This window comes from Pseudothauera nasutitermitis, from assembly GCF_004801295.1.
In the GTDB taxonomy this organism is placed as follows: domain Bacteria; phylum Pseudomonadota; class Gammaproteobacteria; order Burkholderiales; family Rhodocyclaceae; genus Pseudothauera; species Pseudothauera nasutitermitis.
The window spans coordinates 398,750-511,618 of sequence record NZ_SSOC01000003.1; the positions used below are offsets into that span (position 1 = coordinate 398,750).

General features: G+C 67.8%; 103 protein-coding genes, 4 tRNA genes and 1 other RNA gene (2 of these 108 only partly in view). 35 read left to right on the top strand and 73 right to left on the bottom strand.

Annotated elements, in window-relative coordinates; all coding sequences use genetic code 11:
• The 8 genes from E6C76_RS09150 to fliR form a co-directional block, all read left to right on the top strand.
• A protein-coding gene (locus E6C76_RS09150) for a flagellar hook-length control protein FliK (protein ID WP_136347918.1) crosses the window boundary here: on the top strand, positions 1-100 show its end. Its footprint begins 1,172 nt before the window's first position; 100 of the gene's 1,272 nt are visible here — the last part of the coding sequence; its start codon lies beyond the left edge, outside the window; its stop codon occupies positions 98-100.
• Positions 101-193: 93 nt separating this feature from the next.
• The gene (locus E6C76_RS09155; protein WP_136347919.1) at positions 194-775 is read left to right on the top strand and encodes a flagellar basal body-associated FliL family protein; all 582 of its coding nucleotides are present in this window, start codon (positions 194-196) and stop codon (positions 773-775) included.
• Positions 776-793: 18 nt separating this feature from the next.
• The gene (gene fliM / locus E6C76_RS09160; RefSeq protein ID WP_136347920.1) at positions 794-1,807 is read left to right on the top strand and encodes a flagellar motor switch protein FliM; all 1,014 of its coding nucleotides are present in this window, start codon (positions 794-796) and stop codon (positions 1,805-1,807) included.
• Entirely contained in the window at positions 1,800-2,285 is a 486-nt protein-coding gene (gene fliN / locus E6C76_RS09165) for a flagellar motor switch protein FliN (protein ID WP_136347921.1), read from the top strand. Before fliM ends, fliN begins: the two co-directional genes overlap by 8 nt.
• Before the next feature lie 126 nt (positions 2,286-2,411).
• Complete coding sequence (fliO, locus tag E6C76_RS09170) at positions 2,412-2,837, top strand: flagellar biosynthetic protein FliO (RefSeq protein ID WP_230976213.1); 426 nt, start codon at positions 2,412-2,414, stop codon at positions 2,835-2,837.
• Positions 2,827-3,579, top strand: a complete 753-nt coding sequence (gene fliP / locus E6C76_RS09175) for a flagellar type III secretion system pore protein FliP (protein ID WP_136347922.1) — start codon at positions 2,827-2,829, stop codon at positions 3,577-3,579. Before fliO ends, fliP begins: the two co-directional genes overlap by 11 nt.
• 34 nt (positions 3,580-3,613) lie before the next feature.
• Positions 3,614-3,883 (top strand): flagellar biosynthesis protein FliQ, encoded by a 270-nt coding sequence (fliQ, locus tag E6C76_RS09180; RefSeq protein WP_136347923.1) that lies wholly within the window; start codon positions 3,614-3,616, stop codon positions 3,881-3,883.
• A 12-nt stretch (positions 3,884-3,895) separates the two neighbouring features.
• A complete protein-coding gene (gene fliR / locus E6C76_RS09185) occupies positions 3,896-4,684 on the top strand; it encodes a flagellar biosynthetic protein FliR (protein ID WP_136347924.1) in 789 nt (262 codons plus the stop codon).
• A 7-nt stretch (positions 4,685-4,691) separates the two neighbouring features.
• On the opposite strand, the gene E6C76_RS22700 is transcribed toward fliR, so the two are convergent.
• From E6C76_RS22700 to flgB, 12 genes are all read right to left on the bottom strand, one after another.
• Positions 4,692-5,681 (bottom strand): OmpA family protein, encoded by a 990-nt coding sequence (locus tag E6C76_RS22700; RefSeq protein WP_408003472.1) that lies wholly within the window; start codon positions 5,679-5,681, stop codon positions 4,692-4,694.
• A complete protein-coding gene (gene flgL, locus E6C76_RS09200) occupies positions 5,678-6,898 on the bottom strand; it encodes a flagellar hook-associated protein FlgL (RefSeq protein WP_136347925.1) in 1,221 nt (406 codons plus the stop codon). The genes E6C76_RS22700 and flgL overlap by 4 nt, the downstream gene beginning before the upstream one ends.
• A gap of 11 nt (positions 6,899-6,909) precedes the next feature.
• On the bottom strand, positions 6,910-8,937 hold the full coding sequence (gene flgK, locus E6C76_RS09205) for a flagellar hook-associated protein FlgK (RefSeq protein ID WP_136347926.1): 2,028 nt from the start codon (positions 8,935-8,937) through the stop codon (positions 6,910-6,912).
• 83 nt (positions 8,938-9,020) lie between these two features.
• A complete protein-coding gene (gene flgJ / locus E6C76_RS09210) occupies positions 9,021-10,145 on the bottom strand; it encodes a flagellar assembly peptidoglycan hydrolase FlgJ (protein ID WP_136347927.1) in 1,125 nt (374 codons plus the stop codon).
• A gap of 10 nt (positions 10,146-10,155) precedes the next feature.
• Entirely contained in the window at positions 10,156-11,277 is a 1,122-nt protein-coding gene (locus E6C76_RS09215) for a flagellar basal body P-ring protein FlgI (RefSeq protein ID WP_136347928.1), read from the bottom strand.
• 20 nt (positions 11,278-11,297) lie between these two features.
• Positions 11,298-11,975, bottom strand: a complete 678-nt coding sequence (locus E6C76_RS09220) for a flagellar basal body L-ring protein FlgH (protein ID WP_136347929.1) — start codon at positions 11,973-11,975, stop codon at positions 11,298-11,300.
• Positions 11,976-11,991: 16 nt separating this feature from the next.
• Positions 11,992-12,774 (bottom strand): flagellar basal-body rod protein FlgG, encoded by a 783-nt coding sequence (gene flgG / locus E6C76_RS09225; protein ID WP_136347930.1) that lies wholly within the window; start codon positions 12,772-12,774, stop codon positions 11,992-11,994.
• 144 nt (positions 12,775-12,918) lie between these two features.
• Positions 12,919-13,656, bottom strand: coding sequence for a flagellar basal-body rod protein FlgF (flgF, locus tag E6C76_RS09230; protein WP_136347931.1), 738 nt, complete (start codon positions 13,654-13,656; stop codon positions 12,919-12,921).
• Positions 13,657-13,682: 26 nt separating this feature from the next.
• Complete coding sequence (gene flgE, locus E6C76_RS09235; RefSeq protein ID WP_136347932.1) at positions 13,683-15,023, bottom strand: flagellar hook protein FlgE; 1,341 nt, start codon at positions 15,021-15,023, stop codon at positions 13,683-13,685.
• 15 nt (positions 15,024-15,038) lie between these two features.
• On the bottom strand, positions 15,039-15,716 hold the full coding sequence (locus E6C76_RS09240) for a flagellar hook assembly protein FlgD (RefSeq protein ID WP_136347933.1): 678 nt from the start codon (positions 15,714-15,716) through the stop codon (positions 15,039-15,041).
• A 42-nt stretch (positions 15,717-15,758) separates the two neighbouring features.
• Positions 15,759-16,169 (bottom strand): flagellar basal body rod protein FlgC, encoded by a 411-nt coding sequence (flgC, locus tag E6C76_RS09245; protein ID WP_136347934.1) that lies wholly within the window; start codon positions 16,167-16,169, stop codon positions 15,759-15,761.
• A 14-nt stretch (positions 16,170-16,183) separates the two neighbouring features.
• Positions 16,184-16,588: a flagellar basal body rod protein FlgB gene (gene flgB / locus E6C76_RS09250; RefSeq protein WP_136347935.1), complete on the bottom strand. Its 405-nt coding sequence runs from the start codon at positions 16,586-16,588 to the stop codon at positions 16,184-16,186.
• A 236-nt stretch (positions 16,589-16,824) separates the two neighbouring features.
• On the opposite strand from flgB, the gene flgA reads away from it, so the two are divergent.
• The 4 genes from flgA to E6C76_RS09270 all read left to right on the top strand — a co-directional run bounded on the left by flgA (position 16,825) and on the right by E6C76_RS09270 (position 20,454).
• On the top strand, positions 16,825-17,520 hold the full coding sequence (flgA, locus tag E6C76_RS09255) for a flagellar basal body P-ring formation chaperone FlgA (RefSeq protein WP_136347936.1): 696 nt from the start codon (positions 16,825-16,827) through the stop codon (positions 17,518-17,520).
• Positions 17,521-17,636: 116 nt separating this feature from the next.
• Positions 17,637-17,936 carry a flagellar biosynthesis anti-sigma factor FlgM gene (flgM, locus tag E6C76_RS09260; protein ID WP_136347937.1) on the top strand — a complete coding sequence of 100 codons (300 nt, stop codon included), beginning with the start codon at positions 17,637-17,639 and terminating at the stop codon, positions 17,934-17,936.
• Positions 17,933-18,403, top strand: a complete 471-nt coding sequence (locus E6C76_RS09265; protein WP_230976214.1) for a flagella synthesis protein FlgN — start codon at positions 17,933-17,935, stop codon at positions 18,401-18,403. Before flgM ends, E6C76_RS09265 begins: the two co-directional genes overlap by 4 nt.
• A 71-nt stretch (positions 18,404-18,474) precedes the next feature.
• Positions 18,475-20,454, top strand: coding sequence for a DNA topoisomerase IV subunit B (locus E6C76_RS09270; protein ID WP_136347938.1), 1,980 nt, complete (start codon positions 18,475-18,477; stop codon positions 20,452-20,454).
• Positions 20,455-20,504: 50 nt separating this feature from the next.
• On the opposite strand, the gene E6C76_RS09275 is transcribed toward E6C76_RS09270, so the two are convergent.
• Positions 20,505-20,996: a phosphate-starvation-inducible PsiE family protein gene (locus tag E6C76_RS09275; protein WP_331000010.1), complete on the bottom strand. Its 492-nt coding sequence runs from the start codon at positions 20,994-20,996 to the stop codon at positions 20,505-20,507.
• A gap of 83 nt (positions 20,997-21,079) precedes the next feature.
• Between E6C76_RS09275 and parC the strand changes: the two genes are divergently transcribed.
• Entirely contained in the window at positions 21,080-23,410 is a 2,331-nt protein-coding gene (parC, locus tag E6C76_RS09280) for a DNA topoisomerase IV subunit A (RefSeq protein WP_136347939.1), read from the top strand.
• 39 nt (positions 23,411-23,449) lie between these two features.
• Here parC and E6C76_RS09285 read toward each other — a convergent pair whose 3' ends face one another.
• From E6C76_RS09285 to E6C76_RS09330, 10 genes are all read right to left on the bottom strand, one after another.
• Positions 23,450-23,896 (bottom strand): bacteriohemerythrin, encoded by a 447-nt coding sequence (locus tag E6C76_RS09285; protein WP_136347940.1) that lies wholly within the window; start codon positions 23,894-23,896, stop codon positions 23,450-23,452.
• Between the two features lie 67 nt (positions 23,897-23,963).
• Complete coding sequence (gene motD, locus E6C76_RS09290; RefSeq protein ID WP_136347941.1) at positions 23,964-24,815, bottom strand: flagellar motor protein MotD; 852 nt, start codon at positions 24,813-24,815, stop codon at positions 23,964-23,966.
• A gap of 16 nt (positions 24,816-24,831) precedes the next feature.
• Complete coding sequence (locus tag E6C76_RS09295; RefSeq protein ID WP_136347942.1) at positions 24,832-25,572, bottom strand: flagellar motor protein; 741 nt, start codon at positions 25,570-25,572, stop codon at positions 24,832-24,834.
• 29 nt (positions 25,573-25,601) lie between these two features.
• Positions 25,602-26,372, bottom strand: a complete 771-nt coding sequence (locus E6C76_RS09300; protein ID WP_136348183.1) for an RNA polymerase sigma factor FliA — start codon at positions 26,370-26,372, stop codon at positions 25,602-25,604.
• A 128-nt stretch (positions 26,373-26,500) separates the two neighbouring features.
• Entirely contained in the window at positions 26,501-27,301 is an 801-nt protein-coding gene (locus E6C76_RS09305) for a MinD/ParA family ATP-binding protein (protein ID WP_136347943.1), read from the bottom strand.
• A 2-nt stretch (positions 27,302-27,303) separates the two neighbouring features.
• A complete protein-coding gene (gene flhF / locus E6C76_RS09310; RefSeq protein ID WP_136347944.1) occupies positions 27,304-28,749 on the bottom strand; it encodes a flagellar biosynthesis protein FlhF in 1,446 nt (481 codons plus the stop codon).
• Between the two features lie 147 nt (positions 28,750-28,896).
• The gene (gene flhA, locus E6C76_RS09315) at positions 28,897-31,002 is read right to left on the bottom strand and encodes a flagellar biosynthesis protein FlhA (protein ID WP_136347945.1); all 2,106 of its coding nucleotides are present in this window, start codon (positions 31,000-31,002) and stop codon (positions 28,897-28,899) included.
• 20 nt (positions 31,003-31,022) lie between these two features.
• On the bottom strand, positions 31,023-32,165 hold the full coding sequence (gene flhB / locus E6C76_RS09320) for a flagellar biosynthesis protein FlhB (protein ID WP_136347946.1): 1,143 nt from the start codon (positions 32,163-32,165) through the stop codon (positions 31,023-31,025).
• Positions 32,166-32,292: 127 nt separating this feature from the next.
• Complete coding sequence (locus E6C76_RS09325) at positions 32,293-32,757, bottom strand: DUF192 domain-containing protein (RefSeq protein ID WP_136347947.1); 465 nt, start codon at positions 32,755-32,757, stop codon at positions 32,293-32,295.
• Positions 32,758-32,788: 31 nt separating this feature from the next.
• A complete protein-coding gene (locus tag E6C76_RS09330) occupies positions 32,789-33,370 on the bottom strand; it encodes a pseudouridine synthase (protein ID WP_136347948.1) in 582 nt (193 codons plus the stop codon).
• A 138-nt stretch (positions 33,371-33,508) separates the two neighbouring features.
• On the opposite strand from E6C76_RS09330, the gene E6C76_RS09335 reads away from it, so the two are divergent.
• Positions 33,509-34,672 carry an HD-GYP domain-containing protein gene (locus tag E6C76_RS09335; RefSeq protein ID WP_136347949.1) on the top strand — a complete coding sequence of 388 codons (1,164 nt, stop codon included), beginning with the start codon at positions 33,509-33,511 and terminating at the stop codon, positions 34,670-34,672.
• 8 nt (positions 34,673-34,680) lie between these two features.
• On the opposite strand, the gene E6C76_RS09340 is transcribed toward E6C76_RS09335, so the two are convergent.
• Both E6C76_RS09340 and rlmD read right to left on the bottom strand, forming a co-directional pair.
• Positions 34,681-34,768, bottom strand: a tRNA-Ser gene (locus tag E6C76_RS09340).
• Positions 34,769-34,823: 55 nt separating this feature from the next.
• Positions 34,824-36,155, bottom strand: coding sequence for a 23S rRNA (uracil(1939)-C(5))-methyltransferase RlmD (gene rlmD / locus E6C76_RS09345; RefSeq protein WP_136347950.1), 1,332 nt, complete (start codon positions 36,153-36,155; stop codon positions 34,824-34,826).
• A gap of 82 nt (positions 36,156-36,237) precedes the next feature.
• Here rlmD and E6C76_RS09350 point away from each other — a divergent pair, with 82 nt between their 5' ends.
• The 3 genes from E6C76_RS09350 (at position 36,238) to E6C76_RS09360 (ending at position 38,361) form a co-directional block, all read left to right on the top strand.
• On the top strand, positions 36,238-37,359 hold the full coding sequence (locus tag E6C76_RS09350; protein WP_136347951.1) for a ribosomal protein uL16 3-hydroxylase: 1,122 nt from the start codon (positions 36,238-36,240) through the stop codon (positions 37,357-37,359).
• Between the two features lie 5 nt (positions 37,360-37,364).
• Positions 37,365-37,847 carry a DUF7931 domain-containing protein gene (locus E6C76_RS09355; protein ID WP_136347952.1) on the top strand — a complete coding sequence of 161 codons (483 nt, stop codon included), beginning with the start codon at positions 37,365-37,367 and terminating at the stop codon, positions 37,845-37,847.
• A gap of 166 nt (positions 37,848-38,013) precedes the next feature.
• The gene (locus tag E6C76_RS09360; RefSeq protein WP_136347953.1) at positions 38,014-38,361 is read left to right on the top strand and encodes a hypothetical protein; all 348 of its coding nucleotides are present in this window, start codon (positions 38,014-38,016) and stop codon (positions 38,359-38,361) included.
• Positions 38,362-38,489: 128 nt separating this feature from the next.
• Here E6C76_RS09360 and bamC read toward each other — a convergent pair whose 3' ends face one another.
• From bamC to E6C76_RS09375, 3 genes are all read right to left on the bottom strand, one after another.
• On the bottom strand, positions 38,490-39,617 hold the full coding sequence (gene bamC, locus E6C76_RS09365; protein WP_136347954.1) for an outer membrane protein assembly factor BamC: 1,128 nt from the start codon (positions 39,615-39,617) through the stop codon (positions 38,490-38,492).
• A 26-nt stretch (positions 39,618-39,643) separates the two neighbouring features.
• Positions 39,644-40,522, bottom strand: coding sequence for a 4-hydroxy-tetrahydrodipicolinate synthase (gene dapA, locus E6C76_RS09370; protein ID WP_136347955.1), 879 nt, complete (start codon positions 40,520-40,522; stop codon positions 39,644-39,646).
• 94 nt (positions 40,523-40,616) lie between these two features.
• The gene (locus E6C76_RS09375) at positions 40,617-41,543 is read right to left on the bottom strand and encodes a histone deacetylase family protein (RefSeq protein WP_136347956.1); all 927 of its coding nucleotides are present in this window, start codon (positions 41,541-41,543) and stop codon (positions 40,617-40,619) included.
• A gap of 135 nt (positions 41,544-41,678) precedes the next feature.
• Between E6C76_RS09375 and E6C76_RS09380 the strand changes: the two genes are divergently transcribed.
• The 4 genes from E6C76_RS09380 to mltB are packed head-to-tail and all read left to right on the top strand — an operon-like array spanning position 41,679 to position 46,495.
• The gene (locus tag E6C76_RS09380; protein ID WP_136347957.1) at positions 41,679-42,596 is read left to right on the top strand and encodes an AAA family ATPase; all 918 of its coding nucleotides are present in this window, start codon (positions 41,679-41,681) and stop codon (positions 42,594-42,596) included.
• The gene (locus E6C76_RS09385) at positions 42,596-43,570 is read left to right on the top strand and encodes a DUF58 domain-containing protein (protein WP_136347958.1); all 975 of its coding nucleotides are present in this window, start codon (positions 42,596-42,598) and stop codon (positions 43,568-43,570) included. The genes E6C76_RS09380 and E6C76_RS09385 overlap by 1 nt, the downstream gene beginning before the upstream one ends.
• Entirely contained in the window at positions 43,554-45,497 is a 1,944-nt protein-coding gene (locus tag E6C76_RS09390; protein ID WP_136347959.1) for a transglutaminase TgpA family protein, read from the top strand. The genes E6C76_RS09385 and E6C76_RS09390 overlap by 17 nt, the downstream gene beginning before the upstream one ends.
• Entirely contained in the window at positions 45,494-46,495 is a 1,002-nt protein-coding gene (gene mltB, locus E6C76_RS09395; RefSeq protein ID WP_136347960.1) for a lytic murein transglycosylase B, read from the top strand. Before E6C76_RS09390 ends, mltB begins: the two co-directional genes overlap by 4 nt.
• Positions 46,496-46,522: 27 nt before the next feature.
• Here mltB and rpoS read toward each other — a convergent pair whose 3' ends face one another.
• From rpoS to E6C76_RS09565, 34 genes are all read right to left on the bottom strand, one after another.
• Complete coding sequence (rpoS, locus tag E6C76_RS09400) at positions 46,523-47,458, bottom strand: RNA polymerase sigma factor RpoS (RefSeq protein ID WP_136347961.1); 936 nt, start codon at positions 47,456-47,458, stop codon at positions 46,523-46,525.
• Positions 47,459-47,471: 13 nt separating this feature from the next.
• Positions 47,472-48,386 carry a peptidoglycan DD-metalloendopeptidase family protein gene (locus E6C76_RS09405; protein ID WP_136347962.1) on the bottom strand — a complete coding sequence of 305 codons (915 nt, stop codon included), beginning with the start codon at positions 48,384-48,386 and terminating at the stop codon, positions 47,472-47,474.
• 11 nt (positions 48,387-48,397) lie between these two features.
• Positions 48,398-49,054, bottom strand: coding sequence for a protein-L-isoaspartate(D-aspartate) O-methyltransferase (locus E6C76_RS09410; RefSeq protein ID WP_230976215.1), 657 nt, complete (start codon positions 49,052-49,054; stop codon positions 48,398-48,400).
• A complete protein-coding gene (gene surE / locus E6C76_RS09415; protein WP_136347963.1) occupies positions 49,051-49,794 on the bottom strand; it encodes a 5'/3'-nucleotidase SurE in 744 nt (247 codons plus the stop codon). The genes E6C76_RS09410 and surE overlap by 4 nt, the downstream gene beginning before the upstream one ends.
• Before the next feature lie 113 nt (positions 49,795-49,907).
• Positions 49,908-49,984 (bottom strand) — tRNA-Pro (locus E6C76_RS09420).
• Between the two features lie 72 nt (positions 49,985-50,056).
• Positions 50,057-50,437, bottom strand: a complete 381-nt coding sequence (locus E6C76_RS09425; RefSeq protein WP_136347964.1) for a MerR family transcriptional regulator — start codon at positions 50,435-50,437, stop codon at positions 50,057-50,059.
• On the bottom strand, positions 50,418-50,723 hold the full coding sequence (locus tag E6C76_RS09430; RefSeq protein WP_136347965.1) for an integration host factor subunit alpha: 306 nt from the start codon (positions 50,721-50,723) through the stop codon (positions 50,418-50,420). The genes E6C76_RS09425 and E6C76_RS09430 overlap by 20 nt, the downstream gene beginning before the upstream one ends.
• 13 nt (positions 50,724-50,736) lie before the next feature.
• Positions 50,737-53,118, bottom strand: coding sequence for a phenylalanine--tRNA ligase subunit beta (gene pheT / locus E6C76_RS09435; RefSeq protein WP_136347966.1), 2,382 nt, complete (start codon positions 53,116-53,118; stop codon positions 50,737-50,739).
• Between the two features lie 6 nt (positions 53,119-53,124).
• Entirely contained in the window at positions 53,125-54,156 is a 1,032-nt protein-coding gene (gene pheS / locus E6C76_RS09440; protein ID WP_136347967.1) for a phenylalanine--tRNA ligase subunit alpha, read from the bottom strand.
• Between the two features lie 66 nt (positions 54,157-54,222).
• Positions 54,223-54,582: a 50S ribosomal protein L20 gene (gene rplT / locus E6C76_RS09445; protein ID WP_011764816.1), complete on the bottom strand. Its 360-nt coding sequence runs from the start codon at positions 54,580-54,582 to the stop codon at positions 54,223-54,225.
• A gap of 12 nt (positions 54,583-54,594) precedes the next feature.
• Positions 54,595-54,792 (bottom strand): 50S ribosomal protein L35, encoded by a 198-nt coding sequence (gene rpmI / locus E6C76_RS09450; protein WP_136347968.1) that lies wholly within the window; start codon positions 54,790-54,792, stop codon positions 54,595-54,597.
• Between the two features lie 112 nt (positions 54,793-54,904).
• On the bottom strand, positions 54,905-55,429 hold the full coding sequence (gene infC, locus E6C76_RS09455; RefSeq protein WP_136347969.1) for a translation initiation factor IF-3: 525 nt from the start codon (positions 55,427-55,429) through the stop codon (positions 54,905-54,907).
• 30 nt (positions 55,430-55,459) lie between these two features.
• Positions 55,460-57,376 carry a threonine--tRNA ligase gene (gene thrS, locus E6C76_RS09460; protein WP_136347970.1) on the bottom strand — a complete coding sequence of 639 codons (1,917 nt, stop codon included), beginning with the start codon at positions 57,374-57,376 and terminating at the stop codon, positions 55,460-55,462.
• Positions 57,377-57,538: 162 nt separating this feature from the next.
• A tRNA-Val gene (locus tag E6C76_RS09465) sits at positions 57,539-57,615 on the bottom strand.
• Between the two features lie 50 nt (positions 57,616-57,665).
• Positions 57,666-58,466, bottom strand: coding sequence for a 3'-5' exonuclease (locus E6C76_RS09470; RefSeq protein WP_136347971.1), 801 nt, complete (start codon positions 58,464-58,466; stop codon positions 57,666-57,668).
• Positions 58,463-58,885: a YdbL family protein gene (locus tag E6C76_RS09475; protein ID WP_136347972.1), complete on the bottom strand. Its 423-nt coding sequence runs from the start codon at positions 58,883-58,885 to the stop codon at positions 58,463-58,465. Before E6C76_RS09475 ends, E6C76_RS09470 begins: the two co-directional genes overlap by 4 nt.
• Positions 58,882-59,067 carry a hypothetical protein gene (locus tag E6C76_RS09480; protein WP_136347973.1) on the bottom strand — a complete coding sequence of 62 codons (186 nt, stop codon included), beginning with the start codon at positions 59,065-59,067 and terminating at the stop codon, positions 58,882-58,884. Before E6C76_RS09480 ends, E6C76_RS09475 begins: the two co-directional genes overlap by 4 nt.
• 47 nt (positions 59,068-59,114) lie before the next feature.
• Complete coding sequence (locus tag E6C76_RS09485) at positions 59,115-61,145, bottom strand: translocation/assembly module TamB domain-containing protein (protein ID WP_230976216.1); 2,031 nt, start codon at positions 61,143-61,145, stop codon at positions 59,115-59,117.
• Positions 61,105-61,995 carry a cysteine synthase CysM gene (cysM, locus tag E6C76_RS09490; protein WP_136347974.1) on the bottom strand — a complete coding sequence of 297 codons (891 nt, stop codon included), beginning with the start codon at positions 61,993-61,995 and terminating at the stop codon, positions 61,105-61,107. Before cysM ends, E6C76_RS09485 begins: the two co-directional genes overlap by 41 nt.
• Before the next feature lie 62 nt (positions 61,996-62,057).
• The gene (locus tag E6C76_RS09495; RefSeq protein WP_136347975.1) at positions 62,058-63,377 is read right to left on the bottom strand and encodes a UDP-glucose dehydrogenase family protein; all 1,320 of its coding nucleotides are present in this window, start codon (positions 63,375-63,377) and stop codon (positions 62,058-62,060) included.
• Positions 63,378-63,464: 87 nt separating this feature from the next.
• Complete coding sequence (lapB, locus tag E6C76_RS09500; RefSeq protein ID WP_136347976.1) at positions 63,465-64,640, bottom strand: lipopolysaccharide assembly protein LapB; 1,176 nt, start codon at positions 64,638-64,640, stop codon at positions 63,465-63,467.
• Positions 64,641-64,644: 4 nt separating this feature from the next.
• On the bottom strand, positions 64,645-64,947 hold the full coding sequence (locus tag E6C76_RS09505) for a LapA family protein (protein ID WP_136347977.1): 303 nt from the start codon (positions 64,945-64,947) through the stop codon (positions 64,645-64,647).
• A gap of 181 nt (positions 64,948-65,128) precedes the next feature.
• Positions 65,129-65,413, bottom strand: a complete 285-nt coding sequence (locus E6C76_RS09510; protein WP_136347978.1) for an integration host factor subunit beta — start codon at positions 65,411-65,413, stop codon at positions 65,129-65,131.
• Positions 65,414-65,425: 12 nt separating this feature from the next.
• Positions 65,426-67,126 carry a 30S ribosomal protein S1 gene (gene rpsA, locus E6C76_RS09515; RefSeq protein WP_136347979.1) on the bottom strand — a complete coding sequence of 567 codons (1,701 nt, stop codon included), beginning with the start codon at positions 67,124-67,126 and terminating at the stop codon, positions 65,426-65,428.
• A 115-nt stretch (positions 67,127-67,241) separates the two neighbouring features.
• A complete protein-coding gene (locus E6C76_RS09520; protein ID WP_136347980.1) occupies positions 67,242-69,182 on the bottom strand; it encodes a bifunctional 3-phosphoshikimate 1-carboxyvinyltransferase/cytidylate kinase in 1,941 nt (646 codons plus the stop codon).
• A gap of 4 nt (positions 69,183-69,186) precedes the next feature.
• Complete coding sequence (locus E6C76_RS09525) at positions 69,187-70,074, bottom strand: prephenate dehydrogenase (protein ID WP_136347981.1); 888 nt, start codon at positions 70,072-70,074, stop codon at positions 69,187-69,189.
• A 28-nt stretch (positions 70,075-70,102) separates the two neighbouring features.
• Positions 70,103-71,200: a histidinol-phosphate transaminase gene (gene hisC / locus E6C76_RS09530; RefSeq protein WP_136347982.1), complete on the bottom strand. Its 1,098-nt coding sequence runs from the start codon at positions 71,198-71,200 to the stop codon at positions 70,103-70,105.
• A gap of 35 nt (positions 71,201-71,235) precedes the next feature.
• Positions 71,236-72,300 (bottom strand): prephenate dehydratase, encoded by a 1,065-nt coding sequence (gene pheA / locus E6C76_RS09535; RefSeq protein ID WP_136347983.1) that lies wholly within the window; start codon positions 72,298-72,300, stop codon positions 71,236-71,238.
• A gap of 21 nt (positions 72,301-72,321) precedes the next feature.
• Complete coding sequence (serC, locus tag E6C76_RS09540; RefSeq protein WP_136347984.1) at positions 72,322-73,419, bottom strand: 3-phosphoserine/phosphohydroxythreonine transaminase; 1,098 nt, start codon at positions 73,417-73,419, stop codon at positions 72,322-72,324.
• Positions 73,416-76,064 carry a DNA gyrase subunit A gene (gene gyrA, locus E6C76_RS09545; RefSeq protein ID WP_136347985.1) on the bottom strand — a complete coding sequence of 883 codons (2,649 nt, stop codon included), beginning with the start codon at positions 76,062-76,064 and terminating at the stop codon, positions 73,416-73,418. Before gyrA ends, serC begins: the two co-directional genes overlap by 4 nt.
• 122 nt (positions 76,065-76,186) lie before the next feature.
• Entirely contained in the window at positions 76,187-77,581 is a 1,395-nt protein-coding gene (locus E6C76_RS09550) for an efflux transporter outer membrane subunit (RefSeq protein WP_136348186.1), read from the bottom strand.
• A gap of 28 nt (positions 77,582-77,609) precedes the next feature.
• Complete coding sequence (locus E6C76_RS09555) at positions 77,610-80,699, bottom strand: efflux RND transporter permease subunit (RefSeq protein WP_136347986.1); 3,090 nt, start codon at positions 80,697-80,699, stop codon at positions 77,610-77,612.
• Positions 80,696-83,821 carry an efflux RND transporter permease subunit gene (locus tag E6C76_RS09560; RefSeq protein WP_136347987.1) on the bottom strand — a complete coding sequence of 1,042 codons (3,126 nt, stop codon included), beginning with the start codon at positions 83,819-83,821 and terminating at the stop codon, positions 80,696-80,698. The genes E6C76_RS09555 and E6C76_RS09560 overlap by 4 nt, the downstream gene beginning before the upstream one ends.
• A complete protein-coding gene (locus tag E6C76_RS09565; RefSeq protein WP_136347988.1) occupies positions 83,818-84,999 on the bottom strand; it encodes an efflux RND transporter periplasmic adaptor subunit in 1,182 nt (393 codons plus the stop codon). The genes E6C76_RS09560 and E6C76_RS09565 overlap by 4 nt, the downstream gene beginning before the upstream one ends.
• Positions 85,000-85,264: 265 nt before the next feature.
• Here E6C76_RS09565 and E6C76_RS09570 point away from each other — a divergent pair, with 265 nt between their 5' ends.
• The 4 genes from E6C76_RS09570 to ssrA all read left to right on the top strand — a co-directional run bounded on the left by E6C76_RS09570 (position 85,265) and on the right by ssrA (position 88,689).
• A complete protein-coding gene (locus E6C76_RS09570) occupies positions 85,265-86,584 on the top strand; it encodes a TRZ/ATZ family hydrolase (RefSeq protein ID WP_136347989.1) in 1,320 nt (439 codons plus the stop codon).
• Between the two features lie 102 nt (positions 86,585-86,686).
• Positions 86,687-87,394 carry an OmpA family protein gene (locus E6C76_RS09575; RefSeq protein ID WP_136347990.1) on the top strand — a complete coding sequence of 236 codons (708 nt, stop codon included), beginning with the start codon at positions 86,687-86,689 and terminating at the stop codon, positions 87,392-87,394.
• 129 nt (positions 87,395-87,523) lie between these two features.
• Positions 87,524-88,231, top strand: a complete 708-nt coding sequence (gene ubiG / locus E6C76_RS09580; protein WP_136347991.1) for a bifunctional 2-polyprenyl-6-hydroxyphenol methylase/3-demethylubiquinol 3-O-methyltransferase UbiG — start codon at positions 87,524-87,526, stop codon at positions 88,229-88,231.
• An 80-nt stretch (positions 88,232-88,311) separates the two neighbouring features.
• Positions 88,312-88,689, top strand: a transfer-messenger RNA (tmRNA) gene (gene ssrA / locus E6C76_RS09585).
• Between the two features lie 98 nt (positions 88,690-88,787).
• Here the strand turns inward: ssrA and E6C76_RS09590 are convergent.
• From E6C76_RS09590 to E6C76_RS09600, 3 genes are all read right to left on the bottom strand, one after another.
• Positions 88,788-89,924, bottom strand: coding sequence for a glycerate kinase (locus tag E6C76_RS09590; protein ID WP_136347992.1), 1,137 nt, complete (start codon positions 89,922-89,924; stop codon positions 88,788-88,790).
• A 152-nt stretch (positions 89,925-90,076) separates the two neighbouring features.
• Positions 90,077-91,408 (bottom strand): GntP family permease, encoded by a 1,332-nt coding sequence (locus E6C76_RS09595; protein WP_136347993.1) that lies wholly within the window; start codon positions 91,406-91,408, stop codon positions 90,077-90,079.
• 100 nt (positions 91,409-91,508) lie between these two features.
• Positions 91,509-91,952 carry a DUF4124 domain-containing protein gene (locus E6C76_RS09600; RefSeq protein WP_136347994.1) on the bottom strand — a complete coding sequence of 148 codons (444 nt, stop codon included), beginning with the start codon at positions 91,950-91,952 and terminating at the stop codon, positions 91,509-91,511.
• 251 nt (positions 91,953-92,203) lie between these two features.
• Here E6C76_RS09600 and E6C76_RS09605 point away from each other — a divergent pair, with 251 nt between their 5' ends.
• Together E6C76_RS09605 and E6C76_RS09610 are read left to right on the top strand one after the other, a co-directional pair.
• Positions 92,204-93,013 carry a helix-turn-helix transcriptional regulator gene (locus E6C76_RS09605; protein ID WP_136347995.1) on the top strand — a complete coding sequence of 270 codons (810 nt, stop codon included), beginning with the start codon at positions 92,204-92,206 and terminating at the stop codon, positions 93,011-93,013.
• Between the two features lie 80 nt (positions 93,014-93,093).
• Positions 93,094-93,717 (top strand): LysE family translocator, encoded by a 624-nt coding sequence (locus E6C76_RS09610; RefSeq protein ID WP_136347996.1) that lies wholly within the window; start codon positions 93,094-93,096, stop codon positions 93,715-93,717.
• Between the two features lie 22 nt (positions 93,718-93,739).
• On the opposite strand, the gene E6C76_RS09615 is transcribed toward E6C76_RS09610, so the two are convergent.
• Positions 93,740-94,249 (bottom strand): methylated-DNA--[protein]-cysteine S-methyltransferase, encoded by a 510-nt coding sequence (locus E6C76_RS09615; protein ID WP_168734304.1) that lies wholly within the window; start codon positions 94,247-94,249, stop codon positions 93,740-93,742.
• A 124-nt stretch (positions 94,250-94,373) separates the two neighbouring features.
• Here E6C76_RS09615 and E6C76_RS09620 point away from each other — a divergent pair, with 124 nt between their 5' ends.
• The 3 genes from E6C76_RS09620 to E6C76_RS09630 all read left to right on the top strand — a co-directional run bounded on the left by E6C76_RS09620 (position 94,374) and on the right by E6C76_RS09630 (position 97,490).
• Positions 94,374-95,813, top strand: coding sequence for a putative nucleotidyltransferase substrate binding domain-containing protein (locus E6C76_RS09620; protein WP_136347998.1), 1,440 nt, complete (start codon positions 94,374-94,376; stop codon positions 95,811-95,813).
• A gap of 125 nt (positions 95,814-95,938) precedes the next feature.
• Positions 95,939-96,664 (top strand): SIMPL domain-containing protein, encoded by a 726-nt coding sequence (locus E6C76_RS09625; RefSeq protein ID WP_136347999.1) that lies wholly within the window; start codon positions 95,939-95,941, stop codon positions 96,662-96,664.
• A 292-nt stretch (positions 96,665-96,956) separates the two neighbouring features.
• Entirely contained in the window at positions 96,957-97,490 is a 534-nt protein-coding gene (locus E6C76_RS09630; protein ID WP_230976217.1) for a hypothetical protein, read from the top strand.
• Positions 97,491-97,557: 67 nt separating this feature from the next.
• Here E6C76_RS09630 and E6C76_RS09635 read toward each other — a convergent pair.
• The 7 genes from E6C76_RS09635 to E6C76_RS09665 all read right to left on the bottom strand — a co-directional run bounded on the left by E6C76_RS09635 (position 97,558) and on the right by E6C76_RS09665 (position 104,763).
• Positions 97,558-97,633, bottom strand: a tRNA-Ala gene (locus tag E6C76_RS09635).
• Positions 97,634-97,695: 62 nt separating this feature from the next.
• The gene (locus E6C76_RS09640; protein ID WP_136348001.1) at positions 97,696-98,730 is read right to left on the bottom strand and encodes an L-threonylcarbamoyladenylate synthase; all 1,035 of its coding nucleotides are present in this window, start codon (positions 98,728-98,730) and stop codon (positions 97,696-97,698) included.
• A 79-nt stretch (positions 98,731-98,809) separates the two neighbouring features.
• Positions 98,810-99,964, bottom strand: coding sequence for a 5-(carboxyamino)imidazole ribonucleotide synthase (locus E6C76_RS09645; protein ID WP_136348002.1), 1,155 nt, complete (start codon positions 99,962-99,964; stop codon positions 98,810-98,812).
• A gap of 8 nt (positions 99,965-99,972) precedes the next feature.
• Positions 99,973-100,461 carry a 5-(carboxyamino)imidazole ribonucleotide mutase gene (purE, locus tag E6C76_RS09650; RefSeq protein WP_136348003.1) on the bottom strand — a complete coding sequence of 163 codons (489 nt, stop codon included), beginning with the start codon at positions 100,459-100,461 and terminating at the stop codon, positions 99,973-99,975.
• Entirely contained in the window at positions 100,458-101,339 is an 882-nt protein-coding gene (gene folD / locus E6C76_RS09655; protein WP_136348004.1) for a bifunctional methylenetetrahydrofolate dehydrogenase/methenyltetrahydrofolate cyclohydrolase FolD, read from the bottom strand. The genes purE and folD overlap by 4 nt, the downstream gene beginning before the upstream one ends.
• A gap of 99 nt (positions 101,340-101,438) precedes the next feature.
• Positions 101,439-102,074 carry a response regulator transcription factor gene (locus E6C76_RS09660; RefSeq protein ID WP_136348005.1) on the bottom strand — a complete coding sequence of 212 codons (636 nt, stop codon included), beginning with the start codon at positions 102,072-102,074 and terminating at the stop codon, positions 101,439-101,441.
• Positions 102,049-104,763 carry a PAS domain S-box protein gene (locus tag E6C76_RS09665; protein ID WP_136348006.1) on the bottom strand — a complete coding sequence of 905 codons (2,715 nt, stop codon included), beginning with the start codon at positions 104,761-104,763 and terminating at the stop codon, positions 102,049-102,051. The genes E6C76_RS09660 and E6C76_RS09665 overlap by 26 nt, the downstream gene beginning before the upstream one ends.
• A gap of 165 nt (positions 104,764-104,928) precedes the next feature.
• Between E6C76_RS09665 and E6C76_RS09670 the strand changes: the two genes are divergently transcribed.
• The 5 genes from E6C76_RS09670 to E6C76_RS09690 form a co-directional block, all read left to right on the top strand.
• On the top strand, positions 104,929-106,146 hold the full coding sequence (locus E6C76_RS09670; protein ID WP_136348007.1) for an ABC transporter substrate-binding protein: 1,218 nt from the start codon (positions 104,929-104,931) through the stop codon (positions 106,144-106,146).
• A 356-nt stretch (positions 106,147-106,502) separates the two neighbouring features.
• Positions 106,503-109,184 carry a pyruvate dehydrogenase (acetyl-transferring), homodimeric type gene (gene aceE, locus E6C76_RS09675; RefSeq protein WP_136348008.1) on the top strand — a complete coding sequence of 894 codons (2,682 nt, stop codon included), beginning with the start codon at positions 106,503-106,505 and terminating at the stop codon, positions 109,182-109,184.
• Between the two features lie 13 nt (positions 109,185-109,197).
• Positions 109,198-110,832 (top strand): dihydrolipoyllysine-residue acetyltransferase, encoded by a 1,635-nt coding sequence (aceF, locus tag E6C76_RS09680; protein ID WP_136348009.1) that lies wholly within the window; start codon positions 109,198-109,200, stop codon positions 110,830-110,832.
• 10 nt (positions 110,833-110,842) lie between these two features.
• The gene (gene lpdA / locus E6C76_RS09685; protein ID WP_136348010.1) at positions 110,843-112,618 is read left to right on the top strand and encodes a dihydrolipoyl dehydrogenase; all 1,776 of its coding nucleotides are present in this window, start codon (positions 110,843-110,845) and stop codon (positions 112,616-112,618) included.
• 209 nt (positions 112,619-112,827) lie between these two features.
• On the top strand, positions 112,828-112,869 hold the 5' portion of the coding sequence (locus E6C76_RS09690; RefSeq protein WP_136348011.1) for a phasin family protein. It continues 516 nt past the right edge of the window; the window shows 42 of its 558 coding nt (coding positions 1-42); the start codon lies at positions 112,828-112,830; the stop codon falls past the right edge of the window.

The window sequence follows — 112,869 nt, forward strand, 5'->3', positions numbered from 1 at the left end:
CGGCAGCGGCAACGGCGAGCAGGCCGACGGCGGCGGTGGAGCGGCCGAACAGGGCGGGTGGACTAAACAAGGAGAAGGTTTGGTCGATATATTTGCCTGAGGCGCATGAATTGGGGTCGCTCTGCCCCATTTATCCGCGCTTCGGATTCGGCCGGACGGACGCATAATCCGTTTACGATTTCAGGAGAACGGCATGGCCAAGGCGCCAGCAAAACCCGAAGTGGCAGTAACCCCGGACGCTCCGGCCCCCAAGAAGAGCAAGCTTCTGCTCGTCATCGTGGTGATCCTGGTGCTCCTCCTGCTGGTCGCCATGGCCTTCATCGGCGTATTGTTGCTGCTCAAGAGCAAGGGCGGCAGCCACGACGGCGAGCCGGCGCCGGTCGCCGCGCCCGCGCAGCAGGCCGCCGCGCCGATGGTGGTCGACCTGTCCAAGCCGCCCGCCTTCGTGCCGCTGGAGGTGTTCACGGTGAACCTGGCGCGCGAGGGCAATTCCGACCACTACCTGCAGACCACCATCGTGCTGCGCGTGGCCGACGCCAAGGTGGCCACGCAGATCACCGCCTTCATGCCGGAGATCCGCCACCGCATCAACCTGCTGCTGTCCAGCAAGGCGCCCTCCGAGATTGCCACCGCCCAGGACCGCGAAGCCCTGGCACACGACGTGCTGATCCAGGTGAACGAGGCGCTGGGCATTCCCGCGCCGCGCGATCCGCGCCCCAACCTGCCCTGGGGGCCGGTGCACGGCGTGCTGTTCAACTCGTTCATCGTTCAATAAACCGCGAGGACGACCATCATGTCTTCGGACTTTCTCTCCCAGGATGAAGTTGACGCCCTGCTGCGCGGCGTCAGCGGAGAGTCCGACGAACCCGAAGCCGAGGAAGGCGAGGGCGGCGGCGGCATCAAGCCGTACAACCTCGCCACGCAGGAGCGCATCGTGCGTGGGCGCATGCCCACCATGGAGCTCATCAACGAGCGCTTCGCGCGCTACCTGCGCATCGGCCTGTTCAACTACATGCACCGCAACACCGAGGTCTCGGTGGGGCCGATCAAGGTGCAGAAGTACGGCGAGTTCGTGCGCAATCTGGTGGTGCCGACCAACCTCAACCTGGTCACCGCCAAACCGTTGCGCGGCACCGGGCTGGTGGTGTTCGACCCCAACCTGGTGTTCCTGGTGGTCGACAACATGTTCGGCGGCGACGGGCGCTTCCACACCCGCGTGGAGGGGCGCGACTTCACCCCGACCGAACAGCGCATCATCCAGGGCATGCTGGGCGTGGTGTTCGCCGAATACGGCAAGGCCTGGGCGCCGGTGTACAAGCTGGAGATGGAGTATGTGCGCTCCGAGATGAACTCGCAGTTCGCCAACATCGCCACGCCGTCGGAGATCGTCGTGTCGACCAGCTTCTCGCTGGAGATGGGCGGCGCGCAGTCGGAGATGCACATCTGCTTCCCCTACTCCATGGTCGAGCCCATCCGCGAGATGCTCTACTCGACCATGCAGAGCGACCACCTGACCCAGGACAAGCGCTGGATCAACCTGCTGTCGCGCCAGCTGCGCACCGCCGAGGTCGAACTGGTGTGCAACCTGGGGCAATCCAGGGTCACCCTGCGCGACATCGTGAACCTGCGCGTGGGCGACGTGATCCCCCTGCAGGTGGACGAGATGGTGCAGGCCGAAGCCGAGGGCGTGCCGGTGTTCGAAGGACGCCATGGCGTGCTCAACGGCCAGTACGCAGTCAAGCTCGAACGCTTCCTCGCGCAGGAAGAAGCCGATCCCCCGCCGATACCGGGAGCCCAAAATGGCTGAGAACGAAACCGAAGAGAACCAGATCACCGAAGACGACTGGGCTGCCGCGATGGCCGAACAGGCCGCCACCGAGGCGGACGGCGCCGATGCCGAAGCCGCCCAGGTGGCCGCCGACCTCGCCGCCGCCGCAGCCGAGGGCGAATCGCCCTACCAGGCCAAGCCGGCCAGCCATCTGTTCCCCGACTTCGGCGCCGCCGGCGCGCGCAGCGGAACCATGAACGACTTCGACATGATCCTGGACATCCCCGTCCAGCTCACCGTCGAACTCGGCCGCACCAAGCTGTCGATCCGTAACCTGCTGCAGCTCGCGCACGGTTCGGTGGTGGAACTGGACGGCCTGGCGGGCGAACCGATGGACGTGCTGGTCAACGGCACGCTGATCGCCCAGGGCGAGGTGGTGGTGGTCAACGACAAGTTCGGCATCCGCCTCACCGACATCATCACCCCGGCCGAACGCATGCGGAAGATCCGCAACTGACGGGTCCGCGCGGCCGGCAGGCCGCGCAAAACGGACGAATAACCGGCCTTTTCCCCGCCTGTTCCACCCGCCCGCGGGCGGGCGTCGGCGCTATGCTGGGCACGTCGACATCCCTGCCCGCCCACCGTGCGCCGTCTCCATTTCCTGCTTTCCGCCCTGCTGTGCGCCCCGGCCCTGGCCGTGGCGCAAGGCAGCGAACCCGCCCCCGGCCTGGGCGCCAGCCTCGGGCAGATGCTGTTCGGCCTGACGGTGGTGCTGGTCATCCTGTTCGCCACGCTGTGGGCGCTCAAGCGCCTCACCGTGGCGCGCGGCACCGCCGGCCATCTGAAGGTGCTCGGCGCGACCGCCGTGGGTCCGCGCGAGCGTGTGGTGCTGGTCGAACTGGCCGGCAAGGTGCTGGTGCTCGGCGTGGCCCCGGGCAACGTGCGCACCCTGCACACACTGGAAGCCGGCGAGCTGCCGGCCGCAGAAACGCCCCAGCCCGGCCTGGCCGGCAAGGATTTCGCCGCCTGGCTGCGCCAGTCGGTGGAGCGCCGCAAGCATGAAGACTGAGCGCGCCCTGCCCCGCCTGCTGCTCGGCCTGGCCCTGCTGCTCGGCCCGGCCGCGGCCTTCGCCCAGGTCATGCCGGCCCTGACTGCCACTCCCGCACCGAACGGCGGCACCAGCTACAGCCTCAGCGTGCAGACGCTGCTGCTGCTCACCTCGCTGACCTTCATTCCGGCGGTGGTGCTGATGATGACCAGCTTCACGCGCATCATCATCGTGTTCTCGCTGCTGCGCACCGCCATGGGCACGCAGACCTCGCCGCCCAACCAGGTGCTGCTGGGGCTGGCGCTGTTCCTCACCCTGTTCATCATGGCGCCGGTGGCCGAACGGGTCTACACCGAGGCCTACCAGCCGATGGCCGCGGGCGAGATCGGCTTCGACGTGGCGCTGGAGCGCGCCTCGGTGCCGATGAAGACCTTCATGCTCGCGCAGATCCGCGAGCCCGATCTGTCCCTGTTCGCCCAGCTCGCCGAGGTGCCGCCGGTGGATCGCGCCGAGGAACTGCCGATGCGCGTGATCGTGCCGGCCTTCGTCACCTCGGAGCTGAAGACCGCCTTCCAGATCGGTTTCATCATCTTCATCCCGTTCATCATCATCGACATGGTGGTCGCTTCCGTGCTGATGTCGATGGGTATGATGATGATGAGCCCGATCATCGTCTCGCTGCCTTTCAAACTGATGCTGTTCGTGCTGGTCGACGGCTGGACGCTGCTGATCGGTTCGCTGGTGCGCAGCTTCGCGGTATGAACGCCATGCGCCACGCCCACGGAGGACGCCTCCCATGACTCCCACCACCGTCGTCGATCTGGGCCGCCAGGCCATCGAGGTCGCCCTGATGGTCGCTGCCCCGCTGCTGCTCGCGGCGGTGGTCACCGGTCTGGTCATCAGCATCTTCCAGGCCGCCACGCAGATCAACGAGATGACCCTGTCCTTCGTGCCGAAGGTGGTGGCCATGTTCATCACCCTGGTGATCGCCGGCCCCTGGCTGCTCACCGTGCTCACCGATTTCATGCGCCGGCTGTTCGAATCGATTCCGAGCATGATCGGCTGACGCCGCGCACCCATGCTCAGCTTCACCTACGACCAGTTGGCCGCCTGGCTGGGCGCGTTCCTGTATCCGCTGGCACGCCTGCTGGGCATGTTCGCCAGCGCGCCGGTGTTCTCCAACCGTTCTGTCCCCGTGCGCGTGCGCCTGGCCCTCGGGCTGGGCATCTCCATCGCCATCGTGCCGGCCCTGCCGCCGATGCCGCCGATCGATCCGGGCTCCTACATGGGGCTGCTGGTGCTGCTCTGGCAGATGCTCATCGGCATCGCCATCGGCTTCATGATGCGTCTGGTGTTCGCCGCCGTGGACATGGCGGGCTCGCTGGTGGGCATGCAGATGGGCCTGTCCTTCGCCATCTTCTTCAGCCCCACCGCCGGCGGGCAGACCGCCGTGCTGTCCGAGTTCCTCGGCCTGGTGGCCACCCTGCTGTTCCTGTCGATCAACGGTCATCTGCTGATGGTCGATGCGGTGGTGCGCAGCTTCGAATGGCTGCCGATCTCCACCGCGCCGGTGGCCGCCGAGGGCTGGGCCTTCATCGCGCGCTACGCGGTGACCATCTTCGCTCTCGGCCTGCTGTTGTCGCTGCCCATGCTCACCGCGCTGCTGGTCACCAACATCGCGCTGGGCATCCTGACCCGCGCGGCGCCGCAACTGAACCTGTTCGCCATCGGTTTCCCGATTTCGCTGGCCATGGGCATCCTCGTGCTGATGCTGTCGATGAACTACCTGGGGCCGGTGATGGTGAGCTTCTTCGAACGCGGCTTCGGCGCCATCGACGCGATGCTGATGGCGCTGGGGCGGGTCTGAGTGCGTCTCAGCGCAGGGCGATCACCTCGACACGGCGGTCGGGCTGCAGGCAGGCGATCAGTTCCGCGCGGTTGACGATGGCATCGCACGCGGTGCCGGTGAGCGGCTGGCTTTCGCCGCGCCCTTCGGTATAGATCCGTCCGGCCTCCACGCCCTGGCTCACCAGATAGCTCTTCACCGCGGCGACGCGGCGCTCGGACAGGCGCTGGTTGTAGGCATTGGAGCCCAGGCGGTCGGTATGGCCGACGGCAAGGACCACGTTGAGGTTCAGTTCGCGGATGCGGTTGGCGAGTTGATCGAGCTGGATGCGGCCCATCGGGCGCAACTCGGCCTTGTCGAAATCGAACAGGGCGTCGGCCGACAGCGAGGGACTGCCGGTACCGGCGAGCGATTGCGCACTGGCGGCGGACACGGAATCCGCCGCGGAGGCAACGGCAAAGGCCTGCGCACCGGCAATTCCTGCCTGCGGCGGCAAACCGCCGCCCTGCAGGCCGCCGGGAAACTGCCGGGAGCCGACCAGGCGGATCTCGCCCTGGGCGATGCGGCGCGCCAGCGGACGCTGGGAATCCACCCCTTCCTCATAGCGCAGCACGTCGAAACCGGCATAGCCGCCTTCCGCCACCAACTGGCGCGCGGCACGCTGGAAGACCTGGCGGGCTTCGCCTTCGCCGCCGGTCACCATGCGCTTCATGCGCAGATCGAGTTGCCAGACCTCTTCTTCGCTGCGGCTGGCGCTGATCTGCCAGTTGGGCGTCAATGGATCGTGGATGGCATAGGCGATCAACGCGCCGCTGAACAGGTTGGTCGTGGAGATGCCGAGTTCGGAGGCAGCCGCCGTAGACAGCTTGTACCCGCCCAGGACGCCGGCCGCGTTGGCGCCCTGCTCGGTCCCCCAGCGCAGCGCGGTTTCCTGATCCGGCAGGCTGGCGCAGCCCGCGCTCAGCAGGGCCAGGGCGAGAGGAAGAATCCGGCGCATCGCGCCCCCCTTGGTTTTCACAGGTAATCGAACAAGGACAGCCGGGAGACCTGCATGAAGGACTGCTGTGCGGCCTGCAGATAGGTCTGCTGCTGGGCGAAGCGGGAAAGCGCCTCGACGTAGTCCACATCCATCAGATCCGAGATCGATTCCTCGTACTGCAGGTTGAGGTCGCTGCCCAGGCTTTGCAGGGCCTCGGTCTCGACCAGTTGGGAGCCGATGCGCGCACGGGTCTTCAGCACGTTCTCCAGGGCGCCGTCGATATTCTCCAGCCCCACGGCCACCGCGCCGGCCGCCATGCCGGCCGGGCCGGGGCGTTCCATGGCGTCGATCAGCATGCCGAGGTTGTCGAAGATGTTCGGCGACGAAGCGAACACCTCGAACTGGTCGCCATCTTCCGGCGTGCCGCTGGCCAGGTCGAGTTCGAAGCCCAGCGCGGCGGTGATCGCCGGGTCGTTGAGCGCGGTGGCGCCAACGGCCACAGGAATCTTGTCGGCCACGCCTGGGCGGTATTCGTAGATGTCCCAGGTCGGCGGATTGACGCCATCGTCGTGGTAGGTGACTTCATAGCGCCGGCCGAGCAGGCTGGGGTCGGCCGGGTCCGGCAGGGCCGCGCTCAGCGCGCCATTGCCCACGTTGTTGGTACCCGCCGGCATGGCGATCAGGTCGTTGCTGTAGGCGCGGGTGTTGGTGAAGATGTCCGAGCCCGGCAGGCTCACCGGCATGTAGCGCGAGGCCGAAACCTGGATGGTCTGGGTACCGTGGTCGCCATGGTAGGTCACCCCGGCCAGATCGCCGGAAAACGGCTGCTGATTGGCCATGTAGCCGGAGAACAGATAGTCGCCCATGCCGTCCTGGCTGTTGGCCAGCGCCAGCATGGCGTCGAACTGGGCGCGCAGGTCGGTGGCCACGTAGGCCAGATCCTTGTCGTCGTAGGAGCCGTTACCGGCCTCGACGGTCTTGGTGCGCATGTACTGGAGGATGTCGCCGATGCCGGTGAGCTTGCCTTCCAGCAGGCCCAGGCGATCCTCGGCGTAGCCGGTATTGACCATGAACTGGGAGTTCACGCCCTTGGACTGCCCGAGTTCGAGCGCGCGCGAAGCGGCGATCGGATCGTCGGCCGGGGTCAGTACCCGCCGCCCGGTGGACAGCTGCTGCTGGGTGTGCAGGAGGCTGCTCCATTGCTGCTGCATGGAGCCCACGCCCTTCTGGTAGATCATGTTGCTCGAGATACGCATGATCGTTCTCCTTAGCGGGCAATCGTCAGAATGGTGTCGAACAGCGTCTGCGCCACCGACATCACCTTGGCCGAGCTCTGATAGGCCATCTGGTAGCGCACCAGGTTGGCGGCCTCTTCATCCAGGTTGACCCCCGACAGGGAGTCGCGCGCATCCGTGGCCTGATCCAGCAGGGCCTGCTGCGCGGTCATGTTGACCTGCACCTCGCGCGTCTTGTTGCCCACCAGGGTCACCATGCTGGCATACACCGACTGGAAGGTGGCGGTGGGGTTGCCGGCGCTGCCGGAGAGCATCAGCTTGGTGGTCTGCAAGGCCCCGAGATTGACCGCGTTGCGGCTGTCCGCGACCCCCGCCTCAGTCGGCGCGAAGGCCACTTCGGTGGTATCGGTCCAGGAGCCCTTGGCGGTGAATTCGAAGGCGAACGCCGCCGGGTCGTTGGGATCGTCCGCCGGATCGCTCAGATAGCGGAAGCGTACCCCGCTGCTGTCCACATCCGGATCATAGGCCCCGCCGGCCACCCAGCTCTGCGAGGCGGTGTCGAAGCGGTACAGCGTGCCGGTACCGGTCACGCTGAGCGTATCGGTGGCGGTGTCGAAGCTCAGCCCGATGGAGGCGAAGTCGGCCTTGCCGTCGCCATTACCGTCGATGCCGTTCACCGACAGGGTACGTACGCCGGTGATCAGATCCGACAGCGTGCCGTTGCCGGTACCGGTCACCAGCGCGGCATTCACCGGATCGCCGGAGGCCAGCTTGCGCGGGTCGGAGATGCCCACCGAGATGTCGCGCGCGGCAAAGCGCACCGGCTGGATCAACAGGCCGTGCGCGGGGATGTCCGCCGCGCCGTTGGGCAGGGTGATCTGCACGCCGCCGCCGCTGAAGCTGGGTGGGGGGCCGGCATCCACGGTCAGTGCGATGCTCTCGCCGGCCGTGGTGCGCAGCGCGTAGTTGGTGCCGTCGTAGGTGAGCAGGTAGTCGCTCGCGGTGAGCGCCGAGTAATCGGTGATCGCCGCAGTGGCGCCGGTCACCGCAGGCTTCAGCACCGGGGTGGGGCTGTTGAAGAAATCATTGCCCAGCACGCCGTCCAGATCCACGCCAAGGCGGTGCTGGGCGTTGAAGGCTTCGGCGATGCCCACGGCGATCAGGCCGAGGGAGTTCTGCGCGACGTCGAGCGTCTCGCGGCGGAAGGAGAGCAGGCCGCCGAGCGAACCGCCGGTCAGCAGGCTTTCCGGCAGGATGTTCTCCACGCCGGACTGGCTGACCAGCGCTACCACATTGCGCTGCGGGTCGTTGGGGTCGCGCACGGCGGCCAGTTGGGTGGCGGTGTTGCCCACCACCAGCCCCTGGCCGGAGCCGATGAACACGTTGAGCGCGCCGGAATCATCTTCCACGGTCTCGACGCGGATCAGCTTGTTCAGTTCGGCCACCAGCTGATCGCGCTGGTCGAGCAGATCGTTCGCGGCCACGGTCGGCCCGCCCACCTGCGCCAGCGTGATGCGCTGGTTCATCTCGGCGATGGCCTGGGCGTACATGTTGATCTGCGCGACGGTGGAGATGATCTCGCTCTCCACCCCTTCACGCACTTCGCTGATCCGCGCGTCCAGCGTCTGGAAGCGCGACACCAGCGCCTCGGCGGTGGAGATCAGCGACTGGCGGGCGGCCTCGCTGGTGGGGTTGGCGGCCATCTCCTGCACACCCTGGAAGAACCCTTCCAGCGCGGGGGAAAGACCGGAGGTGGCATCGCCGAGCAGATTGTTGATCTGGCGGATATGGCCCTCATAGGCGGTGAGCTCGGCCAGCCGAGTGCTGCTGGTGAGCACCTGGTTTTCCAGGTAGGCGTTGTACGAGCGGGTGACTGCGGCGATCTTCGTGCCCTGGCCGAAGAAGCCCACCCCGGAGTAGTTCGGGTTCTGGGTAGTCTGGACGACCGTCTGCCGGTGGTAGCCCTCGACCGCGGCATTGGTGATGTTGTGCCCGGTGGTGAGCAGTTGCGCCTGGGCGGCGTTGAGACCGGTCAATCCGATATTGAGCAGGCTCGCCATGATGTTTTCCCTGATTCCTAGGTTTGCCCTACTCTCTGCAAGAAGCTTGCCAGGGAAAAAGCGGCAATTTCAGCCGGGGGGAATCAGGTGGTCAGCGCCTTGTTCAGCGTGGGGCCGGTGATCACGCCGGCAAGCTTGGCCGCGTAGCGCGGATCGGTAGCGTAGCCGGCCTGTTGCAGGCCGCGCGCGAAGCCGTGGGCATCGGTCTGGCCGAGCACGCGGGCATAGCGGGAGTTGTCCGAGAGCAGGCGGGCGTAGTCGCTGAAGGCTTCCGCATACGACTCGTAGCTGCGGAAGCGCGCTTGTTCCACATACGGCGTGGAGCCCGAATACTCGGTGACCGCGCGGCCCAGGGAATCGCCGTTCCAGCTCGAACCGGCCTTGATGTTGAACAGGTTGTAGCTGGAGCGTCCGTCGGCATGGCGCAGCACCTTCTCGCCCCAGCCGGTTTCCAGCGCCGCATGGGCGACGATGAAGCGCGCCGGGATGCCGGTGGCGCGGCTGGCGGCCTCGGCATGCGGCCAGACCTCGCGAACGAAGGCGGCACGGGGGTCGATGGCGGACGCATCCTCCTGTGCGGAGGAAGAAGAGGCCGCGCCGGCCTCCACCGCACGGCCCGCGCCCGTCGCCGGCGTGGCGGCGGGCGTTGCGGAACCACGGAAGCGGCGCGCGGCCTCCAGCTGGGAGATCAGCGCGCCGATCGGATCCGCGTCGCTGCTGTCCGCGGAAGCGGCCCGGGCAGGAAGCGCCACACCGGCACCATCGACCGGCAAACCGTTCTGCTGCGCGAGCATGGCGGCAGCGTTTGCCGCCTGGTTCAGCGCATTCACCGCGAAACCCGGCGCCGGCCCGATCGGCAGGCCGGTGGCCGGCGCATCCATCGCTTCGGCGGCGGCATGCTTGCCGTTCAGCCCGCCGAGCTGGCGGAACAGCACCTCGCTCATGCCGTTGTTGCGGCTGTGCGCCATCTCCAGGGCCATCTGCTGATCGAGCAGGGACTGGTAGGTACGCGAGTGCTCGCTGTCGAACATGCTGTTCTTCGGCGTGGCCTCGCGCATGGCCTTCAGCGCCATCTGCCACAGCAGGGCCTCGAACTGCTTGGCCGCCCCGCGCAGCGCCTCCGGAGAATCCGGATTGTCGCGCGCGAGCCGCTGCAGCTCGCTGAGCGAGCGCGGATCGAGCGCGTTGATCTGGAAGCCGGCATCCATGCCCGGGGCCTCAGATCACCTCGAGTTCGGCACGCAGCGCGCCGGCCGACTTCATCGCCTGCAGGATGCTCACCAGATCCATCGGCTTGGCACCCAGCGCGTTGAGCGCCTTGACCACGTCGGCTAGGTTGCTGCCGGCCTGCACGTCGACCAGTTGTCCGGGTTCCTGTTCGATGGTGATCTCGCCGCGTTCGGTGATCACGGTACGCCCCCGCGACAGCGGATTGGGCTGCGAGACGGCCTGATCGGTCATCACCGTGACCGTGAGGTTGCCGTGCGCCACCGCCACGTTCTGCAGCTTGACCTGCTGGTTCATCACCACCGAACCGGTACGCGAATTGACGACGACGCGCGCGGCCTGCTGCACCGGGGTCACGTTGAGGCTTTCGAGCTGGCCGAGGAAGGCCACGCGCGAGGTCGGGTCCGACGGCGCGCGCACCTGGATGGTCCGTCCGTCGAGCGCCTGCGCGGTGCCCGGCATGGTGGCCAGGTTGATCGCATCCACCACGCGGCGCGCGGTGCCGAAGTCGGTGTCGTGCAGTTCCAGCACGATATGGTCGCCCTGCCCCAGCATGGTGGGCACGGCGCGCTCCACCGTGGCGCCGGCCGGAATGCGCCCGGCGGACAGGTGGTTGATGGTCTGCGAGGCGCCACCGGCCTGGCCGCCCGCGCCGCCGACCACCATGTTGCCCTGGGCGATGGCGTAGATCTGCCCGTCGGCGCCCTTCAGCGGGGTCATCACCAGCGTGCCGCCGCGCAGGCTCTTGGCGTTGCCGATGGAGGACACGGTGACGTCGATGTGCTGGCCCGGCCGGGAGAACGGCGGCAGGTTGGCGGTGACCATCACCGCCGCCACGTTGCGCAGCTGCAGGTTGGTGCCCTGCGGCAGGGTCACGCCCATGTTGCCCAGCATGTTGATGATGCTCTGCACGGTGAACGGCGTCTGCGTGGTCTGGTCGCCGCTGCCGTCCAGGCCCACCACCAGCCCGTAGCCGACCAGCTGGTTGTTGCGCACCCCGGCCACCGAGGCCAGATCCTTGATGCGTTCGGGCGCGGCGTGCGCGCCGGTGGCGAGCAGCAGGCCGAGGATCAGGGCCGGGAGCGTGGTGCGGAAGAAGGAAGGGGAAGCCATGATCGTGCTCCTGCCAGTCATCAGAACGGCGAGATCGCCACGAAGAAGCGTTGCAGCCAGCCCATGGTGTTGGCTTCGTTGATGAAGCCGCTGCCGCGGTACTCGATGCGCGCGTCGGCCACCTGGGTGGATTGCACGGAGTTGGCCGAACTGACGCTGACCGGGTTGATCACGCCGGAGAAGCGGATGTATTCGTTGCCCTGGTTGATCGCCACCAGCTTCTCGCCGGACACCAGCAGGTTGCCGTTGGGATAGACGTCGATGACGGTGACCGTGATGGTGCCGTTGAACACGTTGTTGGCCGCCGCCGCGCCCTGGCCGGAGAAGTCCGAATCGGCGCTGATGTCCAGGCCGGCGCCGTTGAGGCGGTTGGTGGCCACCGAGGGGATGTTGGGCGCGGTCAGGCCGATGCTGGCGCCGAGCGAACTGGAACGCCCGGTGGAAGCATTGGCGCTCTTCGAGGCGGTGTTGCGCTCGACCAGGTTGATGGTGATCAGGTCGCCGATGTTGCGCGCGCGCCGGTCTTCGAACAGCGGACGCGCCTGGGCGTTCTGGAAGATGCCGCCGGTGGCCGGCACGGCCTGCGCGCGCATTTCCGGGCGCATGCTCATCGGCTGATGCACGGCGGTGGGCGGGGTGGAATAGATCGACGCGCAGCCGCTCAGCAGCGCGAGGGTGAGGATGGCGAGGATTCTCATGGCGGCTCTCCCGCGCTTACAGCTGGGTCAGGCGGCCGAGCATCTGATCGGACGTCTGGATGGCGCGCGAATTGATCTCGTAGGCGCGCTGGGTGACGATCATGTTCACCAGTTCCTCGGCCACGTTCACGTTGGACGATTCGATGTAGGCCTGATTGAGCACGCCGGCGCCGTTGAGACCGGGCTGCAGCGGGGTGGCCACGCCGCTGGAGGCGGTTTCCAGGAACAGGTTCTCGCCCATGCTCTCCAGGCCGCCCGGATTGATGAAGGTGGCCAGCTGGATGTTGCCGATCTGCACCGGCGCGACCTGCCCGGCCAGCACCACGCTGACCGTGCCGTCCTTGCCGATGGTGAGCGTCCGGGCCTCGGCCGGAATGTTGATGTTGTCGGCCAGCAGGTAGCCGCTGGCGGTGGTCATGTTGCCCTGGGCGTCGCGCTGGAAGGCGCCGTCGCGGGTGTATGCGGTGGTGCCGTCGGGCAGTTCGATCTGGAAGAAGCCGTCGCCCTGGATGGCCACGTCGTAGGCGTTGCCGGTATGCACCGGGTTGCCCTGGGTGAAGATGCGCTCGATGGCCACCGGCCGCACGCCGGTACCGAGCTGCAGGCCGGAACCGATCTCGGTCTGCTGCGTGGACTGGGCGCCCGGCTGGCGCATCATCTGGTACATCAGATCCTCGAACACCGCGCGCTGGCGCTTGAAGCCGTTGGTGGACACGTTGGCGAGGTTGTTGGAGATCACGTCCAGCGAGGTCTGCTGGGCATCCAGCCCGGTGCGGGCGGTCCACAGTGAGCGGATCATGATGGCTTCCTTTCTTGCGATGCCGGTGGCCGGGGCCACCGGAAGAATGATCAGGCTTTCAGTCTAGGCCGAAGGTGTCATCGGCCATCCCGGGATTAGCCTTGCAAAAACCATGCTAATCCGCCTTCAGGGCCCGCCCGCGGATCACGCCCGCCCGCTGATGAGCTGCGCCGCCGCGCGGTCGTTCTGCTCGGCGGTCTGCATCATGCGGGTCTGCATCTCGAACTGGCGGCCCAGCGAGATCATCGTGACCATCTGTTCCACCACATTGACGTTGCTGCCTTCCAGGTAGCCGCCGGCAACTTTTACCGTTTCGTCGGCAGGTTGCGCCAGGCCGTCGGCAGTGCGGAACAGGCCGTCGTCACCGCGCACGAGCTGGTTCTCGGGTGGATTGACGAGCTTGAGCCGGTCGACCACGTTGACGATGTTCTGCCCTGCCTGCCAGGCGGAGATGGTGCCATCGCTACCGACTTGCATGGCGCTGTCCGGGGGAATGGTGATCGGTCCGCCTTCGCCCAGCACGGGCAGGCCGCTGCGCGTCTGCAGCACGCCGTTGGCACTCACCATCAGGCTGCCGTCACGGGTGTAGGCCTCGGAGCCGTCGGGCATCTGCACGGTCAGCCAGCCCTTGCTCTCCACCGCGACGTCCTGCGCCCGTCCGGTGTGCTGCAGCGGCCCGGTGGCGAAGTTGGTGGCGACGCTGGCATCGACCACGAAGGCACGGGTGGGCATGGCCTCGGTCTGCACCTCCACCGCACGCAGCTTGTGCATCTCGGTGCGAAAGCCGGTGGTGGTGGCGTTGGCCAGGTTGTGCGACACCGCAGCCTGTTGGCCGAGGGTGTGCTTGGCGCCGGTCATGGCGGTGTAGATGACGCGGTCCATGGCGTTCTCCTAGACGGGCACTATGCTCAGCGCAGATTCACCAGGGTCTGCAGCAACTGGTCCTGGGTACGGATCGATTGCGCGTTGGCCTGGTAGTTGCGCTGCTGGACGATCATGTTGACCAGTTCCGCGGTCAGGTCGACGTTGGATTCCTCCACCTGGCCGGAAGTCACGCTGCCCAGCACCCCGGTTCCCGGCGCCCCCACTGCGGGTTCTCCCGAATCGTAGGACTCGGCCCACATGTTGCCACCCAGCGAGGTCAATCCCTGCGGGGCGGCGAATTCAGCCAGCGCGAGTTTGCCGATGGCCTTGGTCTGCCCGTTGGAATAGGTACCTTCCAGGATGCCGCTGGAATTCACCGACACGCCGGTAAGACGGCCGGTGGTGTAGCCATCCTGACGGGGCGCGGTGGTCACGCCATTTGTCGAATTCCACTGCGTGGAACGGCTGAGATCAAGGGTGAACGTCAGCCCATCGGCCCCTGTGGCCAATTCAGCTGCCGTGCGGCTCATCGAGAAAACGCCGTTGTTGGCCACCGTGGTATCCGGCACGCCGAATTCGGTGAACACGATCTCGCCAAGATGTTCCAGCGGCAGGCCCGTGTTGACCGTGGGGTCGGCCGGATCGGGCACCACATCGTTATCCAGGCGGGCGTATACATCCCAGGTGTTCAGCGGATCGCCCGTTACGGGATCGGATTGGCGCACGAAGTACATGCTGAGCATCGATGCGTTGCCCAGACTGTCATACACCGTCATCGAAGTGGTGTAGTTGTAGCTGTCGACAGGGATGCTGGTAGCGTTGAGATAGGCGGTGATGTCGCTGCCGGGAGGCGTCTGGGCGAGCGGATTCGTTGTAGAAGAATTCAGGTTTACGCCGACCGAGGCCGCGCCGGTTTCGCGCGGGGCAACGTTCGTGGTGTCCACGTAGAGCACCGACGGCTCGCCCTGGAACACCGGGGGCGAAACGTTCGCATCGGCCACTGCGTAACCCGTCAGCCTGTAGCCGGTGGTATTGATGATGAAGCCGTCGCGGCTCACGTCGAACTGGCCGTTGCGCGTGTAGGCGATGCTGCCGTCGGTGCCCATCATGCGGAAGAAGCCGTTGCCGGAAATCGCCATGTCCAGCGGGTTGCCGGTCACCGTGGGGTTGCCCTGGGTGAAGTTCTGCCACACCGCGGTGACCTGGCTGCCGTTACCGACCTGCAGCGAGGTGGAACCGCCCAGCATGGCGCTGGCGTACAGATCGCCGAACACCGTATAGCCCGACTTGAAGCCCACCGTGCTGGCGTTGGCGACGTTGTGGGAGATCGTGTCGAGCGCCTTGGACGAAGAGCTCAGTCCGCTCAAACCTTGGTGGAAAGCCATGATCGCTGCTCCAAATCAAAGAATCTGCTTGATGTCGCCAATCTTGAAGATCCCCAGGTCGCCGACCTGCAGATCCGAACCGCTGGCATTGCGGATGACGCTGGTCACCGCGCCGAACTGCAGGGCGCGCGAAGAGACCGCCACGCCGCCCTGGGTGGCGCTCACGGTGACCGTGTACACCCCTTCCGCAGCCTGACTGCCGTCGCTCGCGGTACCGTCCCAGACGTAGTTGTGACTGCCCGCCTCCACGCCGCTCAGTTCGAGCCTGGCCACTTCCAGGCCGGAGGCGTCGGTGATGGTCAGCACCACCTCGTCGGCCGGACCATCCAGCTCGAAACCGCCGATCGCACCCGCCTCGGTGAGCACCAGGCCACGCCCTTCGACCAGTACCCCGCGGCCAACCAGCGCCGCACTCTGCAGGGCCTCGGTAGATTCCTGCGCCGCCAGCAGCTTGCCCATCATGGTGTTCAGCTTCTCGATGCCTTCCACCGTGGACAGCTGCGCCAGCTGCGAAGTGAGCTCGGCGTTTTCCATCGGGTTCAGCGGATCCTGATTCTGCAGCTGCGTGGTCAGCAGCTTCAGGAAACGCGTCTGCATCTCCTGGGCCTCGCTCTGCTCGGTGGTCGAGGTCGTGCGCGCAAGGCTGGCGAGGATGTCCTGCGCGGACTGGGTGGTGGAACTGACGGTGCTCATGGGTATCTCCAGCGTTCAAGGCTTGGCGCGGCTTCCGGCGCCTTACTGACCAATCTGCAAGGTACGCTGAAGCAAGGTTCGTGCCGTACTCATCACTTCCACGTTGTTCTGGTACGAACGCGAGGCGGAAATCATGTTCACCATCTCCTCCACCACGTTCACGTTGGGCATTTCCACATAGCCCTCGGCATTGGCCGCCGGGTTGTGCGGCTCGTACACCATGCGCATCGGCGCGGCGCTCTCGACGATCTGGTTGACCTTCACGCCCACCGAGCCTTCGCCGGCATTCGGCAATTGCCGGGCGGCAAAGACCACCTGCTTGGCCCTGTACGGCTGGCCATCCTCGGCGATCACGCTGTCCGCGTTGGCCAGGTTGGAGGCGGTGGTGTTCAGGCGCATCGACTGCGCGGTGAGCGCCGAGGCGGAAATATTGAAAACGTTGAGCATGCTCATGGCCGCCTAGCTCCTTACTGGCCCGAGATGGCGGTCTGCATGCCGCGCAGCAGGCCGTTGATGAAGGTCACGCTGGCCTCGTAGTGGATCGAATTCTCCGCAAACGCGGCGCGCTCCACGTCCATCTCCACCGTGTTGCCATCCACCGCCGACTGGTATTCCTGACGGTACAGGGTATGTGCCTCGAGCGAGTCGGCAACCACCGGCTCGATGTGGCGCGCCGAGGTGGTGGCCAGCGCCAGCGGCTGGCGCTGCTTGTCCAGTGCGCCCTGCAGCAGGCCGCGGAAATCGACGTCGCGCGCCTTGTAATGCGGCGTATCCGCGTTGGCGATGTTGGAGGCGAGCAACTGCTGCCGATAAGCCTGGACGTTCAGTGCCCGCATGTGATTCTGCAAATTGTTGTCGAGCAGGTTCTTCATGGCTTCACCTCATGTTCTGGCACCGGCCGCACGCGCGGGGAAAATCCGGCAGCGACACCAATGCACCATCCATGCCAGCCATCTTAGAGGCGTGCCAGCCCTTCCCTAGGCGCGATAAGACCGGTAAACCCCGGCCAATTTGGCCGCTTGCCGGCACGCGACGGCAATCTCCGGCAAAGCTTGCCGCGCGGCCGCGGGGCTTGCCCAGGGCGCGCCGGACATGGTGCAATCGCCCCATGACCGCCCGACTGCCCAAGAGACTGGCCGCCCTGCTGTGCGGCCCGCTGCTCACCGCACCCGCGCTGGCCCAGCAGGCCGCCGAGCCGGTGCGCGCCATCGCCCAGCGTTTCCTGGAAACGGAAGCCGCCGGCCTGCCGGGGCAGGTCCAGGTTTCCGTGGGCGAACTCGACCCGGGCAACCGCCTGCCGCCCTGCGCCGAGCTGGCCGCCTTCTTTCCCGCCGGCGCGCGCGCCTGGGGACAGACCAACGTGGGCATCCGCTGCGATTCGCCGGTGACCTGGACGGTCTATCTGCCCGCGCGCGTGGAAGTCCTCGCCCAATACGTAGTGCTCGCCCGCGCGCTGCGTCCGGGGCAGATCGTCGGCCCCGACGACGTCCGGCTCGAACGCGGCGACCTGGCCGCGCTGCCCGACAACGTGCTCACCGACCCCGTGCAGGCCATCGGCCACCATGCGCGCATCGCCGTGGCCGCCGGCGCGGCGGTGCGCGCCACCCACCTGCGCCTGCCGCAGGCCGTGCGCCAGGGGCAGGACGTGCGGGTGGTCAGCCGGGGGGCTGGGTTCACCGTATCCACCGAGGGCCGCGCGCTCAACGCCGCCGCGGAAGGGGAAACGGTGCGCGTGCGCCTGCCCGACGGACAGACGGTTTCCGGCATCGCGCGCCATGGCGGCGAGGTGGAGATTCCGCGCTGAATCTCCGCGGGAAACCGGCGCCGCGGATGGCAATGGAAAAAAATTCATTAAATCGCTAAAGTTTCGCAATCCGAGGCCGAAGTACCTTCCAGAGCCCATCCATCTGGAGTCATGTCATGAAAATCGATAGCGCCCTGAAGTCGCTGACCGCGCCGTCGACCGGCGAGCCCAAGGCCCGCGCGCAGAACGGCCCGGCCGCGCCCGCCGGAGACAAGGTACAGCTGTCCTCCCTGTCCTCGACCCTGCAGAAAGCCGAGGCCTCGATCGCCAACACCCCCGTCGTGGATCGCGCGCGGGTCGATGAAATCCGCCAGGCCATCAGTGAAGGCCGCTTCAAGGTAGACCCCGAGCGCATCGCCGACGGTCTGCTCGACAGCGTGCGCGAACTGCTCGGCGAGCGCTCGGGCCAATCGTGAATCCCACCGAGCGCCTGCAGTTCTCCCGCCTCATCGACATGGAGGCGACGCAGATGCACGCGTTCATCGATCTGCTGCGGCGCGAGGAAGCGCTTCTGCTGGGCGGTGACACCGACGCCCTGCTCACCCTCACGCAGGAAAAGATTTCGCTGTACCACACCCAGCAGCGCCTGCACGAGGCGCGCATGCAACTGCTCGAACGGCTCGGCCTGGACAGCCCGGCGGCGGCCATCGAGGCGTTCTGCCAGGATCTGCCGGAAACCCGCCGGCGCTGGGACGAAATCCTGCGCCTGGCCGCCGACGCACGCGAGCGCAACACCCTCAACGGCAAACTCATCGTCGAGCGCATGCAGCACAACCAGGGCGCGCTCAACATCCTGCTCAAGGCCGCCAACCGGCCGCAGTTCTACGACGCCGACGGCAACACCCGCTCCGGCGGCAGCGGCCGCCTGCTCGGCAGCGCCTGACGCGCGTCCCCCTTTCCCTTTCCGTCCCTCCCGCCTTATCCTTGCGCCCGTCCCACACCGACGGCTCCGCGATGACAGGCAACAAGCAGCAGTACGACGAATCCTCCTTCCGCGTCCTCAAAGGACTCGAACCGGTGCGCGAGCGCCCGGGCATGTACACCCGCACCGACAGCCCGGCGCACATCGTCCAGGAAGTCATCGACAACGCCGCCGACGAGGCGCTGGCCGGCTTCGCCAAGAAGATCCACGTCACCCTGCACCTGGACGGCTCCATCAGCGTGGCCGACGACGGGCGCGGCATTCCGGTCGGCCTGCACCCGGAGGAAGGCGTGCCGGTGGTGGTGCTGGCCTACACCCGCCTGCACGCCGGCGGCAAGTTCAACAAGCGCGAGGGCAATTCGGCCTACGCCTTCTCCGGCGGCCTGCACGGCGTGGGCGTGTCGGTCACCAACGCGCTGTCCACGCGCATCGAGGTGGAAATCCGCCGGGAAGGCAAGCACTACGCCATCGAATTCAACGACGGCGGCGAACGCATCGGCGAACTGCGCACGCTGGGCGACTGCGGCCGGCAAAGCGGCACGCGGGTGCGCGTGTGGCCCGATCCGAAGTACTTCGATTCGCCCCGCATCCCCATCGCCGAAATCGAGCGCCTGCTGCGCTCCAAGGCCGTGCTGCTGCCCGGCGTGGCCGTGCAGCTCGACCTCGAACAAGCCGCCGCCCCCCTGCAGACCAAGCGCTGGAGCTACCCGGAAGGCCTGGCCGGCTATCTCAAGGAACTGGCCGGCGACCTGGAAGCGGTGGCGCCCATCTACACCGCCGAAGGCTATGCCGGCGCCGACGATGCCAGCTTCGCCAAGGGTGAGGGCGCGGCCTGGGCGATTGCCTGGTTCGAGTCCGCCGTGCCCAGCGAATCGTATGTGAACCTGATCCCCACGGTGGCCGGCGGCACGCACGAATCCGGCCTGCGCGCCGGGGTGTTCGAGGCGGTCAAGGCCTTCATCGAGCACCACGCCCTACTGCCGCGCGGCGTCAAGCTGCAGCAGGAGGACGTGTGCGGGCGCATGAGCTTCGTGCTCTCCGCCCGCCTGCTCGACCCGCAGTTCCAGGGCCAGGTGAAGGAAAAGCTGAACTCGCGCGAGGCGGTCAAGCTGGTTTCCGGCCAGGTGCGCGACCCCTTCGAAATCTGGCTGAACAACCACGTCGAGGCCGGCAAGGCGATTGCCGAACTGTCCATCCGCCAGGCCCAGGCCCGGCAGAAGAGCGCACAAAAGGTCGAGCGCAAGAAAAGCTCCGGTGTCGCCGTGCTGCCCGGCAAACTGTCCGACTGCGAATCCGAGGACATCGCCGAGAACGAACTCTTCCTGGTCGAGGGCGACTCGGCCGGCGGCTCCGCCAAGATGGCGCGCAACAAGGAAACCCAGGCCATCCTGCCGCTGCGCGGCAAGGTGCAGAACGCCTGGGAGGTCGATCCGGACCGCCTGCTGGCCAACGCCGAGATCCACGACATCGCCGTGGCCCTCGGCGTGGACGCGCACGGCGCCGGCGGCGAGGCGGACCTCTCCGGCCTGCGCTACGGCAAAGTGGTCATCATGTCCGATGCCGACGTGGACGGCGCGCACATCCAGACCCTGCTGCTCACCCTGTTCTTCCGCCACTTTCCCCGGCTCATCGAGCACGGCCACATCTACGTGGCGCAGCCGCCGCTGTACCGCGTGGACGTGCCCGCGCAGGGCAAGAAGCGCCCGGCCCGCCGCCTGTACGCACTGGACGACGGCGAACTGGCGGCGATCCGCGACCGCATGGAAAAGGAAGGCTTCCGCCCGGAAAGCATCGAAGTGGGCCGCTTCAAGGGCCTCGGCGAGATGAACCCCGACCAGCTGCGCGAAACCACCATGGACCCGGCCACCCGGCGCGTGCTGCCGGTGGCCGTGCGCGCCGGCTCGCTCGACGACACCCTGCGCATGTTCACCCTGCTCATGGGCAAGGGCGAGGCCTCGGGGCGGCGGGCCTGGATGGAGGAGAACGGCGACTCGGTCGAGGCCGACATCTGAGGCCGCCGATGGCAACGGCCCTGCCCCGCTGCGCTGCGCCTTCGGCGATTTCAGGTGCGTGCGTGCTGACTCACCAGCCAGTAGGTCACGCCCAGCGCCAGCACGGTGGCCGCGGTGGCATACACGTAGGCGGGCTCGATGGTGTTGTAGTCGAGCACGATCACCTTGCGCGCGATGGCCATCAGCGCGGTGGCCACCACCAGCTTGACGTGGATCACGTCGTCGCGCAGGTACAGCGAGATGTTCACGAAGATCTCGATGGCGATCAGCACCACCAGGAATGCACCGAAGATCGCGAAGATGTCGCTGATGCCGAGCAGCATGTGCGGCGGTTCGGCCAGGCGCTGGTAGATCACCCAGAGCACGTCCACGGTGCCCAGCAGGATCACCAGCATCATCAGCACCGACAATACGCGTACCGCCTGGCGGATCACGGTGTGCAGGCTGTCCAGCAGCCGGTCGCGGTGCCCGGTGGAAAACCGGCAGTGCGGATCGTCGTCCTCGTTGCCCTTCATCGTCGCCCCCCAATGCGTGCCATGCATTCAGCCTACCGCGTGCGGCACGCCCTGACAAACCCGACGGCCGCCACGCCCGCGCGCCGCCCGCTTCACCGCAGGATCTGCCGATGAGCCAAGACACCCTGGACCTGTTTGCCAATCCACCCGCGCCGCCGGAGCAGAGCGAGGCGCCCGGCGACGACGGCACCCTGCCGCTGGACCGCTACGCCGAGCGCGCCTACCTGGCCTACGCCATGAGCGTGGTCAAGTCGCGCGCCCTGCCGCAGGTGGAAGACGGCCTCAAGCCGGTGCAGCGCCGCATCCTCTACGCCATGAACGAGATGCGCCTGGCGGCCGGCGCCAAGCACGTCAAATCCGCCCGCGTGGTCGGCGACGTGATCGGCAAGTACCATCCGCACGGCGATTCCAGCGTGTACGACGCCATGGTGCGCGTGGCGCAGGATTTCTCGCTGCGCTACCCGCTGGTGGACGGCCAGGGCAACTTCGGCTCGCGCGACGGCGACTCCGCCGCCGCCATGCGCTACACCGAATGCCGCCTGACGCCGATCGCCGAACTGTTGCTCGGCGAGATCGACCGCGACACGGTGGATTTCGCTCCCAACTACGACGGCGCCTTCCAGGAGCCCAGACTGCTGCCCGCGCGCCTGCCCTTCGTGCTGCTCAACGGCGCTTCCGGCATCGCGGTGGGCATGGCCACCGAAATCCCGCCGCACAACCTGCGCGAGGTGGCCGAGGCCGTCTGCCACCTGATCCGCAACCCGGAAGCCACGCTGGACGACGTGCTCGCCCTGCTGCCGGGGCCGGACTTCCCCGGCGGCGGCCAGCTCATCTCCTCGCCGGAAGCCATCCGCGATGCCTACACCGGCGGACGCGGCAGCCTGCGCCTGCGCGCACGCTGGCGCGTGGAGGAAATGGCGCGCGGCCAGTGGCGCGTCATCGTGCATGAACTGCCGCACGGCGTGTCCACCGCCCAGGTGCTCGCCGAGATCGAGGCGCTCACCAACCCGCAGCCGCGCGCCGGCAAGAAAGAGGTCAGCCAGGAGCAGAAGCAGCTCAAGCAGCTGGTGCTGGGCGTGCTGGAAACCGTGCGCGACGAATCGTCCGAAGCCGCACCGGTGCGCATCGTGCTGGAGCCGCGCTCCAGCCGCATCGACCGCGACGAATTCATGGCCGTGCTGCTCGCCCACACCGGGCTGGAAAGCAGCACCTCGGTCAACCTGACGATGATCGGCACCGACGGCCGCCCGCAGCAGAAGAATCTGGTGCAGATCCTGCGCGAGTGGATCGACTTCCGCTTCCGCACCGTGGATCGCCGCACCCGCCACCGCCTGAGCGAGGTGGACCGGCGCATCCATATCCTCGAAGGGCGCATGATCGCCTTCCTGCACATCGAGGAAGTGATCCGCGTGATCCGCGAATCCGACGAGCCCAAGCCCGCGCTGATCGCCGCCTTCGGCCTCAGCGAAGTGCAGGCCGAGGACATCCTGGAAATCCGCCTGCGCCAGCTCGCCCGCCTGGAAGGTTTCAAGATCGAGAAGGAACTGGCCGAGCTCAAGGAAGAACGCGAGGGCCTGCAGCACCTGCTCGACAGCCGCGGGGCGATGACCCGGCTGATCCTGCGCGAGATCACCGACGACGCCAAGAAGTACGGCGACGAGCGCCGCACGCTGATCGAGACGGTGGCCCCGGTGGCCGCCGCCGAAATCAGCGTGGCCGACGAGCCGGTCACCGTCATCGTCTCGAAGAACGGCTGGGTGCGCAGCCGCCAGGGCCACGGCATCGACCCGGCGAGCATCGGCTACAAGGCCGGCGATTTCGCCTTCGCCCTGATCGAAACGCGCACGGTGTGGCCGCTGGTGGTCATCGACACCAACGGGCGCGCCTACACGGTGAAGGTATCCGACCTGCCCGGCGGGCGCGGCGACGGCACGCCGATCACCACGCTGGTGGAATTCCAGGATGGCGGCAAGCTTGCCCAGGTGCTCTCCGCCGCCCCCGAATCGAACTGGTTCTTCGCCAATTCCGGCAGCTACGGCTTCCTCTGCGCGCTGGCCGACGCCACCAGCCGGCAGCGCGCCGGCAAGGCCTTCATGACCCTGGAAAAGGGCGAGAAGGTGCTCGCCCCGGCGCCGGCGCGCGGCAACTGGATCGCCGCCGTATCGGAAAACGGCCGCATCCTGGTGTTCGCGCGCAGCGAGATGAAGGTGCAGGCCGGCGGGCGCGGGGTGATCGTCATGAAGCTGGAAGACCGCGAAGCGCTCGCCGCCGTGGCGGTGCCGGCGGACGATGCCGTCCTGCGCATCGAGGGCATCGGCCGTGGCGGCAAGGTCATCACCATCGAGCTCAAGCCCGCCCAGCGCGAAACCCTGCGCCACCGGCGCACCGCCAAGGGCATGGCGCTGGCGCCGAAGATCAAGCCGGACCGCATGGAGGGCTGAGCGCCCGGTGGTTTTCCAGGGCGCCCACCGGCGCCCGTTTCACTTCCAGAAGCACCACCACGGCGATTCCCCCGCACGCCCGGCGCCTTCGCGGTGGTACCACTCGCCGAAGCGCCGGTCGGATTCGCCGATGTGGCGCATCAGCCAGACCCGCAGGAAATCCAGCAGTTCGAAGCTGATCGTGGTTTCGCCGCTCTCCAGGCGCCGCTGCAGCGCGCGCACCTGGGCGGTCAGCGCTTCATGGTGGATGCGGTGTTCGGCGTACGCAGGATAGCGCGCCTGGCTCATCAGGCGCTCCTCGTCGGCGAAGTGGTTCAGGGTACAGGCCACCAGTTCGTCCAGCGCGTCGCGCACCGCCTCGACGCCGCGCTGCTCCCGCACGGCCGCATGCAGGCGATTGAGCAGACCGACGAGTTCGACATGCTGCTCGTCGATCGGGGCGATGCCCACGTTGAATTCCCTGCTCCAGCGGAACAATTCCGCCATGACCCGCGCTCCGGCTCCTGCACGGCGGAATGATGCAGCGCACCATCCAACGCCGCGTTGACCGGCATCAACCCGGCCCGGCAGGGGTGGCGGCGTTTTCCTCTCCGGGCAGCAGGGAGCGCATGGGGTCGTCGGCGCGGATGCGGCCGGGCGCGTCGCCGGGCTGCGGCTCGGCCAGCCTGGATTCGATCAGGATGGTCACCCGGCGGTTGCGCGCCCGCCCCGCCTCGCTGGCGTTGTCGGCCACCGGACGCTGGTCGGCGTAGCCGGCGGCGGTGAGGCGCTCGGGATTCACCCCGGACTCGACGAACAGGCGTACCACCGACGAGGCGCGCACCGCGGAAAGCTCCCAGTTGGACGGGAAGCGGAAATTGTTGATCGGCAGGTTGTCGGTATGCCCTTCGATGGTCACCGGAAAACTGGCCGGGGCCAGCACCTGGGCCACCGCGCGCAGCGCGGAAACCGCCTCGCTGCCGAGCGCGGCCTCGGCCGGGGCGAACAGCACGCTGGCGTTGATTTCCACGGTGATGCCGTGCGCGCCCTCGGTCACCGTGACCTGTCCATCGCGCGTCAGCGGCAGGAGCACGCGGCGGATTTCGCTGGCCATGTCGCGCATGCGCTGCGCGGTCCGGCGGCGCTGGTTCTCGGCCTCGACCTGCTCGGGGGTGCGTGCCACCGGCTGCACGATGGAGCCGGAAATCACCACCGGCTCGACGACCTGCTGGGCGCCATCGAACAGCGCGCCGCTGCGGAAGGCCTGCACGATGGATTCCGAGAGGATGCGGTACTTGCCTTCGTTGATCGAGCTCAGCGAATACATCACCACGAAGAAGGCGAACAACAGCGTCAGGAAATCCGCATAGGAAACCATCCAGCGCTCGTGGTTGTCGTGCTCTTCTTCCGCCTTGCGCCGTGCCATGGTGTGCGCCCCGCCCTCAGACGATGTAGCCTTGCATGCGCCCTTCGATGATGCGCGGGTTGTCGCCGTTGGCGATGCCCACCAGGCCATCGACCAGCATCTCGCGCTGCGACACCATGCTTGAAATGTGCGCCAGCAGTTTCTTGGCCACGGGCAGGAAGATCAGGTTGGCCGCCCCCACCCCGTAGATGGTGGCGACGAAGGCCACGGCGATGCCCGCACCCAGCTTGGACGGGTCGGAAAGGTTTTCCATGACGTGGATCAGCCCGAGCACCGCACCGATGATGCCGATGGTCGGCGCGTAGCCGCCGGCGGCCTCCCAGACCTTTGCGCACTGCTTCATCTGCGCCTCCCAGGCGCCGATCTCCACGTCCATCACGTCGCGCAGACGGTCGGGCTCCACGCCGTCGACCAGCAGTTGCAGGCCCTTCTGCATGAAGGGCTCGGGCAGGCGCGGAATCTGTCCTTCCAGGGCGAGCAGGCCTTCCTTGCGCGCGGTGTGGCTCCAGCTCACCACCATGGTGATCAGCGTCGCGTGATTGACCCGCGGCGGCACGAATACCCAGCGGCTCATCTTCATGCCATCGACGAACACGCGCAGCGGGCTCTGCAGCATCACCGCGCCAAAGGTGCCGCCGAACACGATCAGGGCCGCGGTGGGCTGGATCAGCGAAGAGACATGGCCGCCTTCGAGCACCTGGCCGACCAGGATGGCGACCATGCCAAGCGCGAGACCGACCAGACTGATGCCGTCCATGCAGTTCCTCCGTGCCTAGAATTCGCGGTTCAACCGCCGCTGGCCTGCTTGGGCGGCCGTCCGCGACGCGGCGCCACCGGGGCCGGCGCGCCTTCGCCGAGCACGCGTGCACGCAGACGGGCGACGGCCTGGCTGTGCAGCTGGCAGACGCGCGATTCGGTCACCCCGAGCACTTCGCCGATTTCCCGCAGGTTGAGTTCTTCGTCATAATACAGCGCCATCACCAGCTTCTCGCGCTCGGGCAGTTCGCCGATGGCGCGCACCAGACTGCTGCGCATGTCGGCGTCTTCGAGCAGATCGGCCGGGTTGGTCTCATGCACGCCGAGGTGGCGCTCGAAATAATCCTCGCCCTCGCCGTCGGTGAAATCCTCGAAATGCACCAGCTGGTAGCCGCGCGCGTCCTGCAGCAGGCGCTGGTACTCGCCCAGCGGCAGGTCGAGCGCCTCGGCCAGTTCCACCTCGGTGGGCGGACGGCCGTGCTGCTGCTCCAGCGCGTGGATGGCGCCCTCGATGCGCCGCATGTCGCGCCGCAGGCTGCGCGGCAGCCAGTCGTTCTCGCGCAGGCCGTCGAGCATGGCGCCGCGGATGCGCTGCACCGCGTAGGTTTCGAACTGGGCGCCCAATCCGTCTTCATAACGGTTGATCGAATCGAGCAGCCCCATCATGCCGTTCTGGATCAGATCCTCCACGTCCACGCTGGCCGGCAGCTTCGCCATCAGGTGATAGGCGATGCGCTTGACCAGCGGAGCGTAGGACTCCACCAGATGGTCTTTGTCGAGATTACCTTCGGCGTCGTACATCCACGTGACCTGAATCTTCTTCCTGCGGGAGGTCCTGGCCGCCGGAGCGCTATGCGTGCCGGCGTCGCGCCATTGTCCCGCACCCTGGCCGCTCTGACCAGAAGGATACGTCAGGCCGAACATGATCATTACCTCCGCAGGGCCGCGCGCGGCACTTGAGCGGCCCCCAGCGCCGACAGGCGGCGCAGGAAGGCGTGCTCGGCCTCACGCGGACTGGATTCGGCGGCCGGATGGGCCAGGCCCGCGGCCAGATCGTCGCGCTCCACCTCGCCCAGCCAGGCCAGCGCGACGCCCACGTGGCGGCGCACCAGTTCTTCCAGGCTGGCGAAGAAGGCCGCCGCGTCGGCGCGGCTGCGCGCGCGCGCCACGGCCACGTGCAGGGAACCGGCCCCGGCCGAGGCCAGTTGCTTGATCACCCGGTAGGCTTCGGTCGCGCCGCTGGCGCTGGCCTCGGCCACCACCAGGCGGCGCGGCGCGGCATACACGAAGGGCGACGGATCGCCGGCGGAGTCGCCCGCCGCGTGGATCAGCAGGAAACCGGCGTGGCGCTGCATCTGGTGCAGGGCGCCCAGCAGCGCCTCCCGGCGGTCTTCGTCGAGCAGCGGCAGCGCCAGCGCGGCGGCCGAGATCGACACGCGGCCGAGCAGGCCGGGCACCGGCTGGAGGATTTCGCCGGGGGTGACGCGGCCATCCAGCACGCCGAGCAGATCGGGGCCGGCGGGCAGCCCCAGGCGCGCGGCCAAGCTGGCCTCGCCCGGCGCCTCGTCGAGCAGGATCACCCGTTCGGCGCGCCCGGCGATGCCGTGTGCGGTACGCAACGCATTGTGGGCGCCGTGGCGGCCGGTGGCGTACAGCGCCACGACCACCGGCGGCGCGCGGCGGAACAACCGGCGCAGGCCGGCCGCCTGGTCTTCGCGCGGGTCGATCATGATCAGGCTCCCAGGCCGCCGGCGGCCAGCATCAGGCCGGCTTCATCGCCCTGCAGCTTCCACGGCGAGCCTTCGGCCTGCTCGCGCATGGCGCGATGCAGCAGGTAGGCGCGGTTGGGCAGGTGCAGGTCTTCCGGCACGCGCTGGCCGTTGGCCACGTAGAACAGTTCGAGTTCGCGGCGCACCGCCACGTCGATGGCCGGCGCCAGCGAGGCGGCCTCGTCCACCTTGGTGAGGATGCAGCCGGCCAGGCCCGGGCCCTTGTAGGCGCGCACCACGTCGTCCAGGGTGTCGCCCCGGCAGGTGGCGTTGAGCAGCAGCAGGCGGCGCACGTTGCCGGCACCCAGCAGCATCGCGGCCTGTTCGGCCACCATGCGGTCGCGCTGGCTGACGCCCACGGTATCGATCAGCACCATGTGCTTGTTGCGCAGTTCGGCCAGGGTCTGGCGCAGGTCGGCGGCGTCGCGCACGGAGAACACCGGCACGCCGAGGATGCGGCCGTAGATGCGCAGTTGTTCCTGCGCGCCGATGCGGTAGCCGTCGGTGGTGATCAGTGCAAGCTTGTCGGCGCCGTGGCGCACCACGCAGCGCGCGGCGAGCTTGGCGGTGGTGGTGGTCTTGCCCACGCCGGTGGGGCCGACCAGGGCGTACACGCCGCCACGGTCGATCAGGTCGGCGTCGGAGGACAGCGCGCGCAGTTCGCGGTTGAGCGCATTCTTGACCGCGCCGCGTGCGGCGTCCGGGCTGGCGTCCTCGGCGATGGCCTCGACCAGGCGGCGGGCCAGCTGGGCGGAGAAGCCGGCCTCCAGCAGTTCGCCGACCAGATCAGCGCGTGCCGGGGCGTGGCGGCGGGCCTCACCCCAGGCGAAACCGGCGAGCTGGCGTTCGATCATGCCGCGGATGCCGGAGAGTTCGGCCATCAGCTTGCCGTTGGCTTCTTGCAGTTCGCGCACGCGGGCATCCTGCTCGCGGCTGTCGCGTTGTTCATTCACGGCGGACGCGCGGCGCGGCGCTTCGCTCTCGCGCAGCGGCGCGGGGCGATCGGGTTCCGGGGCGGCGGCACGCGCGGCGGCGAGCGCCTCGGCCCACGGGTCGGCAGCCACCGACGCGCGCGAACGCGGCGGCGGGTAGTCGGCCTGTTCCACGCGCGGCGGGCTGAACGGGCGCATCACCGGGGCGCTCTGGCGGGCCGGTGCGGCGCGCAGGCTGACACGGTAGTCGTCGTCCGCGTCTTCCACGCGCGGCGCCACCGGTGCGGCGGCGGGAGCCGGCGCACGTGCGGGGCGCGTGGAAGGCAGCGAGCCGACCGCGTCGGAGGGCAGCGCCAGAATCTCCACACCGCCTTCCACCGCCCGGTTGGACAGGACGATGGCGTCCGCGCCGAGCTCTTCCTTGAGCTCGCGCAGGGCCTCGCGGGCAGTACGGGCGAAATAGCGTTTGACGTTCATGGTGATTCTCCAACGACCGCGCTCGCAGCGCAGGATGGTTCCGATTATGGGCGCGGGAGGCGGCGGGGATAGGGTGGAATAAACCGGATTTACCCCGCCTATTCCCCGTCAGCAGCGCAGCGGGCCGGCCTGCGCCGGCGCACGGGATCAGCCGTTGGCGCCGATCATCGCGGTCACGCGGATGGTGCGCGACTCGGGCACTTCGGAGTTGGCGATGACCTTCAGCGAGGGCACCGCGCGGCGCAGGAAGCGCGACAGCAGCATGCGCAGCTGCACCGGCACCATCAGCACCGGCGGCAGGCCGATGTCTTCCTGGCGCTGGGCGATCTGCGCGGTCTGGCGCAGCAGGGTGTCGGCCAGCCCCGGCTCGATGGCGCCGCCCTCGGCACCCGCGCTCATGGCCTGCAGCAGGATGCGCTCCAGCCCCGGCTCCAGCGCCATCACCTGCATCTCCGCACTGCCCGGGAACAGGCCCTGGACGATGGCGCGGCCGAGCGCCTCGCGTACCTTGGTGGTGAGCTCCACCGGATCCTGGGTGCGCGCCGCGTGTTCGGCGAGCACTTCGATGATGGTGCGCATGTCGCGGATGTTGACGCCTTCTTCCAGCAGGTTCTGCAACACGCGCTGGACGGTGGACACGGAAAGCACCTTGGGCACCAGATCCTCGATGAGCTTGGGCGATTCCTTGCCGATGTGGTCGAGCAGCGCCTGGGTTTCCTGGCGGCCGAGCAGTTCGGCGGCGTGATTGAGGATCAGGTGGTTGAGGTGGGTGGCGACCACGGTGCTGGCGTCCACCACGGTGTAGCCCAGCGCGTGCGCCTGCTCGCGCTGGCCGGCCTCGATCCACACGGCGGGCAGACCGAAGGCCGGATCCTTGGTTTCGCGGCCCTGCAGCGTGCCGCTGACGCGGCCCGGATTGATCGCCAGGAACTGGCCGGGATAGGCCTCGCCGCTGCCGATCTCCACGCCCTTCAGGGCGATGCGGTAGGCGTTGGGCTTGAGTTCCAGGTTGTCGCGGATGTGTACCGGGGCGGACAGGAAGCCCACTTCCTGCGCGAATTTCTTGCGCAGCCCGCGGATGCGCTTGAGCAATTCGCCGTCCTGGCCCTTGTCCACCATCGGGATCAGGCGGTAGCCCACTTCCAGGCCGAGCACGTCCACCGGCGCCACGTCGTTCCAGCTGGCCTCCTGGGCCTCGTTCTGCTGCGCGGCGGCGGCCTGCTGGGCGGCGGCCGAGGCGGCCCTGGCCTCTTCCGGCTCGACGGTCTGCTGCTTGCGTCGCAGTGTCCAGCCCAGCCAGGCGATGGCGGCGGCCAGCAGCAGGAAGACGAAGTGCGGCATACCGGGGATCACGCCGAGCACGCCGAGAATGGCGGCGGTGAGGAACATCACCTGCGGGTTGACCAACAGTTGCCCCATCACCAGGCTGCCGATGTCGCCATCGTCGCCCACGCGCGAGACCATCAGGCCGGCGGCCACGGAGATGATCAGCGCGGGAATCTGCGCCACCAGGCCGTCGCCGATGGTCAGCAGGGTGTAGGTGTGCGCGGCGTCGCCCGCGGCCATGTCATGCTGCACCACGCCGACGTACAGGCCGCCGATGATGTTGATGATGAGGATGAGGATGGCGGCGATGGCGTCGCCGCGCACGAACTTCGAGGCACCATCCATGGCGCCGAAGAAGTCGGATTCCTGGGCGATCTCCTTGCGGCGGCGCTTGGCCTCCTTCTCGTCGATCAGGCCGGCGTTGAGGTCGGCGTCGATGGCCATCTGCTTGCCGGGCATGGCGTCCAGGGTGAAGCGCGCGCTCACTTCGGCGATCCGCCCGGCGCCCTTGGTGATGACGATGAAGTTGATCACCGTGAGGATGACGAACACCACGATGCCCACCGCCGTGTTGCCGCCCACCAGCACCGCACCGAAGGCTTCGATGACCTTGCCGGCGGCATCGCCGCCGGCGTGGCCTTCCATCAGCACGACGCGCGTGGAGGCCACGTTGAGCGACAGGCGCAGCAGTGTGGTGACCAGCAGCACGGTGGGGAACACCGAGAACTCCAGCGGCTTCCTGGCGTACATGGCCACCATCATCACCATCACCGACACGGCGATGTTGAAGGTGAAGAACACGTCGAGCAGGAACACCGGCAGCGGCAGCACCATCATCGCCAGGACGATGACGATCAGCAGCGGTGCGGCCATCGGGCGCAGGCGCGCGGGGGAGAACATCTCGCGCAGGTTCAGGATGTCGTTCATTTACGCTTGCAGTCCCTGTTTCAGTCGGGCGAGCCCGGGTCCATGCCTTCCGGCACCTGCAGGTCGACGGGCGCCTCCGGTTTCGGCCCGCCGCCGCCCACCCAGTTGTTGAGCTGGTAGATGTAGGCCATCACCTCGGCCACCGCGGTGTACAGCGCGGCGGGAATGGCCTGCTCCAGTTCGCAATGCGTGTACAGCGCACGCGCCAGCGGCGGCGCCTCGAGCAGCGGCACGTCGTTTTCCTTGGCGATCTCGCGGATCTTCAGCGCCAGTTCGCCGCGCCCCTTGGCAAGCACCACCGGCGCGCCCATCTTTTCCGGGTCGTACTTCAGCGCCACCGAGAAGTGGGTCGGGTTGGTCACCACCACGTCGGCCTGCGGCACCGCCGCCATCATGCGGTTGCGCGCCATCTCGCGCTGGATCGCGCGGATGCGGCCCTTGACGTGCGGATCGCCCTCCTGCTCCTTGTTCTCGCGCTTGACCTCTTCCTTGGTCATGCGCAGCTTCTTCTGGTACTGGTACAGCTGGAAGGGCACGTCCAGCAGGGCCAGCAGGCCCAGGCTGGAAGCGATCAGCAGGGAAGTGAAGGCCACCGTGGACATGAAGTCCGGCATGCTCACCTCCAGCGGCTGGGTCATGAAGTCGAAGATGTGGTCGCGCAGGCTCCACAGCGCCATCGACGCCACTCCGCCGACGATCAGCGCCTTCAGGATGGCCTTCACCATCTCCATCAGCCCGTGGGTGGAGAACATGCGCCCGAGCCCCTTGATCGGGTTCATGCGCTCGAACTTGAAACCCAGCGCCTTGGGGGAGAACACCAGCCCGCCGAGCAGGATCGGCGAGGCCACCGCGGCCACCAGCAGCGCCAGGAACAACGGCGCCAGGGTGAACAGCGCGCCGCCCAGCAGATCGTGCAGGCGTTCGAGCAGCAAGGTGTGGTCGAACGCCGCCTCGCGCTCGAAGGTGAACCCCTTGCGGATCAGCCGGTACATGCGCTCGGCCATCCAGCCGCCCAGCGCCCACAGCGTGGCCACCCCGGTCATCACCACCAGGAAGGTCGACAACTCGCGCGACTGGGGTACCTGCCCTTCTTCCCGGGCCTGTTCCAGTCGCCTGCCAGTTGGCTGTTCTGTTTTGTCTTCGCTGCTGCTCTCGTCGGCCATGACGGGCTCCGCTTCCGTCGCGCCACCCCATGCGGCGCGGACGGATCAATACATGCGGCAATTATCGCCAGCACCCGGCAAGACTTGCCGGTCGATAAAGCGGAGAAAAGGGCGCCTATTCGGCGCTTCAGCGTGGCGCGGGCAGGCGCTCCAGCCCGCGCAGGCGGGCGCCCGCGCCGATGCCCTTGGCGGCGAACCAGCCCTGGTTCATCTCCAGCGCGTAGCGCGCCGGCGCCGCCGCGCAGTGGTTGTCCTCGCTGTGCGGGGTCATGTCGGCGATGTTGAGGATGCGCCCTTCCTCATCGAGAAACGCCACCGACAGGGGAATGAAGGTATTGCGCATCCACATGCAGTGGCGCGCCGCCATGTCGAACACAAACACCATGCCGCGCTGCTGGGGCATCTCGTGCCGGTTCATCAGGCCAGTCTGGCGGGTCTGCGGGGTATGCGCCACCTCCGCCTCGATGCGGTACATGCCCAGCCCCAGTTCGGCCACCGGCATCTGCGCGGACGCGGCGAGCGGCCACAGCGCGGCGGCGCACAGCATGGCCGACACGAAACGCGAACGGGGGAAAACGGCGGACATCTGCATGCTCCTTCCTGCGGCGACGGAGGCTGACATTCTACCCGCGGCGGCGTCCGGCGGCGGCGCGCACCACCACCGGGGCGGCCTCCTCGCGCCATTGCCCGGGCGCCAGACCCTGCAAGCGCCAGTCGCCGATCGCCACGCGCAGCAGGCGCAGGGTGGGATGGCCGACCCTGGCCGTCATGCGGCGCACCTGGCGGTTCTTGCCCTCGCGCAGGACGATCTCCAGCCAGCAGGTCGGCACGCTCTTGCGGAAGCGCACCGGCGGATCGCGCGGCCACAGCCAGTCCGGCTCCGCCACACGGCGCACCGCGCATGGCCGGGTGACGAAATCGCCCAGGTCCACGCCGCGCCGCAACGCCGCCAGCGCGGCCTCATCGGCCTCGCCCTCCACCTGCGCCAGATAGGTCTTGGGCAGCTTGTGGCGCGGATCGGCGATACGGTGCTGCAGGGCCCCGTCATCGGTCAGCAGCAGCAGGCCCTCGCTGTCGGTATCCAGCCGCCCGGCGGCATACACGCCCGGCACCAGCACGTAATCCTTCAGCGTGGGGCGGCCTTGCTCATCGGTGAACTGGCACAGCACGCCATAGGGTTTGTTGAGCAGGATCAGACGCGACATGGACGACGGGCCGGCCCACCGGCCCCGCTGCGGACGAGGCCGCAAGGGTAACGCGAAACCTCCCGCCGGGGCACCGGCAAGACAGGCTGGCACGGTTCTCGCACAACGAACGCCAAACAGCCATCCGGAAAGCGCCCCATGTCCGCCCTGCTGCTGCGCCCCATCCTGCTTCCCCCTACGTTCGCCGGCCACCCCGCGCCCTGCGACCTGTTCGACGAACGCGGCACCCTGCTCGCCCGCGCCGGCACCCCACTCGGCCAGGCGCGGGACACCACCGCCATCGCCCGGCGCTTCTACTGCCGCGCGGGCCAGGCGCCGAGCACGACCCAGCCCGAACCGCTGCGCACGCTGCGCGACATCGGCGAAGCCCTGGCCATGCTCGACACCCTGGTCACCGACGGCACCCCGCCACCCGCCAGCGCCTTCCTGGAGCTCGCGGCGCACTGCCACGCCGCCTGGCGCTTCGATCCGGATGCCTGCATCGGCTATGCGCGGCTGGCCCAACTGGTATCTCCGGCCGTCGACCACCTGCTGCTCGCCACCCTGTTCGCCGCCGAGATCGGCCACGCGCACGGCCTGGGACAAAGCGCGACGACCCACCTGATCGGCGCCGCATTGACCATGAACCTCGGCAGCCTGGCACTGCACGACCACATGCACGGCCTGCGCGAGCCCCCCGACGACGAACGGCGCGCGGCCCTGCTCGCCCACCCCTGGCGGGCCGCCGAACTGCTCGCGGGCTGCGGCAGCCTGCCCGAGGACTGGCTGCGCGCGGTGGCCGAACACCACGAGAACATCGACGGCAGCGGCTATCCGCTGGGGCTGCGGCGTGGCGACATCTCGCTGGGCGCGCGCATCCTGCGCGTCGCGGACGTATTCGCCGCACGCCTGCGCGGACGCATCAACCGCCCCCCGCGCTACTGGAACATCGGCAAGGCTGCCCATCCCGAGCAACTGATCCGCCACGTCTTCAGCGAAGACCTGGAGCGCCTGGACCCGCATCTGGTACGCCTGCTCGCCCACCGGCTGGGCAGCTTCCCGCCCGGCAGCACGGTGCGCCTGTCCAACGGCGAACTGGCGGTCATCCACCGCCGCCCCGGCGGCAACGGCACGCCGCGCCACGCCTTGTCGCTGTGCGACGCACGCGGCCGCCCGCACCGCGCACCGCGCCAGCGGCCGCTGAACACGCACGAATGCCGCATCCAGCGCTACGCCCACGACGATCCGCTGCTGCCGCCGCCGGATTACGACTGGTCCCTGCTGTGGGGATATGGCGAGGAGCCCGAGGCCCCGCTGCACTGAGCGGGATCTGGCGGAAGCGGTGAGATTCGAACTCACGAAGGGTTGCCCCTTGCCGGTTTTCAAGACCGGTGCAATCGACCACTCTGCCACGCTTCCTTGGATTGGTCCGGTCGCCACCGGGCAACCGCCGGCCTTGCGCCGGGACGCCGGATTATACCCGCGAAGCCCCGGCCGGTCGTTCGCCCGCGTATTCGAACAGCGCCACCGATTCGACGTGCGAGGTCTGCGGGAACATGTTGGCGATGCCGACGCCGCGCAGCGCGTAGCCCTTCTCATGCACCAGCACCGCCGCATCGCGCGCCAGCGTGGCCGGATTGCACGACACATACACGATACGCGCCGGCCGGCACTGCGCGCCCAGCGCCTTGACCACCGCGATGGCGCCCTCGCGCGGCGGATCGATCAGCATCTTGTCGAGCGGGCCGAGCGCCGCCAGGCTGTCCTCGGTGGCCTCGAACAGATTGGCCGCGTAGAAACGCGCGTTCGCCGCCAGGCCGTTGCGCCCGGCGTTCTCGCCCGCGCGGCGCACCAGCGCATCACTGCCCTCCACGCCGACCACCTGCGCGCCAGCGCGCGCGATCGGCAGGCTGAAGTTGCCCAGCCCGCAGAACAGATCGGCGATGCGCTCGCCCGCACTCGGCGCCAGCAACTGCATGGCGCGGCGGATCAGCAGGCGGTTGATGCGCGCGTTGACCTGGGTGAAATCGGTGGGGCGGTACTCCATGCGCAGGCCGAATTCCGGCAGCGTGTAGTACAGCCCCGGCTCGTCGTCCGGCTGCAGCGGACAGGCGCTGTCCGGCCCTTCGGGCTGCACCCAGGCGCGCACCTGCCATTGCCCGGCGAAAGCCAGCAGGCGCCGGGTGTCCGCCTGGGTGAGCGGGCGCAGGATGCGGAACACCAGCACCGTCGCCTCGTCGCCGCAGGCCAGTTCGATCTGCGGCAGGCGGTCGGCGATCGACAGACCGGCCACCAGTTCATGCAGCGCCGGCAGCATGGCGGCGACGTGCGGCGGCAGCACCGGGCACACCTGCATGTCGGCCACGTAGCTGGAACGGCGCTGATGGAAACCGAGCAGCACGCCGCCCTGGCTGGGCACCAAACGCACGGTGAGCCGCGCCCGTTCGCGGTAGCCCCAGGCCGGCCCGTGGATGGCGGCATGCACGATGCCCGGACGCACCCGCCCGACGTGCCACAGGGCGTCTTCCAGCACGCGCTGCTTCACCGCGGCCTGCGCCACCGCGTCCAGGTGCTGCATGGAACAGCCCCCGCACACGCCGTAGTGCGGACAGGGCGGCGCCACGCGCTGGGCACTGGGCCTGAGCACGCGCAGGGTGTGGGCCTGCTCGTAGTTCGGCCGGCTGCGCAGCACCTCGTACTCCACCCGCTCGCCCGGCAGCGCCCCTTCGATGAACACGGCCTTGCCGCCCACGCGGGCGACGCCCCGGCCTTCATGATCGAGGGATTCGACGACGGTGACGGGCATGGAAGACGATCCGGCGGGGAAAGGCCGCAATTCTACCGGCAGACACGGGCGCGATGGACCGCCGCCCACTATAATCCGCGCCATGATCGATACCTTCCTCGGGGGCCTCTCGCCCCGCCGGTTTCTCGACGAATACTGGCAAAAGAAACCGCTGCTGGTGCGTCAGGCCATTCCCGGATTCACCGGCGTGGTGAGCCGCGAGCGCCTCTTCGAGCTGGCCTGCGATCCAGACGTGGAATCGCGCTGGGTACGCCACGACGGAGACACCTGGGAAGTCGAACACGGCCCGCAGCGCCCCGGCCGGCTGCGCGGCAAGCGTACGCCGTGGACGGTGCTGGTGCAGGGCATGAACCTGTGGGAAGCGGCCGCCGACGAACTGCTGCACTGCCTGGACTTCATCCCCCAGGCCCGCCTCGACGACCTGATGGTGAGCTACGCGGTGGATGGCGGCGGCGTGGGGCCGCACTTCGACAACTACGACGTGTTCCTGATCCAGGGCATGGGCAAGCGGCGCTGGCGCATCGGCGACCAGAGCGATCATCAACTGGTGGAAGGCGCGCCGCTGCGCATCCTGAAGAACTTCCAGCCCATCCACGACTGGGTGCTGGAAACCGGCGATCTGCTCTACCTGCCGCCGCACTGGGCGCATGACGGCATCGCCATCGGCGAGTGCATGACGCATTCCATCGGCTTCCGCACGCCCACCGCGCAGGAAGTGGGTGCGGGCTTTCTCGACTGGCTGCACGAGCACACCTGCCTGGACGGCGTGTATGCCGATCCCGATCTGGCCGCACAGGACAACTCCGCGCGCATCCCCGAAGCCATGATCGACCAGGTCGATGCCATGCTGCGCCAGATCTGCTGGGACCGCGACGCGGTGGCCGGCTTCCTCGGCGAGTATCTGACCGAGCCGAAAGCGCACGTGTTCTTCGATCCCCCGGAAAAACCGCTCGCGCCCGCGCGCTTCGCCCAGCGGGTGGAGAAATCCGGCTTCCGCCTGGACGCCCGTTCGGTGCTGCTGTTCCACGGCGGGCGTTTCTTCCTCAATGGCGAAAGCGTCGATGCACCGGCCGCGGCCCACGCAACGCTGCAACGCCTGGCGCACGCGCGCCGTCTGCCCGCCGGCGGCGCGCTGGACCCCGCCGTGCTCGCCCTGCTGCATGCGTGGTACCGTGACGGCTACGGCCACCCGGGAACGGACTGAACGCCATGGAACAAGGTTTCGATACCTATGCCGCCTACCGCACGGCCCTGCTCGAAGCCATCGCACGCGGCGCGCGGGAAATCCTGCTGTTCGACCCGGATCTGGCCGAAACCGGCCTGGAAGCGCCCGCCGGCGCCGAAGCCCTCGCCGCCTTCCTGACCCGCGCGGGCGGCGGTGAATGCGTGAAGCTGCTGGTCGCCGACGCCGGCCATCTGGAAGGCCGCTGCCCCCGCCTGCAGCTTCTGCTGGAACGCCACGCCCATCGCATCACCCTGCGCATCGCCGAGGATGCCGCGCAGTCCCCCTCCGCCTACCCGCCCTTCGCGGTCATCGACCGGCACGACCTGATCATCCGCTTCCACCACGAGCGTCCGCGCGGCAAGATCTGTGTGGACGATCCCGGCGCCTGTGCCCCCCGGATCGCACAATTTGAAACAATGTGGATAAACTCCCGACCCGGCCAAACCCGCGCGCCGCTTGGGCTTTGAACGATATTTGAACAATCGTCACATTGCCTCCTGATACGCCCCCCGAGTGGAAGGGCATTCCGCCCGCGTGATACCATTTCTCATTGTGGATCGGCCCGAAAGGCAGGATAGCCGGGCCTGACCCATGACCTGCAGTCCGTTCATCCGATCGAAAAGGAACATAACAATGAAGCAAACCTCCCTGCTGCTCGCCTCCCTGCTCGCCATCGCCGTGACCGCTTGCGGCAAGAAGGAAGAACCGGCCCCGGTTCCGGCTCCGGCCCCTGTGGAGCAGAGCGCTCCGGTCGCCCCGGCCCCGGTCGAGCCGCCCGCCGCGCCGGAAACCGAAGGTGAAGCCCAGCAAGGCGACACCAGCCTGACCGAAGAAGCCAAGCAAGCCGTCGAAGGCGCGGTCGAAGACGCCAAGGACGCCGCCGCCGAGGCCAAGGAAAAGGTGGAAGAAGCCGTGCAGGACGCCACCGAAGCCGCCAAGGATGCGGTCGAGGCCGCCAAGGACGCCGTGGAACAGAAGTAAGCGGCCGGCGCCTTCCGGCGCCCACGAAAAAGCCGGCCCGCGGGCCGGCTTTTTCATTGCCCGGCGCTCCCCAAGTCGCCGCCGGGCCGCCGTCCGCACCGGGCGAGCCGGTACGGACGGGCGCATGCTCAACGCAGTTGCTGATGCAGCAGGCCGAGCATGCGGCGCGCGGTTTCGGAGTTGTCCTCCTCGCCCGTGGTGCTCAGCACCGCAATCGTGGTGGCATCGCCGCTGCCGCGCAGGCGCAGGCGGTATTCGCTGCCGGCGGCGGCGACCTTCTCGCTGCTGCGCCAGAACGCCAGGCGGGAGAGGAAGCCTTCCTTGCGGGCGCTTTCGTTGTCGATCTGCGGATCCACGTAGCGCACGTAGTACAGGCCCTGCGAACGGTCGCGGTCCTCGACGGTGAAGCCGATGCGATCCAGCGCCAGGCCGACGCGGCGCCAGGCGCGGTCGAAGGATTCGTCGAGCGCCAGCACGGTGAGGCCGTCGGCGACACGCAGGTGGGCGCGTTCGGCGTCCGGCGCGCTCGCCAGCTGCGCCTGGGCACGGGCTTCCTCGGCGCCCAGACGCACCATCAGGCGGCTGAGCATTTCGGCTTCGAGCTCGGGGTCGGCCGCGCGCGGCTGCCAGGTGGTCGAATCCTTGGCTTCGGTGGTGTAGATTTCCATCATGCCGCGGTGGCTGATGTAGATTTCCACGCTGCCGTCCTCGCCCTTCTCGATGCGGGTACGGAACTTGTCGCGCTCCGGCGTGGAGAACAGCCCGTCGAGCACCCGGCCAAGCGTGGAGCGGATGAAGTCCTGCGGAATCTTGGCGCGGTTTTCCGCCCAGTCGGTTTCCATCACGCCGATGTCGGGACGATCGATGTTCAGGATGAAGCCCATCTCCAGCCAGAAGTCCTTGATCTCCGGCCACAGCGCGTCCGGCGTGCCGGGCACCACCAGCCAGCGCTGGGTGCCGGCGCGCTCGATGCGCATGCGCTCGACCGTCGGGATGACTTCGAAACCTGCCTGCGGCTGGGTGGCACGATCCGCGCTGTACGCCGAGTAGGTGGCCACGCCGCGCGGAGAGACGTCGGGTACCGTGTAGCGGTCGTCGCCGGTGGGCCCGGTGAGATCCGGGGGGATTTCGAGCGACGGCAGCGTGCGTGCGCTCTTGTAGTCGATCTTCTTCGATTCCGGCATCAGGCTGGAGCAACCGGCCAGCGCCAGCGACAGGGCCACGAGGGAAACGGCGGTACGCGAAGAGCGGTTCATTGGGTTCCTGCGGTCGATGGGAAGGATCAAACGTCGAGGCCGGCCTGGCGCATGGCCAGACGGAGGCGTTCGTGCAGCGTGGGCGAGAACGGGGTGAGCGGCAGGCGAATGCCCGGACCGATCAATCCCAATTGCTCCACCGCCCACTTCACGGGAATCGGGTTGGCCTCGCAGAACAGGTCGCGGTGCAGGCCGGCCAGGCGGGCATTGATCTCGCGCACACGCAGGGCGTCGCCGCGCAAGGCGGCCGCGCACATCTCGTGCATGGCGCGCGGGGCCACGTTGGCGGTCACCGAGATGGTGCCGTGGCCGCCCAGCAGGATGAAGCAGGCCGCGGTCATGTCGTCGCCGCTGTACAGCGCGAAATCCTTCGGCGCGCGGGCGATCAGGTCGCAGGCGCGGTCGATGCTGCCGGTGGCGTCCTTGATGCCGATCACGTTGGGGATCTCGGCCAGGCGCAGCGCGGTGTCATTGCCCAGATCGGCCACCGTGCGGCCCGGCACGTTGTACAGGATCAGCGGCAGCTCGACCGCCTCGGCGATGGCGCGGAAATGCCGGTACAGGCCTTCCTGCGTGGGCTTGTTGTAGTACGGCACCACCGACAGGTGCGCGCTCGCCCCCGCGCCGGCGGCGAAACGCGCCAGCTCGATGGCCTCGTCGGTGGAATTGGCGCCGGTGCCGGCGATCACCGGCACGCGGCCGGCGGCGTGCTCGACGGCCACCTTGATGAGTTCGCAGTGTTCGTCGACATTGACCGTGGGCGATTCGCCCGTGGTGCCGACGATGACGATGCCGTCGGTGCCTTCCGCGACGTGGAAGTCGATCAGGCTGCGCAGACGGACGAAATCCAGGCTGCCATCTTCATGCATGGGCGTGACGATGGCGACGATCGATCCGGTAATCATGGATGAGGGCGAAAAAGGTAAAGTGCCATTCTAACCGATCGGGCACGCGCGGCCAGTGCCGGCAGGCACTTTCCGCGCGAATGGCCGACCGCCCTCAGAGATCGGCCAGCGCCTTGATGTGCGAGACTACCGAACGCGCCAGCGAGGACAGCGAATAGCCGCCTTCCAGCACCGAAACGATGCGCTGGTGCCCGCACTCGGCGGCCAGCCCCTTGATCTGCTGGGTGGCCCAGACATAGTCGGCCTCGACCAGGCCGAGCGAACCCATGTCGTCCTCGTAGTGCGCGTCGAAACCGGCCGAGATGAAGATGGCCTGCGGATTGTGGTTGCGCAGCGCGGGAATCCAGATGTCACTGACGATCTGGCGGAAGGCGTCGCCGCGCGTGCCGGCGGGCACCGGCACGTTGCACATGTGGTCGGGTGGATTTTCCACGCCGCTGTATGGATAGAACGGGTGCTGGAAGATGCTGACCATCATCGCGCGCGGATCGTCGCGGAAGATGTCCTCGGTGCCGTTGCCGTGGTGCACGTCGAAATCGACGATGGCCACGCGCTGCAGCCCGTGCGCCTCCAGCGCATGGCGCGCGGCGATGGCCACGTTGTTGAGGAAACAGAAACCCATCGCCTGGGCGCGCTCGGCATGGTGTCCGGGCGGGCGCACCGCGCAGAAGGCATTCTCCACCTCGCCCTTCATCACCAGATCGGTGGCCAGCACCCCGGCGCCCGCCGAGCGCAGCGCGGCTTTCAGCGTGTTGGGGCTCATCGCCGTGTCGGGGTCGAGGTGGCGGATGCCGTGCTCGGGCACGTTGGCATTGAGCTCGGCCAGATAGCTGGCCGGATGGGCACGGATGATCTGCTCGTCCGTGGCATACGGCGCGTCGTAGAACGACAGATAAAGATCCAGGCCGGCGGCGATCAGCCGGTCGTTGATCGCCGACAGCCGGTCTGGGCACTCGGGGTGAAAAGTCCCCATGTCGTGCAGCCAGCATTCACGATGCGTGATGAACGCGGTTGTGGTCATACCCCCCTCTCCTCGCTGCAGAACTTTTCCGCGCAGGCCCGCTTCCAACCCGCACGAAGCGGCCTCCTGGCGCGGACTACTAGTGTTTGTCGTCTATTATCACCGCTTCCCCGTCAATTTCACAGTAGCCCCCACATGCCCCATCGCCATGCCACCCGGCTGCTCGAGGCCGCCGCGCAGATCATCCTCGGCAAGGAACACGAACTACGCCTGGCACTGGCCTGCATGGTGGCGCGCGGACACCTGCTGATCGAGGATGTGCCCGGCGTAGGCAAGACCACGCTGGCCCACGTGCTGGCCCGCCTGATCGGCCTGCGCTTCCAGCGCATCCAGTTCACCAGCGATCTGCTGCCGGCAGACATCGTCGGCGTATCCATCTTCGAACGCGAAAGCGGCGCCTTCCGCTTCCACCCCGGCCCGGTGTTCGCGCAGTTGATCCTCGCCGACGAGATCAACCGCGCCACGCCGAAAACGCAGAGCGCACTGCTCGAGGCCATGGAGGAGCACCAGGTCACCGCCGACGGACAGACGCTGGCGCTGCCCGAGCCCTTCTTCGTCGTCGCCACGCAGAATCCCGCCTCGCAGATCGGCACCTTCCCGCTGCCCGAAAGCCAGCTCGACCGCTTCCTGATGCGCATCCGCCTGGGCTACCCGGACCGCGCGGCCGAACGCGCGCTGCTGCTCGGCGAGGATCGCCGCGGCCTGCTCGAACGCCGCGAGGCGGTGATCGCCCCCGAGCAGTTGCTGGAACTGCAGCATGCCGCGCGCGCGCTGACGGTCACTGACCGGCTGGTGGACTACCTGCACGCCCTGGTGGACTCCACCCGCCACGACCCCGAACTGCTCGGCGGCCTGAGCCCGCGCGCGGGCCTCGCCCTGCTGTCCGCCGCGCGCGCCTGGGCGCTGCTGGAAGGCCGGGACCACGTACTGCCCGAGGACGTGCAGGCGGTCTTCCCGCACGTCGCCGGCCACCGCCTGCATCTGGCCACCGACGGCCGCCCGGTGCCGCCGGCCACCCTGCGCCGGCTGGTCGAGGCCGTCCGGCTGGTTTGATGGACGCCCCACAAGCGGCCGCCTTCCTGCCGCGATTCCTGCGCTGGAACCGGCGCGCGCCACAGCCGGAAGCCAGTCCCATCCAGCTCTTCCAGCGGCGCATCTATGTGCTGCCCAGCGGGGCGGGACTGGCCTATGCCGCGGCCCTGCTGACCCTGCTGCTGGCCTCGATCAACTACAACCTCAGCCTGGGATACGCGCTCACCTTTCTGCTCGGCGGCGTGGGCGTGGCCAGCCTGGTCCAGGCTTTCCGCAACCTGCTGCATCTGGAAATCCGCCCGGCGCATTGCGCGCCCGTGTTCCAGGGCGAATCGGCGGCCTTCGTGCTGCGCCTGGAAAACCGGCGCGACACCCCGCGCCCGGCCTTGAGCCTGCGGGCCGGCAACGGCGAGACCCTGCTGGAGCTGCCCGCAGCGTCCGCCGCCGATGCCGTCCTGAACCTGCCCGCAACACGCCGCGGCTGGCTACCGATCGGCCGCGTCACGCTGGAAACGCGCTTCCCGCTCGGCCTGGTGCGCGCCTGGAGCATCCTGCATCCGGACCTGCGCGGACTGGTCTATCCCGCGCCGGAAAACGATCCACCCCCATTGCCCGCCGGCACCGGCGACGGCCACGGCCGCCTGGCGCGCGCCACCGGCGACGGCGACTTCACCGGGCTGCGCGCACATCAGCGCGGCGACTCCCCCCGCCACATCGCCTGGAAGGCATTGGCGCGCGGCGGCCCCGTGCTCACCAAGCAGTTCGCCGGGCAGGCGGGCGAACACGTCGAGCTGGACTGGCACGCCCTGCCCGGGGCGCTCGACGACGAGGCCCGCCTGTCGCGCCTTGCCGCCTGGCTGCTGGCCGCCGAAAACGGCGGCCACACCTACGCGCTGCGCCTGCCCGGCACCACGCTGCCCTACGGCCATGGGCCCGCGCACCTGCGCGACGCGCTGCGCCTGCTCGCCCTGCACGGTCATGCCGCCGAACGTTGAAGTCTCCCGCCGTACGGCGTTCTGTCTGCTCGCCGCGGCCAGCGTCACGGTGCTTCCGCATGCAGGGCATCTGCCGCCCTGGCTGGTTGCGCTATGCGTATTGCTGCTGGGCTGGCGCGGTGCGCAGTTGCTCGACCGGGTCAAGGGGCTGCCGCGCTGGCTGGTCCTGGGCGTGGCGCTGGCCGCCGCGCTGGCGATCAAGATCGACTTCGGCCACTTCTTCGGCAAGGACCCCGGCGTGGCCCTGCTCGCCGTGCTGCTCTGCCTGAAACTGCTGGAGGGCGGCAGCCCGCGCGATGCGCGCGTGGCCGTGCTGCTCAGCTTCTTCCTGCAACTCGGCCTGTTCTTCTACGACCAGACCATGGGCGTGGCCGCGCTCGCACTGGCCGGCACCCTGCTCGCCGTCACCGCGCTGTTCGGCCTCCACCAGCCGCGCGCGCCCTTGCCAGGGCTGTTGCGCGGCGCCGCCACGCTGGTCTTGCAGGGGCTGCCCTTCATGCTCGTGCTGTTTGTGTTCTTCCCCCGCATTGAGGGTCCGCTGTGGGGCCTGCCGGCGGACGCCCACAGTGCGGTCAGCGGATTGTCGGACACAATGGAGCCCGGCTCGATCAGCGAGCTGAGCCTGTCCGACGCCATCGCCTTCCGCGCCGCCTTCGCCGGCGAACCGCCGCCCAACGCATTGCGCTACTGGCGCGGCCCGGTACTCACCGAGTTCGACGGGCGCACCTGGCGCGCCGTGCGTACCACCAGCACCGCCGCACCCGCCTATCAACCCGGCGGCCCGGTCTACGCCTACAGCCTGACGCTGGAGGCGCACAACCGGCGCTGGCTGCTGGCCCTCGACTACCCCGATGCCGGCCTGGACGATCTGCTGTACGCCGACGACTTCCAACTGCTCGCCGCCCGCCCGGTACGCGCGCGCGCGCGCTTCGACCTGCGTTCGCGGCCGCATACCCCAGTGGGCATGGAAGAGTCCGCCGCCGTGCTGGCCGCCGTGCGCAGGCTGCCCGCGCAAGGCAATCCGCGCGCCCGCGCGCTCGCCGCCCGGCTGGCGGCCGACGGCGCCGACGCCGGGACCATCGTCAGCCGCGCGTTCGATCACTTCGCCTCGGGCAACTACACCTACACCCTCACGCCCACCCTGCTCGGGGCGCACAGTGTCGACGAGTTCCTGTTCGATACCCTCGAAGGCTTCTGCGAACACTACGCCTCTGCCTTCGTCTTCCTGATGCGCGCCGCCGGATTGCCCGCGCGCGTGGTCACCGGCTACCAGGGCGGGCAAGTCAATCCGATCGACGATACCGTGGTGGTCCGCCAGTCGGACGCCCATGCCTGGGCCGAGGTGTGGATCGACGGCCAGGGCTGGCGCCGTGTCGACCCCACGGCAGCGGCGGCCCCGCAGCGCATCGAGCGCGGCCTGGGCGAATCGATCCGCGCCGGCGATCCGCGCCCCCTGCTGATGCGCCCGGAATTCTCCTGGCTGCGCGAATTCCGCCACCGCTGGGAAGCCGTCTCCAACCACTGGAACCTGTGGGTTCTTGGCTACAATGAGGACCGCCAGCGCGACCTGCTCGCCCGCCTCGGGCTGGAGACGGACTGGCGCACGCTGACCCTGGCCACCGGCGCCGCGGCCGGCCTGCTGATGCTCGCGCTGCTGGGTTGGGCCTTCCACCAGCGCCGCAGCGCCGATCCGCTCGACCAGGCCTGGCAGGCGTTCTGCCGCCGTGCGGCGCGTCATGGCCTGCCGCGCCACGCCTGGGAAGGTCCGCTGGACTTCGCCACCCGGCTGGCGGACCGCTTCCCGGCGCATGCCGGGGAACTGCGGCGCATCGCCAGCGATTACGCGCGCATGCGCTACCGCGCCGCGGACGGCCCGGCGGCCGTGCGCGAACTGAGCCAACGCATCCGGAGAATCGATTTCACATGAGCCGTTCCGCCCGCTGCCTTTCCCGCCTGCTGCTCGTGCTGGCGGCCCTGCCCCTGAGCGCGTCGGCCTCCTCCTTCGTGCAGCGCGACGAAGCCCGCGAATTCGTGCGGGAAATGCATGCCACCCACGGCTTCGACGATGCCGAACTGCTGGCCCTGCTCGACCGCGCGCGCCACCAGCCCCGCGTGATCGAGCTGATCCGCCCCCCCAGCACGCCTGGCGCGCGCTCCTGGCAACGCTATCGCGCGCGCTTCCTCGACGACACCCGCATCAACGGCGGGCTGGCGTTCTGGCGCGCCCATGCCGACACCATCCGGCGTGCCAGCGAGCAATACGGCGTCGCCGAAGAGATCATCGTCGCCATCATCGGCGTGGAAACCCTGTACGGCCGCCACACCGGCAACTTCGAAACCCTGTCGGCGCTGGCCACGCTGGCCTTCGACTACCCGCCGCGCGCGCCGCTGTTCCGCCGCGAACTGGAAAACCTGTTGCTGCTCGCCCGCGAGCAGGGGCGCGACCCGTTCAGCTACTACGGCTCCTACGCCGGCGCGCTGGGCTTTCCGCAATTCCTGCCGAGCAGCGTGCGCGCCTACGCGGTGGATTTCGACGGCGACGGCAGGATCGATTTCGATGCCAGCCCGGCCGATGCCATCGGCAGCGTGGCCAACTACCTGCACGTGCATGGCTGGCTGCCCGGCCAGCCGGTCGCCCATCGCGCCCGGCTGGCGCCGGAGCTCGACCCACAGGCGCTGATCGATGCCGGCATCGACCCCAGCCTGTCGCCCGAAGGGCTCGCCGCCGCCGGCGTGGTCCGCCTGAACGGCGAAGCCGCGGCGGAAACCGCCACGCTGGTGGACCTGCCCACGCCGGGCGCGGAAACCGAATACTGGCTGGGATACCGGAATTTCTACGTGATCACGCGCTACAACCGCAGCAGCTTCTACGCCATGTCGGTGTTCCAGCTTGCCGAGGCCCTGCGCCACGGCTACGGAAACTGAGCGCAGCGTGCCGGCACGGCGCGCCCGCTACAGCAGCACGTCCTTGGAAATGCCGCGCCGCTTGAGGATGCGACGCAACTGGCCGAGTGCCTCCAGCTGGATCTGCCGCACCCGCTCGCGGGTCAGGCCGAGCTGGGCGGCAAGCTCTTCGAGCGTCATCACCTCGCACTCATCCAGCCCATAGCGGTGGCGGATCACCAGGCACTGCTTGTCGTTGAGCATGGCGATCCACTCGCGGATCAGGCTTTCGATCTCGCCGGTATGGATCTGCGACTCCGGGGGCTCGGCATGCTCGTCGGCGAGCGATTCACCGATCGACAGGGAAGGGTCGATGTCCAGCGGCGCGTCGAGCGAGGCGGTGTGCTCGGACAGGGCGAGGATGGCGCGCACGTCCTCGACCGGACGATCGAGCCGGCGGGCGATCTCCTCCAGACTGGACTCCCCGTTGCCGGCAGCCTCCAGATGGCGCTGCGCGCGCAGCACCTGATTGAGTTCCTTGACCACATGCACGGGCAGGCGGATGGTGCGCGACTGGTTCATGATCGCGCGTTCGATGTTCTGCCGGATCCACCAGGTGGCATAGGTGGAGAAGCGGAAGCCGCGCTCGGGATCGAACTTCTCCAGCGCGTGCATCAGGCCGAGGTTGCCTTCCTCGACCAGATCGAGCAGCGGGATGCCGCGGTTGAGGTAATGCTTGGCGATGTTCACAACCAGGCGCAGGTTGCGCTCGATCATGATCTGGCGGGCCTCGAAATCCCCCGCGCGCACCCGGCGCGCCAGCGCGGCCTCTTCCTGCGCGGTGAGCAGCGGGTTGACGCCGATCTCGTTCAGGTAGATCTGAGTGACGTCGCTGAGGAATTCATTTTCCGGCGCGGGTGGAGGAGGTTCGGCGAATACCTCCACCTCGAGGGGCAGATCCGGTTCCTGGCAGTCGATGTCTTCAGGGCTTGCCGGATCCTGCATGGGCCTCCTCTCGTCAGCGCGCGGGCAGGTATTTCATCGGATCCAGCGGCCTGCCCTGCCTACGGATCTCGAAATGCAGCATGGGTCGGTCTGCATCGGTACTGCCCAGTTCGGCGATCTTCTGCCCCCGAGTCACCGTGTCGCCTTCCTTGACCAGCAGTTGCTGGTTGTGGGCATACACGGTCTGGTAGTCAGACTCGTGTCTGATGATGACCAGTTTTCCAAAACCACGCAAGCCACTCCCGGCATACATCACCGTCCCCGGTGCGGAGGCCAGCACCGGCGTGCCCGGCGTGCCGCCGATGTCCAGCCCCTTGTTGAGCAGCTTGCCGTTTTCGCCCTTCGGCTGTTCGAAGCCGAGCAGCACATTGCCGCTGGCGACCGGCCAGGCCCATTGACCTGCGGTGGCCGCATCGGGAGCGGGCACCTGCTGCGGCGCGGGCACGCTCGGCGGCGCGCTGGCCACCGGCGCGGGATGGCCCTGCGTCCTGGCCCAGGCTTCGTCGCTGTAGGGCTGGCGGCCGCCCTTGGGCTCCTGCAGCACGGGCGTGCCGGCGACATCGGCCGCCCCCGGCAGGGGACGCAGCTCGGTGGAATCCGGAATCGCCACGACCTCGGCCACCGCGCCGCCCGGAGGGGACACGCGCAACTGCTGGCCTACCTGGATCTGGTTGGGGTTGGTCAGCCCGTTCCAGGCCACCAGGTCGGCCACGCTGTGACCGTACTGGCGCGAAATCGCCAGCAGGGTCTCACCCGGGCTCACGGTATGGAACGCGTGCGCGTCCTCCACGACCGGCTGCGCCGTCACCGACTCGGGAGGCGGTGCCTGGGTCACATCGCGCACGGGTGCGGCGGTCTTGCCCGCGCACCCCGCCAGCAAACCGGCCGCAACGCACAGCGCGGCAACTCGCAAGAAACCTCCAGACATCGTCTTCGTTCTCATTCCGTTCCAGTCAGCAAGGGCACGAAGCGCACTGCTTCGAGCCGGCTTTCCCTGAAGATGGCACCTTGCCGCTCCACCAGCACCAGGCGTTGCTCGGAAGTGCCCACCGGGATCATCAACCGCCCGCCGGGCGCCAGCTGTTCCTTCAGCGCCGCCGGCACCGAGGTGGCCGCGGCGGCCACGATGATGGTGTCAAAAGGCGCCGCCTCGGGCAGACCGAGATTACCATCCGCATGTTTGAAGCGCACGTTCGGCCGCCGCATGGTTCTCAGATTTTCACGCGCGCGGTCCAGCAGCGGGCGGATGCGCTCCACCGCATACACTTCCTGGGCGACGAAGGACAGCACCGCCGCCTGATAACCACACCCTGCCCCGACCTCCAGCGTGCGGCCGAGTTCCCGCCCGCTGCGCAGAATCTCGATCATGCGCGCGACCACGAAGGGCTGGGAGATGGTCTGCTGGAAGCCGATCGGCAGGGCCGTATCGTCATAGGCGCTGTAGGCCAGGCCTTCCTGGACGAACTGATGCCGGGGCACCTGCTGCATCGCAGCCAGCACCTTCTCGTCACGGATACCCTGCGTGCGCAGGCGCTCGATCATGCGGGCGCGGGCGCGCGCGGCCCCCCCGGCGGCATCCGCCACGGTCCTGTTCATCGTCCCAGCCAGTCCGCCACCGGGGCGATCAGCCCGGTATGGGTCAAATCGATCTGCAAGGGCGTCACCGACACATGGCCGTTGGCGACGGCATGGAAATCGGTGCCTTCGCCCGCGTCGGCGGCCCCCCCGGCGGCCCCCACCCAGTACACCGTCTCATTGCGCGGCGTCACGCTGCGGATGACGGGCTCGGCCTTGTGGCGTTTGCCCAGGCGGGTGACGCGCAGTTCGCCAAGCTCTTCGTAGGGTCGGTCCGGCACGTTGACATTGAGCAGCACCGGACGGGTGAACGGCACGCGCTGGAAGCGTTCGGCCAGGTCGCGCGCGACCCGCGCCGCGGCGGAAAAATCACTGGCCGCCTTGCTGACCAGCGATACAGCGATCGACGGCACCCCCAGCAGATAGCCTTCGGTGGCCGCCGCCACGGTACCCGAATAAATGGTGTCGTCACCCATGTTGGCGCCGTGATTGATCCCGGACACCACCATGTCGGGCAGATGGTCGAGCATGCCGGTGACCGCCAGATGCACGCAGTCGGTCGGCGTGCCGTTGACGAAGTAAAAGCCGCTGGCCGCGCGCCGCAGCGACAGCGGACGGTCCAGCGTCAGGGAATTGCTCGCCCCGCTGCGGTCGCGCTCCGGGGCCACCACGGTCACTTCGCCGACCGTGCTCAAGGCCTCGGCGAGCGCGGCGATGCCAGGGGCGAAATAACCATCGTCGTTGCTGACGAGAATGCGCATGTTCGTTCCGTGTTGATGCGACTTGTGTACCGGCACCGCCCACCGGTGGATTCGCCACCGCACGAGTGGAAAACAAAAAACCGGCGCATGGGCCGGTTTTTGTCTGCGAAGTTTGGTCGGGGCGGCGGGATTCGAACTCGCGACCCCTTGCACCCCATGCAAGTGCGCTACCAGGCTGCGCTACGCCCCGACACAGACAAAAATTATAGCACTTCTCGGAAAGTTTTCCAGCCGAACGCAGTTGCCGGATGTTCTCGGCGGCTCACCCGCGCAATTCAGCGAGCAGGGCTTCAAGCTCGCCACGCACCTCGCCGAGCACCCGCTTGAGGCGGTCGCTTTCCTCCTCGGCCTCGTGCTCGTGGATGGCCGTTTCACCCAGGCGGTTGCGCGCGCCGGAAATGGTGAAGCCTTCATCGTAGAGCAACTGGCGGATGCGGCGCACCAGCAGCACCTCGTGATGTTGGTAGTAGCGCCGGTTGCCGCGCCGCTTGACCGGCTTGAGCTGGGTGAATTCCTGCTCCCAGTAGCGCAGCACGTGCGGCTTCACCGCGCACAGCTCGCTGACCTCGCCAATGGTGAAGTAGCGCTTTGCCGGGATGGGCGGCAGAGGATCGCTGTCCGCGTTATGGCTGCTTGCTTGCATCGCTGAGCTGCTCCACGACGGCCTTCAGCTTCTGACTGGCGTGGAAGGTGACGACGCGGCGCGCGGTGATCGGAATCTCCTCGCCGGTCTTCGGATTGCGGCCGGGGCGCTGGGGCTTGTCGCGCAGCTGGAAATTGCCGAAGCCGGACAGCTTCACGCAGTCGCCGCGCTCCAGCGCCAGCCTGATCTCCTCGAAGAAGCCTTCCACCATATCCTTGGCTTCACGCTTGTTGAGGCCGACGCGCTCGAACAGCAGGTCGGCCAGTTCCGCTTTGGTCAAGGTCACCTTGTTATTCTCCCTAGCCGCGCAACCGGGCACCCAACGTGGTCTCGGCTTGGCGTACCAGCGCCTCGACGGCCTGCTCTACCTCGGCGTCTTCAAGCGTGCGCTGAGTATCTTGCATCAACACCCTGAAAGCAAGGCTCTTTTTCTCCGGCTCGATGCCCTTGCCCTGATACACGTCGAACAGCCCGATCTCGCGCACGATGGCCGGCGCGGCGGTGCGCAGCACCTCCACGACGCGTGCGGCGGAGACCTCCTGGGCGACCACCAGCGCCAGGTCGCGGATCACCGCCGGCTGGCGGGAAATCTCGCGGTAGGCCGGCAGCGCGGCGTGCAGCACGGCATCCAGATCGACCTCGAAGGCCACCGGCGCGCTGCCCAGATCGTAGCGCTGCACCCATACCGGATGCAGTTCGCCGAGGATGCCCACGCGGCGCCCCTGGAACAGTACCGTGGCGGCGCGCCCCGGATGCAGCGCGGGGTGGGAAAGACTCTCGAAGCTCAGTTCGCCGGGGGCGAACAAGGCTTCCAGGTCGCCCTTCACGTCATAGAAATCCACTTGGCGGGCGGGCGTACCCCACTGTTCGCGCACGGCCGATCCGGTGGCCAGCGCGGCGACGCGCAGGGGCTGGTGAAATCCGGCCACCGGCTCACCATCCGCCTTGCGCTCGAAGCAGCGGCCGATTTCGAACACGCGCACGCGGTCCTGCTGGCGGTTGCGGTTGACCAGCACGTTGGCGGCCAGCCCCGGGATCAGGCTGGAGCGCATCACGTTCATCTGGCTGGCGATGGGGTTGGCCAACCGGATCGGATCCGGATTGGCGCAGAAGTCGCGCTCCCAAGCCGCGTCCACGAAGGAGAAATTGACCACTTCCTGATAGTCGCGGCCGGCCAGCAGATGGCGCACGTCCCAGGCGTTGCGCGAGGATTCGCTGCGTTCGAGCATGCACAGGTCGCCGCGCGGCGGCACCGCCGGGATGTTGTCGTAGCCGTACAGGCGGGCGACTTCCTCGATCAGATCCTCTTCGATCTCGATGTCAAAACGGAAGGACGGCGGGGTGACCAGGAAATCGCCGTCCACGCGCCGCACCGGCAGGTGCACGCGCGCCAGCAGCGCGGCGATGGTGTCGTCGTCGAGATCCACGCCGAGCACGCGCCGGGCGCGCGCCGGGCGCAGGCGCACGCCCGGGCGGGCGGGCAGATGCTGCGGCGACACGGCATCCTCCACCGGGCCGGCCTCGCCGCCGCAGAGGTCGAGGATCAGCCGGGTGGCACGTTCGATGGCGGTACGCGCCAGTTCGAAATCCACGCCGCGTTCGAAACGGTGCGAGGCGTCGGAGGAGAACCCGAAGGCGCGCGCGCGGCCGGCGATGGCGGCCGGTGCGAAGAACGCGCTTTCCAGGAAGACTTCGGTGGTGTCCAGGGTGATGCCGCTTTCCTCGCCGCCCATGACGCCGGCGAGCGCCAGCGCGCACGCCTCGTCGGCGATCAGCAGGGTATCGGCGGCGGGGGTGACGGTCTGCTCGTTGAGCAGGCGCACGGTTTCGCCCGCGCGCGGGTGGCGCACGTGGATGGCGCCCTGCAACTTCGTGTTGTCGAAGGCGTGCAGCGGCTGGCCCAGTTCCATCATGACGTAGTTGGTGACGTCCACCAGCGCGCTGATCGCGCGCACGCCGCTGGCCTGCAGGCGCTGCTTCATCCACTCCGGCGTGGCCGCACGCGCATCCACGCCGCGCAGCACGCGCCCGCAGTAGCGCGGGCAGGCTTCGGGGGCGTCGAGTACGATGGCGCGGCGCGCATCGATGGCCGGTGCCACGGCCTCGATGGCGGGCAGCGCCAGCGGCGCGTCGGTGAGCGCGGCCACTTCGCGGGCAACGCCGGCGAGGCTCAGGCAGTCGGCACGGTTGGGGGTGAGCTTGATGGTGAAGCGGATGTCGTCCAGCCCCAGCGCGGCGCGCACGTCCTGGCCGACCTCCAGGCCTTCCGGCAGCGCCAGCAGGCCGCCGTGGTCTTCGGAGAGGCCCAGTTCGCGCGCCGAGCACAGCATGCCGAAGGATTCCACGCCGCGCAGCTTGGCCGCCTTGATGGCGAACCCGCCGGGCAGCACCGCGCCCACCAGGGCGCAGGGCACCAGCATGCCGGCCGCCGCGTTGGGCGCGCCGCAGACGATCTGCAGCGGCTCGCCCTGGCCGGCGTCCACCTTGCAGACCTTCAGCTTGTCGGCATTGGGGTGCTTGTCGGTTTCCACGATGCGCGCGACCACCACCGAGCTGAACGGCGGGGCGAGCGGATCGGCCTCTTCCACTTCGAGGCCGGCCATGGTCAGCAGATGGCCGAGCGCCTCGCTGTCGAGCGCCGGGCTGACGAAGGTACGCAGCCAGTTTTCCGAGAATTGCATGATGGGTTACCTGAATTGGCTCAAGAAGCGCAGGTCGCCTTCGAAGAACAGGCGCAGGTCATTGACGCCGTAGCGCAGCATGGTGAGGCGATCCGGCCCCATGCCGAAGGCGAAGCCGGTGTAGCGTTCGGGGTCGATGCCGCCGAAGCGCAGTACGTTGGGGTGCACCGAGCCGCAGCCGGCGATCTCCAGCCAGCGCCCTTCGAGCGGACCGCTCATGAAGGCCACGTCGATCTCGGCGCTGGGCTCGGTGAACGGGAAGAAGGACGGGCGGAAGCGCACCTGCAGGTCGTCGCTTTCGAAGAACTTGCGCAGGAAGTCGGCGATCACGCCCTTCAGGTCGGCGAAGCTGACGTTCTCGCCCACCCACAGGCCCTCGACCTGGTGGAACATCGGCGAGTGCGTGGCATCGGAATCCACCCGGTACACGCGCCCCGGGGCGATCACGCGGATGTCCGGCATGCTCTCCTGCCCGGCATAACGGGCAACGTGCGCGAGCATGGCGCGCACCTGCACCGGGCTGGTGTGGGTGCGCAGCAGCACGTCATCCTGGCCTTCCAGGTAGAAGGTGTCATGCATGGAACGCGCCGGGTGGTTTTCCGGCGTGTTCAGCGCGGTGAAGTTGTGCCAGTCGGTCTCGATTTCCGGGCCGTCGGCCACGACGAAGCCGATCGAGCGGAACAGCGCCTCGACGCGCTCCAGCGTGCGGCTGGTCGGGTGCAGGCCACCGGTGGTGTTGCCGCGCCCCGGCAGGGTCACGTCCAGCGCCTCGGCGGCCAGCTGGGCCAGCAGCGCGGCCTCGCGCAGGGCGGTGCGCCGGGCTTCCAGCGCGGCCTCCACGGCCTCCTTGGCGCGGTTGATCTCGGCACCGGCGGCACGCCGGGCCTCCGGATCGAGCTTGCCCAGCCCCTTCAGCAGTTCGGTCAGCGAACCGCTCTTGCCCAGATAGCGCGCCTTGGCCTGTTCGAGCTGGGCACCATCGGCCGCGGCGGCGAACTCGGCGGCGGCCTGTTGAACCAGTTGATCGAGCTTGTCCATGTGAAGCCGTAGAGAATCCCAGAAAAAAAAAGGAGGCCAGGCCTCCTTTTTCGGTGCTGCGTTCGATTACGCAGCGAGTTTGGCCCGGGCTTGTTCGGCGAGCGCGGCAAACGCCGGCTTGTCGAACACGGCCAGGTCGGCCAGCACCTTGCGATCCACCTCCACGGCGGCCTTCTTCAGGCCATTCATGAAGGTCGAGTAGGTCAGACCCAGCTCGCGGGCCGCAGCGTTGATACGCGCGATCCACAGGGCACGGAACTGGCGCTTGCGCTGGCGGCGGTCACGGTAGGCGTACTGGCCGGCCTTCATCACCGCCTGCTTGGCGATGCGGTATACGTTCTTGCGGCGGCCGCGGTAACCCTTGGCCTGATCAAGGACTTTCTTGTGGCGGGCGCGGGCGGTTACACCACGTTTAACTCTGGGCATGGCGGTCTCCTATCAAGCGTAAGGCAACATGGCGCGGATCAGCTTTTCGTCGGCGGCATGCACTTCCGTCATGCCGCGCAGCTGACGCTTCACCTTGGTGGTCTTCTTGGTAAGGATGTGGCGCTTGAACGCCTGGGACCGCTTGATCCCACCGCTGGAGCGGACCTTGAAGCGCTTCTTGGCGCCGCTCTTGGTCTTCATCTTGGGCATTGCTAACTCCTGTTTATGAATGCCGTCAGGTAGCGCCGTCGCGACGCTTTGCAAACCTGACACCACTTGTAATGCGGCGCCTCACGGAACCGCTTCAGGGCGTCCGCCCCGATCAGCGAATCTTCTTGATCGGCGCGATCACCATGATCATCTGACGCCCTTCCATCTTGGGCATCTGCTCGACCTGGCCATGCTCCACCAGATCGGCCTTGACTCTTTCCAGCTGGCGCAGACCGAACTCCTGGTGCGCCATCTCCCGGCCACGGAAGCGCAGGGTGACCTTGCACTTGTCGCCTTCTTCGAGGAACCGCTTCAGATTGCGCAGCTTGATCTGGTAGTCGTTCTCGTCGGTACCGGGACGCAGCTTGACCTCCTTGACCTGCACCTGCTTCTGCTTCAGGCGGGCTTCGTGGGCCTTCTTCTGCTCCTGGTACTTGAACTTGCCGAAGTCCATGATCTTGCAGACCGGCGGCTTCGCCATCGGTGCAATCTCGACCAGATCCAGGCCGGCTTCCTCGGCGGCACCCAGGGCCGCGTTCAGGGACACGATGCCGAGCTGTTCGCCCTCTTCACCGACCAGCCGGACCTCAAGCGCGTTGATCTCCCCATTCACGCGCTGCTTCTTATCTTGAGCGATGGTTCGTTCCTCTCCAGAATTACAAAAAAATCAGACCGGGCCGGCTTTCGCTTCGATTTCGCGATGCCAGCGCCCGATCAACGTATCCAGGGACATTTGGCCAAGATCCTGGCCGCCCCGCGCACGAACCGCCACCTTGCCCTCGGCCTTCTCCTTCTCGCCGACGACCAGCAGATAGGGCAGCTTGTGCACGCTATGCTCGCGGATTTTATAGTTAATCTTTTCGTTGCGCAAATCGGCCTCGACGCGGAAACCGGCTTCGCGCAAGGTTTTTTCCACTTCGCGGGCGTACTCGGCCTGCCCTTCGGAAATGTTCAGCACCACCGCATGGCGCGGCGCCAGCCACAGGGGCAGCGCACCAGCGTGGTGCTCGATGAGGATGCCGATGAAGCGTTCCAGCGAACCGAGGATGGCCCGGTGCAGCATCACCGGGTACTTCTTGGTGTTGTCCTCGGCGACGTATTCCGCCCCCAGGCGCACCGGCAGGTTGAAGTCCAGTTGCAGCGTGCCGCACTGCCACACGCGGCCCAGGCAGTCCTTCAGCGAGAATTCGATCTTCGGGCCGTAGAAGGCGCCTTCGCCGGGCTGCAGATCGTAGGCCAGTTGTTGCGCATCCAGCGCGGCGGCCAGCGCAGCCTCGGCGGCGTCCCATTGCTCGTCGGTGCCGACGCGCTTGTCGGGGCGCGTGGACAGCTTGACCTGCACGTCCTCGAAGCCGAAGTCGCGATACACCTTCTGCAACAGGCGGATGAATTCGGCCGACTCCTCCTGCACCTGCCCTTCGGTACAGAAGATGTGCGCGTCGTCCTGCACGAAGTTGCGCACGCGCATGATGCCGTGCAGCGAGCCGGAGGGTTCGTTGCGGTGGCAGGAGCCGAACTCGGCCATGCGCAACGGCAGGTCGCGGTAGCTCTTCAGGCCCTGGTTGAAGATCTGGATGTGGCACGGGCAGTTCATCGGCTTGACCGCGTAGTCGTGCTTTTCCGACTGGGTGGTGAACATCAGGTCGGAATACATGCCCCAGTGGCCGGACTTCTCCCACAGCGAGCGGTCGACGATCTGCGGCGTCTTCACCTCCTGGTAGCCGTGCTGGTCGATGGTGCGGCGCAGGTACTGCTCGACCTGCTGCCACAGCGTCCAGCCCTTGGCGTGCCAGAACACCATGCCGGGCGCCTCGTCCTGCAGGTGGAAGAGGTCCAGCTGGCGGCCAAGCTTGCGATGGTCGCGCTTCTCGGCCTCTTCCAGCATGTGCAGGTAGGCGTCCAGATCGTCCTTCTTCACCCAGGCCGTGCCGTAGATGCGTTGCAGCATCTCGTTCCTGGAGTCACCGCGCCAGTAGGCGCCGGCCACCTTCATCAGCTTGAACACCTTGAGCTTGGCCGTGGTCGGCACGTGCGGGCCGCGACACAGGTCGGTGAATTCGCCCTGGCGGTACAGCGAAACGTCCTCGGCACTGGGGATGGAGGCGATGATCTCGGCCTTGTAGTTCTCCCCCTGGCCCTTGAAGAATTCCACCGCCTCGTCGCGCGCCCACACCTCGCGCGACACGGGAATGTCGGCCTTGGCGAGCTCGGCCATGCGCTGCTCGATCTTTTGCAGATCCTCGGGCGTGAACGGGCGCTTGTAAGAGAAGTCGTAATAGAAGCCGTTGTCGATCACCGGGCCGATGGTCACCTGCGCTTCCGGGAACAGCTCCTTGACCGCATGCGCCAGCAGGTGGGCGGTGGAGTGGCGGATGATCTCCAGCCCTTCCGGGTTCTTGTCGGTGATGATGGCCAACTCGGCATCGGCTTCGATGCGATGGGACAGGTCGACCAGGCGGTCGCCCACCCGGCCGGCCAGCGCGGCCTTGGCCAGACCGGCACCGATGGAGGCGGCCACCTCGGCCACCGTGACCGGCTGTTCGAAACTGCGGACGGAGCCGTCCGGAAGCGTGATGTTCGGCATCGTTCAACCTCGGTCTGACCCCGCGGCAGTGGGGTCGTACAGACGAAAAAAAAGTGCGGTCGAGCCGCACTTTTTCTTGGAGCACTTACACAGCGGGACCCGACTGAAGGATTCAGGACTCGGTAGTGCAAGTTCGGAACATGATCGCCGGCTCCAGATGTCTGGTAGGCGCGATTGGATTCGAACCAACGACCCCCACCATGTCAAGGTGGTGCTCTAACCAACTGAGCTACGCGCCTGCTAAGAGCCGCGCATTATATACGTTCGCGCTCTACTGTAAAGGGTTTTCTCAGCCCGCCGTGCTTTCCGGCCAGGCTTCCAGATACTGCCGCCAGTGCGGTGCGTCGAGACGCGCGAGGGACTCGCGCACCAGCGCCACTTCGGCCGCCCAGGCGGTGGCGTCGAGATGGCCGCGCATGCGCTGGAAGCCCAGATAGACCAAGTAGGTATTGACCACGTCGGTTTCGCAGTAGTCGCGGATTTCCGCCGCCCGGCCCTCCTGCCAGGCCTGCCACACCGCGCCGCCGTCCATGCCGAGCTTGCCCGGATAACCCATCAGCTTGGCCATGTCGTCAAGCGGCGCGTTGGCGCGCGCCTGGTACAGCGCCAGCAGATCCATCAGATCGAGATGGCGCTGATGGTAGCGGCTGATGTAGTTGTTCCATTTGAAGTCACGCGAATCGCCGTAGTCGCCGTCGCCGGTATCCCAGTAGCGCGGCGCGCTGACGCCGTGGATCAATCCGCGGTAATGCAGCACCGGCAGGTCGAAGCCGCCGCCGTTCCACGACACCAGTTGCGGGGTGTAGCGCTCGATGCCGTCGAAGAAGCGCTGGATGATCTGCGCCTCACCCGCATCCGGCTCCGACAGCGAGAACACACGGAACTGCGCCTGATCGCGCAACACGCAGGAAATGGTGACCACGCGGTGCAGATGGTGCTGCAGGAAGTCGCCGCCGCTGGCGGCACGGCGCTGCTGGAAGGCGAACTCGGCGACTTCGTAGTCCGTCAGTTCGTCGGGCAGCGCGTTGAGCGCGCGCACGCCGGCGACATCGGGAATCGTCTCGATATCGAAAACCAGGACCGGGCTCACTTCTGCACCCAGCCTCCCGCGCCCTGCACCCACCAGCCCTTCTGCGCGCGGTCGATCCAACGCTGGGCGAAGGTGGCGCGCACGTCGGCTTCCCATTCCGGGCGGCCGTTGGCGCGCGCGATTTCGCGGTAGAGCGCCGCGCGATCGGCATTTTCGGCGGAAACCAGCGCGTTGATCTGGCCGCGCTGCGCCAGTGGCACGCTGGAGGCATCGCGCAGGGCGACAGTGCCGTCGCGCGCCAGGCCCAGCGCGCCGCTGGCGTACAGGGGCGCGAGTTGCGCGTGGCGCTGCTGCATGGATTTCTGCAAGGCGCTGATCGCCGGGGTGTTGATTTCCAGGTTGTTCTGCGCGGCCGCATGGCCGGCCAGGGAGAACAACAGCGCGGCGAGCAGGACGCGCAAGCGGCTCACGAGCTTCATTGGGCGGCTCCTTCGGGGCGGGCGGGCTGGCCGGCGTTGTCACGCAGTTGCCAGACTTCGTCGATGATGCGGTCGGCTGCCTTTTCGGCCGCGGCCGCCGGAAAGTAGATGTTGATGGTCACGCAGGCGCTGGTGATGGCCAGCAGCATGGCGCACAGGGCAAGGCGCGGAGCGGAATGCATGGGGAAACCCTCTTTGCGACAGCGGTGAGGCGGGATGCGCCCACCGCCTAGCGGACGACCGGCGAGGCGTTGGATTCGGTGACGCGCTGCAGGCGGTCGACCAGTTCGAACCAATCCACGCGGCGATTGTAGCCGATGACATTGAGCGCCGGGATGCCGCCGCCGCGCACCAGCGCATAGCCGCCACCCGCCCCGCCGGCGCCCTCCAGGCCGCCCATGAGGCATACGCCGTCGCGCAGCACGCAGGAGATGCCGATTTCACGATAACCGAAGGATTCGAAGAACCCCAGCAGACTGCGCTGGATGGCCGCGACCGCCCCGGCTCCGCCCAGCGCGCCGATGTTCTGTACCGCCCGCTGGCTGATGCGGCGGGGGTAGCGCCCCGGGCTGCTGGCCACCCGCGCGTCGAAGCGCACCGGCTTCCAGCGCGCCAGCTCCAGCCCGCGCAGGCCCACATCCACCTGCCCGCTGATGCTGCCGAAGGAAAAGGTATCGGTGAGCTGGGCCAGATCCAGGTTGCGCGCATCGATGTCGGCATACAGGTGGGAAGCCACGCCGAAGGGTTCCAGCACGCGCAGTTCGGTGGCCTGCAGATAGCCGCCGAACACCGAGATCACCAGCGCGCCATCCAGCACGATCTCGCCGGGAGACACCTGCATGCCGGGCAGCGACGCGGACAGCACGCCCGCCATGGGCGGCAGACCGACCGCTTCGGTGAGCAAGGGCATGGAGATCGGCTCGACCACCGCGCCGCCGCTGCCATGCCAGCCGTCCGCGCCGTGCCGCAGGTGCAAGTCGTCGAACACCAGCGCGCCATCGAGCAGCGGAATCCGCACGCGTTCGACCGCCACCTGCGGACCATGCAGCCGGGCATGCAGGTCGAAGGCGCCGAGCGCCAGCTTCTGCCAGCGCCCGCCGCCCACGCTCAGCACGGCTTCGGTCGCCTGCTCCGCCCGCCAGGGCAATGCGCCGTCCACCGGGCCGAAAGCCAGTTCTCCACCCTCCAGGCCGATGCCGGCCTGCTCGAAGGCGGCGTCCAGTTCGGCCAGCCTGCCGTCCTCCACCCGCAGCCCCGCGCTGACGTGGCCGGCGAAACGCAGGCCCTCGGCCTGCGCGGGGGCCAGCAGCGGCGCCAGATAACGCGGCCCGACGACCGCCAGGTCGGCACGCGCGATGCCGAATCCGCCGCTGTGCAGCCGCCCCGCCGCCAGATCGTATTCGCCCTGCCCGGCCACGCGTTCCACCCCGTCGAGTTCCAGCGTGGCCTCGTCGATGCGCAGGCGTTCGCCGGCCAGGCGGCCGCGCAGTTGCGCGCGCGGCCCCGCGGTCAGGTACAGCGGATGCAGATAGGCTTCGCCGGCCGACCACTCCAGCGCGGCCTGCCAGTCCCAGCCGCCAGCGCGCCCATCGACCTGCCCATGCAGGCGCAACGCAATGCCCTCGGCCGCCTGCAGGCCGTCCGTGCTGGAAAAGCCGCCCTCTCGCCAGTTCAGATCGAAGCGGCTGCGGCCGGCCGCCCGCGCGCCACGGTGTTCGACCTGCCCGTCGATCCGTCCGGCGGGCTGCCAGCCGGCCAGCAGCGGCGCCAGCGCCCCCAGGCGGGCCACCTCGACGCCGCGCAGTTCGGCACGCAGCACCCCGTCTGCCGCTGCGTTCAGCCGAAGCGCCTCCCCATCCCCGAGCTCGAGACGCAGGGTGCCACTGCGCGCGGCCAGCCGGGCATCCAGTTCCACCGCGACGCCGGACAGCCCGGCCACGTCGAGCCGCCCGCCGGCGCACTGCAGCTGATCGGCGTCGAGCCGAAAGCGCGGGCACTGCAGACGCAGCCCCTCGATGCGCCGCCCGCCTGCTTCCAGCGCGCCGATGCGCAGGCGTGCCGCAGCACCGCCCTCTTCCAGGGTCAGTTCGAGATCGTGGACAACGAAGGCAGGATGTTCGAGGCGTTCGAAATCCAGCACCAGCGCGCGCGCCGCCGCCCCGCCGGCGGCGGACAGCAGTGCGAGCGCCGCCAGGCAGCAGGCAACGAAGCGGAAGAAATCAGGCCGGGAAGACGCCGGTGGACAGGTAGCGGTCGCCACGGTCGCAGACGATGGAGACGATCACCGCGTTTTCGAGCCCGGCGGCCAGGCGCAGGGCCACCTGCATGGCGCCGCCGGAGGAAATACCGGCGAAGATGCCCTCCTCGCGCGCCAGCCTGCGGGTCATTTCCTCGGCATCGGCCTGGCTGACGTACTCCAGCCGGTCCACCCAGGTCTTGTCGTAGATCTTCGGCAGGTAGGCTTCCGGCCATTTGCGGATGCCGGGAATCTGCGAGCCTTCTTCCGGCTGGCAGCCGACGATGCACACCTCCGGGTTGCGCGACTTGAGGTAGCGCGAGGTCCCCATGATGGTGCCCGTGGTGCCCATGCTGCTGACGAAATGGGTGATGGTGCCGCCGGTCTGTTCCCACAGCTCCGGCCCGGTGCCCTCGAAGTGGGCGAGCGGATTGTCGGCATTGGCGAACTGGTCGAGGATGATGCCCTTGCCCTCGTCGCGCAACTGCTCGGCCACGTCGCGCGCCATTTCCATGCCGCCTTCCTTGGGCGTGAGCACCAGCTCGGCACCGAAGGCCCGCATGGTCTGGCGGCGCTCGACGCTCTGGTTTTCCGGCATCACCAGGATCATGTGGTAACCGCGCATGGCCGCAGCCATCGCCAGCGCGATGCCGGTGTTGCCACTGGTCGCCTCGATCAGCGTGTCGCCGGAGCGGATGTCGCCGCGCGCCTCGGCATGCACGATCATCGACAGGGCCGGGCGATCCTTCACCGAACCGGCCGGATTGTTGCCCTCAAGCTTCGCCAGGATCACGTTGCCACGCCCGGCGGTGATGCGCTTGAGGCGCACCAGCGGGGTATGGCCGACGTAATCTTCGAGGGTCTTGTATTCCATTGGGGGCGTCCGTTGTTCGGGAATTCCGGGATGGTAACCCGAGCAAGGGACGCACGCGAGGCTCAGCGCCCGATGCCGTGATACTCCAGGCCATGTCGGCGCACCACGGCGGGCTCGTACATGTTGCGGCCATCAAACACGATACGCTCCCGCAGTTGCCTGCCCATGCGGGCGAAATCCGGACTACGGAACTCTTTCCATTCGGTCACGACGATCAGCGCGTCGGCATCCGCCAGGGCATCCATCGGCTGGCTCGCATACTTCAGCCCCTGCCTGCTCCCTAGCAACCGGCGTGCTTCCTCCATTGCCACGGGATCGTAAGCAACCACACTCGCCCCACGCGCCAGCAGCGCGTCGATCACTACCCGACTGGGTGCCGCACGCATGTCGTCAGTGTTCGGCTTGAACGCAAGTCCCCACAGCGCGAAACAGCGGCCGTGCAGATTTTCACCCATGCGCAGGACAATTTTGTCGATCAGACGCTGCTTCTGCCGCTCATTGACCAGCTCCACGGCACGCAGCAAGGGAAGCTCATGCCCCTGCTGGTTCGCGGTATGCAGCAAGGCTTTCACATCCTTTGGAAAACATGATCCACCATAGCCACAGCCGGCATAAAGGAAATGCCAGCCAATCCGGGGATCGGAGCCAATTCCCTGACGCACCAGCTCTATGTCCGCCCCCAGATCCTCGGCCAGATTGGCAAGTTCGTTCATGAAGCTGATACGCGTAGCCAGCATCGCGTTAGCCGCGTACTTGGTCAGTTCTGCACTGCGCACATCCATCACCAGCAGGCGCTGGTGATTGCGCTGAAAGGGCGCATATAGTTCCCGTAGATAATCGACCGCACGCGTATCGTCCGCACCAACGATGATACGGTCGGGGCGCATGAAATCTTCCACTGCCGCCCCTTCCTTCAGGAACTCTGGGTTGGAAACCACGCTGTACGCCAGATCCACGCCACGCGCGGCCATCTCCTCCGCGATCACCTCGCGCACCCGGTCGGCCGTTCCCACTGGCACCGTCGACTTGTCGGCCACGACCCGGTAGCCATCCATGTAGCGCCCGATGCCACGCGCTGCGGCCAGCACATGGCGCAGATCCGCAGAACCATTTTCGTCCGGCGGCGTGCCGACCGCGATGAATTGCACGTCGCCATGCAAAGCGGCAAGGCGCTCATCCGTAGTGAAACGCAGGCGACCAGCCTGCACATTGCGCCGGACAATCTCCAGCAGGCCCGGCTCATGAATCGGTATGCCGCCGTCCAGGAGAATACGAATCCGCCCCGCATCGACATCCAGGCAAACAACATCGTTACCGACATCTGCCAGACACGCTGCGCTGACCAGGCCAACATAGCCTGCCCCCACAACCGAAACCTTCATGGCGCTTTCCCGTGGTTACGAATCGACGATGGATTCGAACCTAACCATGTCCGGTTACAGCCATATGGCGGCAAACCACCTGCTCATTCAGGGAGCAAGATCGAATTCCTCGGTACGTCGGGGCGGATAGGTTTCCCAGCCGCCGCAGGCCGGGCAGCGCCAGTGGAACTGGCGGGCCTTGAAACCGCAGGCGTCGCAGCGGTAGCGCGCGACCTTGCGGGTATGTCCGTGGATGAGCTGGCGGACCAGCTCGATGTCGCCGCGCTGCTCGGCCGGCGCGGAGATCAGCGCGGCCTCCAGCAGCTTGTCCAGGCCCAGCAGCGTGGGGTTGCGGCGCAGTTCCTCGCGCACGAGGTCGTAGGCCGGACGCGCGCCGCGCGAATCGAGTTCCCATTGGAACACTTCGTCGAGCAGATCCAGTGAGGCGTGGCGCTCCAGCCAGGAGCGCAGCAGGACATGCCCCTGCTCGACCCGCCCCAGGCGGCGGTAGGCCTCCATGATGCGCTCGGCGACCAGCGCCAGATACACCGGATTCTGGTTCTCGATGCGCTTCCAGGCCTCCAGCGCCGCTTCGTCCTCACCCTCGGCGGCCAGCACGTCGCCCAGGATCAGGCTGGCGCGCACGCAGCGCGGATTGAGCGCATGCGCCGCATCGACCTGCGCGCGCGCCTCTTCCAGGCGCGAATCGGCCAACGCGGCGGTGGCCAGTTCACAGTGGAAATTGGCCACCTCGGTACGCCACAGCACGCTCTCGTGATCCGGCAGGGCACGGGCGATGTCGATGGCCTTGGCCCAGTCCTTCTCCTGCTGGTAGATCTCCAGCAGATAGCGCAGCGCCAGGTCGTTGAGCCGCGTTCCGCGCAGTTTGACGAATACCGATTCGGCGCGGTCGAGTAGGCCGGCCTTGAGGAAATCCTGGCCCAGCTCGCCCAGCGCCTGCAGGCGCTGATCCTCGGAGAGATCCTCGCGATCCACCAGATTCTGGTGCATGCGGATCGCGCGGTCGGTCTCTCCCCGGCGCCGGAACAGGCTGCCGAGGGCGAAGTGCAGTTCGATGGTGTGCGGGTCGATCTTGACCGCTTCGATGAAGGCATCGATGGCCTTGTCCTGCTGTTCGTTGAGCAGGAAATTCAGGCCGCTCAGATAGGAGCGTGGCAGGGCGCGCGATTCATGCACGACCTGCTTGATGTCGATGCGCGCAGCCAGCCAGCCGAGCGCGAAGAACAGCGGCAGGGCGAGCAACCACCAGAATTCGATTTCCATGTGCTCAGAACGCTTCGGGGGCCTGCTGCCCATCAGGCCGTGGCGGCTGGGTGCGCTCGCGCTCGGTACGGGCGAGCTGGCGGCGCAGACGGCCGATCTCGCGGCGCTGGCGCAGCAGCGAGCCGAACGTCGCGGTGACGCCCAGCAGGGCACCGCCGGCGAAGACCACCAGGATCACGAACACCAGCGGCAACTCCCACTCGGCGCCGAAGAAAAAGTGCAGGCGTACGAGATGATCGTTCTTGACCGCGAAGCCGAACAGCAGGAAGAACAGCAGGAGACGGAGGATCCACAGTACGAGGCGCATGGGACGCATTATCCCCGACGAAATGACCACGCGTCGAGCATGAATCCGTCCATCAGGACGAATTCAGCGGACAAACGTTCGTTCGAAACCGCAGGTTTCCCCGATTCGTGGCGATACAAAAAAGAAGGCGGCTTGCGCCGCCTTCCATGATTTTCACCGCTTGCCAGCCGTTGCCGGATGCTCAGCCCGCCAGATCGACGCGCTCGCGCAGTTCCTTGCCGGCCTTGAAGTGGGGCACGTACTTTTCGGGCACATGCACCTTCTCCCCCGACTTGGGGTTGCGTCCGACGCGCGGTGGGCGGTAGTTGAGCGCGAAGCTCCCGAATCCGCGAATCTCGATGCGATCGCCGCGCGCCAGGGCGTCGGTCATCGCATCGAGAATCATCTTGACCGCGTAATCGGCGTCCTTTGCGACCAGCTGGGGGAAACGAGCCGCCAGCTGGGCGATCAGCTCCGATTTGGTCATGACGCGGGCCGGTTACTGCTTCTGCTCGTTCAGCTTGGCCTTGAGCAGCGCGCCCAGGTTGGTCGTGCCGGTGGCGGCGGAGCTTTCGGAGGCCAGCTTCTGCATGGCTTCGCTCTGCTCGGCCTGATCCTTGGCACGGATCGACAGGCTGATCGAACGGGTCTTGCGATCCACGTTGATGATCACGGCCTCGACCTCGTCACCGACCTTCAGCACGGTGGTCAGATCGTCGACGCGATGGGCGGCGGCTTCGGAAGCACGCAGATAGCCTTCCACGTCGTCGTTCAGCCCGATCACGGCGCCGCGGGCCTCGACCGACTTCACGGTACCGCGCACCAGCGAGCTCTTCTCGTGGGTGGCGATGAAGTTGGTGAACGGATCACCCTCGAGCTGCTTGACACCCAGCGAGATGCGCTCGCGCTCCACGTCGATGGCCAGCACCACGGCTTCCACCTCGTCGCCCTTCTTGAAGCGGCGCACGGCTTCTTCGCCCTGCTCGCTCCACGACAGGTCGGACAGGTGCACCAGGCCGTCGATGCCGCCTTCCAGGCCGATGAACACGCCGAAGTCGGTGATCGACTTGATCTGGCCGCTGACCTTGTCGCCCTTCTTGTGGTTCATGTTGAACTCTTCCCACGGGTTGGCAGCGCACTGCTTCATGCCCAGGGAGATGCGGCGGCGGTCTTCGTCGATGTCGAGGATCATCACTTCGACCTCATCGCCCAGCTGGACGACCTTGGTCGGGTGGATGTTCTTGTTGGTCCAGTCCATTTCGGAGACGTGCACCAGACCCTCGATGCCCTGCTCGACTTCCACGAACGCACCGTAGTCGGTGATGTTGGTGACCTTGCCGAACAGGCGGGTGCCCTGCGGGTAGCGGCGGGCGATGCCGACCCACGGATCTTCGCCCAGTTGCTTCAGGCCCAGGGAGACGCGGTTCTTCTCCTGGTCGAACTTGAGCACCTTGGCTTCGATCTCGTCACCGACGTTGAGCACTTCGCTCGGGTGGCGGACGCGGCGCCAGGCCAGGTCGGTGATGTGCAGCAGGCCATCGATGCCGCCCAGGTCGACGAACGCACCGTAGTCGGTGATGTTCTTGACGATCCCCTTGATGATGGTGCCTTCCTTGAGGTTGGAGAGCAGCTTTTCGCGCTCTTCGCCCATCGACTCTTCCAGCACGGCGCGGCGGGAAACCACCACGTTGTTGCGCTTGCGGTCGAGCTTGATGACCTTGAATTCGTATTCCTTGCCTTCGTACGGCGTGGTGTCCTTGACCGGGCGCATGTCCACCAGCGAACCCGGCAGGAAGGCGCGGATGCTGTTGGTCATGACGGTCAGGCCGCCCTTGACGCGGCCGGTGATCACACCCTTGACCAGCGCGCCTTCGTTGAGCGCCTTTTCCAGGTCGTTCCAGGCGGCGATGCGCTTGGCCTTGTCGCGGGACAGGCGGGTCTCGCCGTAGCCGTCTTCCAGCGCCTCGATGGCGACGTGGATGAAATCGCCGACGTTGGCTTCGAGTTCGCCGCGGTCATTGCGGAACTCTTCGATGGGCACGTAGCTTTCGGACTTCAGGCCGGCATTGACGACCACGAAGTTCTGGTCGATGCGCACGACTTCGGCGGTGATGACTTCGCCGGCGCGCATTTCCTGGCGGGCGAGGCTTTCTTCGAACAGCGCGGCGAAACTTTCCTGGATGGGGGTGGCAGTAGACATGTGATTGAGGGGAACCCGGGACCACCTTGCGGCGGCCAGTTTGTTGGTTGGCAAAAAACAGCTGCAGGCCCATGCCGGCAACCGCGACGTCAACGGACGCCCGCGCGACCCGGCCTCACGAGGCCACTGGCGCGCGTTCGAGCACGAAGCTCACTGCCTGCTCCACGTCCATGTCGGTGGTATCGAGGAGCACTGCGTCCGGCAGCCTTCTCAGCGGTGCGACAGAGCGGGCGGCATCGCGCGCGTCCCGTTCCCGCAGATCGTCGAGAAGACTTTCCATGTTAGCAGCCATCCCCTTTTCCATCAACTGCTTATGGCGACGCGATGCACGTGCCTCGGCGGTCGCGGTCAGGAACACCTTGAGGGGCGCGTCGGGGAACACCACCGAGCCCATGTCGCGCCCCTCGGCAACAAGTCCGGGCGCGGCGCGATAGTCGCGCTGGCGGTCCAGCAGCGCGGCGCGCACCGCCGGCAGCGCGGCAACCCTGGAGGCGCCGGCGGAGCAGGCTTCGCTGCGGATCTCGTCGGTGACGTCGGTGCCGTCCAGCCACACCCGGCCGTCCTCGAAGGACGCCGGCAAGGCGGCGGCGATGGCCGCCAGCGCGGGCTCGTCGTCCAGCGCCAAGCCGGCGCGCAGGCCGGCCAGCGCAGTCAGGCGGTACAGCGAGCCGCTGTCCAGATAGTGCCAGCCCAGCGCCCGGGCCACGCGCGCGGCCACCGTGCCCTTGCCGGAGGCCGATGGGCCGTCGATGGCGAGCACCGGCACCGCCTCGGCGACTTCGGCAAAGCGTTCGAAGTACGTCGGGAAGGTCTTGTTCACGCACTTGGGATCGTTGATGCGCACGCGCAGGCCGCCCAGGCTGACCAGCGAGAAGCACATCGCCATGCGATGATCGTCGTAGGTGTCGATGGCGGCCACCCGCAGGCGGGCGGGCGGCGCCACCTTGAGGTAGTCGGCGCCCTCCTCCACCGTGGCGCCCACCTTGCGCAGTTCGGTGGCCATCGCCGCGATGCGGTCGGTTTCCTTGACCCGCCAGCTGGCGATGTTGCGCAGGGTGCACGGCCCGTCGGCGAACAACGCCGCCACGGCCAGCGTCATCGCCGCATCCGGGATATGGTTCAGGTCCATGTCGAAGGCGCGCAGGCGGCCGTTTTCCGGCGCGCGCGCCGCGATCCAGTTCGGCCCCATGTCGATGCGCACGCCCAGTTCGGCCAGGGCTTCGGCGAAACGCACGTCGCCCTGGATGCTGTCGCGCCCCACGCCCTCGACGCGCACCGGGCCGCCGCCGATGGCACCGGCGGCGAGGAAGTAGGAGGCCGACGAGGCGTCGCCCTCCACATACACGGTCCCCGGGCTGCGGTAGCGCGCGCCGGCCGGCACAGTGAAGCGCGCCCAGCCGTCGCGACGCACCGCCACGCCGAAGCGTTCCATCAGCGCCAGGGTGATGGCGATGTAGGGCTTGGAGATCAGTTCGCCGACCACTTCGATGACGGTTTCCCCGCCGGTCAGCGGCAGAGCCATCAGCAAGGCGGTGAGGAACTGGCTGGAAACGTCGCCGCGCACCTTCAGCACGCCGCCGGCGCGCACGCTGGCCGGGTGGATGGCCAGCGGCGGGTAGCCTTCGTTGCCCAGGTAGTCGATGGCCGCGCCGGCCTGGCGCAGCGCGTCGACCAGATCGCCGATCGGCCGCTCGTGCATGCGCGGCACGCCGGACAGGCGGTATTCGCCGCCGCACAGCGCCAGCGCGGCGGTGAGCGGACGGAAGGCGGTGCCGGCGTTGCCGAGGAAGAGTTCCGCCGCCTTCACCGGGAAGGCGCTGCCCACGCCGCGCACGGCGTAGTTGTCGCTGCCCGCGCGGCGGGTCCAGTGGACGCCCAGCGCGCGCAGGGCGTCCAGCATGCGCTCCACGTCGTCGGAGGCCAGCAGGTCGCGGATGTCGGTGTCGCCTTCGGCCAGCGCGGCGAGCAGCAGCACGCGGTTGGAGATGCTCTTGGAGCCGGGCAGGCGCACACGCCCGCGCGCACCCGTCAGCGGGACGAGATCGAGGAATTCCATGGATTTACTCGGTAACGATGTTGGTTTGCCGTTCGGCCCAGGCATTGCGCGCGGCGCGCGCTTCCTCGAACAGCTTTTCCAGGCGCGGCGCGTCGCCGGCCAGCAGCAGCGCGCGCAGATAGGCCAGCTCGGCGAGGTACTGATCCAGTTCGCCGAGCAGGGCCTGACGGTTGGCGATGCAGATGTCGCGCCACATTTCCGGGTGGCTGCCGGCGATGCGGGTGAAGTCGCGGAAGCCGCTGGCCGCGTAGCTGAACAGCTGTTCGGCATTGGCCCGCCCGGCCAGGTCATGCACCAGGCCGAAGGCGAGCAGGTGGGGCAGATGGCTGACTGCGGCGAACACGCGGTCGTGCTCGGCCGGCGACATCTGGTGGATCTGCGCGCCGCAGGCGGCCCAGGCCGCGCGCACGCGCTCGATGGCCTCCGGGGTGTTTTCCGGCAGGGGGGTGACGACCACCTTCTTGCCGTCGTACAGCTCGGCGAAGGCCGCGCCGGCGCCGCTCTTTTCCGCACCGGCAATCGGGTGCGCCGGCACCACGTTGCCCAGGCGCGCGCCCAGGTGGCGGTAGATGGCCTCGATGACGTCGCGTTTGGTGCTGCCCGCGTCGGTGACCAGCGTGTCCGGCCCCAGATGCGGCGCCATCGCCGCCATGATGGCGTCCATCTGGCCGACCGGCGCGGCGAGCAGGACAAGGTCCGCGCCATCGAGCGCCTCGGCCCAGCCGGCGGCGATCTCGTCGATCGCCCCCATCTCGCGCGCGTGTTCCAGCGAGGCCGTGCTGCGGCCGATGCCGACGATGCGCCCCACCGCGCCGGCACGCCGCAGGGCCAGCGCGAAGGAGCCGCCGATCAGGCCGGCTCCGCAGACCACCAGTTTGCCGATCGGCGCCATGCGCGCGTCCCCTTTTCCGTTCGCCGGTTCAGTCCAGCGCCTGTTCGAGCGCGGCGATGAAGCGCGCGTTTTCTTCCGGCAGGCCGATCGACACGCGCAGCCATTCCGGCATGCCGTAGCTGCCGATCGGCCGCACGATCACCCCCTGGCGCAGCAGCGCGGCGTTGATGCGCGCGGAGTCGCCCGCCTTGAAGGTGACGAAGTTGCCCGCCGAGGGAATCCATTCCAGCCCCAGACGCCTCAGCGCATCGGTGATCTGCATCATGCCGCGCTCGTTGATGCGCGCGGTCTGGGCGAGGAATTCCTCGTCGCCGAGCGCCGCTTCGGCCGCCGCCAGCGCCACACTGGACACGTTGAAGGGCTGGCGCACACGGTTCATCAGATCGGCCACGTCCGGGTGGGCGATGCCGTAGCCCACGCGCAGCCCGGCCAGCCCGTAGGCCTTGGAGAAGGTGCGCGAGACCAGCAGATTGGGGTAGTGCGCCAGCCAGGCCAGGCTGTCATAGCGCCTGGCCGGATCGAGGTATTCGGTATAGGCCTCGTCGAGCACCACCAGCACGTCGGCCGGCACCTGGGCGAGGAAGGCTTCGATATCCTCGCCGGAGAGGAAGGTGCCGGTGGGATTGTTGGGGTTGGCGATGAACACCACCCGGGTATCCGGCACGATGGCCGCCGCCATGGCCTTCAGGTCGTGGCCGTAGGCCTTCGCCGCCACTTCGATGCCGCGCGCGCCCACCGCGTTGACGGCGAGCGGGTAGACCGCGAAGGCGTAGCGCGAGAACACCGCCGAGCGGCCGGGGCCCAGAAAGGCCCGGGCGACCAGTTCGAGCACGTCGTTGGAGCCGTTGCCCAGCACGATGCGTTCCGGATCCACGTGGAAGCGCCGCGACAGCGCGCTCTTGAGCGCGAAGCCGTTGCCGTCCGGATAGCGCGCGGAGCCGGACAGCGCGGCGACCACCGCCTCGCGGGCGCGCGCGCCCATGCCCAGCGGATTCTCGTTGGAGGCCAGCTTGACGATGCCGGCCTCGGGGATGCCCATTTCGCGTGCCAGCTCGGAAGTCGGCTTGCCGGGCTGGTAGGGGGAAATGGCGCGGATGTAATCGGGCGCCTGGCTGGCCACGCTCATGTTCGTCTCCTGTCTGTCGTCATCGGCGGGCGTGCTCAGATGGCCGCCACGGGGTAGGACCCCAGCACCTTCACGAAAGCCGCCTGTTCGTTCAGTTCGCGCAACGCGCCGGCCACGCCGGGATCATTCTGGTGCCCGACGAAATCGACGTAGAACACATATTCCCACAGGCCGCCGCGCGCCGGGCGCGATTGCAGCTTGGTCATATCGACGCCGTGGCGCGCCAGCGGTTCGAGCAGGGTGTACATGGCCCCCGGCCGGTTGGGCGCGGAGAACACGATGGAGGTCTTATCCTGCCCCGAGGGGCCGGCATCGTGGCGGGCGATCACCAGGAAGCGCGTGCTGTTGTTGGGGTCGTCCTCGATGTTCGCGGCCAGCACGTTGAGGCCGTACAGCTCGGCCGCCGCCTCGCCGGCGATGGCGCAGGATTCCGGGTCTTCGGCGGCCAGCCGGGCGGCCTCCGCGTTGCTCGCCACCGGCACGCGCGGCAGGCTGGCGAGGTTGCGGTTGAGCCATTCGTGGCATTGCGCGAGGGACTGCGCGTGCGAGTACAGGCGCTTGGCCGCGCCGATGCCCTCGGCGCGCGAGAGCAGTTGCTGGTGGATGCGCAGCTTGACCTCGCCGCAGATCTTCAGCGGATTGGCGAGCAGCAGGTCCAGCGTGCCGCCCACCGCGCCCTCCGTGGAGTTTTCCACCGGCACCACGCCGTAATCCACGTTGCCCGCCTCGACCGCGCGGAACACGTCGTCGATGGTCCCCATCGGCAGGAAGTTGGGCGCGCTGCCGAAGTGCTTGCGCGAGGCGCTTTCCGAAAAAGTGCCGGCCGGCCCCAGGTAGGCCACCTTGAGCGGCTGTTCCAGCGCCAGGCAGGCGGACATGATCTCGCGAAAGACCTTCTGCACCGCGGCGTCTGGCAGCGGGCCGGGGTTGGCGTCGGCCAGGCGGCGCAGCACCTGGGCCTCGCGCTCCGGGCGGTACAGATTGCCCTGCTTGATCACGCCGATGCGCTGCGCGCACTGCGCGCGCTCGGCGAGGCGGGCGAGGATTTCCTCGTCCAGATGGTCGATCTGGTTGCGCAGCTTCAGCAGTTCGTCGCTCATCGTCGGCCCGTCCGGGGGTGTTCAGCCGTGGCGCGCGGCAAAGGTCTTGAGGTAATCGACCAGGGCGGCCACGCCCTCGATCGGCATCGCGTTGTAGATCGATGCGCGCATGCCGCCCACCGATTTGTGCCCCTTCAGCTGCAGCAGGCCGGCTTCCCTGGCGCCCGTGAGGAAGGCGTCGTTGAGCGCTTCGTTCTTGAGGAAGAAGGGCACGTTCATGCGCGAACGGCAGACCGGATCGATGCGGTTCTCGTAGAAGTCCGAGCCGTCCAGGTAGTCGTACAGCAGGCGCGCCTTGGCGATGTTACGCGCTTCCATGGCAGCCACCCCGCCCTGGCGCTTGAGCCACTGGAACACCAGCCCGGCGATGTAGATGGCGTAGGTGGGCGGCGTGTTGTACATGGAGCCGGCCTCGGCCACCGTCTTGTAGTCGAAGGCTGTCGGACAGTGCGGTGAGGCGCGCCCGAGCAGGTCTTCGCGCACGATGACGATGGTCAGCCCGGCCGGGCCGATGTTCTTCTGCGCACCGCCGAAGATCAGCCCGTACCTGGACACGTCGATGACGCGCGACAGGATGTGCGAGGACATGTCGGCGACCACCGGCACTTCGGCGCGCCCGATGCGCGCGAGATCGGGGTCGGCCGCGTATTCCACGCCGCCGATGGTCTCGTTGGTGCACACAAAGAGATAGGCCGGGTCCGCCGACAACTGCCAGCTTTCCAGCACCGGCACGCTGGTCCAGCCGCTGGCCTCGGCGCTGGCGGCCAGGTTCACCTTGCCGTAGCGCGCGGCTTCCTTGGCGGATTTCACCGACCATGAGCCGGTCAGCACGTAGTCCGCCGTGTCGCGCTCACCCAGCAGGTTGAGCGGGATGATGGCGTTTTCGGCGATCGCGCCGCCCTGCATGAACAGGACGCGGTAGTCGGCCGGCACCGCGAGCAGTTCGCGCAGGTCGGCCTCGGCCTGCTCGGCGATGGAGATGAATTCCTTGCCGCGATGGCTCATCTCCATCACGCCCATGCCGGCGCCGTGCCAGTCGAGCATTTCCTCGGCGGCCTGGCGCAGCACTTCCTCGGGCAGCGCGGCGGGGCCGGCGCTGAAGTTCCACACGCGGCTCATGCCTGCTCTCCGCCCTCGTCGCTTGCGGCGCCATCGTCCGCCGGAGATTCGCCGGCCCCGTCCCCGCCTTCCTGGGTCTCGCCTTCCAGCGCTTCATCCTCGGATTCGGCCACTTTTTCCAGGCCGGCCAGGAAGGTGCCTTCATCCAGGTTGATCAGCGTCACGCCCTGGGTGGCGCGGCCCAGTTCGCGGATGGCGCGCACCTTGGTGCGGATCAGCACGCCGCCGGTGGAGATCAGCATGACCTCGTCGCGCTCTTCCACCAGCACGGCGGCCACCAGCTTGCCGTTGCGGTCCGAGGTCTGGATGGCGATCATGCCCTTGGTGCCGCGCCCGTGGCGGGTGTACTCGCCCACCGGGGTGCGCTTGCCGTAGCCGTTCTCGGTGGCGGTGAGCACGGAGAGCTCCTCACCCTTGGCGACCAGCATGGCGATCACGCGCTGGCCGTCTTCCAGCGTCATGCCGCGCACGCCGCGCGCCTCGCGGCCCATCGGGCGCACGTCGCCCTCGGCGAAGCGCACCGCCTTGCCGGCGTCGGAGAACAGCATCACGTCGCATTCGCCGTCGGTGATCGCCACGCCGATCAGGTGATCGCCGTCGTCCAGGCTGGCGGCGATGATGCCGGCCTTGCGCGGGTTGGCGAAGGCGGACAGCGCGGTCTTCTTCACCGTGCCTTCGGAGGTGGCCATGAACACGAAGTGGCCGTCGTCGAATTCCTTGACCGGCAGCACGGCGGTGATCTTCTCGCCCTCGATGAGCGGGAACAGATTGACGATGGGCTTGCCGCGCGAGTTGCGCGTGCCTTCCGGCACCTCGTACACCTTCAGCCAGTACACCCGGCCGCGGTTGGAGAAGCACAGCACGTAGTCGTGGGTGTTGGCGACGAACAGGCGGTCGATGAAGTCTTCGTCCTTCATCGAGGTGGCCTGCTTGCCGCGCCCGCCGCGGCGCTGCGCGCGGTAGTCGGCGAGCGGCTGGCGCTTGAAGTAGCCGCCGTGGGACAGGGTGACCACCATGTCCTCGGGGGTGATCAGGTCCTCGATGTTGATCTCCGCCGTGCTCATGACGATCTCGGAACGGCGCGGATCGCCGAACTGGTTGCGGATCGCGGAAAGCTCCTCGACGATGATCGCGGTGATGCGTTCCGGACGCGCGAGGATGTCGAGCAGGTCGGTGATGACGTCCATCACCTCGCGGTACTCGCCGACGATCTTGTCCTGCTCCAGCCCGGTCAGGCGCTGCAGGCGCAGCTCCAGGATGGCCTGGGCCTGCACGTCCGAGAGGCGGTAGCCCTGGGCCCCATCAACAGAAATGAGGCCGAATTCCGGCAGCAGCCCTTCCGGGCGGTAGGAATCCGCCGTGGCGCGCGAGAGCATCTCCTCGACCAGCGCGCTGCGCCAGGTGCGTGCCAGCAGTTCGCGCTTGGCGTCCGCCGGGGTGGGCGCGGCCTTGATCAGCGCGATGATTTCATCGACGTTGGAGAGCGCCACCGCCAGGCCTTCCAGCACGTGGCCGCGGTCGCGCGCCTTGCGCAGTTCGAACACGGTGCGGCGGGTGATGACCTCACGGCGGTGCTCCAGGAAGCACACCAGCATCTGCTTGAGGTTGAGCAGGCGCGGGCGGCCGTCCACCAGCGCCACCATGTTCATGCCGAAGGTGTCCTGCAGCTGGGTGTGCTTGAACAGGTTGTTGAGCACCACCTCGGGCATTTCGTTGCGCTTGAGTTCGATGACCATGCGCATGCCGGATTTGTCCGACTCGTCGCGCAGCTCGCTGATGCCCTCGATCTTCTTGTCGTTGACCAGCTCGGCGATGCGCTCCAGCAGGGTGCGCTTGTTCACCTGGTAGGGCAGTTCATCGACGATGATGGCTTCGCGGTCGCCGTTCTTGCCGATCGGCTCGATGTGGGTGCGCGCGCGCATGATCACGCGGCCGCGCCCGGTGCGATAGCCCTCATGCACGCCGTGCAGGCCGTAGATCAGCCCGGCGGTGGGGAAGTCCGGCGCCTTGACGATGTCGATCAGCGCCTCGATGTCGGTTTCCGGGTCTTCCAGCAACCTCAGGCAGGCATCCACCACCTCGCCCAGGTTGTGCGGCGGGATGTTGGTGGCCATGCCCACCGCGATGCCCGACGAACCGTTGATCAGCAGGTTGGGGATCTTCGCCGGCAGGATCAGCGGTTCCTTTTCCGAGCCGTCGTAGTTGGGCCCGAAATCCACCGTTTCCTTGTCGATGTCGGCCAGCAGCTCGTGGCCGATGCGTGCCATGCGGATTTCCGTGTACCGCATCGCCGCCGCGTTGTCGCCGTCGACCGAGCCGAAGTTTCCCTGGCCGTCGATCAGCATGTAGCGCAGCGAGAAGTCCTGCGCCATGCGCACGATGGTGTCGTACACCGCCGAGTCGCCGTGGGGGTGGTACTTACCGATGACGTCGCCGACGATGCGCGCCGATTTCTTGTACGCGCGGTTCCAGTCGTTGGACAGCTCGTGCATGGCGAACAGCACGCGCCGGTGTACCGGCTTGAGGCCGTCGCGCGCGTCGGGGAGGGCCCGCCCGACGATCACGCTCATGGCGTAATCGAGGTAGGAGTGGCGCATCTCCTCTTCGAGGCTGATCGGCAGTGTTTCCTTGGCAAACTGAGTCATGCTCGAAGGCGGCGGAATCCGCATGAACTAAAACGTGTGATTTTACCACGCGCGCGCCCTCCCCCGCCCGGCCTTGCCAAGATGCCGGTGCGCCGGGAGCACCTTTCCCGGCGCCATGCCGCTCAGTTGGCCGGCGCCTGCCAGCCGCCGCCCAGCGCGGCGACCAGCTCCACGCTGGCCTCCAAGCGGTCGCGCACGATGTCCAGCTCCGCCCGGCGCGCCGTCAGCGTGGCGTTCTGCGCCACCGCTACTTCCAGGAAGGACACCAGCCCGGCGCGGTAGCGGTTGGTCACCAGGCGCTCGTTCTCGGCCGCCAGTTCGACCACCCGGCCCTGCTGTGCGACGCGCGTTTCCAGGGCGCGCAGGCGCGCCAGCGCGTCCTCGGTTTCGCGCAGGGCGGTCAGCACCGCCTCGCGCCACGCGGCCGCGGCCTCGTCGTGGGTGGCGCGCGCGCGCTCCAGCGCGGCGGAACGCGCGCCGCCGTCGAACAGCACGGCAGCCAGCGACGGGCCCAGCGCCCACACCCGGTTGGGTGCCTCGAACCAGTCGCGGAAGGCTTCCGAACGATAGCCGCCCGACAGCCCCAGGCTCAGATCCGGCAGCCACGCGCTCTGCGCCACGCCGATGCGCGCGTTGGCGGCCGCCACGCGGCGTTCGGCGACCACCAGATCGGGCCGCCGCGCGAGCAGCTCGGCCGGCAGGCCGGCGGGTACCGCCGGCAGCGCGGGCAGGCGCTCTTCCACCGTGACGGCAAAGACCGACGGCGGCTGGCCGGCCAGCACGGCCACGGCATGCTCGGCACGCGCACGCTGGTCGACCAGTTCGAGAATCTGCGCGCGCACGCTTTCCAGCTGGCTTTCCGCCTGCACCACGTCCGCGCGCGCGGCCATCCCGGCGTCGTACTGATTGGTGGTCAGGGTGAGCGAGCGCGCATAGGCCGCTTCGGTGCCGACGAGCAGTTCGTGCTGGCGGTCGAGCACGCGCAGGCGGATGTACTGCTGTGCCAGGCTGGCCTGCAAGGAGAGGCGCAGCGCGGCCAGATCGGCGGCCGAGGCCTGCTGTTCGGCCTGCCCGGCCTCGGCCTCGCGGCGCACGCGGCCCCACAGATCGGGCAGCCAGCTCACCGACAGGCTGAAGTCGTGGCTGTTGCCCGCCCCGGCATCGCTGCCGCTGCGCGTGGACGAGGCGCTCGCGCCGATTTCCGGCGCAAAGCCGGCACGCGTGGCGCGCAGCGCGGCCTGAGCCTGGCGCAGACGCGCCTCGGCCTGCGCCAGGCCGGGGTTGTCGCGCTCCAGATCGGCCAGCAAGGCATTCAAGGTATCGTCGCCATAGCTCGCCCACCAGTCGCCGCCGGTCGCGACCGGTGTGGCGCCCAGCGCCCGCCAGCCGGCTTCGTGCTTGAACGCGGCCGGCATGCCGGCGAGTTCCGGCGGACGATGCTCCGGGCCGAGCACGCAGCCCGACAGGCTAAGGACGAATGCGGTAGCGGGAAGGACGCCGAGGAAGAATGCGCGCATGGTCACGAGAAGAATCCGGAAGAAGTTGTCAGGCGGCCGGTTCGCCAACGGCCGGTTCACCGCGGGAGGACCGCTGGCGCAGACGGTCCAGCGCCAGATACACCGCCGGCGTGGTGTACAGGGTGAGCAGTTGGCTGACCGCCAGCCCGCCAACGATGGCGATGCCGAGCGGGCGGCGCAGTTCGGAGCCCTCGCCCATGCCCAGCACCAGCGGCAGGGCGCCGAGCAGCGCGGCCAGGTTGGTCATCAGGATCGGCCGCAGGCGCAGCAGCGCCGCGCGCTGGATGGCCTGGCGCGGCGCCAGGCCGAGGTTGCGCTGCCCGTCGATGGCGAAATCGATCATCAGGATGGCGTTCTTCATCACCACGCCGATCAGCAGGAACAGGCCGAGCAGCGCGATCAGGCTGAATTCGGTGCCGGTGGCGAGCAGCGCGAGCAGCGCGCCGATGCCCGCCGAAGGCAGCGTGGACAGGATGGTGAGCGGATGCAGCGTGCTCTCGTAGAGGATGCCGAGGACGAAATACACGGTGACCAGCACGCCGAGGATCAGCCACGCCTGCCCGGCGCGCGATTCCTGCAGGCCGCCCGCCTCCCCGGCGTGCTGCACGAACAACGCGGAAGGCAGCATCAGGCGCGCCAGCGCGTCGTCGATGGCGCGCAGCGCCCGTTCGGTGCCCACGCCATCGGCGAACGAGTAGCCGATGCCGGCGGCTGCATACTGTTCCTTGTGCTGCACGCGGTCGCTGGACAGGCTGTTGCCCCAGGTGGCGAAAGCCGACAGCGGCACCCGGCGGCCGTCGGCGCCGATCACCTGCAGTTCGTCGAGCACCCCGGCGTGCGCGGTGTAGCGCGGGTCCAGTTCCATGACCACGCGGTACTGGTTGAGCGCGTCGTACAGCGTGGCGACCTGGCGCTGCGAGAACGAGTTGTTCAGCAGGCTGGCCACCATGCGCAGATCCACACCCAGGCGCTGGGCGGCCTCGCGGTCGATGGCGATGCTGAGCTGCTGGGCATCCTCGTTGCCGAAGCTGTCCACGTCGGTGAGTTCGGGCAGTTCCTGCATGGCCTCCGACACCTTGGGGCCCCATTCCTTCAGCAGCGCGGTTTCCGGCGCGAGCAGGAGCAACTCGCTGCCCCCCGAATTGAAGTTGGACGCGAGCTGGATGTCCTGATCCACGTGCAGGATCAGCACCCCGCCGGGCACCTTGGGGGCGCTGGCGCGCAGCCGGTTGATCACTTCGCGCGCACTGACCCCGCGCTCTTCCAGCGGCTTCAGCTTGACCATCAGCCAGGAATTGCTGATCCCGCCGGTTCCGCCGCTGGTGCCGACCACGTCGCTGATCGCCGGATCGGAAAGGATGTGTTCGCGGAACACATCGATCTTGGGCTGCATGACCTGGAAGGAGAACCCGTCGTCGCCGCGCACGAAGCCGCGCAGTTGCCCGGTGTCCTGCTCCGGCAACGAACCCTTGGGGATGGCGACGTACAGATAGGCGTTGAGGCCGATCACCGCGGCGAACAACAGCAGCACCACGGCGGTGTGGCGCAGCGCCCAGTCCAGCGTGCGCGCGTAGCCGCGGTGCAGGCCGTCGAGCATGCGGGCGCTGAAAGCCGCCAGCCGGCCCTGCGGGCGCGCCTCGCGCGGACGCAGCAGATGGGCACACAGGCTGGGCGTGAGGGTGAGCGACACCGCCAGCGAGATCAGGATGGCCGCCGCCAGGGTAATGGTGAATTCGCGGAACAGGCGCTCCAGCACGCCACCCATGAACAGGATGGAGAGGAACACCGCGACCAGCGAGACGTTCATCGCCAGCAGGGTGAAGCCGACCTCCCGCGCGCCCTTCAGCGCCGCGCGCAACGGGCGCATGCCGTTGGCGATGTGGCGCTCGATGTTCTCCAGCACCACGATGGCGTCGTCGACCACCAGGCCGGCGGCGACGATCAGCGCCATCAGCGACAGGTTGTTCAGCGAGAAACCGTAGAAGTACATGGCGACGAAGGCGCCGACCAACGACACCGGCACCGCCAGGCTGGGAATCAGCGCGGCACGCCCGTCGCCGAGGAACACCCAGATCACCGCGATCACCAGCGCCACGGCGATGATCAGCGTCAGGCGCGCTTCCGCCAGCGTGGCGCGGATGCCCGGCGTGCGGTCGAGCACCACCGTCAGTTCGGTATCGGCCGGCAGCAGCGCGCGCAGCATCGGCATGTGCGCCTGGATGGCATCCACGGTGGCGACGATGTTGGCGCCCGGCTGGCGATAGACCTGCAGCAACACCGCCGGCCGGTCGTTGTGGAAGCCACTGCTGTAACGGTTTTCCACGCTGTCGCTGACCTGCGCCACGTCGCCCAGGCGCACCGTGGCACCGCCGGTCTGGCGCACGATCAACTGGCGGAAATCCGCCGCGTCGCGCAGCCCGCGGTCGGTGCCGATGTGCCAGCGCCGTTCGCCGTCCTCCAGCACGCCCAGCGGCTGCAGGGCGTTGGCGTCGGACAGCGCGCTGCGCACGTCATCGAGCGCAAGGCCGTGGTGGGCGAGCATGCCGGGGTTGAGCTGCACGCGCACCGCCGGCAGCGCACTGCCGCCCAGGCCGACTTCGCCCACCCCCCCGATCTGCGCGATCTTCTGCGCCAGCAGGGTGCTGGCCAGATCGTACAGCCGCCCACGCGACAGATTCTCCGAGCCCAGCGCGAGCACCATGATCGGTGCCTGGGAGGAATTCACCTTGCGGTAGGTCGGGTTGTTGGGCATGCCCGAAGGCAGTTGCCCGCGCGAGGCGTTGATGGCCGCCTGCACGTCGCGCGCGGCGGCATCGATGTCGCGGTCCAGCGCGAAGCGCAGGCGCACCCGGCTGGCGCCCTGCGAACTGGACGAACTGATCTCGGTGACCCCGGCAATGCTGCCCAGCGCGCGCTCCAGCGGCGTAGCCACGGTGGCCGCCATGCTGTCCGGGCTGGCCCCGGGCAGATTGGCGCTGACCTCGATGGTGGGGAAGTCGATTTCCGGCAGCGGCGCCACCGCCAGCAGCCGGTAGGCCAGCAGGCCGCACAGCACCAGCGCCAGGGCGAGCAGGCAGCTCGCCACCGGGCGGCGGATGAACGGCCGGGCGAAGTTCATGCGCGCCCGTCCGCCCGCGCGGCAGCGGAGTCCGCGCGTCGCCCGCCCAGGCGGTCGAAGAACAGATACACCACCGGCGTGGTAAACAGCGTGAGCACCTGGCTGACCAGCAGCCCGCCGACCATGACGATGCCCAGCGGCTGACGCAGTTCCGCTCCGGAGCCGCCGGCCAGCATCAGCGGGATAGCCCCCACCAGCGCGGCCAATGTGGTCATCAAGATAGGCCGGAAGCGCAGCAGCGCAGCGCGGTGGATGGCCGCGCGCGGCGCCATGCCCTGCTTGCGCTGCGCCTCCAGGGCGAAGTCCACCATCATGATGCCGTTCTTCTTCACCAGGCCGATCAGCAGCACGATGCCGATCACCGCCACCATGTCGAGCGGCCGGCCGGACAGATGCAGCGCGGCCAGCGCACCCACGGTGGCCGAGGGCAGCGTGGACAGGATGGTGACCGGATGCACGGTGCTCTCGTAGAGCACGCCGAGCACGATGTACATGGTGACCACGGCGGCCAGGATCAGCCACAGCGTATTCGACAGCGAAGCACGGAAGGCTTCCGCCGCGCCCTGGAAGCGCATGTCCACCGAGGCCGGCAGCGCCAGTTCATCGCGCACCTGCTCGATGGCCGCCACCGCCGCGCCCAGCGACGCGCCCGCCGCCAGGTTGAAGGACACCGTGGCCGCCGGGAACTGCCCCTGATGCGAGATGGCCAGCACCGCCGGATGCTCGGTGATGCGCGCCACCGTGGACAAGGGCACCGGCCCGCCGCTGGCGGTGGGGATGTAGGTGGTTTCCAGCGCCGCCGCGCCGCGCGCATGGCGCGGGTCCACTTCCAGCACGATGCGGTACTGGTTGGCATGGGTGAACAGGGTGGCGATCTGGCGCTGGCCGTAGGCGGTGTACAAGGCGTCGATGACCTGCGCGGTGGTGATGCCCAGGCGCGCGGTGGCATCGCGGTCCACTTCCACGCGCGCCTGCACACCGCCGAACTGCAGGTCGGAGGCCACGTCGGCCAGTTCGGTGCGCTGGCCCAGCGCGCCGACCATGCGCCCCACCCAGTCCGCCAGTTCGTCCTGATCCGGCGTGGACAGGGTGAACTGGTACTGCGTGCGGCTCACCCGATCCTCGATGGACAACTCCTGCACCGGCTGCAGCCAGGCCGCGATGCCCGGCACCTCGGCCAGTTGCGCACCCAGCCGGCGCATCACCGCCTCGGCGCCGTCGCGCTCGCCGTGCGCTTTCAGATTGATCAGCATGCGCCCGCTGTTGAGCGTGGCGTTGGTACCATCCACGCCGATGAAGGAAGACAGGCTGTCCACCGCCGGGTCATTCAGTGCCACCTGGGCGAGCGCCTGCTGGCGCTCCGCCATCGCCGCGAAGGAAATCGACTGCGGCGCCTCGGTGACCACCTGGATCACCCCGCTGTCCTGCACCGGGAAGAAGCCCTTGGGCACGGTGAGGTAGAGCACCCCGGTGAGCCCCAGGGTGGCGAGCAGCACCAGCAGCGTGGCGGTCTGGCGTTCCAACACCCAGTCCAGCCACACGCCGTAGCGTTCGATCACGCGGTCGAGCGGTCCTTGTTCCCCGCCGTGGCCCACGCTGTCGCCCAGCATGCGCGCGCTCATCATCGGCGTGAGCGTCAGCGACACCACCAGCGAGATCAGGATGGCCACCGCCAGGGTCACGGCGAATTCGTGGAACAGCCGGCCGACCACGTCGCCCATGAACAGCAACGGAATCAGCACGGCGACCAGCGACACCGTCAGCGACACCAGCGTGAAACCGATTTCCGCCGCACCCTTGAGCGCCGCCTGCATGGGCGAGGCGCCCATCTCGCGGTGGCGGGCGATGTTCTCCAGCATCACGATGGCGTCGTCCACGACGAAACCGGTGGCGATGGTGAGCGCCATCAGGCTGAGATTGTTTACCGAGAAGCCGGCCAGATGCATCACCGCGAAGGTGCCCACCAGCGACAAGGGCACGGCCACGCTGGGAATCAGCGTGGCGGCCACGCGGCGCAGGAACAGGAAGGTGACCAGCACCACCAGGCCGATGGCGAACACCAGTTCGGTCTGCACGCCGCGCACCGAGGCGCGGATGGACAGTGTGCGGTCGGTGAGTACGGCCACGTCCACCGCCGCCGGCAGCGTGGCGGTGAGCTGCGGCAGCAGCGCGCGCACCTGGTCGGCCACCTGGATGACGTTGGCGCCGGGCTGGCGCTGGATGTTCACCAGCACCGCCGGCACCTGCGCGGGGGTCTCGCACGCCCCGGCGGCCCCGCCCACGCCCTCGCAATACCCCGCCCAGGCGGCGAGGAAGCGGTCCTCGGCGCCCTGTTCGATGTCCGCCACGTCCCCCAGACGCAGCGGCGCACCATCCTTCCAGGCAACGATCAGCGCACGGTACTCATCCACCGACTTCAGCTGGTCGTTGGCCTCGACCATGACGAAGCGGTAGGGGCCATCCAGGCTGCCCTTGGGCTGGTTGGAGTTGGCCGCGGTGATCGCCGCGCGGATCTGCTCCATGGTCAGCCCGTGCGCGGCCACCGCCTGCGGATTCACCCGCACGCGGATCGCCGGGCGCTGGCCGCCGGCCAGGCTGACCATGCCGACGCCCGGCAACTGCGCCAGCTTCTGCGCCATGCGCGTATCGACCAGGTCGTACACCGTGGGCAGCGGCAGCGCGGCGGACGATACCGCCAGGGTGAGGATGGGCGCATCCGCCGGATTCACCTTGCGATAGATCGGCGGCGCCGGCAGATCGTTGGGCAGCAGGCTGGAAGCCGCGTTGATGGCCGCCTGCACTTCCTGCTCGGCCACGCCCAGATCCACGCTGAGGGCGAACTGCAAGGTAATCACCGAAGCGCCGCCGGAACTGGTGGAACTCATCTGCTTGAGGCCAGGAATCTGCCCCAGGCGGCGCTCCAGCGGCGCGGTGATGGTGCGCGTGGTCACCTCCGGGCTGGCGCCGGGGTGGAAGGTGAACACTTGGATGATGGGGTAATCGACCTGCGGCAGCGCAGCCACCGGCAGCAGACGCCAGGACAGCAGGCCGGCGATGACCAGGGCGAGCATCAGCAGCGTGGTCGCCACCGGCCGCTCGATGAACGGGCGCGAAAGATTCACCGCGCGGGCGCTCCGCCGGGCACCTCGTCGCCCTCGCCGACCAGCACCACTTCGCGCCCTTCGCGCAGGCGGTCCAGGCCTTCCAGCACCACCTGCTCGCCGCCCTCCAGCCCGTCCTCGACCACCGTCATCGTGCCGTCGGAAGCGCCCAGTGTCAGCGCGCGCATGCGTGCGCGGCCGTCCTCGATCACATACACATAGCTGCCGCGCGAACCGTACTGCACCGCGTCGGCCGGAATGGTCACCGCCCCGGAAATCTCGCCCACCGCCATGCGTACATTGACGAACTGGTTGGGGAACAGCGCGTCGTCCTCGTTGGCGAATTCCGCCTTCAGGCGCACCGTGCCGGTTGCCGGATCGATCTGATTGTCGAAGGTGCGCAGCACGCCCTGGGCGATCTGCCTGCGGTCGTCGCGGTCCCAGGCATCCACCTGCAGGACGCGGCCGGCGGCCATCTGCGCGCGCACCTCGGCCAGTTCGCGCTCGGGGATGGTAAACAGCACCGCGATCGGCCGCGTCTGGGTGATGGTCACCAGCCCGTCGGCGTCTCCGCTGGAAATCAGGTTGCCGGCATCCACCCGGCGCAGGCCCACACGCCCGCTGATCGGCGCCTCGATGCGCGTCCAGTCCAGCTGCAGGCGCGCATCATCCACCTGGGCTTGATCGGCGCGCAGCGTGCCGCGCAACTGCTCCACCAGCGCGGCCTGCGCATCGACCTGCTGGCGGGCGATGGAATCCTGCTCGAACAGGGTGCGATAGCGCGCCAGTTCGCTCTCCGCATTGCGCAACTGCGCCAGATTCTGCTGCTGCTGGCCTTCCGCCTGGGCCAGCCGCACGCGGTACGGCGCGGGATCGATCTCCGCCAGCACGGCCCCCTTGCGCACCATCTGCCCTTCCTCGAAGGCCACCCGCTGCAGTTGGCCATCCACCCGGCCGCGCACCACCACATTGGCCTCCGGCGTCACCGTGCCGATGGCGCGCAGTCGCACGGTCATTTCGCCATGCGAGGCTTCCACCACGCGCACCGGCACCGGCCCCATCCAGGGATTCGGGGGACTCTGCGGCGCCGGGCCACGCAGAAAGAAATACCAGACCAGCACGGCGGCCAGGATCACGAGAAACGCACCGAGCGCGATGCGCGCAGCGGGCGAGGCGAACGGGGCGGAGATTCGGGGCATGAGAATCCGGGAACAAGAACTGGCGCGCCGTTGCGGACTGCCGGACGCATCGGGCGGACATTTTCCGGGCGCGGCCCCAGATGATCAAGAACAATTCTCAGTTCCTCGTTGCCCATTGAGAAATCGTCGATTCCCGCCGCAAAAATCGCGTCGATACGGCCCGTCAGGCTGGAAATGGACACGGCGGCCCAGTAAGCTCGGCACCCGACACGCACTCAACACGGCTTCCCGCGTGGACAGCCACTCTTGCCCGGAGCCCGCCCACGTGAGCGATATCGCCGACCTCCTCCTCCATGCCCGCTGGGTCGTTCCCGTCGAACCCCACGGCACCACGCTGGAACATCACACCGTGGCCGTGCGCGACGGCCGCATCCTGGCCCTGCTGCCGCAGGAAGAAGCCCGCCGCCTTTACCCTCAGGTCCAGGCGGTCGAACTCCCCCACCACGTCCTGTTCCCCGGCTTCGTCAATCTGCACGTGCATGCCGCGATGGCGCTGATGCGCGGCATCGCCGACGATCTGCCGCTGATGCGCTGGCTGCAGGAAGCCATCTGGCCCACCGAGGGCAGGCACGTCTCGCCCGCCTTCGTGCGCGACGGCACCCTGCTCGCCGCCGCCGAAATGCTGCGCGGTGGGATCACCACCTGCAACGATATGTATTTCTACCCCGAGGCCGCCGCGCAAGCCTTCGACGAGGCCGGCATGCGCGCCGTGCTCGGCACCGTGGTGCTCGCCTTCCCCACGCCCTACGCCAGCGACGCCGACGACTACCTGCGCAAGGGCCTGGCGGTGCGCGACCAGTGGCGCGGCCACCCGCGCATCGATTTCACCCTGGCGCCGCACGCGCCCTACACCGTGGACGACGACACGCTGAAGCGCGTCGCCGCCCTGGCCGCCGAAATCGAGACGCCGATCCACATCCATATTCACGAAACCGTGCAGGAAGTCACGGATTCGATCACTCAACACGGCGTACGCCCGCTCACCCGCCTGGAACGCCTGGGATTGCTGGGCGCCAACTTCATCGGCGTGCATGCCGTACACCTGGACGAAACCGAAATCGCCCTGCTCGCCCACCACGGCTGCGCCGTGGCGCACTGCCCCACCTCCAACATGAAACTGGCCAGCGGCGCCGCGCCCGCCGCGGCATTGCGCGCCGCCGGCGTCACCGTGGGCTTGGGCACCGACGGCGCCGCCAGCAACAACCGCATGGACATGTTCGCCGAAATGCGCCACGCCTCGCTGCTCGCCAAGGTCACCAGCGGCGACGCCACGGCGCTGCCGGCCAGCGAAGTGTTGCGCATGGCCACGCTGGAAGGCGCGCGCGCGCTCGGCATGGCCGAGCGCATCGGCTCCATCGAACCCGGAAAACAGGCGGATCTGTGCGCCGTCGCGCTCGACACCCCGGAAACCCGGCCCTGCTTCGACCCAGTGTCGCATCTGGTCTACGTGGCCGGGCGCGAACATGTCTCGCACGTCTGGGTGGACGGCGAAGCACGCCTGGATAAAGGTAAATCCCTGTTGCAAACAAGCGACAAGGAATTGCTCCGCCTTGCGGCCGTGTGGCAAACTAAGCTCGTTAATTGAACTGGATAGCTTTTATCCGTTCGGAGCCCCCGGAGTGCTGATACAACGACCACGGCTTCGGGTTTTAACAGCAAGTCCCCTGCCCTTCGACGAGGAACAAAAATGATCAAACGAACCAAGATGCTGATGCTGGCCGCCGTCGCTGCGGCTGGACTCTCCTCCACCGCCGCTTTCGCCCAGGCCAAGGATGTCGTGGTCACCGGCGCCGGCGAAATCCCCTACGTGATCGACGCGCGCAACGTCGTCGCCCGCAGCGGTACCGGCCTGTGCTGGCGTACCGGCTACTGGAGCCCGGCGGCCGCCAGCACCGTGCTGGCCGGTGAGTTCCCGGTCGGTTGCGAATGCGACAGCGACATCGTCCCGCAGGACAAGTGTGTCGCTGCTCCGGCCCCGGCCCCGACCGCCGCTCCGGCGCCCACCCCGCGTCCGACCGCCGACAAGATCAAGCTGGCCGCCGACGCCCTGTTCGACTTCGACAAGGCCGTGCTGAAGCCGGAAGGCCAGGCCCGCCTGGACGAACTGGCCGCCCAGGCCAAGGATCTGAAGCTGGAAGTGATCCTGGCCGTCGGCCACACCGACCGCATCGGCTCCGACGCCTACAACCAGAGCCTGTCCGAGCGCCGCGCCGCCGCCGTGAAGACCTACCTGGTCAGCAAGGGCATCGAAGCCAACCGCATCTACACCGAAGGCAAGGGCAAGCGTCAGCCGGTCACCGGCACCTCGTGCGACAACGTGCGTCCGCGCAGCGCCCTGATCAGCTGCCTGCAGCCGGATCGCCGCGTGGAAGTGGAAGTGATCGGCACCAAGTAAGCCGCTTCGCTCCAAGCAAAAGCCCCGCTCCGGCGGGGCTTTTTCATTGGCGCGCAGAACGCCACAATGGGCCGTGGCAGCCGATTTCCGCTACCATCGGCGCTTTTGCGGCAAGCACCAGGAACACCGATGAACGCCCACGCCAACTCCGACCCCGCCGAAGTACGCAAATTCAGCGACCTCGCCCACCGCTGGTGGGATCCGACCTCCGAGTTCCGTCCGCTGCACGAAATCAACCCGCTACGCCTGGACTGGATCGACGGACAGACCCCGCTGGCCGGCAAGACCGTGCTCGACGTCGGCTGCGGCGGCGGCATCCTGTCCGAAGGCATGGCCGCGCGCGGCGCCTCGGTCACCGGCATCGACCTGTCGGAAAAGGCATTGGGCGTCGCCCGCCTGCACCTGTTCGAAAGCGGCCTGAAGGTGGATTACCACCTCACCAGCGCCGAAGCCTTCGCCGCCGAACGCCCCGCCCAGTTCGACGTGGTCACCTGCATGGAAATGCTCGAACATGTCCCCGACCCCGCCAGCACCGTCGTGGCCTGCGCACGGCTGGTCAAACCGGGCGGCATGGTGTTCTTCTCCACGCTCAACCGCAACCCCAAGTCCTACCTGTTCGCGATCATCGGCGCGGAGTACGTCCTCAACCTGCTGCCGCGCGGCACCCACGATTACGCCAAGTTCATCAAGCCGTCGGAGCTCGCCCGCCACACACGCGAAGCCGGCCTGGAAACCCGTACGCTCACCGGCATGAGCTACAACCCGTTCTCCAAGACCTATTCGCTGGGCCGCGACACCGACGTGAACTACCTGCTGTCCACGGCACGCCTGGCCTGAACACGCAGCTGGGGCGGTGCGTGATACACTGCCCCTTGAAATACTCGACAGGCAACACCATCTGTCTTCCAACGATCACTGGGGCCGACCTGGCTTCGACGTGGGTCGCGAAGCAGCGCAGTGCATACCGAGGACCAGTCACCTCGTAAATCCATCTGGAAATCAACAAACGCCAACGACGAGCGTTTCGCTCTCGCCGCTTAATCCCGGCGGGCGCTGCACCGGCAGGTCTCTGGGCCGGGTGGTTCCAGCGTAAGCTGGGCCGCTGCAGTGTCATTCACAGAGAATCGCGAGCAGGGCCGGGTTACTTGGCCCCGCAGCTAAAGGTAAGGTGACTCGCCCCTGTCCGGCCCGCCGGGCGGCTAAGTCAGGGGTTAAATCCAAATAGCCAGGCTAAGTATGTAGATCTGTCTGTAGAGGGCTTGCGGACGGGGGTTCGATTCCCCCCGGCTCCACCAGCAAAAAATCCGGCCTGATGGCCGGATTTTCATTTGTAGCCCCACGAGGCACCGGGCTGCACACGACCGGGCTGGCTGGGATTCCATTTCAACCACGCCTACGCAGTTGCCAGCGCGATCACCGCCGCGATGTTGCGGGCCGTGGTCTGGACGTTGGTCGCGGCTTCGGCCAGCGCTTCCTCCACCGTGCAGGAGCGGTAGAGGACGCTGTAGATCGCATCGATGCCATGCGCGTGCACCACCTCGGCATTGGCACCCAGGCAGCCGGCGATGCCGATGACGGGTTTGTTGTGCTTCTTGGCCACCCGGGCCACGCCGATGGGTGTCTTGCCGAAGATGGTCTGGCTGTCGATGCGGCCTTCGCCGGTGATCACCCAGTCGGCGTCGCGCAGCGCATCTTCCAGATGCACGGCATCGGTGATGATCTCGCTGCCCGGGCGCAGGCGCCCCTTCAGGAAGGCGAGCATGGCGGCGCCCATGCCGCCGGCCGCGCCGGCGCCCGGAACCGTCTCGGCCTCGACGCCCAGATCGCGCCGGATGAGGGCGCTGTAATGCCGCAGGTTGCGGTCCAGGGTCTGCACCATTTCCGGCGTTGCGCCTTTCTGGGGGCCGAAGATGGCGGAGGCGCCCTGCTCGCCGGTGAGCGGGTTGTCGACGTCGCAGGCCACCTCGATCACACACTCCCGCAGCCGGGGGTCCAGGCCGGAGAGGTCGATGCGCTCCAGCGCGGCCAATGCCGCGCCGCCCCAGGCCAGATCCTGTCCCCGGGCGTCGAGCAGGCGCACGCCGAGGGCCTGCAGCATGCCGGCCCCGCCGTCGTTGGTGGCGCTGCCGCCGATGCCGAGAATGAAGTGGCGCGCACCTACGTCCAACGCAGCGCGGATCAGTTCGCCCGTGCCGTAGCTGGTGGTGATCAGCGGATTGCGCTGGTCCGGCGGCACCAGGGCCAGACCGCTGGCGGCGGCCATCTCGATGACCGCCATCCTGCCGTCGCCGGTCAGACCGTAGAAACTGTCGATCCGGTTGCCCAGCGGGGCGGTCACCTCGACCTCCACCCGGCGCCCCTGAGTGGCTTCGATCATGGCCTGGACGGTGCCTTCGCCACCATCGGCCATGGGAATCTTGACGTACTGCGCATCCGGGAAGATCTGCTTGAAGCCCTCTTCGATGTGGACGGCGACTTCCAGCGCACTCAGGCTTTCCTTGTAGGAATCGGGTGCGATGACTACTTTCATTCGTTCAATCTCCGAAGAGCGGCGGTTGACCGGATATTGCCCCTCCCGGGCATCCCTGGGAATGCCCCGCGGCAGGGCCCAAGGCAACGGGCGGACAGCGCGCTCCTCTTCCAGATCGCGCGGCCCGCCCACCTTGGGGCGTTACGCCGGTTTCAGAGCATCACCAGCGAGGCCGCCCAGATGCACGCGAAGCTGACCAGGCCCATGACCACGGTGGACGAGGTGAACACGCGCAGCGATTCCTGCATCTCGATGTTGGAGAACTTGGTGACCACCCAGAAGTAGGAGTCGTTGGCGTGCGAGGCGACGATGGAGCCGGCGCCGATGGCGAGCACGGCGAACAGGCGGCCCAGATCCGAATCCAGGCCGAAGGTGGCCAGGCTGGGGCTGATGATGGCAGCGGTGGTCAGCGCCGCCACGGTGGAAGAGCCCTGCGCGGTCTTCAGCAGCGCCGCGATGATGAACGGGATGAACAGGCCGACGGAAGCGCCGCCCAGCGCATCGCCCAGCGCGCTGCCCACGCCGGTTTCACGGATGATGGCGCCGAACATGCCGCCCGCGCCGGTGATGATCAGGATCGGGCCGGCCTTCATGATGGCCTCTTCCAGCACGTTGTTGAAGTCGCCTTTCCGGCCGCCGTTGTTCTTCAGCAGCCAGATGCCCGCCAGCATGCCCATCAGCAGCGCGATCACCGGGTTGCCGAAGAAGTGCAGCGCCTTGGCGAAGCCTTCCTTGTAGCCCATGGTGGTCGCCAGGGTGGAGATGGAGATCAGAATCAGCGGCAGCACCACCGGCAGCAGCGCGTGCGAGAAACGGGGCAGCGCCTTGTCCGAGGCGAAGGCTTCTTCCTCCACCGCCGGCGCGTAGTCCTGGCCCTTGCTCATCCAGCCGGCCCACAGATAGGCGGCGACCAGGCCGGGAACGGCGAACACCACGCCCGCCAGGATGAAGTAGCCCAGATTGGCGTCCAGCGCGCTGGCCGCGGCCAGCGCGCCCGGGTGGGTCGGCACGAGGCAGTGCACCGAATACAGCGAGGTACCCAGGATGGCCGCCATCAGCGGCATCGGGGTCCTGGACTGCGCGCTGATGCTGCGCGCCACGCCGCTCAGGATGATGTAGCCCGTGTCGCAGAAGATGGTCAGGCCCGGGATGAAGCCGGTGGCGGCCATCGCGGGCTTGGCGTTGTTCTTGCCGGATTTCGCCAGGATGTGCGTGGCGATGCTGAGGGCGCCGCCGCTCTTTTCCATGCATACGGCGATCGCCGCGCCGAAGATGATGATGAAGGAGATATTGCCGAGCGTGGAGCCGAAGCTGCTCTTCATCAGATCCACGATTTTTTCGAACGGAATGTTCGTGACCAGCGCCAGACCCAGCGATACGGCGAACAAGGAGCCGAATACGCTGAACTTGAGCCGCGCCGTCAGATAAATGATGGCGACAATGCTCAATACGACAAATATCGAAGACAAGGCGATGCTGTTCATGATTTACCCTTTTCTGTTTGCGGCATGGGCGCCATGGCCGAGTGGCGCAGAATACTCGCCAAGCGCACCCTGTCAATCATGCACAGCCTGCAATCTCCCCTCAGAAACTACCGAAGCATTCGCTGAAGTGCCTGTCGCGCATGGCCCTTGCAGCCTTGCGGTCGCGCTCCCGCAGAGATCTGGAATAGCGCTCCTGCGCGCGGTTTTCCTTTTCCACCGCCTCCTCGGCATAGCGTGCGCATTCACGCTCCCTGGCCGCGCGCTCCCGTGCCTCGATTTCACGTTCGGCGGCGGCAGTCTCCCGGTTTCGCTGGCGCTCCGCCTCCAGGCGCTGCACGCTGCGCTGGTCGTCTTCCGCGCGCTGGCGCGCCAGTTGCGCATCCTCGGCGGATGGCGTGACGGTATTCAGTTCCACCCGCCCGCCCTCGACCGCGCAGGGCAAGGATTGATATACCGTCTTGCCGTCCACGGTGCATTTGAATACCTGTGCGGACACTGCCGGCGATACCGCCAGCAACACCACACTCACGGCGATGAATTTCATTCATACCTCCATTCAATATTCGAATGAATATTATCGAAGACGGATAATCATTTTCCAATAATATTCCATATATGTTCAAAAAATCGCTTTGGAATAAAATCATTCAATCGCCCTGCTCCACAGAATTCAGATCTTGCAGCAATCGATTGGAAGCCTGAATTGGCTCCTCCGAACCGGACAGGCACGCATCACGCTGGCAAATGAACCGTCCTGTGCGTTGCGGACCTCCCTCCAGCGCTATCATCGCCGCCATGGAAGCCGCTTCCCCGTTCTGGCGCGACCCCGCGCTGCCGCACGCCGAAAGCCGGCGGGCCTGCGACAGCCGCGCCTGCTACCGTCCGCACAGCCACCCCACCTATTCCATCGGCGCGGTGGACCGGGGCACCAGCGTGTTCACCGGCGCGGCCGCCGGCCCGGTGGTGCTGCATCCGGGCACGCTGGTGTTCGTGCCGCCGGCGCGTGCGCATGCCTGCAACCCCACGCCGGGCCGCGCGTGGAGCTACCAGATGCTGCACCTGGATGCGCGCTGGTGGCACGCCACGCGCGGCGAGGAGGCCCATGCGGCGGCGGAAGCCACCATCCGCATCTGCCGCGACCCGGCCGAATACGCGCGCTTCTGCGCCCTCAACGATCTGCTGTTCTCCGCTACGCCGAGTGACGAAAAGCAGGCCGCGCTACGCGCCTTCGCCGCCGGCTTCGACGCCACGGGCGGCGCCTGGGGCGAACTGCCCGCCCGCCGCGCCGGCCATCTCGTCCCGCGCCTGTGGCCGGCCATGGAAGCACTGCGCGAGGAACGCGGCAGCATGCCCCTCTCGCTTGACGAGTTGGCCGCACTGGTCGGCATGAACCGCTACCAGTTGATCCGCGCCTTCCGCGCGGCCACCGGCATGACGCCGCACGCCTGGCGGCTGGACCAGCGGGTGAACCGCGCGCGCGCCTCGCTGCGCGCCGGGGAGGATCTGGCCAGCGTGGCGCACCGCCTGGGCTTTGCCGACCAGAGCCACTTCCAGCGCGTGTTCAAGGCGCACGCGGGCATCACGCCAGGGCGCTACCGCGCCTGAGGGCGCGCAATTTCGTTCAATACATGGCGTACGGCTGCGGCGCACACTGCGCGGCATCCCGCTTTTCCCCGCCCCGCAGCATGCAGCAATTCCTGCTCGTCGCCGCCGCGCATTTCCTCGCGCTGCTCTCTCCCGGCCCGGATTTCTTCCTGATCGCGCGCACCTCGCTGTCCGCCGGCTGGCGGGTGGCCAGCGGCGCCTGCCTGGGCATCGCGCTGGCCAACGGGGCGTTCATCGTCGCCGCGTTCGCCGGGTTGTCCACCCTGCAGCCGGACAGCCGCGCATTCGCCGCCCTGCAACTCGTAGGCTGCGCCTATCTGGTCTATCTGGGCGTGCTGTTCATCCGCCATGCCGGGCGCACCGCGCTGGCGCCCGCCACGGCGGACGGCAGCAGCACGGCCTCGTGGTGGCGGGCCGCCGGCATGGGTTTCCTGTCCGGCATCCTCAACCCGAAGAACGCGCTGTTCTACGCCAGCCTGGCGGCCATGCTGTCCGGCGCGCACACCGCCACGGGCTGGAAGGTGGCCTACGGCGCGTGGATGTTCGGCGTGGTGCTGCTGTGGGATCTGCTGGTGGCCGCGACCATCGGCAACCGCGCGGTGCTGGGCCGTTTCGCGCGCGCGCTGCCGTGGCTGGAACGGGTTTCCGGCGCGGCGCTGATCCTGCTTGCCGCGGGCGTGGCCGGCGCGCTGGTGCTGGGCTGAGCGGCCCGCATCGCCGGCCCGCTCATTCCAGCAGCGGCCGCCAGTGGCGCGCCTCGTGCGCCAGCAATTCGTGCTTGCGCCACAGCCCGGAAGAGAAGCCGCCGATCTGCCCGCCATGCGCCAGCACGCGATGGCAGGGCACCACGATGACCAGCGGGTTGCGCCCCAGCGCCTGGGCCACGGCGCGGAAACCGCGCGGCGAATCCACCGCGCGCGCCAGATCGCCATAGGTGGTGACCTGCCCGGCACCGACGGCGCACAGCCCGTTGCGCACGCGCTGCTGGAAGGCGCTGGGCGCGGGCGCCAGCGGCAGTTCGAACACCGCGCGCCGCCCGGCGAAGTATTCCTCCATCTCGCGGCGTGCCTGCACCAGCAGGGGATGCTCCGCACGTTCCTCGGCCAGGGCCAGATCGGGCAGATCCTCCTGGTCGTCGAAGTACAGACCGAGCAAGCCGGCCTCCCCGGCCACCGCGACCATTCGCCCCAGCGGCGTATCGAACGCCGTGCACACCACCCTGCCTGCCATGTTCATTACCACTCCGGATTTCGGCCAGGCCGCCAGTTTGGCCCAATTCGCCACGTACGCCCACCACGCGCCGGACGGCTGCGTATATAGTCCGGAAGGAATAACCATTCGAATACAGGGGAGATACGGAATGGCCGCGGAAAACATCTTCTTCACCCCGGTCGGGGCGATCTGCCGGCGCAGCGTGATGACCTGCCCGACCACCCAGCCACTGGTCGAGGCCGCCGCACGCATGCGCGAGCACAACATCTCAAGCCTAGTGGCCTGCGAGGACGGCGACCCGCGCGGCATCGTCACCGACCGCGACCTGCGCAACAAGGTGGTCGCCCAGGGCCTGGAGCCGCGCGCACTCACCGTGGCCGAGGTGATGAACGCGCCGCTGGTCACCATCGGCGAAGACGAATACCTGTTCGAGGCGCTGTTCCTGATGAGCCGGCGGCGCATCCACCGCCTGTGCGTGGTGGATGCCGACGGCCGGCTGTGCGGCATCCTCACCGATTCCGATGTGCTGCGCCTGCAAAGCCGCTCGCCGCAGCAGCTCATGCTGGAGATCGAGGAAGCCGCCAGCGCCGACGCCCTGCGCGTGCTGCACAAAAAGGTGGAGGAACTGGCGGTGCACCTGGCCGGCAGCGGCATCGAAACCGCCGATCTGGTGCGTACCGTGGCCCACCTCAACGACCGCATCCTGGTACGCCTGATCGAGCTGGTGCGGCGCGAGCGCCACCCTGCCCTCACCGAGCGCTTCGCCTTCGTCGTGCTGGGCAGCGAGGGACGCCAGGAGCAGACCCTGGTCACCGACCAGGACAATGCCATCATCCACGCCGACGATCTGAGCGAGGCCGAGCTGAGCGGTCTGCGCGCCTTCAGCGAGGATCTAATCGACACGCTGATCGGCATCGGCGTGCCGCCGTGCTCCGGCGGCATCATGGCCAAGAACGAGGCGTGGCGGCGCAGCCTGGGCGGCTGGAAGCTTGCGCTCAACCAATGGCTGAGCACGCCCACGCCGGAGAACATCCTGTCCGGCAGCATGTTCTTCGATCTGCGCACCCTGTACGGCGAGCGCGACTACGAACGTCGCCTGAAGGCGCACATCACCGGATGGCTGCGCGCCAACAAGCTGTTCCTGGCGCGCAGCGCCGCCAACGTGATCCGCTTCAAGCCCCCGCTGAGCTTCTTCGGCCGCATCGTCGCCGACAAGCAGGAACCGCATCGCGGCACCATCGACATCAAGAAGGCCGGCATCTTCGCCATCACCGAAGGCGTCAAGGCCATGGCGCTGGAAGCCGGCATCGTCGACGGCGGCACGCGCGAGCGCATCGCCGGGCTGGCTGGCGCGGGCGTGCTGTCCGGCAAGCAGGCCGACGACCTCGCCGCCGCCTTCGACTTTCTCGTCGCCCTGCGCCTGCGCGCGCAGCTGCTCGCCCTGGAGCAGGGCCGCGAGCCGAGCAACCGGCTGCCGCTCGATCACCTGAACCGCATCGAGACGGGACGGCTGAAGCTGGCGCTGGAAGAGGTCAAGGCCTTCCAGAACTTCCTGCACGGCCGTTTCCAGCTCGCGCAGATGGGCTGACGCGCCAGGCCGCCGCTGGCGCAACGCCTTGTAACACCGCTCCGGCCGGCATCGCCGATCCAGGATGGGCCGTCCGCGTATGATGAAAGCCCGTTTTCATCCACGCGCTCGGCGCGTTTTCCATCATGAGCGATTTTCGTATCGGCGTTTTCCCCGCGTTGCTGATTTCCGGCGGTATCGCCCTCGGCGGCTGGTGGGTCGGTCAGGGCATCGAACGCTTCCGCATGGCGGACCGTTCCATCACCGTCAAAGGGCTGGCCGAACAGGACGTGAAGAGCGACTTCGCCACCTGGACGGTGTCCTTCCGGCGCGGCGGCAATGAATTCGGCGCGGTCCAGCAAAGCCTCAGCGAGGACCGCGCGCGCGTCGTCGCCTTCCTGCGCGAGCAGGGCTTCAACGACGAGGAAATCGAAATCCGCCCGCTGCAGGTGCAGGATCTCTACGCGCGCGAATGGGGCTCCGACAACGTGCCGCTGCGCTTCAACGGCCAGGGGCAGGTGATGGTGAAGTCCGCACGCGTGGATGCCGTGGCCCAGGCCGCCACCAAGGTCGATCCGCTGATCCAGGCCGGCATCCAGCTGTCCACCGACGACGGCTTCGGCGGCCCACGCTACCAGTTGCGCGGCTTCAACGAGATCAAGAGCGTGCTGCTCGAACAGGCCACGCGCAACGCACGCGAACAGGCCAACAAGTTCGCCGCCGACGCCGGCGCCACCCTGGGCGCGCTGAAGAACGCCAACCAGGGCGTCATCCGCGTGCTGGACGACGACGGCGGCGAGATGGAGTCCGGCCGCACGCTGAACAAGCGCCTGCGCGTGGTGAGTACCTTCGAGTTCAATCTGGCGCCCTGAAGGCGGTTTTGCGGGGCAAGCGGGCAGCGGGACGGCGCTTGTGCCCACCGGCGCCTGCACGCGCCGGGTTGCGCTGAATGCATGTAATTTTGTACAGTTATCGCATTGCTGCCCGACGCGATGCCGCCGCATGACACAACTCAGCTTCGAATTCCCCCTGCCTGCCGGTGCGGTCATGGCCAGCGCGCCACGCCGTGCCCGCACCGTACGCAGGCCGGCCGTGGACACAGCCGTTGCGATGGATGAAGACCTGTTGCCCTTGTCCAGTGCGGTGACGGTTCTGCCTACTGCAATGAATATCCCGTCCGAGCACCCAGCCTCCGCCGCCGGCGCGGAGGACGAGCCCGCCGAGGAAGGGACGGTCTGCGAGGACCGCCACTGGTGCCGGGACGGCTGGACGGCCCGCGTGGTGGAGAGCCAGGACGGCGACGGCTGGGCCGTGAGCATGTCGCAGGACGGGGAGCATGAACCCGTCCTGGTCTGCCCCTGGACCATGGGGCGCGACAAGAAGAATCCCAAGCCGCTGGACCAGGCCGCCTTCCTTGCCCTGGTCAAGAGCGCTACCGAGGTATTGCAGCGCCAGCAGCAGCAACTCCGGGCACGGCTGCACAAGCAGATCCACGTAGCCGGTGAAGACGGCGAGGTGACGGTGACGCTGGACATCGTGCCCGACGAGTACGAACCCCATGCGCTGCTGCGCGCCCACGACGCGGACGGCGGCGAAATCGCGCGAACCCGGGTGGCCGCGGATTTCAGCCTGAGCAACACCAGCGCCCGGGCCTGGGTGGCAGCCGGTTTCAGGCTGTCCGCTCAAGCGTTTTTCTAAGGGGCTTGCGCTGCAGGAAGGGCATGGAAAAGCCCCGCAGCGCTCAGGCTTGCGGGGCTTTGATGTCTGGTGGACCGAAAGGGGATCGAACCCTCGACCTCCGCATTGCGAACGCGGCGCTCTCCCAGCTGAGCTATCGGCCCTTAGAGGCGGCGAATTATAGCCATCGCCTCCCTGCTTGGGAAGCCCCGTGTTGCCGGCCGATTCAGGTTTCGTCGGATTCGCCGGAACCCACCGCCGCGCGCCCGAGGCGGTCGGCGATGGCCGACCAGGCGGGTACGGCGGGCGGCGCTTCGACCAGCAGGCAGTCGGCACCCAGCGCATCGAGGGCGCGCAGGTGGGCGTACAGATCGTGGGCGTAGCGCCCGGGGTCGGGGCCGGCCGCCACCCACTGCAATCGGTCGTCACCCGGATACGGGCAGGCATGGGCGAGCACGGCCACGTGCCGTCCCTGCGCGGCCAGGCGCACGGCCTCGGCGGCCAGCTCCGAGCCCGGCAGCAGGCGCAAGGCCGTGGCCGGCGCGTAGTGCGCGGCCAGCGCACCGGAGACGCGCGGGGCGTGCTGTTCCGGTTGCGCGGCGCTTTCTCCGCGCACGCGGGGGCGGCGGCCGATGACGCGGGCGATGCCCTCGGCGGTGATCGCGCCGGGGCGCAGGATTTCCGGTTCGTCGCGCGACAGGTCGAGGATGGTGGATTCGATGCCCACCTGGCACGGCCCGCCGTCGAGGATCAGGTCCACCCGCGCCCCCAGTTCCTGTTCCACGTGCGCGGCGGTGGTGGGGCTGATGCGCCCGAAGCGGTTGGCGCTGGGCGCGGCGATGCCGGAATCGAAGGCCTGGAGCAGGGCCAGCGCCACCGGATGCGCGGGCACGCGCAGGCCCACGGTGTCCTGCCCGCCGGTGACCACGTCGGGCACGTCGTCCTCGCGCGGCAGGATCAAGGTGAGCGGGCCGGGCCAGAAGGCGCGGACGAGCGCGAGCGCTTCCTTGGGAATGCGGCGTGCCCAGCGCGACAGGTGTTCGGCCGAGGGCAGATGGACGATCAGCGGATGATCCGCCGGGCGCCCCTTGGCGTGGAAGATGCCCGTGGCGGCCGCCGCATCGAGCGCGTCGGCGCCCAGGCCATACACGGTTTCGGTGGGCAAGGCGACGAGTTTGCCAGCGCGCAGCAGCGCGGCCGCGCGGGCGATGTTCTCGGGCGTGGGCGCGACGATGCGGGCAGGCTGCGCGGCGCCGCTCACTGGACGACCCTCCTGTCGCTGCGCGACATCCTCCCCGGGGGAGGACGAGCGCCTCCTTCGGGCGGCCGGGCGGAGGCGCTCATGCGTCGCGGATGCCGATGGCCGCTCGCGCCGCCATGGCGCGCTCCAGCACCGCGGCGGAGTCGTCGCCGACCACGGTGAAGTGGCCCATCTTGCGCCCCGGGCGGGCGTGGTGCTTGCCGTACAGGTGCAGGCGCAGGCCGGGCACGGCGTGCAGCACGGACCAGTCTGGCTCGCGGTAGCGCCCTTCGGCATGGCCGCCTTCGTACCACAGCTCGCCGAGCAGGTTGACCATGACCGCCGCCGAATGCTGGCGCGCCTCGCCCAGCGGCAGGCCGCACAGCGCGCGCACCTGCTGGTCGTACTGGCTGCTCATGCAGGCGTCGAGGGTGTGGTGGCCGCTGTTGTGCGGGCGCGGGGCCATCTCGTTGACCACCAGTTCGCCCCGGCTGACGAAGAATTCCACGCCCAGCGTGCCCACGTAGCTGAGCTTCTCGGCGATCCGCCCGGCCACTTCCTGGGCTTCGTCCGCAAGACAGGCGCCGGCGCGCGCGGGCGCGATGGTGACGTCCAGGATGCCGTTGCGGTGCTGGTTCTCGCCGCTCGGGAAGGCGCGCAGCTCGCCCGACTCGCTGCGCGCGAGCACCACCGAGACTTCGTAGTCCAGCGGCAGCAGCTTCTCCAGCACACAGGCTTCGCGCCTGAACTGGTGGAAGGCGGCGAGCGCCTCCTCGCGGCTGGCGACGCGGGCCTGGCCCTTGCCGTCGTAGCCGAAGCGCGCCACCTTGAGCACGCCGGGGAACAGGCCGGCGCTGGCAGCCGCGATGTCCTCGTCGCTGCGGATGGCGGCGAACGGGCCGTGCGGCAGGCCGTTGTCGGCCAGGAAGGTCTTTTCCGCGATGCGGTTCTGGCACACCGCCACGGCGGCAGCGGCCGGGTGCACCGGGATGAACTTGGCCAGGTAGTCCAGCGTGCCGGCCGGCACGTTCTCGAATTCGGTGCTCACCGCCGCGCATTCGGCGGTGAGCTGGTCGAGCGCGGCATGGTCCTCGTAGGCGGCCACCAGATGGCGGTCGGCGATGCGGCCGGCCGGGCTGTGCGGGTCGGGATCGAGCACCCAGACCTGGTAGCCCATCTCGTGGGCGGCAGCGACGAAGAAGCGGCCGAGCTGGCCGCCGCCGAGCATGCCGAGGGTGGCGGGGGGCAGGATCATCTTGCCGTTCAATCCAGGGTCATTGCCAGCACCGCCTGGGTCTGGCGGGCGCGGAAGGCTTCGAGCTTTTCGGCCAGCGCGGCATCCGTGTTGGCGAGCAGCGCCACCGCGAACAGCCCGGCATTGGCGGCACCGGCTTCGCCGATGGCGAAGGTGGCCACCGGAATGCCCTTGGGCATCTGCACGATGGAGAGCAGCGAATCCTGCCCGGACAGGGCCTTGGACTGCACTGGCACGCCGAGCACCGGCACGGTGGTCTTGGCGGCCACCATGCCCGGCAGGTGGGCGGCGCCGCCGGCTCCCGCGATGATGGCCCGCAGGCCGCGCGCACGTGCGCTTTCGGCGTATTCAAACATCAGGTCCGGGGTGCGGTGGGCGGACACCACACGCGCCTCGAAGGGCACGCCGAAGTCTTCCAGCACCTTGGCGGCGGCCTGCATGGTGGGCCAGTCGGAGTTGGAGCCCATGATGATGCCGACGATGGGTTGTGCGCTCATTTCTCGGCTTCCTTGCGGCGCAGGGCGCGCGCGGCGGAGATCACGGTGTTTTCCAGCAGCATGGTGATGGTCATCGGGCCGACGCCGCCCGGTACGGGGGTGATGGCGCTGGCCACCTGCACGGCGGAGTCGAAATCCACGTCGCCGCACAGCTTGCCGGCATCCGGGCCTTCGGTAAGGCGGTTGATGCCCACGTCGATGACCACCGCACCCGGCTTGATGAGGTCGCCGGTGAGGAAGCGCGGCTTGCCGATGGCGGCCACCAGGATGTCGGCGCGGCGGGTGTGGAAGGCCAGGTCGCGCGTCCTGGAATGGCACACGGTGACGGTGGCGCCGGCGTTGGTGAGCAGCATGGCCATGGGCTTGCCGACGATGTTGGAGCGCCCCACCACCACGGCTTCGGCGCCGGCCAGCGGCACGTGCTCGGCTTCGAGCATCTTGATCACGCCGTGCGGGGTGCAGGGGATGAAGGCTTCCTGGTTCTGCGACAGGCGGCCGACGTTCTCGGCGTGGAAGCCGTCCACGTCCTTGTCCACGCTGATCGCTTCCAGCACGGCGGCTTCGTCGAACTGCGGCGGCAGCGGCAGTTGCACGAGGATGCCGTGCACGGACGGGTCGGCGTTGAGTTCGGCGAGCTTGGCCATGACCACCGCGGGGGCGACGTCGCCGGGGTAGTCGAAGCGCAGCGAGCGGATGCCGGCCTTTTCGCAGCCGGCCACCTTGTTGCGCACATAGACCGCGGATGCCGGATCGGCGCCCACCAGCAGAACCGCCAGGCAGGGCTGTTCGCCGCGCTGGGCAAGCCGGGCGGCGTGTTCGGCGATTTCGCCGCGCACCCGTTCCGCCAGGGCCTTGCCGTCGATGATGCGTGCCGTCATGGGAATGGCCTTTGGAAAAACGAAGGATTTTATCGCAGCGTCAGGGCCTTGTGCGATGGAAACCCCGGCGGCGGCCCGCCTTCCGCCAGGCGTCGCGCGCTAGCGCTGCGCGGCGGGCTCGGCGCTGAGCACGTGCTGGACCAGTTCGGCCAGCGAATGCGCGCCCATCTTCTCCATGACGCGCGCACGGTGCACTTCCACGGTTTTGATGCTGATGCCCAGCACGTCGGCGATCTGCTTGTTGAGCTTGCCGAGGATGATGAGATCGAGCACCTCGCGCTCGCGCTGGGTGAGCGCGGCCAGGCGGCGGGTGGTGTCGGCCTCCTGGCGGCGCTTTTCGCGATTCTCGCGCTCGGTGGCCAGGCATTGCTCGATGAGGCCGAGCATGTCGCGGTCGGAGAACGGCTTCTCGATGAAATCCACCGCGCCCTTCTTGAGCGCGGAGACGGCCATCGGCACGTCGCCGTGGCCGGTGATGAAGATCACCGGCAGGGTGCACAGGCGGCGGCCGAGCTCCTCGAACAGTTCCAGCCCGCTCATGCCGGGCATGCGCACGTCGAGCACCAGGCAGCCGGTGAAGCGCTCGTCATAGGCTTCCAGGAAGGCCTCGGCGGACTCGTGCGAGAGCACCTTGTAGCCGTTCGATTCGAGCAGCCAGACCAGCGAGTCGCGCAGCGCCTCGTCGTCGTCGATGATGTAGATGATCTGGTCAGGCTCGGCGGGCGAGACGCTCACTGGCAGCCTCCGTCGGCAGGGTGAAGAGGAAGATGGTACCGCCTTCCGGGTTGGTTTCAACCGTCAGCCGGCCATCGTGGAATTCGATGATCGAGCGGCAGATGTTGAGCCCCATGCCCATGCCCTCCGCCTTGGTGGTGTAGAAAGGGGTGAACAGGCGCTTGCGCTCTTCCTCGCCGATGCCGTGGCCGCGGTCGATCACCGCCACCTCCACGCTGAACGGGCCGAGCTGGCGGGCGCGCACGCGCAGCAGGCGCTCTTCCGGCGGGCTGTCGTGCATGGCGTCCAGGCCGTTCTTGACCAGGTTGAGCACCACCTGCTCGATCATGATGCGGTCAGCGTACACCGCCGGCAGGTCATCCGGCACCTCGGTTTCCACGCGGATACCCATGCGGCGCGCGTCGATCTCAGCAAAGCCGATGGCGTCGTCGAGCACTTCGATGAGGGACACCGCGCTGCGGCGCGGCTCGCTCTTCTTCACGAACTCGCGCACGCGGCGGATGATCTTGCCGGCGCGCTCGGCCTGGAAGCTGGCCTTCTGCATGGCGGCGAGGATTTCTTCCTGCTTCCAGTTGGGCGACTGCATGCGGGTGACGCAGCCCATGCAGTAGTTGGCGATGGCCGACAGGGGCTGGTTCAGTTCGTGCGCCAGCGTGGAGGCCATCTCGCCCATGGTGATCAGCCGGCCGGTGCGTTGCAGGCGTTCTTCCTGCTGGCGGGAGACTTCGGCGGTCTGCTTGCGGTCGGTGATGTCGGTGGCGATGCCCATGCGCACCACGCGGCCGTCCACCCAGCGCGTGGCCTGCTCGCGCACGTGGTACCAGCGGCCGGACAGGGGGTGCTGCAGTTCGCCGTCGAACAGTTCGCGCGGCAGGTCGATCAGCGCCAGCCCGCGCGGATTGACGCGATAGTCGCCGCGCTCGGGCTGCGGCACCGCCACCCCGCGCACGGTGCGGCCCACCGCGTCGAAGCCGTGGATGTTCTTGAAGGCGCGGTTGGCGAAGAGGATCTCATCGGTGCGCGCGTCGGCCACGAATACCGCCGCGTCCAGGCCGTCGAGTACCGCCTCGAAGCGTTCGTGCGCGGCCTCCAGCGCGGCGCGCACGCGCTTGGGCTCGGTGATGTCGGTCACCGAGGCCATCCAGCCGGTCTGCTTGCCGGTGAGGTCGATCAGCGGCGATAGATAGAAGCGCGCATCCAGGCGCTCGCCGTTCTTGCGCCGGATGCGCATCTCGAATCCGCTGGACGGTGCGCGGCCGGCCAGGGTCAGTTCCAGATTGGTCTGGCAGAGAGCCAGGTCCTCGCTGGGCCAGTACGGGAAAGGCGCCTGCGCGCCGACCAGTTCCTCGCTGGAAAACCCCACCATGCGGCAGAACGCGGAGTTGACGTAGATGATGCGGCCGGTGAGGTCGATGGCGCGCAGGCCGGTCAGCATGGATTCCTCCATCGCCTTGCGGAAGGCCGACTCCGCGCGCAGCGCATCTTCGGCGGACTTGCGCCCGGTGATGTCGTGCGCCACCGCGTACACCAGCTTTTCCTCGCGCACCGGGTTGATGCTCCACACCAGCCACTTGTAGCTGCCGTCGGCACAGCGGCAGCGGTTCTCGAAGCTCACCGCCTCGCCGCTTTCCAACCGACGCATCTCCTCCAGCGTACTGGCGGCATCCGCGGCATGCGCGAGTTCCAGCAGCGCACGCCCGGCCAGTTCCTCCGGCGGATAGCCCAGCACGCGCTCGAAGGCCGGGTTGCAGCGCCGGAAGCGCCCGTCCAGGCCGAGCACGCACTGCATGTCGAGCGACAGGTTGAACAGGCGGTCGCGCTCGCGTTCGACCTGCACGCGGCGCAGCACATGGTCGCGCAGCAGCCACAGGCTCCACAGCACGAACACCGACAGGCCGATGATGATGACCGTGGGCAGCGCGGCCGGCAGCTGGCCGCCGACGCGGAACGCGGTGGCGCGCAGGTACAGGCCCTGCCCCGGCGGATCCAGGGCGATCTCGAAGGAGATGCTCTTGTCCAGATCGCGTACCCCGGAACTCACCGAAAGGATCTCGTCCTGCGCGCTCACCAGTTCCAGCAGGTATTTCTCGGCGAACCAGCCCGGCACCATGTGGCGCACCATGCGCTCGACGGAATACACCGCCGCGATGGCGCCGAGGAATTCGCGCCCGCGCCGCGCCGGCACGTAGACTTCCAGCACATTGCTGCCGCGCGGGCTCAGATAGGGCTGCCCGTAGCTCGGCCCGCCGGTGTCCCGCGCACGCGCATAGGGCGACATCTGCGAACCGGACAAGGCATCGCCCGGCAGCCACTCGGTGGTATCGAATGGCGCCGACCAGCGCACGATCTCGTCGGCACCCACCCAGACCACGTTCACCAGTTCGCTGTTGTTGGCGATCAGCTGGTTGGCGCGCACCTGGAAGGCATCCAGGTCCAGTGCGCCGGCGGCCAGATCGCGGGCGAGCTGGCCGAGGGCCTCCTCGGTGCCCTGCATGTGCATGCGCATGGTCTGTTCGGCCCACTGCACGTCGCGCGCCACCGCGCTGCGCTGGCTGGCGATCTCGCGCTCCTGCAGCAGCCACACCAGGGCCAGCATGACGAGCGCGAACAGCAGCACGGCCACGTAGGGAGCCGTCCAGTACCAGCGGGTCACGGGGGCGACGGAGCCGCGTTCTGCGGGTTCGGGCATCGGTGCAGCGAATCCTTTGGCGGCGGCCGCATGCGGGCCGCACAATTCACCGCTCATTCTGCCTCGGTTGCGCCGCACAAGCATCCGGTCTTTCCCTTATCGGAAGTTTCGCGCTTCGGGTTTTCGCCAATTCTGTCCATCCATGCACCGACTTACAGTGCCTCCATGCCTTCCGCTTCCCCATTCCGCTCCTGGCTCCACAGGTTCGCGCCGGCATTGCTCGCCCTGACGCTGGGCGCCGGCGCACAGGCCGACGACCCGCCCGGGCCCATCCGCATCGGCGTCTCCGGCCCGTTCACCGGCGGCTCCAGCCCGATGGGGCTGTCGATGCGCGAAGGCATCCGCATCGCCGCCGCGGAGCTCAACGCCGCCGGCGGCATACTCGGACGCCCCGTCGAACTGCTCGAACGCGACGACGAGGCCAGCAACGAACGCGGCGCGCAGATCGCCCAGGAACTGCTGCAGGCCGGCGTGGTGGCCGGGCTCGGCATCGTCAACACCGGCGTGGCGCTGGCCAGCCAGCGCTATTACCAGCAGGCGCGCGTGCCGGTCATCACCTCCGTGGCTACCGGCTCGCTCATCACCAAGCAGTTCCTGCCGCCGCAGCACCCGGAAAACTTCGTCTTCCGCGTCTCCGCCAACGACACCCTGCAGGCCGCGATGATCGTCGAGGAAGCCGTGGAGCGGCGCGGACTGAGCCGCGTGGCGGTCTTTCACGACGCCACCAACTACGGCCAGCACGGCCGCGAGGATCTCGAACGTGCGCTGGCCGAACGCGGTATCGAGGCCGTCGCGGTGGAGCGCTTCCGCCTGCGCCAGGCCGACATGCTGACCCCGCTGCGGCGCGCCCGCGCGGCCGGCGCGCAGGCCGTGCTGACCTACGGCATCGGCCCGGAGCTGGCACAGATTGCCAACGGCATGGCGCGCATGGGCTGGGAAGCGCCGCTGATCGGCAGTTGGACGCTGGCCATGTCCAACTTCATCGACAACGCCGGCCCCAATGCCGAGGGCGCGCGCATGCCGCAGACCTTCATCCAGGAGCCCACCACGCCGCGCCGCGCGGCCTTCCTCGCCGCGTGGCGGGAAAAAACGGGCAGCGAGCGGATTCCGGTGCCACCGGCGGCCGCGCAAGGGTATGATTCGATGCTGCTGCTCGCCGCGGCCATCGCGCAGGCCGGCAGCACCGATGGAGATCGCATCCGTGAAGCGCTGGAAGATCTGCGCGGCACGGTGGAGGGCGTGGTGATGACCTACGAGCGGCCCTTCTCCAAGACCCGCCACGAAACCATCGTCCGCCCGGCAGACATCTACCTGGGCGAAGTGCGCGGCGGGCACGTGGTCTTCGCCTACGAGCAGGACCGCCAGCGGGCGACACGGCCATGAAGCCGCCGCCGCATGATCGCTTTCCCGATCGGCCGGGAGAAACTCTCCCTCCCTCCCTCCTCTCCCGGCCGATTTTTTTCCCCGTCGTCGTTCTCACACCGCCCCCGCCCGCCGTCCCAGGCTTTCCGGCGGGCATCGCCGCATGCAGGAGCGATATTTCCTCATCGATTGTGCATTGCAACATGTGAAATACTATTGCGCATAGCGAAACATGGTTTTATAGTTCAAAAATTCGCCTGATCGCGCCCACGCGCGAAAAGCGTGCGCGTTTCGCAGTTTCCGTTTCACCGAACCGCCCTGCCCGGTTCCTCGCTCCGGGCGGGATTCGCTAACCGCAAGTCATGAGGAGACAGACCATGACCGGAAAATCCAACGTGCTCCTGCAACCCGATCCGGATACGCAGGAAACGCAGGAATGGCTGGAGGCGCTTGCCGCCGTCGTCGAGCACGAAGGCGCCGAACGCGCCCATTACCTGATCGAGAAACTGATCGAAAGCGCGCGCGAGGACGGGGTGGACATCCCCTATTCGGCCAACACCCAGTACATCAACACCATTCCGGCCGACGCGCAGCCCGCCTATCCGGGCAACCCGGACCTGGAAATCAAGCTGCACTCCTATATCCGCTGGAACGCCATGGCGATGGTGGTGCGCGCCAACAAGCACACCAACGTCGGCGGCCACATCGCTTCCTTCGCCTCCGCCGCCGCGCTGTACGACGTGGGCTTCTCGCATTTCTGGCACGCTCCGTCCGCCGAGCACGACGGCGACATGATCTACTTCCAGGGCCACTCGGTGCCCGGCGTGTATGCGCGCGCCTTCATGCTCGGCCGCCTCACCGAGGAGCAGATGGACAACTTCCGCCAGGAAGTGTCTGGCCGCGGCATCTCCTCCTACCCGCACCCGTGGCTGATGCCGGACTTCTGGCAGTTCCCCACCGTGTCGATGGGCCTGGGGCCGCTGCAGGCCATCTACACCGCGCGCTTCACCAAGTACCTGGCCTCGCGCGGACTGATCGACGCCAAGAAGGCCGAACAGCGCAAGGTGTGGGCCTTCCTGGGCGACGGCGAAACCGACGAGGTCGAATCCCTCGGCGCCATCGGCATGGCCGCGCGCGAGAAGCTCGACAACCTGGTGTTCGTCATCAACTGCAACCTGCAGCGCCTGGACGGCCCGGTGCGCGGCAACGGCAAGATCATCCAGGAGCTGGAAGCCGAATTCCGCGGCGCCGGCTGGAACGTCATCAAGGTGATCTGGGGCACCCACTGGGATGCGCTGTTCGCCCGCGACAAGAAGGGCATCCTGAAGAAGCGCATGATGGAATGCGTGGACGGCGAGTACCAGACCTTCAAGGCCAAGGACGGCGCCTACGTGCGCGAGCACTTCTTCAACTCCCCGGAACTGAAGGAACTGGTGGCCGACTGGACCGACGACGAGATCTGGAATCTCAACCGCGGCGGCCACGACATCTTCAAGATCTTCGCCGCCTACCAGGCCGCCACCGAGCACCAGGGCCAGCCCACGCTGATCCTCGCCAAGACCATCAAGGGCTTCGGCATGGGCCAGGCCGGCGAGGCCATGAACATCTCCCACCAGCAGAAGAAGCTGGATCTGGACGCCATCCGCCGCTTCCGCGACCGCTTCGGCCTGCCGGTGCCGGACGACAAGCTGGCCGAGCTGCCCTACCTGAAGTTCGAGGAAGGCTCGCCGGAATACAAGTACATGATGGAGCGCCGCGTGGCGCTGGGCGGCTTCCTGCCGCAGCGCCGCCGCAAGGCGGACGCGCTGGCGGTGCCGGGCCTGGACACCTTCGACGCGCTGCTGAAGGCCTCCGGCGAGGGCCGCGAGCTGTCTACCACGATGGCCATCGTGCGCATCATGAACACCCTGCTCAAGGACAAGCAGATCGGCAAGCACGTGGTGCCCATCGTGCCCGACGAATCGCGCACCTTCGGCATGGAAGGCATGTTCCGCCAGTACGGCATCTGGAACCAGCAAGGCCAGAAGTACGTGCCGGAAGACCATGACCAGCTGATGTTCTACAAGGAATCGACCACCGGCCAGGTACTGCAGGAAGGCATCAACGAGGCCGGCGCGATGGCCGACTGGATCGCCGCGGGCACCGCCTACAGCGTGCACAACGTGCAGACCATTCCGTTCTACATCTGCTATTCGATGTTCGGCCTGCAGCGCACCCTGGACCTGTGCTGGGCGGCGGCCGACCAGCGCGCGCGCGGCTTCCTGATCGGCGGTACCGCCGGGCGCACCACGCTCAACGGCGAGGGCCTGCAGCACGAGGACGGCCACAGCCTGCTGCTGGCCAACCTGATCCCCAACTGCGTGTCCTACGATCCCACCTTCCAGTACGAAGTGGCGGTGATCGTGCAGGACGGCCTGCGGCGGATGTTCGCGGAGCAGGAGGACGTCTATTACTACCTCACGGTGATGAACGAGAACTACGAACATCCCGAGATGCCCGCCGGCGCGGAAGGCCACATCCTCAAGGGCCTGTACGCCTTCCGCAAGGGCAATGCCTCCAACGGCCCGCGCGTGCAGTTGCTCGGCTCGGGGACGATCTTCCGCGAAGTCATCGCCGCCGCCGACCTGCTGAAGAACGACTGGGGCGTGGAAGCCGACATCTGGGGCGCGCCGAGCTTCAACGAACTGGCGCGCGACGGCCAGGACGCCGAACGCTGGAACCTGCTGCATCCGCTCGAAGCGCCGCGTCAGTCGCACGTCGAGAAGCTGCTCAAGGACACCCGTGGCCCGGTCATCGCCGCCACCGACTACGTGCGCCTGTTCGCCGAGCAGATCCGTCCCTTCGTCAAGCGCACCTACGTGACCCTGGGCACCGACGGCTTCGGCCGCTCCGACACCCGCGAGCAGCTGCGCCACTTCTTCGAGGTGGATCGCCACTGGGTGACCGTGGCCGCGCTGAAGGCGCTGGCCGACGAGGGCGTGATCGAGCGCGACAAGGTGGCCGCCGCGCTGCTGAAGTACCAGCTCGACCCCAACAAGCCGAACCCGCTGACGGTCTGAGGAGGAGAGAACGATGAGCCAGTTGATCGAAGTGAAGGTTCCGGACATCGGCGACTTCTCCGAGGTGCCGGTGATCGAATTGTTCGTCAAGGTCGGCGACACCATCGCCGTCGATGACGCCATCGCCACGCTGGAATCCGACAAGGCCACCATGGACGTGCCCTCCTCGGCCGCCGGCGTGGTCAAGGAAGTGCTGGTCAAGATCGGCGACAAGGTCGGCGAAGGCAGCCTGCTGATCAAGGTGGAAGCCGCGGACGGCGCCGCCGCGCCCGCCCCGCAGGCCGCGGCCCCGGCTGCCACGGCTCCTGCCGCACCGGCACCCGCCGCGGCCCCGGCCGCCGGCGGCGTGGTCGAGGTGAAGGTGCCGGACATCGGCGATTTCTCCGACGTGCCGGTGATCGAGCTGTTCGTCAAGGCCGGCGACACCATCGCCGTCGATGACGCCATCGCCACGCTGGAATCCGACAAAGCCACCATGGACGTGCCCTCCTCGGCCGCCGGCGTGGTCAAGGAAGTGCTGGTCAAGATCGGCGACAAGGTTTCCGAAGGCGCCGTGCTGATCAAGGTGGAAGCCGCAGGCGCCACTGCCCCGACCCCCGCCGCACAGGCGGCAAGCGCGCCTGCCGCCCCGCCGGCACCGACGCCGGCGGCCGTTCCGGTTGCCGCAGCCGCTCCTGCCGCCTCCCAGGCCGCCGGCGCACCGTCGGCGGTCAAGCTGGGCGGCAAGGTGCACGCCAGCCCCTCGGTGCGCGCCTATGCGCGCGAACTGGGCGTGGATCTGGCCCAGGTGAAGGGCAACGGGCCGAAGGGCCGCATCACCCAGGCCGACGTCACCGCCTTCATCAAGGGCGCGATGCAGACCGGCGTGGTGCCGGGCAAGACGCCGGCCTCCGCCGGCGCCAGCCTGGGCGGCGGCCTGGATCTGCTGCCGTGGCCCAAGGTGGATTTCGCCAAGTTCGGCGAGATCGAGGTCAAGCCGCTGTCGCGCATCAAGAAGATCTCCGGCCAGAACCTCGCCCGCAACTGGGTGATGATCCCGGCGGTGACCTATCACGAGGACGCCGACATCACCGACCTGGAAGCCTTCCGGGTGGCGATGAACAAGGAACACGAGAAATCCGGCAAGAAGCTCACCATGCTCGCCTTCATCATCAAGGCCTCGGTGCGCGCGCTACAGGAATTCCCCGAGTTCAACACCTCGCTCGACGGCGACAACCTGGTCTACAAGAAGTACTTCAACATCGCCTTCGCCGCCGACACGCCCAACGGCCTGGTGGTGCCGGTGGTCAAGGACGCCGACAAGAAGAGCGTGTTCGAGATCGCAGCGGAAACCGGCGCGCTGGCCAAGAAGGCGCGCGACGGCAAGCTGGGCCCGGCCGACATGTCCGGCGCCTGCTTCACCATCTCGTCGCTGGGCGGCATCGGCGGCACCTACTTCGCACCCATCGTCAATGCGCCGGAAGTCGCCATCCTCGGCGTCAACAAGTCGGTGATGAAGCCGGTGTGGGACGGCAAGCAGTTCGTGCCGCGCCTGACCCTGCCCATGTCGCTGACCGCCGACCACCGCGTCATCGACGGTGCGCTGGCGACCCGCTTCAACGTGTACCTGGCGCAACTGCTGGCGGACTTCCGCCGCGTGATGCTGTAAGGAGATCGCCATGAGTCTCGTGGAAATCAAGGTTCCTGACATCGGCGACTTCGATTCGGTGCCCATCATCGAACTGTTCGTCAAGGCCGGCGACAGCATCAATGTGGACGACGCCATCTGCACGCTGGAATCCGACAAGGCAACGATGGACGTGCCGTCCTCCGCCGCCGGCGTGGTCAAGGAAGTGCTGGTCGCGGTCGGCGACAAGGTCGGCGAAGGCAGCGTACTGCTGAAGATCGAAGCCGGCGCGGCGGCAAGCGCCCCGGCTCCGGCGGCCCAGGCCGCAACCCCGGCTGCGCCGGCCGCCACGCCAGTGGCTGCCCCCGCGGCCGCCGCCCACAGCGGCGGCGCCGATGCCGAATACGACGTGGTCGTGCTCGGCGGCGGCCCGGGCGGCTATTCGGCCGCCTTCCGCGCCGCCGACCTCGGCCTCAAGACCGCCATCGTCGAACGCTATTCCACCCTGGGCGGCGTGTGCCTGAACGTCGGCTGCATCCCCTCCAAGGCGCTGCTGCACGTGGCTGCGGTGATCGAGGAAGCGGAGCACGTCAGCACCGCCGGGGTCAGCTTCGCCAAGCCGACGGTGGACGTGGACGCATTGCGCCGCCACAAGGAAGGCGTGATCGCCAAGCTCACCGGCGGCCTCGGCGGCATGGCCAAGGCGCGCAAGGTGGACATCGTGCGCGGCTACGGCAACTTCCTCGACCCGCATCACATCGCGGTCGAGGAAACCACCGGCAGCGGCCAGGACAAGACCGGCATCAAGAAGGTGGTGAAGTTCAAGCACTGCATCATCGCCGCCGGCAGCGCGGCCGTGCACCTGCCCTTCATCCCCAGGGATCCGCGCATCGTCGGCTCCACCGGCGCGCTGGAACTGCGCCAGGTGCCCGGCAAGATGCTGGTCATCGGCGGCGGCATCATCGGCCTGGAAATGGCCACGGTGTATTCCACGCTGGGCGCCAGGATCGACGTGGTAGAAATGATGGACGGCCTGATGCAAGGGCCGGACCGCGACGCGGTCAAAGTGTGGGAGAAGCAGAACGCCCACCGCTTCGACAAGATCATGCTCAAGACCAAGACGGTCGCGGTCGAAGCCAGGGACGACGGCATCTACGTCACCTTCGAAGGCGAAGGGGCTCCGGCCGAACCGGCCAAGTACGACCTGGTGCTGCAATCCGCCGGGCGCTCGCCCAACGGCAACAAGATCAGCGCCGACAAGGCCGGCGTGGTCGTCGGCGAACGCGGCTTCATCCCGGTGGACGCGCAGATGCGCACCAACGTGCCGCACATCTTCGCCATCGGCGACGTCGTCGGCCAGCCCATGCTCGCCCACAAGGCCGTGCATGAGGGCCACGTCGCTGCCGAAGTGATCGCCGGGCACAAGGCCGCCTTCGACGCCACGGTGATCCCCGGCGTGGCCTACACCCATCCCGAAGTGGCCTGGGTGGGCTACACCGAGGCGCAGGCCAAGGCCGAGGGCAAGAAGGTCGACGTCGCCAAGTTCCCCTGGGCCGCCAGCGGCCGCGCCATCGCCAACGGCGCGGACTTCGGCTTCACCAAGCTGATCTTCGACGCCGAGACGCATCGCGTCATCGGTGGCACCATCGTCGGCCCCTCTGCCGGCGACATGATCGGCGAAGTCTGCCTGGCCATCGAAATGGGCGCCGACGCGGTGGACATCGGCAAGACCATCCACCCGCACCCCACCCTGGGAGAAAGCGTGGGCATGGCCGCCGAAGTCGCGCACGGCAGCTGCACCGACCTGCCGCCGCAGCGCAAGAAGTAATCCCTCCCCGCCCTGTGCGGCTACGGCCGGCCGAACCTCCGGGCTCCGCCGGCCTTTTTTCGCTTCAATGTGATGATTTTGTTGCAATGCACAAATTCAGCTTGACAGCACGGCAGCAACGCTTAAACTGCAATTGTGCACCGCAACAAATGCCTGTCGGATCGGCAGACTGAGCGGCTCCGTATCCTTCCCAACCTCAGGAGATCATCATGATCACGACCCCCGAAAAGCTCGCAGCCACCAACAAGGCC

Excerpts from the sequence above, each read along its gene's own strand:
- E6C76_RS09605 (WP_136347995.1), top strand. The coding sequence starts at position 92,204 with ATGGAAGCCGCTTCCCCGTTCTGGCGCGACCCCGCGCTGCCGCACGCC.
- E6C76_RS09550 (WP_136348186.1), bottom strand. The coding sequence starts at position 77,581 with ATGCGCGCATTCTTCCTCGGCGTCCTTCCCGCTACCGCATTCGTCCTT.
- E6C76_RS09610 (WP_136347996.1), top strand. The coding sequence starts at position 93,094 with ATGCAGCAATTCCTGCTCGTCGCCGCCGCGCATTTCCTCGCGCTGCTC.
- thrS (WP_136347970.1), bottom strand. The coding sequence starts at position 57,376 with ATGCCGAACATCACGCTTCCGGACGGCTCCGTCCGCAGTTTCGAACAG.
- rpsA (WP_136347979.1), bottom strand. The coding sequence starts at position 67,126 with ATGTCTACTGCCACCCCCATCCAGGAAAGTTTCGCCGCGCTGTTCGAA.
- E6C76_RS09275 (WP_331000010.1), bottom strand. The coding sequence starts at position 20,996 with ATGCATGGCACGCATTGGGGGGCGACGATGAAGGGCAACGAGGACGAC.
- E6C76_RS09300 (WP_136348183.1), bottom strand. The coding sequence starts at position 26,372 with ATGTACGACGCCGAAGGTAATCTCGACAAAGACCATCTGGTGGAGTCC.
- E6C76_RS09390 (WP_136347959.1), top strand. The coding sequence starts at position 43,554 with ATGCCGCCGAACGTTGAAGTCTCCCGCCGTACGGCGTTCTGTCTGCTC.
- E6C76_RS09510 (WP_136347978.1), bottom strand. The coding sequence starts at position 65,413 with ATGACCAAATCGGAGCTGATCGCCCAGCTGGCGGCTCGTTTCCCCCAG.
- motD (WP_136347941.1), bottom strand. The coding sequence starts at position 24,815 with ATGGCACGGCGCAAGGCGGAAGAAGAGCACGACAACCACGAGCGCTGG.
- E6C76_RS09525 (WP_136347981.1), bottom strand. The coding sequence starts at position 70,074 with ATGGCGCCGATCGGCAAACTGGTGGTCTGCGGAGCCGGCCTGATCGGC.
- rlmD (WP_136347950.1), bottom strand. The coding sequence starts at position 36,155 with ATGCCCGTCACCGTCGTCGAATCCCTCGATCATGAAGGCCGGGGCGTC.
- mltB (WP_136347960.1), top strand. The coding sequence starts at position 45,494 with ATGAGCCGTTCCGCCCGCTGCCTTTCCCGCCTGCTGCTCGTGCTGGCG.
- E6C76_RS09375 (WP_136347956.1), bottom strand. The coding sequence starts at position 41,543 with ATGACCACAACCGCGTTCATCACGCATCGTGAATGCTGGCTGCACGAC.
- E6C76_RS09575 (WP_136347990.1), top strand. The coding sequence starts at position 86,687 with ATGATCAAACGAACCAAGATGCTGATGCTGGCCGCCGTCGCTGCGGCT.
- dapA (WP_136347955.1), bottom strand. The coding sequence starts at position 40,522 with ATGATTACCGGATCGATCGTCGCCATCGTCACGCCCATGCATGAAGAT.
- E6C76_RS09495 (WP_136347975.1), bottom strand. The coding sequence starts at position 63,377 with ATGAAGGTTTCGGTTGTGGGGGCAGGCTATGTTGGCCTGGTCAGCGCA.
- E6C76_RS09360 (WP_136347953.1), top strand. The coding sequence starts at position 38,014 with ATGAAGCAAACCTCCCTGCTGCTCGCCTCCCTGCTCGCCATCGCCGTG.
- flgG (WP_136347930.1), bottom strand. The coding sequence starts at position 12,774 with ATGATCCGCTCACTGTGGACCGCCCGCACCGGGCTGGATGCCCAGCAG.
- gyrA (WP_136347985.1), bottom strand. The coding sequence starts at position 76,064 with ATGACTCAGTTTGCCAAGGAAACACTGCCGATCAGCCTCGAAGAGGAG.
- lpdA (WP_136348010.1), top strand. The coding sequence starts at position 110,843 with ATGAGTCTCGTGGAAATCAAGGTTCCTGACATCGGCGACTTCGATTCG.
- E6C76_RS09385 (WP_136347958.1), top strand. The coding sequence starts at position 42,596 with ATGGACGCCCCACAAGCGGCCGCCTTCCTGCCGCGATTCCTGCGCTGG.
- rpoS (WP_136347961.1), bottom strand. The coding sequence starts at position 47,458 with ATGCAGGATCCGGCAAGCCCTGAAGACATCGACTGCCAGGAACCGGAT.
- E6C76_RS09595 (WP_136347993.1), bottom strand. The coding sequence starts at position 91,408 with ATGAACAGCATCGCCTTGTCTTCGATATTTGTCGTATTGAGCATTGTC.
- flgM (WP_136347937.1), top strand. The coding sequence starts at position 17,637 with ATGAAAATCGATAGCGCCCTGAAGTCGCTGACCGCGCCGTCGACCGGC.
- ubiG (WP_136347991.1), top strand. The coding sequence starts at position 87,524 with ATGAACGCCCACGCCAACTCCGACCCCGCCGAAGTACGCAAATTCAGC.
- hisC (WP_136347982.1), bottom strand. The coding sequence starts at position 71,200 with ATGAGCGTGGCCAGCCAGGCGCCCGATTACATCCGCGCCATTTCCCCC.
- E6C76_RS09155 (WP_136347919.1), top strand. The coding sequence starts at position 194 with ATGGCCAAGGCGCCAGCAAAACCCGAAGTGGCAGTAACCCCGGACGCT.
- flhF (WP_136347944.1), bottom strand. The coding sequence starts at position 28,749 with ATGAACGTCAAACGCTATTTCGCCCGTACTGCCCGCGAGGCCCTGCGC.
- folD (WP_136348004.1), bottom strand. The coding sequence starts at position 101,339 with ATGACGGCACGCATCATCGACGGCAAGGCCCTGGCGGAACGGGTGCGC.
- flgJ (WP_136347927.1), bottom strand. The coding sequence starts at position 10,145 with ATGGATGCCGGCTTCCAGATCAACGCGCTCGATCCGCGCTCGCTCAGC.
- rpmI (WP_136347968.1), bottom strand. The coding sequence starts at position 54,792 with ATGCCCAAGATGAAGACCAAGAGCGGCGCCAAGAAGCGCTTCAAGGTC.
- aceE (WP_136348008.1), top strand. The coding sequence starts at position 106,503 with ATGACCGGAAAATCCAACGTGCTCCTGCAACCCGATCCGGATACGCAG.
- E6C76_RS09480 (WP_136347973.1), bottom strand. The coding sequence starts at position 59,067 with ATGCATTCCGCTCCGCGCCTTGCCCTGTGCGCCATGCTGCTGGCCATC.
- flhA (WP_136347945.1), bottom strand. The coding sequence starts at position 31,002 with ATGAACGACATCCTGAACCTGCGCGAGATGTTCTCCCCCGCGCGCCTG.
- E6C76_RS09405 (WP_136347962.1), bottom strand. The coding sequence starts at position 48,386 with ATGTCTGGAGGTTTCTTGCGAGTTGCCGCGCTGTGCGTTGCGGCCGGT.
- purE (WP_136348003.1), bottom strand. The coding sequence starts at position 100,461 with ATGAGCGCACAACCCATCGTCGGCATCATCATGGGCTCCAACTCCGAC.
- E6C76_RS09335 (WP_136347949.1), top strand. The coding sequence starts at position 33,509 with ATGTCCGCCCTGCTGCTGCGCCCCATCCTGCTTCCCCCTACGTTCGCC.
- flgK (WP_136347926.1), bottom strand. The coding sequence starts at position 8,937 with ATGGCGAGCCTGCTCAATATCGGATTGACCGGTCTCAACGCCGCCCAG.
- flgE (WP_136347932.1), bottom strand. The coding sequence starts at position 15,023 with ATGGCTTTCCACCAAGGTTTGAGCGGACTGAGCTCTTCGTCCAAGGCG.
- surE (WP_136347963.1), bottom strand. The coding sequence starts at position 49,794 with ATGCGCATTCTCGTCAGCAACGACGATGGTTATTTCGCCCCTGGCATC.
- fliN (WP_136347921.1), top strand. The coding sequence starts at position 1,800 with ATGGCTGAGAACGAAACCGAAGAGAACCAGATCACCGAAGACGACTGG.
- E6C76_RS09305 (WP_136347943.1), bottom strand. The coding sequence starts at position 27,301 with ATGATCGACCCGCGCGAAGACCAGGCGGCCGGCCTGCGCCGGTTGTTC.
- E6C76_RS09665 (WP_136348006.1), bottom strand. The coding sequence starts at position 104,763 with ATGCCCGAACCCGCAGAACGCGGCTCCGTCGCCCCCGTGACCCGCTGG.
- E6C76_RS09590 (WP_136347992.1), bottom strand. The coding sequence starts at position 89,924 with ATGAAAGTAGTCATCGCACCCGATTCCTACAAGGAAAGCCTGAGTGCG.
- E6C76_RS09475 (WP_136347972.1), bottom strand. The coding sequence starts at position 58,885 with ATGAAGCTCGTGAGCCGCTTGCGCGTCCTGCTCGCCGCGCTGTTGTTC.
- flgC (WP_136347934.1), bottom strand. The coding sequence starts at position 16,169 with ATGAGCATGCTCAACGTTTTCAATATTTCCGCCTCGGCGCTCACCGCG.
- E6C76_RS09380 (WP_136347957.1), top strand. The coding sequence starts at position 41,679 with ATGCCCCATCGCCATGCCACCCGGCTGCTCGAGGCCGCCGCGCAGATC.
- fliM (WP_136347920.1), top strand. The coding sequence starts at position 794 with ATGTCTTCGGACTTTCTCTCCCAGGATGAAGTTGACGCCCTGCTGCGC.
- E6C76_RS09285 (WP_136347940.1), bottom strand. The coding sequence starts at position 23,896 with ATGGCGGAATTGTTCCGCTGGAGCAGGGAATTCAACGTGGGCATCGCC.
- pheT (WP_136347966.1), bottom strand. The coding sequence starts at position 53,118 with ATGCAATTCTCGGAAAACTGGCTGCGTACCTTCGTCAGCCCGGCGCTC.
- E6C76_RS09620 (WP_136347998.1), top strand. The coding sequence starts at position 94,374 with ATGGCCGCGGAAAACATCTTCTTCACCCCGGTCGGGGCGATCTGCCGG.
- flhB (WP_136347946.1), bottom strand. The coding sequence starts at position 32,165 with ATGGCCGACGAGAGCAGCAGCGAAGACAAAACAGAACAGCCAACTGGC.
- E6C76_RS09215 (WP_136347928.1), bottom strand. The coding sequence starts at position 11,277 with ATGGCTTCCCCTTCCTTCTTCCGCACCACGCTCCCGGCCCTGATCCTC.
- rplT (WP_011764816.1), bottom strand. The coding sequence starts at position 54,582 with ATGCCCAGAGTTAAACGTGGTGTAACCGCCCGCGCCCGCCACAAGAAA.
- bamC (WP_136347954.1), bottom strand. The coding sequence starts at position 39,617 with ATGAACCGCTCTTCGCGTACCGCCGTTTCCCTCGTGGCCCTGTCGCTG.
- E6C76_RS09350 (WP_136347951.1), top strand. The coding sequence starts at position 36,238 with ATGATCGATACCTTCCTCGGGGGCCTCTCGCCCCGCCGGTTTCTCGAC.
- E6C76_RS09615 (WP_168734304.1), bottom strand. The coding sequence starts at position 94,249 with ATGAACATGGCAGGCAGGGTGGTGTGCACGGCGTTCGATACGCCGCTG.
- parC (WP_136347939.1), top strand. The coding sequence starts at position 21,080 with ATGAGCCAAGACACCCTGGACCTGTTTGCCAATCCACCCGCGCCGCCG.
- fliQ (WP_136347923.1), top strand. The coding sequence starts at position 3,614 with ATGACTCCCACCACCGTCGTCGATCTGGGCCGCCAGGCCATCGAGGTC.
- E6C76_RS09625 (WP_136347999.1), top strand. The coding sequence starts at position 95,939 with ATGAGCGATTTTCGTATCGGCGTTTTCCCCGCGTTGCTGATTTCCGGC.
- E6C76_RS09270 (WP_136347938.1), top strand. The coding sequence starts at position 18,475 with ATGACAGGCAACAAGCAGCAGTACGACGAATCCTCCTTCCGCGTCCTC.
- E6C76_RS09645 (WP_136348002.1), bottom strand. The coding sequence starts at position 99,964 with ATGATCCTGCCCCCCGCCACCCTCGGCATGCTCGGCGGCGGCCAGCTC.
- E6C76_RS09600 (WP_136347994.1), bottom strand. The coding sequence starts at position 91,952 with ATGAAATTCATCGCCGTGAGTGTGGTGTTGCTGGCGGTATCGCCGGCA.
- fliR (WP_136347924.1), top strand. The coding sequence starts at position 3,896 with ATGCTCAGCTTCACCTACGACCAGTTGGCCGCCTGGCTGGGCGCGTTC.
- E6C76_RS09425 (WP_136347964.1), bottom strand. The coding sequence starts at position 50,437 with ATGCAAGCAAGCAGCCATAACGCGGACAGCGATCCTCTGCCGCCCATC.
- E6C76_RS09520 (WP_136347980.1), bottom strand. The coding sequence starts at position 69,182 with ATGGAATTCCTCGATCTCGTCCCGCTGACGGGTGCGCGCGGGCGTGTG.
- flgL (WP_136347925.1), bottom strand. The coding sequence starts at position 6,898 with ATGCGTATCTCGAGCAACATGATCTACCAGAAGGGCGTGGGCTCCATG.
- E6C76_RS09220 (WP_136347929.1), bottom strand. The coding sequence starts at position 11,975 with ATGAGAATCCTCGCCATCCTCACCCTCGCGCTGCTGAGCGGCTGCGCG.
- E6C76_RS09505 (WP_136347977.1), bottom strand. The coding sequence starts at position 64,947 with ATGCGCCTCGTACTGTGGATCCTCCGTCTCCTGCTGTTCTTCCTGCTG.
- flgB (WP_136347935.1), bottom strand. The coding sequence starts at position 16,588 with ATGAAGAACCTGCTCGACAACAATTTGCAGAATCACATGCGGGCACTG.
- E6C76_RS09325 (WP_136347947.1), bottom strand. The coding sequence starts at position 32,757 with ATGCAGATGTCCGCCGTTTTCCCCCGTTCGCGTTTCGTGTCGGCCATG.
- flgA (WP_136347936.1), top strand. The coding sequence starts at position 16,825 with ATGACCGCCCGACTGCCCAAGAGACTGGCCGCCCTGCTGTGCGGCCCG.
- fliP (WP_136347922.1), top strand. The coding sequence starts at position 2,827 with ATGAAGACTGAGCGCGCCCTGCCCCGCCTGCTGCTCGGCCTGGCCCTG.
- lapB (WP_136347976.1), bottom strand. The coding sequence starts at position 64,640 with ATGGAAATCGAATTCTGGTGGTTGCTCGCCCTGCCGCTGTTCTTCGCG.
- serC (WP_136347984.1), bottom strand. The coding sequence starts at position 73,419 with ATGAGCCGCGTGTGGAACTTCAGCGCCGGCCCCGCCGCGCTGCCCGAG.
- E6C76_RS09240 (WP_136347933.1), bottom strand. The coding sequence starts at position 15,716 with ATGAGCACCGTCAGTTCCACCACCCAGTCCGCGCAGGACATCCTCGCC.
- E6C76_RS09565 (WP_136347988.1), bottom strand. The coding sequence starts at position 84,999 with ATGCCCCGAATCTCCGCCCCGTTCGCCTCGCCCGCTGCGCGCATCGCG.
- E6C76_RS09355 (WP_136347952.1), top strand. The coding sequence starts at position 37,365 with ATGGAACAAGGTTTCGATACCTATGCCGCCTACCGCACGGCCCTGCTC.
- E6C76_RS09670 (WP_136348007.1), top strand. The coding sequence starts at position 104,929 with ATGCCTTCCGCTTCCCCATTCCGCTCCTGGCTCCACAGGTTCGCGCCG.
- E6C76_RS09295 (WP_136347942.1), bottom strand. The coding sequence starts at position 25,572 with ATGGACGGCATCAGTCTGGTCGGTCTCGCGCTTGGCATGGTCGCCATC.
- pheA (WP_136347983.1), bottom strand. The coding sequence starts at position 72,300 with ATGAGCGACGAACTGCTGAAGCTGCGCAACCAGATCGACCATCTGGAC.
- E6C76_RS09330 (WP_136347948.1), bottom strand. The coding sequence starts at position 33,370 with ATGTCGCGTCTGATCCTGCTCAACAAACCCTATGGCGTGCTGTGCCAG.
- E6C76_RS09410 (WP_230976215.1), bottom strand. The coding sequence starts at position 49,054 with ATGAACAGGACCGTGGCGGATGCCGCCGGGGGGGCCGCGCGCGCCCGC.
- cysM (WP_136347974.1), bottom strand. The coding sequence starts at position 61,995 with ATGGAATACAAGACCCTCGAAGATTACGTCGGCCATACCCCGCTGGTG.
- flgF (WP_136347931.1), bottom strand. The coding sequence starts at position 13,656 with ATGGACCGCGTCATCTACACCGCCATGACCGGCGCCAAGCACACCCTC.
- E6C76_RS09630 (WP_230976217.1), top strand. The coding sequence starts at position 96,957 with ATGAATATCCCGTCCGAGCACCCAGCCTCCGCCGCCGGCGCGGAGGAC.
- aceF (WP_136348009.1), top strand. The coding sequence starts at position 109,198 with ATGAGCCAGTTGATCGAAGTGAAGGTTCCGGACATCGGCGACTTCTCC.
- E6C76_RS09555 (WP_136347986.1), bottom strand. The coding sequence starts at position 80,699 with ATGAACTTCGCCCGGCCGTTCATCCGCCGCCCGGTGGCGAGCTGCCTG.
- pheS (WP_136347967.1), bottom strand. The coding sequence starts at position 54,156 with ATGGACAAGCTCGATCAACTGGTTCAACAGGCCGCCGCCGAGTTCGCC.